A 114,193-nucleotide genomic window follows, 5' to 3' on the forward strand; every position below is an offset into this window, starting at 1 on the left:
GAGCAGGCCGTCAAGGCGAGTGCGCTGGTGCACCACGGCGTGCAGGACGTCGCACAGCGCGGTGTGTCGCTGGGGCGTCCCCAGCTCCTCATCCCTTGGATGCGGGATCAGGAAATACTGAACTATATAATAGGCTGGATGGCACTTTCGTGGATGAAATCACCTTCCGTGTCCATCGACGAAATGGCCAACACGTTCCGGGATCTGTTGCGCGATCCGTCGCTCAGCGTCGCAGCACAGCATCATGCCCGGCAACTGGCCAATACGGGCATGCCTGATGCGCTGCCCGATATCGTCGAGCGCATCGAAGGGCTCGCCCGGCCGTCGGGGGTCGTTCTGCCGCTCAGTATCCCTGCCGGGAAAGTGCTGACCGTAGCGACCTGATCGTATCCGTCTCACAGCGGCCCGCGTGCGCCATGTCCGTCGATCGTCCACTGGTGACAGCTCTCATCAACACGTACAACTACGGCAGGTATCTGCCGTTTGCCATCAACAGTGTCTTGAACCAGACGTATGGCAATATCGAGATTGTCGTGGTCGACGATGGTTCAACAGACCATACCCGCGAGGTCCTCCCCCAGTACGGCGACAGGATACGCGTCATTCGCACGGAAAACGGCGGCCAGGGCCACACCTTCAATATCGGCATTCCGCAGGCACGCGGCGACCTGATCATGCTGCTGGATGCTGACGATACGTGGCTGCCGACCAAGGTCGAGCGTATGGTTGCCCTGGCGGCGCAGAATCCGACCGCGACACTGCTCTATCATCGCTTCCAGAACGTGGATCGCAAAGGCAACGAGCTCGGTGAGCCGCAGCCGCACACGCTGACGAATGGCGATTACAAGTCCAAGTACCTGCGCTCAGGGGGGACATGGTGGAGTCCCATTACGTCAGTGCTGGTGCTTCGCCCCGAACACGTCAAACGCGCACTTCCGCTTCCCACATATGCGGTTCGCGAAGGCGCCGATACGCTGATTGCCGATTTCTGCGCGGTGTCAGGCGAGATCGCGTCAATTCCCGATACCTTGACGCTGCGGCGTCTGCATGGACTGAACCTCTATGCCGCCGGCCGCGACGACCAGTCCTATCGCTCCCGGGAAATCCGTGAGAGCGACGTGCGTCGTATCGAATGGCGCATGTTTTCGTTGCGGCAGGTGGCTGCGCGTGTCGGCGTCGACCTTCGCATCAATCTTGATCGCAACGAATGGCGCGTGACCAACCTCTACTGGTTGGGGCGGATGTCGCTCCCGAGCGTGCTGTGGGCCAGCCTTCGCTGCCCGGAACACTCGATGAAAGCCCGCTGGAATCGCTTCAAGTGGGTGATGTCCGGCAAGAAGAAATACCGTAACGGCTGAACATTACCGTCTATGCTTCATCCTCGCGGTGGACGTCGTGCACCACGATGCCGGCACCGTCGGGTGGCATGGCAAGCCAGTCCTTGCGCTTGAGCGTGCGCTTGGTGTCCTCATAGCCGCTCTGCCAATGCTCATGCATCGACGTGGCCGAGAACTCGTAGTCCTTGGCGTGCCCTTCATAGGCCTTCTGCTGGTAGATCAGGTGCAGGATGGTGATCTCAGGCAGGTCGGCAAGCTGGTGCTTCAGGTGGCGCTCTTCGTCGGTGAGTTCGGCATCCGGCACCCTGGTCAGGGCACGGTGCAGGCGCATCTTCCAGGTCTGCAGCTGCCGATAGACATCCGTCGTGTAGCGCGTGCGCGATGAGTACATGATGTCCTTGTGACGCCCCATCACGTCCTGCATGTCGCGGGGCAGCGTGCCGCGCGCGCTGAACAGGTCGACCTGGAAGATCAGCGTGTTGATGCAGTCGTCGTGTTCGAGCAGGTGCTGCAACGGCGTGTTCGACACGATGCCACCGTCCCAGAAATGGTCGGTGCCGATCTTCACCATCGGCAGGGCAGGCGGCAATGCGCCACTGGCCATCACGTGCTCTGGCCCGATCACCTCGGTGCGATTGTCGAAATACTTGAAGTTGCCGGACAGCACATTGACGGCTCCGACGGAGAAACGGCAATTCCCCTTGTTGACGAGGTCGAAGTCGACCAGATCGAGCAGCGTCTGGCGCAACGGCTCGCTGTCGTAATAGCTGGTCGCCTGCTTGGCCCCGGCCGGGCTGAACCAGGGGCCCGGCGAGTACGGGCTGAAAAAGCCGGGCTGGCCAAAGGCCATGGTCAGCCAGGAACTGGCGGCGTTGCGGGCGCGGCGGAAGACATCGCCATCGGGCGTGTAGAGCCAGACCTTGCGATCCGTGATGCGATCCCAGAACGCCTGAAGTCGTTCCAGGCGCCGTTCGGGCGGATTGCCGGCAATGATCGCTGAGTTGATGCCGCCGATCGATACGCCCGCCACCCAGTCAGGCTCGATCCCGGCTTCATGCAATGCCTGGTAGACGCCGCCCTGGTAGGCACCGAGAGCGCCGCCGCCTTGCAGTACGAGGGCAATGCGCTGGCATCGCTCGGGCCGCCAGGGTGTGGGCTTGTCGGTTGGCTCGCCAGGGGCGGGGGGAATCGAAACGACGGCGTCCATGGGCAATCGACCTCCGCTTTGCACAACCGCTCAAGAACGGCGCTTCCGTTCGCCGGCGTGCGATAGACGACCAGCGTGTCAAAAGCATGACTGGTACCGTCTGCCAACCAGCGAGTATGCCTTTCACGCCCGTGCCCGTCAGCAACCGGTAAGCCGCAGCGGCTCGGGCGGCGGCTAGCCGTAATTCACGAGTCACCAACGTCACGTACTGGCGATCCTCAGCGGCGATCGGGGAGAGTGCGATGCGCAAACAGGACGTCCTGAAGCTGCCGTCCATGCCGGCGGCTGGGCCGAGCTATCCGGCCGGACCTTATCGCTTCGTCGATCGCGAATACATGGTGATCACCTACGAGACCGATCCGGACATCATTCGCGATCAGTTGCCCGAGCCGCTCGAGCCGATCGATGCGGCTCTCGTTCATTACGAGTGGATCAAGATGCCCGACAGCTCGGGCTTCGGCAGCTACACCGAGTCCGGCCTGGTGATCCCGTGCCGCTGGCGCGATGAGGAGATGAATTTCGTCGCCCAGATGTATCTCGATGATGACCCGCCGATTGCGGCCGGTCGCGAGATCTGGGGCTTCCCCAAAAAGTACGCGCACCCCAAGCTGGAGATCGTCAAGGATACGCTGATCGGTACGTTGGCGTACTCCAACCACCTCGTGGCCATGGGCACCATGGGCTACAAACACGAAACCATGGCCGGCAACGGCGAGCGCACGACACGAACGCTGTCAAAGACGCAGGTCAACCTCAAACTGATTCCCGGCGTCGACGGCAGTCCTGAAATCTGCCAGCTGGTGGCCTACAATCTGACGGACATCACCGTCAAAGGGTCCTGGCTGGGACCCGGTCGCTTGCATCTCGTGCCGCATGTCAATGCGCCGGTCGCCGACCTTCCCGTGCGTCGCATCGTGGGTGCGCATCACTTCATCGCCGATCTGACATTGCCGTACGGACGAGTCGTATTCGATTACAACAAGGACGCCGCGCGCTGAAGCGGCGCGAGAGTCTTCACGACGTCAGCTTGCGGTAAGGCTGGCGTCAGAAAGCCCCAAAATACGGCACTTTTCGTGTTCGTGCGGGCGGATACTTTCATCTGACATTCATACACCGGCGCTACTCATGGGTCATCGCTATCGCGGCGCCATCCGCCGCCATGCGTCATACGGAGGAGTTCGATGACCGACGTAGCAGCCTCGCCGACATTGGCAGGCCAAGCGCCTGCGGCGCGACCCAATCTCAACAGGCCGGCCAATAGGCTGACGGTTATTCTGTTTGTCGGCCTTCTGGCCGCAGGCCTCCTCTACACGGCGCACAGTCTCTACGCCGATGTGGTCGATGCACCGGGGCGCGCAACGACGCTGCTGCCGTTCATCTTGCTGGGCGTCGCTCTGCTGGTCGCGCTGGGCTTCGAGTTCGTGAACGGCTTTCATGATACCGCCAACGCCGTTGCCACTGTCATCTATACGCACTCGCTGCCGCCGCACGTCGCTGTGGTGTGGTCGGGCACCTGGAATTTCCTCGGCGTCCTCTTCTCCAGCGGCGCCGTTGCGTTCGGGATCATCTCGCTGCTGCCGGTCGAACTGATCCTGCAGGTCGGTTCCGATGCCGGCTTCTCCATGGTGTTCGCGCTGCTGATTGCCGCGATCATCTGGAACGTCGGCACCTGGTATCTCGGCCTGCCGGCATCGAGCTCGCACACGCTGATCGGCTCGGTGATCGGCGTCGGTCTCGCCAATCAGCTCATGGCGCCGGCGGGCAATGCCACCAGCGGCGTCGACTGGGCGCAAGCCTCTAGCATCGGCTGGGCGCTGCTGCTGTCGCCTTTGGTGGGCTTTCTCTGCGCTGCCATCCTGCTGCTGGTGCTCAAGGCCGTTGCCCGCAGGCCCGAGCTGTACCAGGAACCCAAGGGCAATCAGCCGCCGCCGTGGTGGATCCGCAGCATCCTGGTGCTGACCTGCACCGGCGTCAGCTTTGCGCACGGTTCCAACGATGGTCAGAAGGGCATGGGTCTGATCATGCTGATCCTGATCGGCACCGTGCCGACAGCCTATGCGCTCAACCGGGCCGTGCCTGATTCACACGTCACCCAGTTCCGTGCCGTTGCGCAGGTGACGCAACAGTCGCTGGCGCCGTATGCCAAGGGCGACGCGCCGAGTGACTTCCGCGAAGGCGTTGCCTCTTTCGTGCGCTCGCGCCACGTGGCGCCCGAGACGGTCCCGTCGCTGATCCGACTGATGGGCGATGTATCGGAGAATGTCGGCCGCTATGGCAGCCTGCGCAGTGTGCCGGCCGAGGTCGTGCAGAACGTCCGCAACGACATGTACCTGACGTCCGAGGCGATCCGCCTGATGCAGAAGACCGGCCAGCCGGCCTTCGATGCGGACACATCCAAGAATCTCGCCGCGTATCGCAAGGCTCTGGATGAAGCGACCAAGTTCATCCCGACCTGGGTCAAGGTTGCGGTCGCGATTGCGCTGGGACTGGGCACCATGGTCGGCTGGCGACGCATCGTCGTCACCGTCGGCGAAAAGATCGGCAAGAGCCACATGACCTATGCCCAGGGTGCCTCGGCCGAAGTGGTGGCCATGTCGACAATCGGCGCCGCTGACATGTTCGGGTTGCCGGTATCGACCACCCACGTCCTGTCCTCGGGTGTGGCCGGCACCATGGCCGCCAACAAATCAGGGCTGCAGTGGTCGACGGTCCGCAACCTGCTGATGGCCTGGGTGCTGACACTGCCAGCCGCCATCCTTCTGTCCGGCGGTTTGTACTTCATCTTCCGGCACTTGTTCTGAGCTGCCGGAACCGAGGACAGCGCTGCGAGCACGGGCCGGCATGCCCGTGCTCGGGGACGTGCTGTAATGTGAGTCGCTACTGTCATCCCAAGCGTGGCGAGGGATGACAGGTGTTTCAGGCGGCCGCGGGACGCACCAGGCCGAGTTCCTGCCAGACGTCCTGCAGTGCCACGACCAACGCGTCCATCAATCCGTCGTCGTGCACCGGCGACGGCGTAATGCGCAGTCGCTCGGCGCCGCGCGGTACGGTCGGATAGTTGATCGGCTGGATGTAGATGCCATGCCGGTCCAGCAGCAGGTCGCTGGCGCGCTTGCACAGGGACGCATCGCCGATGAACAGCGGCACGATGTGGGTTTGCGACGGCATCACCGGCAGGCCGGCGGCCAACAGGCGTCGCTTCAGCGACGTCGCGCGCTCCTGATGCCGTGTGCGCAGCTCCGGATGGCTGCGGACGTGGCGCACACTGGCCAGGGCACCGGCGGCAATGGCCGGCGGCATGGACGTGCTGAAGATGAAGCCCGATGCGTTGCTGCGCACGAAGTCGATCAGCGCCGTCGAGGCTGTGACGTAGCCGCCGACAACGCCGAAGCCCTTGGCCAAGGTGCCCTGGATGATGTCGAGGCGATGCATGACGCCGTCACGCTCGGCGACTCCCGCGCCATGGGCGCCATAGAGGCCGACCGCGTGAACTTCGTCGAGATAGGTGAGGGCGCCGTATTCGGCCGCGAGATCGCAGATCTCGGCGATGGGGCCGATGTCACCGTCCATCGAGTACACCGACTCGAAGGCGACGATCTTGGGTGTTGCCGGGTCGGTATCGGCCAGCAGCGCCTGTAGATGCGCCACGTCGTTATGCTGGAAGACGCGGCAAGCCGCGCGACTGTTGCGGATGCCGGCAATCATCGAGGCGTGGTTCAGCGCATCGGAGAACACCATGCAGCCCGGCAGACGGGCGGCTAGCGTCGCCAAGGTCGCTTCGTTGGCGACATAGCCGGAGGTGAAGATCAGCGCCGCGTCCTTGCCATGCAGTATCGCAAGCTCGCGCTCCAGTTCGACATGCAGGTGATTGGTGCCGGAGATGTTGCGGGTGCCGCCGGCGCCGGCACCTTGTGCCGCCACGGCATCGCGCATGGCCTCGAGCACCACCGGATGGCTGCCCATGCCCAGATAGTCGTTGCTGCACCAGACCACGACCTCGCGGGGCGCGCCCACCGGCGGCCGGTAGACGGCCCGTGGATAGCGGCCTGCCAACCGTTCCAGATCGGCGAAGACGCGGTAGCGGCCTTCTCGGCGCAGCCCACCCAGCGCTTCGGCGAAGAACCGCTCGTAGTCAAACCCCATGGTGATCTCCCGGCCGTCCGCGCTTTCCATGGCGCGCGGTCTCTACCGTCTACAACGCTGTTTTGCCAGCCAAATTCCGTCGCACCATGCGAGCGGGCGGGGATGAACGTCAAGTCTTCGGCCGACCGCCAGCGGGCGGGGATGAGACGCGGTGGCGGCCATGCTACAAGCCGCCGCGATGGACAGGGGCGACGACGAGCACCTGCGGCTGGCCTTGGCGGCGACAGCGCGCGGCGACCGGAAGGCCTTTGCCGACCTGTATCGGCTGGCGTCACCGACGCTGATGGCCGTGGCATTGCGCGTCCTGGCGCGGCGGGATGCGGCCGAAGACGTCCTGCAGGAGGCGTTCCTGGCGATCTGGGACAAGGCGGGTCAGTATCAGGCCGAGCGCGGTGCGCCGCTGGGCTGGATGGCGATGGTGGTGCGACATCGTGCCATCGACCGGGTACGCCGGGAACGGCGACGCGGTGAGGATGTTTTTGCATCCCCGGACGAGGCTGGCGACGTACCGTCCATGACAGAGCGGGCCGACAGCTCGGCGCATGACGTGTTGGCTTGCCTTGGCCGGTTGGCCCCGGAGCCGCGCCGGGCAATCTGGCTGGCCTTGCGCCATGGGTTTACGCACGAGGAGGTGGCTGCCCGCATGGACCGACCGCTAGGCACCGTGAAAAGCTGGATCCGGCGTGGGGTGATCGACCTGAAGGAATGCCTGGACAGATGAGCGACCGTGATCTCGAGGCCCAGGCGGCCGAATACGTGCTGGGCACCTTGGATGGGGATGACCGTACCGCGTTCGAGGCACGTCTGGCGGTCGACCCGGTGGTGCGCGCCCGTGTCGACGCCTGGGAGCAGCGCCTGGCCCCCGGCGTGACGGTGGCCACGGTCGATCAGGCGCCGGAGCCGGGCGCCTGGCAGCGTCTCGACGCGGCGCTGTCGGCCCACCGGGCTGGGGATCTCGGCGGCATCACGGTCCGTGGTGATGCCGGCACGTGGCAGCCCTTGGCGGAGGGCGCCGACATCAAGCTGCTGTGGGTTGACGCGGCGGCGCGCACACGCTCCTTCCTGTTGCGCCTGGCCCCGGGTGCCCGGGTGCCGGCCCATCCGCATCCGACGACCGAGGAATGCCTCGTCCTGTCGGGCGACATGGTGATCGGCGATACGGTCTTCCATGCCGGCGACTATCACGTGGCGCCGGCCGGGCTCGACCACCCCGAACTCACCAGCCGCGGTGGCGGTGTCGTCTTCATCCGGGGTCCGCTCTACGCGTGACGTCGTCGGCGGAAGCGGTCAAGACATGCGCAGTGCGAGCCAGGTCCAGTAGACGCCCGCGGCACGGTTCCCGGGCTGCATCGACTCGGTCTTCTGTTGCCGCAGCAGGCGAAAACCCACGGTCGCTGCCAGATCAAGGGTGTCTTCCGCTCGTACCGCATGAACCGGTCGGTTCGGCGCCCCGATGCCATGCCGAAGCGACAGGATGAGCAGGCCGCCCGCGCCCGTCATGTCAGCCAGAACACTGACGGCGATGCGGCGCTCCGCGTCGTCCAGGTGCTGCCAGACGGCGTTGACGATCAACAGGTCGAACGGCGGTTCCCGTCGCAACAGCGACAGAGCCGGCAGCCGATCGTTCAACCAGCGGATTTTCGATGATCGATGCCGCTCCATCCCGGCCAGGCGCAGCGCGTCGACCGGTTCGACCGCCAGGACGTCATGGCCTTGCTGCGCAAACCAAGCCGCGTCCCGTCCCGTTCCGGCACCGATGTCGGCCACGCGTGATGGCGTCCCGGGAAGGATATCGGCGACGGGCTTGAAGAGGTCGGCCGAGGAAATGGCCTCGAACCGCGGGATCAATTCCGCGGATGAATCAGCGTAGCCCCGCAGGACGTCACTGGTCATTCGACGATCCCGGGTATCAGTCGACGATGAACAGCCGGGCACCGGTGGTGGTCCGCGAGCGGTGCGGTTCGGCGCCATCGGCGACCTGGTAGCTCATCCCGGGCTTCAACACCGACACACGGCCGTCCTTGAGCTCGGTCACCAGCTCGCCCTCGAGGCACAGCAGGATGTGACCCTTTTCGCACCAATGGTCGGCAAGGTAGCCGGGCGTGTATTCGACCAGGCGGACGCGGATGTCGCCGAACTGCTGGGTACGCCACAGCGCCTTGCCGGTTTCGCCGGGATGCTCGCTGGGGGCGATCGCTGACCAGTCGGTGGTGCCGAACGGGATCGCAGACATCTTCATGAGGTGCTCCTGGTACGCCAGGTGGCTGGCGACGGTGCCGCGAGGATGCAGACGGCCCCCAGAAAAGCAAGCACGGCGCCACCCAGGATGGTGGCGACGTAGGAGCCGGAGAGGTCGAACATGAAGCCGGCCGCCGTCGGCCCCAGCAGGGCGCCGACCGACACGCTGGCGTACTGGGCGCCCAGGATGGCGCCGACGGCGCGGGTCCCGAAGTAGTCGGCGATCACCGACGGTGCCATGGCGACGAAGCCGCCGTAGAAGGCGCCGAACGCCGTGGCGAAAATCGCCAGCAACCAGACGTCCGTGGTCGATGCCCAGAGCAATTGCGCGGCGCCGGTACCCAGGAACATGGCGGCATAGCCACGTTGACGCCCGATCCGGTGGGCGAGGCCGGCGAAGGCAAAGCGGCCGACCGCACTGCCGATGCCCAGCAGCGTGATCAGGGTGACGCCGTAGGCTTCGCTGAGACCGGCGTCGCGGACATAGGGGACGAGGTGCACGAACGGTATGAACAGGCCAAAGGCATTGGCGGCGCAGGCGATGAACAACAGCCAGAAGGGCAGGGTGCGGGCCGCTTCGGCCAGGCTCTCTCCGGTTCCATTGGCCGCCGTGGCGCTGGTCGCATCGCCGTCGGGATGCTGACCGTAGAGTTCAGGCGACCGCAGCATGGTGAAGGCAGCAAAGAGAGCGCAGGCCAGCGTGATGAGACCGAGCCCGACATAGGCATTGCGCCATCCCCAGTGATCGATCATCGCCTGGGCCAGGGGCGGCGCCAGGATGGTGCCGACGCCGATGCCGGATACGGCGATGCCGGTCGCCAGGCCGCGTCGCCGCAGGAACCAGCGCTGAACGGCAGCGATGGCGGGGACATAGGCGAGGCCGATGCCAACCCCGACGCCGGTGCCGTAGCCGATATAGACGTGCCACAACGTCGTCGCCTGGCTGGCGGCAAAGGCGCCGAGCGCTACCAGCGCCATGCCGCCGGCCACCACCCAGCGCGGCCCGATCCGATCGGCCAGCGCCCCGCTGGGCAGGCCGAGGGAAAAGTAGAGGCCGCCCGCCACCGCGAAGACCAGCGAGATATCGCCGCGGCGCGCCCCGAACTCCGACTGCAGCGGCAGGAAGAAGGCGGCGAAGCAATAGGCGACACCGAAGCCGACGCACAGCACGGCGAATGTGCTGGCAACGACCCACCAGCCGTAGAACGCGCGGTCTTTCATGTGTGTGATGCCATCACGGCCTCCCCGCCAGGGAGAGGCGCGCCCCCGTCGGACTCGCTATTCCTTGTTCGTGTCTTTCGCGTTGCTGCGGGGGGCGGCAGCCGGGTCCCACCCCCACATGTCCTTGGCGGCTGCCACGACTTTCGGATCCAACGCCGGCGGCGTCAGGTCGGCGCCTTTGCCCAAGGCGCTGGCGATCGTCTCGATGCCTTCGATCCGGGCGCGCTTCTTGCTGTCCGTTGCGATCACCGTCCAGGGTGCATTGTCGGTGTCGGTGCGTTCCAGCATGTCGTCGAACGCCTCGATATAGGCATCGCGCTTGGCAATGTTGCGGAAATCGTCCTCGGTCACCTTGAAGCGCTTCTCGGGGGCTTCCATGCGATCGATGATGCGCTTGCGCTGCGCCTTGGCGCTGATGTGCAGCAGCAGCTTCACCAGTCGCACGCCGTCATCCGTCAACATGCGCTCGAAGTGGTTGATCTCGTCATAGGCCCGGCGCCACGCTTCCTTCGGCGCATATTTCTCGACGCGCTCGACCAGCACGCGGCCATACCATGTGCGGTCGAAGATCGCGATTTCGCCCGGCGCCGGCAGCTTCTGCCAGAAACGGTACAAATAATGTCTGCCCTGCTCCTCAGGGGTTGGGGCGGCGATCTGCCAGACGTGAAGCGGGCGCGGGTCCAATTGCTCGGTCAACCGCTTGATCAGCCCGCCCTTGCCCGCGGCGTCCCAGCCTTCGATGGCAATGATGACCCGACCATGGGTATGTGCCAGCCACTGCTGAATGCGTAGAAGCTGGTATTGGAGCTGGGTGAGCCGTTCTTCGTACACATCCTCGTCGAGACCGTCGGCGAGGTCCATCTTGTCGAGTTTTTTCCACTTTCCCATTGCAGTCTCCTCGCGCACAAGTCTGCCCAGCCGTTCATCATGCCTGCAACCGCTAATCACCACCAGCCACGGCCAGCGCGCCGCGTTGACATAGAGCCACCACTTGCCTCCAATCGCGAACAATGACTGATATCGCCTTACAGGCCACCGAGCCGTGGCTGCGGCCAGCCGATCGGGCTGGTCGCGTCATCCTGGAAGCCGGCGGTGCATGGACGGTGTTTGCCGTGGCCAACCTGCGCCGGCTCGAGGATCCTGCCGACGGGCGGCGGGGCGTAGCCGCCATCGATATCGGCGGGATCGACAAGCTGGACACAGCCGGGGCGCTGGAAATCGTTCGCTTGCATAAGCAGTTTCCTGACGCTGCCATCGAGGGCGGCAAGCCCGAGCATCTGGCCTTGATCGAGCTGGTGACCAAGGGCGCTGCCGCCGGCGTGGTCAAACCGCAGCACGTGGGATGGCTGCTTCACTGGCTCCAGGAGCTGGGTGAAACGGTCATGGAATTCTTCGAGCAGACGGCGCGCCTGCTCGGGTTTTTCGGGGAAGTGTTGGTGACCATTGGCGGTGCGATCCGCCAGCCTCGCCGTTTCCGAGTATCGTCGGTGATTGCTCAGATGCACGAGGTATGGATCCTCGCCATGCCGATCGTGGGTGTGCTCACCTTCCTGATCGGCGTGGTGGTGGCCTACCAGGGCGTCGAGCAGCTCAAGGCGTTCGGCGCCCAGGATTTCACGGTCGAGGCGGTCAGCATTTCCGTTCTGCGCGAACTGGGTGTGCTGCTGACCGCGATCATCGTCGCCGGCCGATCCGGCAGCGCCTTCACGGCGCAGCTTGGTACGATGCAGGTCAACCTTGAGCTCGACGCCATGCGGACCATGGCGCTCAACCCCATCGAATGGCTGGTGCTGCCGCGCATCGCGGCGCTGGTGTTGTCGATGCCGCTGCTGGTGTTCTTCGGCAACATGATGGGGCTGCTCGGCGGCGCGATGGCCTGCATGATCTACCTGGATTTCACCCTGGCCCAGTTCTTCGACCGCCTGCGTGATACCGTTTTCATCTGGCATTTCTGGACCGGCATGATCAAAGCGCCGGTGTTCGCCTTCGTCATTGCCGCGGTCGGCTGCTACGAAGGCCTGCAAGTCCGCGGTTCGGCCGAAAGCGTCGGTCGCCAGACGACGAAATCGGTGGTCGAGTCGATCTTTTTCGTCGTGGTCCTGGACGCGTTGTTCTCGATCATCTTCCTGTTGGCAGGGGTGTGAGATGAACGACGTGGCCACATTGCCTCCCCTGATCGAAGGCGGTCAGATCAGTGACATGTCGCAAGGGCGCGAGCGGGTGATTTCAATCCGTGGCCTGCGCAACCAGTTCGGCACACAGGTACTGCACGATCGCCTCGATTTCGACGTCTTTCGCGGCGAGATCGTCGGGCTGGTCGGTGGCTCGGGCTCGGGCAAGTCGGTGCTGTTGCGCACCATCGTCGGCCTGAATCCATGGCGGGAGGGTCGCATCGACGTCTTCGGCGAGGATATGGGCGCGCTGTCCCACGAAGAGCGGCAGCGCGTGCAGACCCGGTGGGGCGTCCTGTTCCAGGACGGCGCCTTGTTCTCGTCGTTGACCGTGGCCGAGAATATCGAACTGCCGCTGCGCGAGCATGCACGCGTGCCGGAAGCGGCGCTGGACGATATCGCGGCACTCAAGGTTTCGCTGGTGGGACTGCCACCGAACGCGTGCACCAAGAAGCCGTCGGAACTGTCGGGCGGCATGAAGAAGCGTGCCGGTCTGGCGCGGGCGCTGGCGCTGGATGCCGAATTGCTCTTCCTGGACGAGCCGACGGCCGGCCTCGATCCGATCAGCGCCGCCAACTTCGATCAGCTGCTGCGCGATCTGCAACGGACTCTGGGGCTGACGGTGGTCATGGTGACCCACGACCTCGACAGCCTGCACGCCATTTGCGACCGGATCGCTGTGCTGCTCGACAAGCGTATCGTGGCCGGTACGATGGAAGAGCTGTTGGTCTACGAGCATCCCTGGATTCGCGAGTACTTCCACGGGCCGCGCGCCCGGGCGGCGGGATTCGGCTAGGAACCGGCGAGGAGAATGCATGGAAAACCGGTCCCCCTATGTGCTGGTCGGCGCCGCCGTCCTGATTTTCGTGCTGGCGATGACCGGCTTCGTGATCTGGAAGCTGCGCGCCGGCGGCGAGAAGGAACAAGCAGCCTACGAGATCTTCTTCTCGGGCGAGGTCCAGGGGCTGTCCAACGACTCGCCTGTCTTCTACCGCGGCATCCGCGTCGGGCGCGTGTACTCGATATCGTTGCGTACGCGGACCGAAGCGCCGCGCCGCGGCGGCACGGCCCGCCCCATCGAGCGCATCGCCGTGGTGATCGCCCTCGATTCGACAATCGATATTCGCGAGCGGGCGCGGGCCGTGCTCGAGCGGCCTCTGGTGACGGGCGCGGCATTCATCCAGATCGTGGCGCGACCGGAGGAGGACGGCGAGATCAAGCCGAAGAAAGTGCTGGGCCAGGGGCCGTACCCGGAGATCCGGGAGGGCTCGTCCTTCTTCCAGACCACGACGACAAGCGCGCAGGAGCTGATCGCCAAGGCAGGCCAGGTCGCCGACCGGATCAACGATGCGTTGAACCCTGATACGATCAAGGCGTTCAACCAGATCGTGACCAACCTGGCAGAGATTTCGGGCATGCTGGCGAAGACGGAGCCGGCGTTCACGCAGACGATGAATGGTCTGCCAGAGATGGTGGCAGATTTGCGCAAGACGTTGGACAAGTTCAGCGGCATGAGCGATCGGCTGGACTTGATGCTCGCCGAACTGGGGCCGCAGGACGAGGCAACGCGCAAGTTGCTGGCCGGCCGTACGCCTAGCGAACTGAAGCAGTCGGTCGCTCTGCTGCGTGATGCTCTGGCCAACGTCAACGCCGCCGCCGGCAGCCTCAATCGAACGGTGGCGGAGAACCGCGGTGCCGTTCGCCAGTTTTCGGAGGGCGGGCTGACGGAACTCAGCGTCGCGATCCGCGAGCTGCGGGCGCTGGTCGCTAGCCTCAACGCCATCTCCAGCCGCCTCGACCGCGATCCCGCGGGCTATCTGCTGGGCGGCAGCAAGCAGGGGTACCAGCCGCGATGACCATGGCAGAACGGGCGCGCGGCGCCATCATCGTTGGCGTCGCGGGCGTACTGCTGAGCGCGTGCGCCGTGCTGTCGGCCGGGGAGGACCCGCCGAGTCTCTACACGCTCACCCCGAAGAACACGTTCGATGCGTCGCTGCCGCGGGTTTCCTGGCAGCTGGTGGTCGAGCCGCCGACGGCGGCCGCCTACCTCAACACATCGCGGATCGCGCTCGCGATGACGCCGACGTCGGCCGATTACTACGCCAAATCGGCATGGACCGATCGTGCGCCGCTGATGGTGCAGACCTTGATGGTCGAGTCCCTGGAGAACTCCCGCCGCATTGTCGGTGTTGGCCGCGATGCCCTGTCGGTGCGGCCGGCCTACGTGCTGCAAAGCGAGCTGCGCGAGTTTCAGGCCGAGTACTTCCGCGACAAGCCGCCGTCCGTGCACGTGCGGGTCGTGGTGCGCCTGGTGCGCCAGTCGGACCGCCAGATCGTTGCCAGCCGCGGCTTCGAGCGTTGTGTCCGCGCCAGCGCCGATCAGATTCCCGCCGTGGTCCAGGCATTCGACGAAGCGCTCGGCGGCGTGCTCAGGAGCCTGGTCGCATGGACGTTGAAGGTCGCGCCGGCCCAGTATGTTGAAGGCGCGCCGTTGTCTCGGCCTGCCACGGCGGACGATACCAGCGGCTGTTCCGCGCCGACCGGTTGATCGACCCGCGACAATCGTGGCGCCCAGCGGCCGCTGAAACATTCCGGGTTGCGGTATTGGTGGCGCCGGCGTTGACCACGTGCCGGTCGCATGCCAGCGTGCGCGCCCGCATCGGGCGGGCATCGTTCGGGAGTCATGCATGAGCCTCGATATTTCGCGACCGGATCTCGTCGTCGGTGTGGTCGGCACGGGCGCCATGGGCCGCGGCATCGCACAGGTCTCGGCGCAGGGTGGCATCCGCACGATCATGTACGACGCGGCACCCGATGGTGCCGCCGCGGCAAGAGGCGCCATCGTCGCGACCATGAAGGGGCTCGTCGACAAGGGGCGCCTGACGGCGGAGGCGTTTGCCGCAGCCGAACGCAATCTGGAGGTCGGCGAGACGCTGCCTGCGCTGGCCGCTTGTCATGTCGTGATCGAGGCTGTGTTCGAGAGCCTTGAGGTCAAGCAGAAGCTGTTCGCCGAGCTGGAGAGCGTGGTCGGCGAGGCCACGGTCATCGCCTCGAACACGTCGTCGATCCGCATTGCCTCGATCGCGCGGTCGCTCAAGAAGCGCGACCGGGTCTGCGGCATGCACTACTTCAACCCCGTGCCGCTGATGAAGCTGGTCGAGGTGATCCGCGCCGCCGAGACCGCGACCTGGGTGGTGGATGCGATGGTGGCGCTGGGCAAGCGCCAGACCCGTGTGCCCGTCGTGGTCGGCGATACGCCCGGCTTCCTGGTCAATCTCGGCGGCACCGCCATCGGCACCGAGGGCCTGCGCATCTACACCGAGGGCCGCGCGACGCCCTCGCAGATCGACGCCGTGATGCGCGACGCCGGCGGCTTCCGCATGGGGCCGTTCGAGCTGATGGACCTGACGGGCATCGACGTGAACTTCCCGGCCCGGCGCATCATCTACGAAGGCTTCTTCCACGACCGGCGGCTGACGCCCAGCCCATACCACGAGGGCCTGTTCCACGCCGGCAAGCTGGGCCGCAAGACCGGCGGCGGCTGGTATGCGTATGATGCCAAGGGCGGCAAGGTGGATCCCGGCTCCGACCTGGCGGTGAGCGCCGCGGCGGCCACGAAAGTGGTGGCGGCAGAGCAGGCCAGTGACAAGGTGACCGCCCTGCTGATGGCGGCGGGCACCACCGTGGTCGCGCATGACGATGGCGAGAGCCCGATCATCGTGACGCCGTTGGGCGATGACTGCACCACGGCCTGCGTCGCCGGGGGCCTCGATCCCAAGCGCACGGTGGCGATCGATCCGACCGGCGCGGTCGAGAAGCGGGCCACCATCATGATGGCGCCGGGCGGCGATGTGGCGGTGCGGGACGCCGTGGCGGCGGCGCTGGTCGCCGCCGGCACCAAGGTGACCGCCATCAAGGATTGCCCCGGTTTCGTGCTGCAGCGCATGCGCGCGATGATCGCCAATCTCGGATGCGAGATGGCGCAGATCGGCATCGCCTCGCCTGAAGACGTCGATACCGCCATGACACTGGGCCTGAACTATCCGCAGGGGCCTTTGGCGATGGCCGACATGATGGGCGTGAAGGATACCCACGCCATCCTGGAGCGCCTGCAGGCCATCACCGGCGACGACCGCTATCGCCCCAGCCAGTGGCTGCGCCGGCGTGCGCAACTGGGGCTCAGTGCGACGACGCCGGAATAGCAGTTCGCTCCACCAGGGCGTGTCACACATTGTCACTGCGATTGAACCGCGAGAAACACGATCATTCCTGGGAGCGCGGGCGTCCCGCCCGCTCATGTCGGGCGAAAGCAAAGCTTTCGCCTTGATGCGGGCGGGACGCCCGCGCTCCCAGGGCTCGCTTTGCTCGCAATGACAGCGAAATCGCGATGAGATGTGTGAATGCGACAGCAGGGCGTGTGGGGAGGAAGACTCGTCCATTCGGTGCTATCCTGCAGCGGCGTTGCTTGTGGGGAGCTGGATGAGCGGGGTGACGGTACTGCGATCGCTGGTGTTGGCGCTGGGGGTGTTGCTGGGCGCGGCGACGGGTGACACCGGCCGCGCCGCAGCGCAGGCCAACCCGCCGGCCCCGCCGCCCGGCATGACCCAGCAGCAGTTCGATGCGCTGGTCGATGCGATCAGTGCCGCGGTCGTCAAGAAGCTTACCGAGCAGGGCACGATCCCGCACAAGCCCGGACCGGCTGATGCGACGACACCGGCCAAGCCCGACGACGATAAATTCCGCACCGAATCGCGGATGCTGGCCGACCGTGCGCACACCGTGTTCGCCGCTTTTCCCGACCTGTTTCGCCACTTCGGGGATCTGATCAGCCAGCTCGACCGGCGCGCTGCGGGCGGCACCGGCCCGGGCGGCTTTTTCGTTCTGTTGGCGCTGGCCGTCGTCCTGGGGCTCGGCGCGGAACTTGCGACGCGATGGGCGCTGGTCCGCGCGCATCGCGGCATTTTGCACGGCCATGACAGTGCGCCGGGACCCTGGCGATTGCTGGGACTGGCTGCCGTCGACACGCTGCCGGTCCTGGTGCTGGCCGTGGTGGCGCGCGCCGTCGGCGGCTGGTGGTTCGCCGGCGAGGATGCCCAGGCACGTCTGGCCACGCTCGTGCTGTACGGTCTGGTGGCCTGGCGGTCCTACGTCCTGATCTTTCGCCTGTGGTTCCGCCCCAGCCTGCCCGTGGCGCGCATCGTGCCGGTGAACGACGCCGATGCCCGTCACATCTATTACGCGCTGTCGTTCGTGACGCTGATGTCGGCGACGGCGAAATCATGGACCCTGTTCCTGTACGGCTCCAGCGTGCCGCCCGAGGCGATGTCGGCCGCGGCAGTCATCGCCAATGTCTTCCTCACGGCCGTACACATCGGCGCCGCCTGGTCCGCGCGTGCCGCGGTGGCGCGCTGGTTCGTGGCCATGGTCGAGCACACGCACCACGCGGGCGATCACATCCGCGCGGCGCTGGCGCGACAGTGGTTCATCTTCGCGGTCGCGCTCTTTCTCGCCATTGCCGCCGCCCATCTCTACGAAGTGATCTTCGCGCGCTTCGAGGTATCGCGGGCGGTCGTGCGCAGCCTGGGGATCGTCATTGCCCTGGTGCTGCTGGAGACGCTGTTCGACTATGTGACGCGGCGGTTGGCGAAGCCGGCGAACACCAGCGAAACCGGCACCGTGGAGCCGCGCTTCGTTGACGTTGCCGCCCGCTGCCTGCGCGTTCTCGTCCGCATCGTGGGTTTTGTGGTGATCGCCGAGACCTGGGTGGTGGAAGTGCTGGGGCTGGTGCGTCCCGAAGACATGTGGAAGGCGGCACGGTCCGGCATCACGGCCGGCGCAACCCTGTTCCTGGCCTACGTTGCTTGGGAGATCGTGAAGTTCCTCGCCAACCGCTACGCGGTACGCAACCCGGTCATGACACCCGGCGCCGATCCCGAGGACATGGCAAACGTGGCGCCCAGCAACGTCTCGCGCCTGCGCACGCTGCTGCCGGTGGTGCGGGTCGCGATGGCGGTCATCATCGTGGTGCTGACGGTCCTGGTCGTGTTGTCCGAGCTGGGTGTCAACATTGCACCCCTGATCGCGGGCGCTTCGGTCGTCGGCCTGGCGATTTCGTTCGGCAGCCAGACATTGGTACGCGATGTCGTGTCCGGGATTTTCTATCTCGCCGACGACGCCTTCCGCGTGGGCGAGTATCTCGATGCGGGCAAGGCCAAGGGAACGGTGGAGGGCTTTACCCTGCGTTCCATCCGACTGCGCCACCAGAACGGCCAGGTGCACACCATACCGTTCGGCCAGCTCGGCCAGATCACCAACTTCAGCCGCGACTGGACCACTGTGAAGTTCAACCTGCGCTTCGCGCGCAACACCGATATCGAGAAGGTGCGCAAGGCCGTGAAGAAGATCGGCCTGGAGATGATAGAAGAGCCCGAGTTCAAGCGTGACCTGCTGCAGCCGCTCAAGATGCAGGGGATCGCTGACATCGCCGACAATGCGCTCGTTCTGCGCTTCAAGTTCACCTGTCGCCCGATCAAGCCGACCTACATCCAGCGTCAGGCCGTCAAGCGCATGTTCCAGGCGTTCTCCGCCCTGGGGATCGAGTTCGCCCAGACCATGGTCAACGTCCAGGCGCTGGGCGGCGGCCAAGTCGATCCGGCGGTGCTGGCCGGGGCGGCAGCCCAGGCGCAATCGTCGGTCCAGCCGGCAGCGGCTGGCGGCGCCGGTTCCTGACAGACACGGATGCCCTATCCACCGGAGCGCATCGTCTGCCTGACCGAGGAGACCGTCGAAACGCTGTATCTGCTGGGCGAGCAGGCGCGCATCGTCGGTGTGTCGGGCTATGCCGTGCGCCCGCCGCAGGTACGCCGCGAGAAACCGCGCGTGTCGGCCTTCGTCTCGGCCGATGTGCCCAAGATCGCGGCGCTGAAACCCGACCTTGTTTTGACCTTTTCGGACCTGCAAGCCGACATCGTGCGCGACCTGGTGAAGAGCGGCATCGCCGTGCATGCCTTCAATCAGCGCGACATCGCCGGCATCCTGGCGATGATCCGAACGCTGGGTGCATTGATCGGGTGCGCCGATCGGGCCTCGGCCTTGGTCGATTCGCTGCGGCGCCGCCTCGATGTGGTCGATGCCGCGGCCAGCAGCGCGACCCGTCGACCGCGCGTCTATTTCGAGGAGTGGGACGCACCGATGATCTGCGGCATCCGCTGGGTGTCGGAGCTGATCGATATCGCCGGCGGAACGGACGTGTTCGCCGATCGCGCACGAGCACCAGCCGCTACGGGGCGGATCGTCGGTGCCGAGGAGGTGGTTGCGGCCGTACCCGACGTGATCGTAGGTTCGTGGTGCGGCAAGAAGTTCGTGCCGGCACGGGTTGCCGCGCGACCGGGATTCGATGCCGTGCCGGCGGTGCAACGTGGAGCGCTCTACGAAATCAAGTCACCGATCATCCTGCAGCCTGGTCCGGCGGCGCTGACCGACGGTCTCGACCGGCTGCGGGCGATCATTGCAACGTGCGACTGAACGCAAGGCCCAACCGGGGAGGTGCCCATGCGATATCAGCTGATGACCGCCGCCATATTGGCGGTTCTGACAAGTGGCTGCGCGCAGCCGCAGGAGATCGTGCGCGTCAACGAGATCGAGCGGGTCGGGGATGTCCGCCAGGTTGCGGCAGAGCCGGCCGCGCAGACACGCACGATCGCCTATCAGTTGCCGGGCGGCAGGTCCGGTGGCCCGGCGCCGCGCGTGACGGTGCTGCGCGGCCCGTCCTGCCGGATCGGCAGCCAGGGCGTGGCGAGGACCGCGGCGTTCGCGGTGACGGACCAGGACTATGCCAACGTGTTTCAGGACGAACTTCGGCGCGTCGGCTATCAGGCGCTGGACGCCGTCACTGCGGGTGCCCGCGACGTGCGGGCCGAGTTCGTCATCGCCGCGACGATGGCCAGCGTTCGGATGAACGTCTGCCTGCCGGCAGCAGACCTTGGCGACGTCTATGGCGGCAAGGGCGAGGCGAGCATGACGGTTCGGTTTGAGGTCCATGCCTCGGCGCGCCGGAGCATGGTTTACGCCACGACGCAGGCGGGCTACGCCAAACTGGACGACGTGACCGACGCTGCCGCGCGCGAGTTGCTGCGTGCGGCGTTTGCGCGGGCCGTCCACGGCCTGTTGGCAGACGAAGGCTTCAGGGCGCTGCTGCGAACGCCGGCGCGATGATTTGGCTGGAGCTGTTGCGTTCGAATGAACGCACACGGTTGCTCGATCTCTGCTGTCATCCCGAGCGCAGCGAGGGATCTAGGCACCGTCCCTGGATCCCTCGCTGCGCTCGGGATGACCGCGTGATCGCATTCGAACGCAACAGCTCCGGCCAACTCATCGGGCGCGGAGGGCTTCATTCAGCGTTTTCAGCAGTGATGGTCCTGCCGTGCGCAGGTTCGTGGTGGCATTGTTGATGAAGGCCTGATGCGTCAGGCCGCGCAAGGCGCCGATGATGATGCTGGCCTGGTGATTGCAGTTGATGTCGCGGCGGACCTGGCCCAGCCGCTGCCCCTCGCGCAGATGCCCGACGAACGCTTGCCGGTAGCCTTCGCTGAGAGCGGCCATGTGCGGCCGCAGTTCCGGGATCACGCTCACGGCTTCGACGTAAAGACTGTGCAGCGCCATCGTGGCGACGGGGCTGCTGATGGCTCCGTCCAGATGGGCCGCCGCGCGCGCCAGGACGGCATCCAGGCCGCGCTTGCCCTCGAGGGCCGCCTGGACCCGGACGGCGAACCAGGCATCCATCGAGTCGACCAGCATCGTGAGCAGTCGGACCTTCGTACCGAATCGCTCGGCCGGCAATCCGCGGCTGTAACCGGCGGCGATGCCGATGTCGGCGAGACTCGTGCGGGCAGCGCCATCGCGAGCGATGAGTTTCATCGCAGCGTTGAGAATCCGGCCGTCGGATTCGGCGCGGCGCTCCGTCTGCGATCGCCGCGGCTGGCGTGGTTCGCGCGTCGCACCCCGGGCCGCAGCAACCAGCGGCTCCACCATGTCATACCTCGTACCCGAAAGTGACACTTGCTGGTTTACCAGCAAGGATCTAATTCGGCCACAACAACCTGGGAGGAGAAGATGGGCGGGCATGTCACCCGGCGTGACGTCGTTGCGGGCTCAGTCGCTGCCCTGGCGATGACGGCATGGGCACGGCCATCGGCCGGGCAGGGGCTGCCAGCGGGAACGTTGCGGATGCTGGTCGGTTTTCCAGCCGGCGGCGGATCGGATGTCATGGGACGAATGATCGCCGACAAGCTGCGACAGCGCACCGGCGCCAATATCATTGTCGAGAACAAGGCTGGTGCCAGCGGCATGATCGCGGCGGAGCAGCTCAAGAACGCACCACCGGACGGCACCACCGTGATGTTCACGCCGAGCGCGACGCTGGTGGCGCGGCTGACGTCGGAGTCCGTGGCCTTCGATCCCGTGAAGGACTTCGCCACCACCGGGCTTGTCGGCACTGTTCAGACCGTCTTCGCGGTATCACCGACATTGGGTGTCAGCACGTTCGCGGAGTATCTCGATTGGCTCAAGCGTAACCCGGGACGGGCGAGCTTCGGCACGACGGCGATGGGGTCGTTCACGCATTTCGTCGGCGTGATGCTGGGCAATGCCGCGGGCGTAAAACTCGAGCCCGTGCCGTACCGTGGGGCGGCACCACTGGTCGCCGATCTCAGCGGTGGCCACATCGCTGCGGGCTGCGGCGGACTGACGGACTTCCTGGAGCACCACCGCGCGGGCAAGCTGCGCATCGTCGTCTCGGCGGGCGGTCAGCGCCCGCAGGCGGCACCGGACATCCCGACGGCGCGCGACGTCGGCTACAAGGATATTCTGATCGAGGGCTGGTACACGTTCTTCGTGCCGGCGAAGACGCCCAAGCCGATCGTCGATGCCTGGAACCGCGAGCTGAGCGCCACCGTCAACGACCCCGCGGTCCGTGATCGGCTGGTCACGCTGGGGCTCGATCCCCAGCCGGGTTCACCGGAGGCCTTTGCGCCACGCATCGAGGCGGATCTCGGCCGCTGGAAGCAGATCATCGATGCCATCGGCTACAAGCCGACCTGAGGCGTTCTGTCGGAGGGCAACCGTGACCGAGACCACTATTCTTACCGAGATCAGCGACGGCATCATGACCGTCACGTTGAACCGCCCGGCCAAGCTCAACGCCTATACGCAGCAGATGGGACGTGAGCTGGTCGCGGCATTCCGTCAGGCCGACGCCGATGACGAGGTTCGCGTCGTCATCGTCACGGGCGCCGGCCGCGCCTTCTGCGCCGGTGCCGACATGACGGCCGACAGCGGCTTCTTCGCGAAGGATGGCGAGTCGTCCGATCCGTCGCCCGACGACCGTTTCGTCACCCGCATCTTCGAGTGCCTGAAGCCGGTGATCGCTGCCATCAACGGACCGGCGGTGGGCGTCGGCATCACCCTGGCGCTGCCGATGGACATCCGGATCGCGAGCGAAGGGACGCGCTTCGGCTTCGTCTTCACACGCCGCGGCCTGGTGCCCGAAGCCGGCAGCGCCTGGTTCCTGCCGCGTATCGTCGGCCTGTCACAGGCGCTGCGCTGGGTCTATGCCTGCGCCATGGTCAACGCCGACGAGGCGTTGAAGGCGGGCCTGATCTCGGAAGTGGTGCCGCCCGAGCAACTGCTGGCGCGCGCGACCGCGATTGCGCGCGAGATCGCCGACAACACCTCGCCCGTGGCCACCGCCTTGTCGCGCCAGTTGATGTGGCGCGCTTCGGCGGCCGACCACCCCGACGCGGCCCTGGCGGTCGATGCGACGCTGAACCGGGCGCTGGCAACCTCCCCTGAGGCGAAGGAGGGGATCGCGGCCTTTCTCGAAAAGCGCAAGCCGAAGTTCCCGGGTCGACCCAGTCGGGATCTGCCGCCGCCATATCCCTGGTGGTAATCACAGGGGCGAGGATCGCTATGGGGCAATACGCCAAGACTTTTCCTGTGGCGCCGCGGCATCGCTTCGATACCGCGGCGCTCGATCACTACCTGGCACGTCATCTCGAGGGCTACCGCGGCGAACTCGAGGTCCGGCAGTTCGACAGCGGCCAGTCCAACCCGACATTCCTGTTGTCAGCGGCGATGGCGGGCGGCGATCGCCGCGAATTCGTGCTGCGCAAGAAGCCGCCCGGCAAGCTGCTGCACTCGGCGCACCAGGTCGATCGCGAGTACCGCGTGATCACGGCGCTGGCGGGAACCGGTGTTCCGGTGCCGACAACGCGTCTGTTGTGCACCGACGACAGCGTCATCGGCCAGATGTTCTACGTCATGGACGGCGTCGAGGGGCGGATCTTTACCGACTCGACGCTGCCCGGCATGGATCCCAAGGACCGTACGGCCATCTTCGACTCGATGAACGACGCGCTGGCGCGTCTGCATGCGGTCGACTTCACTGCTGTCGGTTTGTCGGATTACGGCAAACATGGTCAGTACATCGCCCGGCAGCTGTCCCGCTGGAGCCGTCAGTACCAGGAAACCAAGACCGAAGAGATCGCCGCGATGGATCGCCTGATCCCGTGGCTGTCGGCCAACATCCCGCACGAGGATCCGACGTCGATCGTGCACGGTGATTATCGGCTGGGAAACCTGATCGTGCATCCGACCGAGCCGCGCGTCGTGGCAGTGCTCGACTGGGAATTGAGCACGCTGGGCCATCCGCTGTGCGATCTGGCCTACAACTGCATCGGCTACCACTTCGACACGCCGCCGCACGGTTTCGCGGGCGTCGATCCGGCCACCAGCGGCCATCCCACCGAGGCGGCGTACGTGGCGGCCTACTGCGCCCGCACCGGGCGCAGCCATATCGAGCACTGGACCTTCTACCTGGCATTCTCCCTGTTCCGCCTGGCCGCGATTGCCCAGGGCGTCTACAAGCGCCATCTCGACGGCACCGCGGCGTCACCGGATGCCGTGCGCAGTCGTGACGCGGCGCGGCAGCGCGCCGACCTTGCCTGGAGTCTGGTTGCGGGTTCCTGAGCGGGCTGGCCGGCAGCCGTTGGGGCGCGATAGTCTGCGCCTCAACGAAACGGTCGATGTGTTCATGCCTCCAGCCCATATCGCGCTCGCGCTGCTCGTCGCCATCCTGTGGGGTTTCAACTTTGCAGCCATCCGGATCGGGCTGGAGTCGTTTCCACCGCTGCTGCTGACCGGACTGCGGTTTTTCCTGGCCGCCGTGCCGGTGCTGTGGCTGGCGCGGCCGGCCGTGCCGTGGACCCTGATGCTGGCGGTGGCGGGCAGCTGGTACGTGGCTCAGTTCGCGCTGCTGTTCACTGCCATGGCGGCAGGGCTGGCACCCGGCATCGCCGCCGTGCTCGACCACATGCAGGCGCCGTTCACCATCCTGTTTGCGCTCGCCATCGGCGAGCGGCCATCGCGCCAGCAGTTGACGGGCATGTTCGTGGCACTGTGCGGGCTGGGACTGGTCGGCCTGTCGATCGGCGGTGACGTCACGATCGCCGGGTTTGTGTTGGGTGTCGGTGCCGGCGCGAGCTGGGCATTGGGCAATGTGATCTACAAGCGGGTCGGTGCCGTCGATCTGGCGCCCATGATCGCCTGGCTCAGCCTGATCGCCGGTGTGCCGTCGCTGATGCTGAGCATTGTCGTGGAGGGGCCGACGCCCGTCGTTGAGGCCTTCATCACCGCGACATGGGCGAGTTGGGCGGCCTTGGTCTATCTCGTGATCGCCGCCACCCTGGCGGCGTGGTGGATGTGGGGATACCTGCTGACGCGGCATCCGGCATCCGTCGTGGCGCCGTTCGCGTTGCTGATACCGGCCATCAGCGCGGTCGTCTCGTACTTTGCCTTCGGTGAACGGTTCGGGCCGTTGCGGCTCGCCGGCATGATGCTGATCGTCGCTGGGCTGGCTATCGTTGCGCTTCCGCTGCACAATGTATGGAGGAGATGGTCAATGTGGCGCACGCGTGCCGGAGGAGAGTCGTGATCAAGCTTACCCCCTCGAAAACAGTCATCATCGCCGGCGTTCTGAGCGTTCTCGGTGCCTGTGCCGAAACCTATGGCCCCGACATCGGGTCCTTTCCGGTGGCCACCATCAAGGCCGACATGACGACGCTCAATCTCGTTCCGGCTGATTTCGATCGTATCCTCGCGCCCGTACCGGCCTTCTACCGCTGGGCACCGCAGGACGTGCCGGTGGCCCTGGTGATGGGCCCCGGCCTTGATCGTGCCTGCGCGCGCAAGACGTCGGCGCAGTTCGACCAGTCGCTGGCGGCGCTGTCACAGGACAGCGGGATTCGCTTCACGCGCGCGCCAGACCCGGCGCGCGCCAAGGTACTGATCGAGCTGGCAGCCGCGCCGATCGGCGAAAAGGCGTTTCGTGATGCTGCGCCGGCGGGCTTGACGGAGACACTGAAGAACCCGCCGACGGAAGGCGCCAAGCGCTGGGAGGCGTGGCAGCTCTCGGACACCAACAAGAAGACCGTCGAGCGTGCCTACATCTTCGATGGCCGGCACTTCACGGAGAACAGCAACCGCAATCCGCGCCTGAACGCCTGCAAGCCGTTCGATTTTCCGCAGTTCCTGCGCTACGCGTCATGGAAGCTGGAGATTGCACCCCTGAACTGGGGCTTGGAGAAGCAGTACGACGAGGCCCAGCTGACGACCTATGACCGCATGCTGCTGCGCATCGTCAATGCGCCGCCGGTCAGCCCCGGCATGTCCGGTCGTGAAGTCGCCTCCCGCCTGAAGCGCGCGCTGCAGTGAGCCCGGTCTAGCGGCGGCGAAGCCAGCGTTTGCTGGCCTCGTCGCCCTGGATCCTCTCGATCGAGGCCGCGCGTCGGTCGAGTGTGGCTTTGATATCGGCAGCGAGGCGGCGTTCGCTGGCGGCGGCATAGGAATCGGCCGCCGCCAGGACCAGCTTGCCGCGTGCCGTGGGCCGTTCCGCCGGTACGACACCATCCAGCGTGATCTCGCGGTCGGGGATTGCCGTGCGGCTGACGCCGGGCGCGCGGTCATACGGCAACTGGCGCAGCGCGTGGTCCACCAGTTCGATCACGTCGCCGAACCGGTGGCCGTACCAGTTCCACTCGTCCTCGGTGAGATCGAGATCGAAGTAGGGCACGGGCACATTGCTGTCGATGTGCAGCACGGCCGGGCGTGACTCAAGCGGGGCGCGTCCGGCGTCATAGGCCGAGATCGGAATCGCAAACACCCACTTCATCTCTGGCCACCGCAGCTGACGGCGGTGCCGGTTTTCATCGCCGTCCAGCCAGCGGTCGGTACCGTCGTCCGCCTGGACGGCGAACACGCGCGCCATCTGCGATACATACACGTCGCCGGCCTGTGAGCCTGCAATCGGCAACACGAGGTCGTTGTCGGGGTAGCCGTCCATCCCGTAGCCGTAACGGATGCGCAGCGAGCCGACGTTGCCGGCCTCCTGGAAGGCGATGTTCACGCGGATGATGCGCTGCGCGGCCGGGATGGGGCAGTCGCCGACGCGCGGGCTGTGCGCGAGCAGCGTATGGACACCATCGTGGATGTCCTTGCAGGCCTGGCGATAGTGCCGCGGCAAATCGATCAGGCGGAAGTCGATCTCAGCGTCGGTGAAGGCCTGGGCGTTGCGTATGGCGCGCACGACGCGGGCCCGCGACATGTCGAAGTCGAGCAGACCGACCGTCGTTTGCAAGGGGAAGCCCTGCAGGTGCTGCGTGCCGCGTCGCTCCAGGACGGTTGCACCGAACAGTGCCGACCGCGCGATACCCGCCATCAGGGACGATGCTCCGTTGCCGCCGGCTTCCCCGACGCTGCGTGGGTCGGCGATCTCGAAAGCGATCGTGGCGGCATCGGGGAACAGCGCGCGCTCCTCGTCGAACGTCCAGGCCGGCAGGTTGCTGACCAAGGCACCATCGACATGACGCTGGCCGTCGATGCGGCGCGGTTTGAACAGCATCGGCACGGCCATCGACGCCGTCACGGCATCGGCGACCGCCATGTCAGGCGTCGTCTTGTCCGAGAACAGGCGCAGCGTGCCGCGATCGACGTTGGTTGCCACGATCCGCAGCGGGAGGCCGCGGCGGCGGAGGTCGCGGAAGGTGACCGGCTGTCCCGGCGCATTGAGCATGCCCAGGCGCAGCCGCAGAGCCTGGTCGAGCTTGTCGCGCAGACGATCGAGCGAGGCGAGGCCTGAGAGCAGCCGGTACGCCAGCAACAGCAGCAGCAGGATTTCGATGACGGCCGCTGCGATGCCGCACGGCAGGCAGACGCGCGCCCAGTAGCCGGCGCCCATGAAACCACCCACGATCAGCGTGATGGCGATGACGGCGGCCCAACGTCCTGCCGTCAACAGCGGTCGTGCCAGCAGCGTCAGTGCCGCCAGGTCGCGTCTCCGGAACAAATCACGCGCCGTCCGCAGCCCGATGCTGCGCAGCAGGGGACTGGTTCCGGCCATCTCTCCTTCAGTGCTGAAGAGGTCGTCGGACCGATAGCCGGCCGCGACCAAGGCGGCGATCATGGCGCCGGCCGATGTGCCCGCGACACCCTTGATGTTGACGCCCTTGCGTTCCAGGGCGCGCAGGGCGCCGATATGGGCGATGCATCGAGCACCACCGCCCTCGAAGATCAGGAAGACGTCCTTCATGCCGGCGGTTCATCCGGCACGGGCGACGCCATGCCATGCCAGTTTGCCAATGATCTGCCGACCCCCATTCGTATCCCCCAAGGATATTCGGGTGTCTTTTCAGGCGGCTGGCAAGTCTGCCGTCGGCTGGTCTGGGAAGTTGACGTTTACGTAAAGGTAAACTAGGGTCGTTCTCAACGGTGCATGCTGGACGTCGGCTGCGGGGCAGACCATGGTGAGTGTCTTGGCCTGCGGTCGAGAGGGTTCCGCTGTGCTGCCGTTCTGGTGCCCAAGATTAGCTGAGGGAGCGAAAATAAGGTGACCGCGCTCGCGAACCTGTACACCCCCGAGCACGCCATGTTCCGGGAGACCTGCCGTCGTTTCTTCGACAAGGAAGTGAAGCCGCACCACGCGCAGTGGGAAGAAGAGGGCGTCGTGCCGAAGGCGCTCTGGCGCAAGGCGGGTGCCCAGGGCCTTCTATGCATGGATGTCGCCGAGGAAGATGGTGGCGCGGGGGCTGACTGGCTGCACAACGTCATCCTGATCGAGGAGCAGGGTCGGGTGCTGGCGACCGGTCCGGGCTTCTCGCTGCACAACGACATCACGTCGCCCTACATCCGCAACTACGGCACCGACGAACAGAAGAAGCGCTGGCTGCCCAAAATGGTCAGCGGCGAGATGATCACCGCGATCGCCATGACCGAACCGGGGACGGGCTCGGATCTGCAGAGCGTGCGCACCTCGGCGCGCCTGGATGGCAACGAGTATGTGATCAACGGTGCCAAGACATTCATCACCAATGGCCAGAACGCCGACCTGATCATCGTCGTCTGCAAGACCGACCCTGCCGCTGGCGCCAAGGGCACGTCGCTGATCTGCGTCGAGGCCGATCGGGCGGGTTTCAAGCGCGGCCGCAATCTCGAGAAGATCGGGCTGAAGGCTCAGGACACATCAGAGCTGTTCTTCGACAACGTCCGGGTGCCGCCGCAGAACCTGCTGGGTACCGAGGGCATGGGCTTCATCCAGCTCATGCAGCAATTGCCGCAGGAGCGGCTGGTGATCGCCGTCCAGGCGATCGCCGCCATCGAGGCGGCGCTGGAGCACACCATCGCCTACGTGAAGGAGCGCAAGGCGTTCGGCAAGCCGATCATCGATTTCCAGAACACGCGCTTCAAGCTGGCCGAGCTGAAGACCAAGGCGACCGTGGCGCGCATTTTTGTCGACGAGTGCGTGGCCAAGCATCTGCGCGGGGAGCTGGATGTCGCCGGCGCCGCGATGGCCAAGTACTGGATGACCGATCTGCAATGCGAAGTCGTCGACGAGTGCCTGCAGCTGCACGGCGGGTACGGCTACATGTGGGAGTTCCCGATCGCGCGGCTCTATGCCGACGCCCGGGTGCAGAAGATCTACGGCGGCACCAACGAGATCATGAAAGAACTGATCGGCCGCACTTTGTGAGTTGCACGGCACACGACGCGTGTGCACCCGCGTAGTCAAGAGCATGACCGGGCGCGAGCCCGGGCCCCGGATGGGAAGGAGCCAATCATGACCGACGCCTTTATCTATGACGCCGTGCGCACGCCGCGGGGCAAGGGCCGCAAGGACGGGGCCCTGCACGAGGTCACGCCGACCCGGCTCGCCGTCTCGGCGCTGCAGGCAATCCGTGATCGCAACAAGCTGGATACGGCGCTGGTCGACGACGTCGTGCTGGGCTGCGTCATGCCGATCGGCGAGCAGGGCGCCAACATCGCCCGCACCGCCGCCGTGATGGCGGGCTTCGCCGAGACCGTGGCCGGCGTGCAGGTCAACCGCTTCTGCGCCTCGGGCCTGGAAGCCACCAACATGGCGGCGGCGCAGGTGATGTCGGGTCAGTCGCAGGCGGTGATCGGCGGCGGTGTCGAGTCGATGTCGCGGGTACCCATGGGCTCTGACGGCGGTGCGTGGCCGGTCGATCCGGCGGTGGCGATGCCGATGTACTTCGTGCCGCAGGGCATTTCGGCCGACCTGATCGCCACCAAGTACGGCTTCAGCCGTGACGACGTCGATGCCTACGCGGTGGAGTCGCAGAAGCGCGCCAAGAGCGCGTGGGACAAGGGCTACTTCAAGAAGTCCGTCGTGTCGGTCAAGGACCAGAACGGGGTCGAGATCCTGAATCACGACGAATACATGCGGCCGCAGACCACGATGCAGTCGCTGGCCTCGCTGGAGCCGTCGTTCAAGATGCACGGCGAGGTGATGCCGGGCTTCGATGCGGTGGCGATGCAGCGCTATCCCGAGGTCGAGAAGATCACTCACGTGCACCACGCCGGCAACTCGTCGGGCATCGTCGACGGCGCCTCGGCGATCCTGCTGGGCACCAAGGAGTTCGGCGAACGGGCCGGCCTGAAGCCGCGTGCCCGCATCCGGGCCTTCGCTTCCATCGGCTCGGAGCCGACCATCATGCTGACCGGCCCGGCGCCGGCATCGGAGAAGGCGCTGAAGCGTGCCGGCATGTCGGTCAAGGACATCGAGCTCTATGAGCTCAACGAGGCCTTCGCCGCCGTGGTCCTGCGCTACATGCAGAAGCTCGGCATTGAGCACGACAAGATGAACGTCAACGGCGGCGCCATCGCCATGGGCCATCCGCTGGGCGCCACCGGGGCCATGATCCTGGGCACCTTGCTGGACGAGATGGAGCGCCGTGGGCTGGCCACCGGCCTTGCCACGCTGTGCATCGGCGCCGGCATGGGCACCGCCACGATCATCGAGCGGGTTTGAGGTCTTCACCTCTCCCGCAAGCGGGAGAGGTCGGCGCGCGTAAGCGCGACGGGTGAGGGCTTTACGCACGGCACCGCGTCTGTGGTCCCTCACCCTCCCATCGCGCTGGCGCGCGACGGGCCCCTCCCTCTCCCGCTTGCGGGAGAGGGGACAAGAATTCGGAGGCTAATCACATGATCAACTACAACGTCGATTCCGACGGCATCGCGACCATCACGTGGGACATGCCGGGCCGGTCCATGAACGTGCTCAACGAAGCCTCGATGACGGCCTTTGCCGACATCATGCAGAAGGCGATCAAGGACGAGGCTGTCAAGGGCGTGATCCTGACCTCAGGCAAGGCCGATTTCATCGCCGGCGCCGATCTCGACATGCTGCTCAATGTCGATACCTCGGACGCCGCGGCGCTGATGACCCAGTTCAGCCAGCTGCAGAAGATGTTCCGCGCCATCGAGACTGGCGGCAAGCCGTGGGTCGCCGCCATCAACGGCACGGCGCTGGGCGGCGGGCTCGAGATCTGTCTCGCCTGCCACTACCGCATCGCGGCCGACAACCCCAAGGCCAAGATCGGCCAGCCCGAAGTGAAGCTCGGCCTGCTGCCGGGTGCCGGTGGCACGCAGCGCATTCCGCGTCTGGTCGGCGTGATGAATTCGGCACCCATCCTGCTCGAGGGCAAGGAACTCAAGGTGCAGGAGGCCAAGGGGCTGGGCCTGATCCATGAGGTGGTGCCGGCGGGTGAATTGCTGGCGCGCGCCAAGGCGTGGCTGGTGGCACCGGGCACCGAGAAAGTGGCACCGACCTGGACCAAGGGTCTGCAGCTCGATGGCCGCGCGGTGCAGCCGTGGGACAAGCCCGGCTTCAAGACGCCAGGTTTCCCGGGCGGGCAGGTGTGGAGCCCGGCCGGCGTGCAGACCTTCATCGGCGGCAACGCCATGATCGCGGGCAAGACCAACGGTGTCTATCCGGCGCCCAAGGCCATCATGTCCTGCGTCTACGAAGGCCTGAACGTGCCGTTCGACACCGGGCTCAAGATCGAGACGCGCTACTTCGTCTCGCTGCTGCGCGATCCGGTGGCCAAGAGCATGATCCGCACGCTGTTCTTCGGCCTGCAGGATGCCAACAAGCTGTCGCGTCGGCCGCAGGGCGTGGCCAAGCAGACCTACACCAGGATCGGCGTACTGGGTGCCGGCCTGATGGGCGCCGGCATCGCCAACGTCTCGGCCCGCGCCGGACTTGAGGTCGTGCTGCTCGACCGCGACCAGGCATCGGCCGACAAGGGCAAGGCGCATTGCCAGGCCGACATCGAGAAGGATGCGGGCCGCGGTCGCCTGACCAAGGAGCAGGCCGTCGAGATCATTGGCCGCATCAAGCCGACGGCCGACTACGCTGACCTCAAGGGTTGTCAGCTGGTGATCGAAGCGGTGTTCGAGAACCGCGACGTCAAGGCCGAGGCGACCAAGAAGGCCGAAGCCGTTCTGGCCGCCGACGCGATCTTTGCCTCCAACACCTCGACCTTGCCGATCACCGGCCTCGCCGAGGCCAGTGTCCGGCCGGCCAACTTCATCGGCCTGCACTTCTTCTCGCCGGTCGAGAAGATGCCGCTGGTCGAGATCATCGTCGGCGCCAAGACCTCGCAGGAGACCCTGGCGCGCGCGCTCGACTACGTGCAGAAGATCCGCAAGACGCCGATCGTGGTCAATGACAGCCGCGGCTTCTTCACCTCGCGCGTCTGCGGCGCCTACATCAGCGAAGGTCACCGCATGCTGAAGGAGGGTATCCCGGCGGCGATGATCGAGAACGGCGGGCGTCTTGCCGGCATGCCGGTGGGTCCGCTGTCGCTCAACGACGAGGTGGCCATCGATCTCTCCTACAAGATCATGGACCAGACCCGTCGTGACGCCGAGGCGGCCGGTCAGAAGTTCGAGGCCAGCGGCACCGAGGACATCCTGGAACTGATGGTCAAGAAGCTGGAGCGCTTCGGCCGCAAGAACGGCAAGGGCTTCTACGAGTACCCGGCGGACGGCAAGAAGCGCCTGTGGCCGGGCCTGAAGGAGCATTTCAAGGAGCGCGAGGAACTGGCGCACGGCGAGGGCCCCGACAAGATGGCCGTCGTCGACGAGGTCAAGAAGCGCCTGCTCTACGTACAGGCCGTCGACACGGCGCGCTGCCTGGAGGCCAACGTGCTCACCGATCCGCGTGATGGCGATGTCGGCTCGATCATGGGGCTGGGCTTCGCGCCGCAGACCGGCGGTGCGATCAGCCTGATCGACCAGGTCGGCATCCAGAAGTTCGTCGCCGAATGTGACGCGCTGGCACAAAAGTATGGACAGCAATTCGCGGTGCCGAAGCTGCTGCGCGACATGGCCGCCAAGGGCCAGAGCTTCTACGGCAAACAGGCCAAAGCGGCGTAAACCGAGAGGTACCTGACGGATGTTGAGGGCGGCCTGCAAAGGCCGCCCTCTCTTTTGGGCAATTGGTCTGCTGCATTGAGGGGTGACGGTCGCTGTACGCCCGTGTTAGCGAGATAGCCACGGAGGACCAGCCATGATGACCGATGCCGACATTGCCGCCCTTGCCGACAAGATTGCCGCTGCGCGCCAGAAGAAGACGGTGATTGATTTCCTGCCGGGCGCCTTGGCGAACGGCACCGAAGCGGATGCGTACAAGGTGCAGTTCGCGGTGCATGACAGGCTGACGACGTCGGGTGCCGATCGGATCGCGGGCTGGAAGGTTGCCGCCACCCTGCCAGCGCAGTATCAGCCGATCGGCCTGTCCGGCCCGGCCTTCGCCGGTATCTACCAGAGCGGCATCAAGGCATCGGGGGTGAGCTTTCCGAAAGGCTCTTTGCTGAAGTATGGGATCGAGTGCGAAGTCGTCGCGCGGATCGCACGTACAGTTCCGGCGAGTGCCACGGTGTACGATCGCGAATCGATCAAGCCGTTCGTCGGTGCGCTCTATTGCGGCATGGAGGTGGTCGAAAACCGCTTCGTCGACGTTTCCAAGGCCGACGGCAAGTCGCGCATTGCCGACGAGTTCCTCCAGGGCGCCTGCATCGTTGGTCCCGAGATCGCCAACTGGCAAGCGCTCGATCTGGCCGCACTGCACGGCCGCTCCTTGCATGACGGCAAGGAGCTTGCAGCCGGACCGGGTGCCAACGTCATGGGGCATCCCTTGACCTCGCTGGCGTGGCTCGCCAACCAGCTGCTGGCGCACGGCAAGGCTCTGCGCGCCGGCGACCTGGTGCTCACCGGCTCGACCCACGCGCCGCAGTTCCTCGCCGGACCGGGCCTTGCCGTATCGGAGTTCGTTGGAACCGGTGAAACGCGGGTGACGTTCGAATAGGGAGGCATCACATGTCCGCCGCCGATTTTTCATTCACCTCGATCGATGGTGCGCCGCTTCCGTTGAAGGATTTTGCCGGTCGCCCGATCCTGCTGGTCAACGTCGCATCGGCCTGCGGGTTCACGCCGCAGTATGCCGGGCTGCAGGAGCTTCACGAAAAGATGGGACCCAAGGGCCTGGTCGTGCTGGGCGTGCCGTCGAATGATTTCGGTGCCCAGGAGCCGGGCGGCGAAGGCGAGATCAAGCGCTTCTGCGAGACCCGCTTCGGGGTGAACTTCCCGATGACAGCCAAGCAGACGGTGATCGGCGGCAAGGCCCATCCGCTCTACCGCTGGATTGCCGAACAGCTGGGCGAGGGCGCGGCACCGAAGTGGAACTTCCACAAATACCTGATCGGCAAGGACGGCGCATTGATCGATGCCTGGCCCAGCCGCGTCGCGCCGATGTCGAAGGAGATCGTCGGTGCCGTCGAGACGGCGCTGGCGGCCAAGTGATCCGCACGCCGGCGATGCAGCCGGTCAGTTCTCAGACCGGTACCGTGCTGGCATCGTAGCGGTAGATCCAGTCGAAGCGCTCCCGTAGCCGCGGTTCGGCGAACTCGCGTTCGACGTAGGCCTGGGCTCCACTGGGATCGGCCAGGGCCGGATTGTGGAACCGCCGCGTGTTGGCGGCGGACCCTTCCACGATACGCGCCGTTCTCTCCTGTCGTGCCGCCTCGTAGGCTCGCAGGGCCGACACGACGTCGCTGCCGTAAACCTCGAGCGCCCGTGCCAGTACGAACGCGTCCTCGATCGCCATCACGGCGCCCTGCGCCAGGAACGGCAGTGTCGGATGGCAGGCGTCGCCCAACAGGGTGATACGGCCGCGCGACCACTGCGTCAGGGGACGCCGCAGCTTGAGCGCCCATACGAAAGGCTGTTCGATGGCGCCGATCAGCGTCCGGATATCGGCATGCCAGCCGGTGAAATCTCGGTACATGTCGGCATGCGTGCCCGGCGTGGTCCACGACTCGCTGTGCCAATCGTCGCGCTCGACGACACCACCGAAATTGATCAGCTCGCCGCGGCGGACGGGGTATTGCACGACGTGGCGTCCGGGGCCGATCCAATTGGCGGCAACCGGTCGAACCAGATCATCCGGCAAGCGATCAGCCGGGATAACGCCGCGCCACACGGCGAGGCCGGTGAATGTCGCGTCGTCGGCACCGTGCAGTGCGCGGCGGATGACGGAGTGGATGCCGTCGGCGCCGACCAGCACATCACCCCTGGCCTGGTTGCCATCGGTGAAGTGCAGGACGGCGCCGCTGGCGTCCTGTGTGCAGCCCACGACTGTTCGACCAAGGCGGATTGCCGTCGGCGCGGCGTCTTGTACGGCCTGCGCCAGGATCTCCAGCAGGTCCGGCCGGTACATGGTGACGTGAGGATGGCCGTAGGTGGCGTTTGCCTCGGCGCCGGGATCGAATGTCGTCCAGGATTGCCCGGTATTCCACAGCCGGATCTCGCGCCGACGCGGCGTCGCTGCCAGCGCCATGGCGCGATCGGCGACACCGAGTGCGGCCAGCACCAGCATCCCGTTGGAACTGACATGCAGGCCGGCGCCGACCTCGCGCAGTGCCTGCGCCTGTTCGTAGACTTCGACCTCGAAACCGCGCCTCAGCAATGCCAGGGCCAATGTGAGACCACCAATGCCGCCGCCGGCGATCAGGATGCGTTTTCTCGCGCGTGCGTTCATGGCAGGTCCTGCTTCGTTCGTATGGTGGGGGTTAATCGAGTTCGATCCGTGCTTCGCGCACGATGTCGGCCCAGAAGCGGCGCTCCTTGACCAGACGCGCCGTCATGGCTTCGGAAGACTCGGTCGTCGCATCGTAGGCACTGTCCTCGAATCGCTTCCGGGTTTCGGGCAGCGCGGCAAAGCGTTCGATTTCGGCATTGAGCTTGTGCACGATGGATGGCGCGGTTCCCGCCGGTGCCACCAGCCCGAGCCAGATGCGCAGGTCGAACTGCGGGAAGCCGGCCTCGGCTATCGTCGGCACCTGGGGCACGCGCGCCGCCCGTTCGGCGGTCGATACTGCCAGCGGCAGCAGCTTGCCGGCATCGACATGAGGTTGGGCGTTGCCGACGCTGTCGAAGCCGTAGTCCGCTTCACCGCGCATCAGTGCCTGCAGAACGGCTGCGGTGCCGGGATAGCCGACATGCTCGACGTCGATGCCGGCGCGTCGGCGCAGCACTTCGTGAGCCATGTAACCGACGCTGCCGACGCCGAAGCTGGCATAGTTCAGCCGCCCCGGATGGGCACGCGCGTGTTGCACCAGTCCCGCGATGTCGCGAAACGGCAGATTGGGTCGCCCGACGAGGTACATCGCGTAGCTCGTCAACAGGCCGATCGGTGCGAAATCGCGTTGCGGATCGAAGCCCGGGCGCTTCAGCGTCAAAGGCGTCAGCACGAACGTGCTGTTGGAACCGATCAGCAGCGTATGGCCGTCTGGTTCGGCGCGCGCCAGCGCCGCGGCGGCCACCGCGCCCGAGGCACCGGGTCGGTTATCGACGACGAAGCTGCCACCGAAGGTCCGCGCGAAATGCTCTGACAGCAGGCGGCCGTACAGATCCGCAGGCCCGGCGGGAGGACTGGGGATGATCATTCGCACCGGCCGCGTCGGCCATGCATTGGCGCGCGACAGCGTCGGGTACACGAGTGCCGTCGTTGCCGATGCGGCCAACAGGGCACGGCGGCTCAGCGCGCGACGCTTCGGGCGCGGCCCGATGTGGTCTGACGGCATGCTGTATCCTTTAGGGTTCCCGGGTCTCGCGTGGCACGGGTCTTGGGTGACAGGCCTAGCGCACGGGCAGTCCGCGCGGGCCGATCTCCGCTCGTCGTGTGAGGTCGGATAGAGGGACGCCAGCCTGGAAACGGGCCAACAGATCCTCGGGATCGAAGTCGACTCCGATGGGGTTGATGGCGAAAGCGTCGGACGCGAACCACGCGGCGGCCTCGGCGGCCTCGGCGGCCGAGGCGAAATTGTCGATTTGAAGCTCGACGCTGTTTCCGTCCGGATCCCGGTAATAAAGGGACGTGGTGGGACCATGGTTGATGGCGTGGGCTGGCCTGATGCCCACCGCCTTCAGACGGCTGTAGGTCTGCAGCAGGTCCTGCAGGTTGAGGTAGGTGAAGGCGACGTGGTGCAGGCCCGCGGTCGGCTGTGCGCTGGCTTCTAGGTTCGGCTCCTCGATTACCGCGATCCGGTGGTGCTCCTCGTCGTACGTCAGAAAACCGATGAACGCGTTCTCGAAGACAATGTGCGCACCCAGCACGGTCGCGTACCAGTCCATCAACGTCCGTTTGGCCCCGGTCCGCAGGACGATGTGCGCCAGTCGATCCGGCACCGCGATGCGTTCGCTCGGTTTTGTCGGGTCGGCGCTGTTGTGCGTCTCGGCCATTCCTTGGGACCCTCCCGGGGTTGATGACTTTTGTCCTAATATTGATGGGTTTGGCCTGGAAGATGGCAATTTCGCGAATTACTGTTCTATATGTAGGACAATTGGATCGGGGCGATGGATCTCCACCATCTGGACGATTTGCACTACTTCGCGCGTGTCATCGAGCACCGCGGGTTCACGGCGGCGGCGCGTCGGCTGGGCATTCCCAAGTCCAAGCTCAGTCGCCGCATCGCCGCCCTTGAGGATCGCCTGGGCGTCCGGCTGATCCAGCGCACCACCCGGGGCTTCTCGGTGACGGACGTCGGCTGGGCCTATCACCGACACTGTCAGGCCGTCATTGCGGAAGCGGAAATGGCGCAAGAGGTGATCGACCGCGTGCGGGCGGAGCCGCAGGGCCTGGTACGCATCGTGTGCCCGGCGCCGTTGCTGCAGAGCACGGTGGCCAGAAGCATGACTCGTTTTCTGGCCGATCATCCTCGGGTTCGCCTGCATATCGAGGCGACAAACCGTGCCGTCGACGTCATTGAAGACGGCTTCGACATCGCGCTGCGTGTCCGTGTGCCGCCGCTGGATGAGACCGGTCTGGTCGTGCGGACGCTGGCCGGGCGCGGCAACGTGCTGGTGGCCAGCCGCGCGCTTGTTGATCGTCTCGGCCGGCCGGCCCTTCCGGCGGATCTGTCCCGCTTCGAGACGCTGGATATGGTTGGTCCTGGCCGCGATCACGGCTGGCGGTTCACGGGGCCCGACGAGAACGTTGCGACGATCAACCACCGGCCGCGATTGATCACCGATGATCTGCTGATGCTGCGTCAGGCGACGGTCGATGGCCTTGGTGTCGCCGTACTGCCGGAACTGCTCGTTCGCGAGCAGGTCGAGAGCGGCGAGGTCGAGGTGTTGCTCCCGCAATGGACGTTGCCGGGTGGTATCGTCCATGCGGTCTTTCCCACGCGGCGCGGCTTGCTGCCGGCCGTGCGTGCCCTGATTGACCGGCTTGTCCTCGACTTCGCGTCCATGCCCGCGCATGGGATCGCCATGGCTTGAGCGCGATATGCCGGATGCGCCGGCGCGCTAGTACCCGCTATCGCTCGAGTGTGACTCGGGACTGTCATCCCGAGCGCAGCGAGGGATCTTTTGATGCAAGCGCACCCGTGCGTCACTTGCAGAAGATCCCTCGCTACGCTCGGGATGACAGCTGTATCAGTGACGCGTGATTCCGGGTACTAGAGTTCGATCGCGCGCCTCAGATTCTCGCGGGCCCGCTCTTCGAAGTGCTGACGAAAATAGTCCGTCGCGAAGATCTCCGGCTTCTGAAGCATGCTGCCGTAGAACGATTTGCGTCCTGCCCAGAACGCGTCGTCGGACGGATGCAGGTAGCGGAACTCGTAGCGGATATCCTCACCGTGGCGGACGAAGTCGTCCCACGGTGCGGCCAGTCGCCACAGATCGAGGTCGCACATGCGAGCCGCCAGCGGTGGCGGCGGCTGGGCGTGCGTCGTGGCGCGGACGATGGTGTCGGCGTCGGCGACGACGGCGGGTGAGGGCGCCGGTGCGGCGCCGGCACGGTCGAGCGCGAACACGGTGGCGCGCATCAGGAGCGCCGATAGCCCTTCGTTTTCACCCCGCGGCGCGCCCGGCACATAGACTGCGTCATGGAACAGGATCGCCAGCCGTTCGGCGGCCGTCAGGTCGGGCGCATGGGTCTGCGCCAGCTCGAGCAGCTCAAGAACATGGCGGGCGTCGTGGTAGGCGCGGTGCGGCTGGCGGTGGTGCGCCAGTGCGGCTGCCAGCAGCGGGTCGTCGGCCGCCATGATCAGGCCTGGCGCAGCCGGTCGGCCACGGCGCGAAAGACGTCGTGGAACATCGCTTCCGTCAGGCGGCCGGTGTTGGTGTTGTAGCGCGAGCAATGATAGCTGTCGGCCAGCACGCGCCCGTCGGGCAGCTCGTGCAGGCGGCCATGGATGAACGGATAGCGTGCCAACGACTTCACGCCCAGCGTACGCAGCGTCTGGTCGTGGGCCCCTTTGCCCAGCGCCACGAAGACGCGCAGGTTCGTCATCGCCGCGATCTCGCTGCGCAGGAAGGGCCGGCACGTGGTGAACTCGGCCGGCAGCGGCTTGTTCTCGGGGGGCACGCAGCGCACCGCGTTGGCGATGCGCGCATCCTTCAGTGTCAGGCTGTCGTTGGGATCGGCACGGTAGACGCCTTCAGCAAGGCCGAATGTCAGCAGGGTCGAGTAGAGCAGGTCGCCGGCATAGTCGCCGGTGAACGGCCGGCCCGTGCGATTGGCGCCCCGCAGGCCGGGCGCCAGGCCCACGATCAGCAGGCGGGCTTCCAGCGGGCCGAAGGAGGGAACAGGCGCGTTGTGCCAGTCGGTGAAGGCAGCCCGATGGCGCTGGCGGAACTCGACCAGCCGCGGACAGCCGTCACAGTCGCGTGGAGGCGGTGCGAAGACTTCAGTCGAAGGTACAGCAGCAGATGACACCGGGGGTGCGCTCCCAAGAGGACACCCAAGGCTCTAGCACGAACCGGCGCCCGGTGCGCCGGCTGCGTGCGACTGGTCGGCTCAGGCCGAACGCACCATCTGCTCGTCGTCGAGATCGCCTTCGCGGCTGCCGCCGGGCGCTCCCTGCCGATTCGGCCGCTCGCTGGGCGAGCGCGCGATCAGGGGGGCCAGCTCAGCGAGTTCGATGAACTCGTCGGCCTGGCGGCGCAGCTCATCGGCCACCATCGGCGGTGCCGACTTGATGGTGCTGACCACGGAGACGCGCAGTCCCTTGCGCTGGACCGCCTCGACCAGCCGCCGGAAGTCGCCGTCACCGGAGAACAGCACCACGTGATCGAGGTTTTCGGCCATCTCCAGGACATCGATGGCCAGCTCGATATCCATGTTACCCTTGATCTTGCGCCGGCCCATGGCGTCGGTGAATTCCTTGGTCGGCTTGGTCACCATGGTGTAGCCGTTGTAGTCCAGCCAATCGACCAGGGGGCGGATCGGTGAGTACTCCTGGTCCTCGACCAACGCCGTGTAGTAGTAGGCGCGCACCAGCCGGCCGCGGTCGCGAAACACCTTCAGGAGCTTGCGATAATCGATGTCGAAACCGAGCGCCCGGGCCGCGGAATAGAGATTGGCGCCATCGATGAAGAGGGCGATCCGCTCCTCGGCATAGAAATGACTTTTCATCGGCGCTTTCCTTAATACGAGGGGGACTTATGAGATCGACCGGCTGCCATTATGACCGGTGCTGCGAATTGGTGCATGTTACTGATATCAATGTAACCGACGCCGGCAACCGGCCGCAAGGCCGAAACCTGCTGAAATCACTCGCTTTTTTGCCCTGACGCACATTAAGTGCAGATGGTCCGGGGCGGAGCGCAGAAGCATGTCTATCTTCATCGGATTGGGCGCCAATCTTGATCATCCGCGTCATGGTAGCCCGCGCCAAACTCTGGCACTGGCCCTGCAGCGTTTGGCCGCCATCGGCGTTATGCCGGCACGACGCTCGCGTTGGTATCGCACCAGTCCCGTGCCTGAATCCGATCAGCCCTGGTATATCAACGCCGTAGCTGAAGTTCATACCGGTTTAGGTCCGGAAGCGACGCTGGCCGCTCTGCACCGGGTCGAGGATGCCTTCGGGCGCGTCCGCAGTGAACGCGACGCGCCGCGATGGATTGATCTTGATTTGTTGGATTATAATAATGTGATTATATCAAATAATAACAATAGATTAATTAATCTTCCTCATGTGAGATTGCATCAGCGGGCGTTTGTGCTGCTTCCCCTGGCGGAACTGGTGCCGACGTGGCGGCACCCGGTTCTGCACGAACCGATCACGGCGCTGATCGCTGCCCTGCCGCCGGCGCAACAAATCGCTCCGCTGGATGGTTAAGTGCCTGGCTGGCTGCTCTCCTTGCAATTTTGTGGCAGCACCTGTATCCCCTCCTTCCCCCGTTTCCGGAGTGCTCCATGGCCCGCGTAACCGTCGAGGACTGCATTGTGCAGGTCCCCAACCGTTTCGATCTGGTGATGCTGGCGGCCCAGCGCGCCCGCAACATCTCGTCCGGCGAACCGCTGCTGATCGACCGTGACCGGGACAAGAATCCCGTCGTGGCCCTGCGTGAGATTGCCGACCAGAAGCTCGACCTCGAGGTCCTGCACGAGAAGATCGTGAAGGGCCTGCAGAAGGAGGGCGAGGTCGACAAGCCCGAGGAGGGCAACGAGATGCTGGAGCTCGAGGAGCATCTGGCTGCGACCCTGGCCCAGCAGGGCGCCGAGGCGTCGCAGCCGCGTCCGCTGCCGGCCGAAGACTACGACGACACCGATCAGCCGTAAGCGCTGGCCGTCTTCCGTCTTTGCAAGCGCCGGTCGGCTCTGTCGACCGGCGCTTTTCTTGTCGCCGCCGCGCGCATCACTGGAGTGCATCGTCGCCGGCGCCATGGCGGCGACATGCTCCGATGGTTATATTTATCACTGGAGGTCGAGCGCGGCGCATGATTCGGCAGTTCGAACTGGTCGAACGGGTGAAATCCTATGATCCCAAGGCGGACGAGGATCTGCTGAATCGCGCCTATGTCTACGGGCTGCGCAAGCACGGCGCGCAGACGCGCGCATCGGGCGACCCGTATTTCTCGCACCCCGTCGAGGTCGCCGGCCTTCTGGCGGACATGCGGCTGGACTCGGCGTCGATCGTCACCGGCCTGCTGCACGACACCGTCGAGGATACCGACGCGACACTGGAAGAGATCGAGCAGCTGTTCGGCCCTCAGATCGCCAAGCTGGTCGACGGCGTCACCAAACTGTCGCGCCTGCAGTTGCAGTCGGATGACACCAAGCATGCGGAGAATTTCCGCAAGCTGGTAGTGGCGATGTCCGACGATATTCGCGTACTGCTGATCAAGCTCGCCGACCGGCTGCACAACATGCAGACCCTGCGGTTCATCAAGGATCCCGACAAGCGGCGGCGCATCGCGCGCGAGACCATGGACATCTACGCGCCGTTGGCCTCGCGCATCGGCATGGAGCACGTCAAGGAGCAGCTTGAGGACATGGCCTTCGCGGAACTCAATCCGGAAGGCCGCGAATCGGTGGTCAACCGCCTGCAGTTCCTGCGCGAGCATGGCCGCACCCTGGTGCCCGACATCTGCGAGGAGCTGCGCTCGGCCTTGAAGGAGGCCGGCATCGAGGCCGAAGTGACCGGCCGCGAAAAGACACCGTATTCGATCTGGCGCAAGATGCGCAGCAAGAACGTGTCCTTCGAGCAATTGTCGGACATCATGGCATTCCGCGTCGTGGTCGACAGCGTGCAGAGCTGCTACGCCGCGCTGGGCGCCCTGCATGGCCGCTATCGCACGGTGCCCAACCGGTTCAAGGACTACATCTCGGTCCCCAAGCCCAACGGTTACAGTTCGCTGCATTCCGGCCTGCACGGCCCGCGCGGCAACCGCATCGAAGTCCAGATCCGCACCGAGGAGATGCATGACATCTCCGAGCACGGCGCGGCGGCGCACTGGGCCTACAAGGAAGGCGCAGCGACCACCGAGGGCCGGCAATACCGTTGGATGCGCGACCTGCTCGACATCCTGGACAAGGCGTCGGGGCCGGAGGAATTCCTCGAGCACACCAAGCTCGAGATGTTCCAGGACCAGGTGTTCTGCTTCACCCCCAAGGGCGATCTGCACACCTTGCCGCGCGGCGCCACGCCGGTCGACTTCGCCTATGCCGTGCACAGCCAGGTCGGCGATACCTGCGTCGGCGCCAAGGTCAACGGCCGCATGGTGCCGCTGCGCACGCCGCTGCAGAACGGCGATCAGGTCGAGATCGTCACGTCCAAGGCGCAGACGCCGTCGCCGACCTGGGAGCGCTTCGTCGTCACCGGCAAGGCCAAGGCGGCGATCCGCCGCTACGTGCGGCTGAAGCAGCGCGAACAATATCTCAGCCTGGGCAAGTCACTGCTGCACAAGGCCTTCAACGAGGCCGGCGAGGCGATGACGGAGAAGGGCCTGCACGACGTACTGGCCAACTTCAAGCAGCAGTCGATCGACGATCTCTACGCCGCCGTCGGCGCCGCCCTGGTACCGGCGCGCGAGGTCGTGCATGCGGTCTATCCCGGCCTGAAATCGCGGGCGCACAAAGCCAGCGCCGATGTCGTGCCGATCGCGCGGGCGCGTGCCCGCCTGCGCGAGGGCGGCGAGGCGTCGCCCGAGGATCCTTCGATTGCCGTGCGCGGCCTGATCCCGGGCATGGCGGTGCACTTCGCACGCTGCTGCCACCCGCTGCCGGGCGATCGCATCGTGGGCATCATCACCACCGGCAAGGGGGTGACGATCCACACCATTGACTGCGAGACGCTGGAAAGCTTTGCGCACCAGCCGGAGCGCTGGATCGATGTCGGCTGGCAGGGCAGCACGGACAACGGCAGCAAGTATGTCGGCCGCCTGCGCGTGACCGTGGAAAATCGCACCGGCACGCTGTCGAGCCTGTCGACGGTGATTGCCCGCAATGACGGCAACATCATCAACCTCAAGATCACCAACCGTTCATCCGACTTCTTCGACATGTTGTTGGATATCGAGGTGTCGGACGCCCGCCACCTGGCCGACATCACCGCCGCGTTGCGCGCGACACCCGCCATCAACGCCGTCGAGCGCGCGCGCGCCTGAACCCGCCATCAGGTGAATGCCGCTCACGTAGCGGCCCGTCCGTTTCTTTTGTCAGACGCCATCGCGATGCGCAGTGTCCGGGGGCTTTACCAAGCTTTCCGGAGGACACGTCATGAGCGTGCGCTATGAGGTCGATGGGCCGATTGTCATCGTCACCCTTGATCGCCCCGAAGTATCCAACGCCATCGACGGCCCTACGGCGGCGGCGCTGGCCGACGCGTTCCGGCGTTTCGACGCCGACGTCGATCTTGCCGTCGCCGTCCTGACAGGGGCCAATGGCCGGTTCTGTGCCGGCAACGACCTGAAATCGATGATCGAGCGTGACCCGGCCAAGCGCATCCGCGTCGAGCCCGACGGCGATGGGCCCTGCGGCGTCACGCGCATGCTGCTGGGCAAACCCGTGATCGCCGCGATCGAAGGCCACGCGGTGGCGGGCGGGCTGGAACTCGCGGCGTGGTGCGATCTGCGGGTGGCAGCGGACAACGCGGTGTTCGGCGTGTTCTGCCGGCGCTGGGGGATCCCGTTGATGGACGGCGGCACCATCCGTCTGGCCCGGCTGCTGGGGCACAGCCATGCGCTCGATCTGATCCTCACCGGCCGCGGTGTGTCGGGAGAGGAGGCGCGGCGTATGGGCCTTGCCAATCGCCTGGTGCCGCCCGGACAGGCGCTACCGGAGGCGATCGCGCTGGCGCGCAGCCTGTCGGCACTGCCGCAGGCGGCGATGCGCAGCGACCGTCTGTCATCCTACCAGCAATGGCCGATGCCGATGACGGATGCGATCGCCAACGAGTTTGACCACGGGATCGCGACGATCCGCACGGGCGAAATGATCGGCGGCCTGCAGCGCTACGCGGCGGGAGCGTGGCGGGACGCTCCGCGCTCATAGGCGCTAACTTTGGCGATAATCCAGCCACCAACCTCATCCTGAGGAGGCCGCGCAGAGCGGCCGTCTCGAAGGATGGGCTACAGACGGAGTCGTAGAAAGGCGTGTTCGCAGCGACTGTGCTGTTGCCCACCCTTCGAGACGCGGCCTGTCGGGCCGCTCCTCAGGGTGAGGTTCATGCGCTCCCAGGGGTCAGAGGGCGATCGGCTGGCCGCCGATCACGGCGTGGCTGCAGCCCAGCCGCCGGGCCTCTTCCTTGATGTCGCTGACCGGATCGAAGCCGCGCACAGTCAGGTAGCCATCGCGCTGCCAGGCTGCGAGGTCGCCCCAGGCGACGCCGGCCGGCACGTAGAGACGCTTTCCCGGTACCTCGACGTTCGCCGCGCTCGACACCGTGTCCATGAACAGGGTGAAGCCGGTGGCCGCTTCCGTCTGCCCTGTGTCGCTGGGGGGCGGCGTGAACGGCACCACGGACGGATCGGCGATATCCTCGGGATAGCCGGCGCGGTAGCGGCCGCCGCGGCCCAGTTCGCCGCGTGTCTCCAGGGCGTAGAACGTGAAGCTCACGCCGGTCTGGTACTCCAGGCCGCGATACTCGACCGGGTCGATCGTCAGGCGCAGGTCGGGGGCCGCCGCGCGCACCAGGTTCACGGCGGCAGCCAGGCGTTCAGCCTCGATACGCGCCTCAGACGGCAGGCCCAACGCCTGCAGGGCGGCGATGCCACTGTCCGCCGGCCCGACGCTGCGCAGCAGGCCGACGAACAGCGCCGTCGAATCGCCTGGTCCCTGCGTCTCCAGCGCGCGGCGCACGCCGTCTTCGTCCTTGCCTTCCAGTGCTCGACGCAGGCGAGCCACGACGGGGCCGGGCAGCGCCAGGGCGCGGCACACCGCCGTCACCAGGGTCGGCAGATTGAGGTCGACCGACAGGTTCGCAACCCCCACGGCGCGTAGCGCCTCGACCGCCAGCAGCACGGCCTCGGCATCGGCCTCGGCCGAATCGGGCCCGAACAACTCGGCGCCGACCTGGGCGAATTGCCGTTCGGGCCGCAGCTGCGTGCCGCGCACCCGGATGACGTTGCCGGCGTAGCTGAGGCGCAGGGGGCGCGCTGCGTCCTTCAGCCGCGTCACGGCGATGCGCGCCACCTGGACCGTCATGTCAGGGCGTACGCCCATCATGCGCTGCGATACCGGGTCCATCAGACGGAACGTGTCCTTGGCCAGCGCCGCACCGGGGCCGCCCAGCAGGGACTCCTCGAATTCGACCAGGGGCGGCTTGACGCGCTGATACCCGTGCGCGGCCAGGCGGCCGATCACCAGTTCCATGGCGCGCGATTCGCGTGCCGCTTCCGGCGGCAGCATGTCGCTCAAGCCGGCCGGCAGCAGGCCGCGATGTGGTGTGTCGGAAACGCTCACCCGATCTTCTCCATGCGGCGGGTGTAGCGGATGCGGGGGCGGGACGGAAGGCGCGAAGTACCCGCGTGGCGCCGGCGCCGGCAGAGGGGGATAAAATCGGGTTTCCGCGGCGCGGCCGGCCGTGCTAGACGGCTTCACGCCCCTCACGGCCCTTTGCCGGGAGGGGCGTTTTTCGTGCGTGCGGTGTGCGCGCATGACTATGCAGGAACCATGCGATGGCTAACGTGGCAGTGGTCGGCGCCCAGTGGGGCGACGAGGGCAAAGGCAAGATCGTGGACTGGCTGTCGGAACGCGCCGAGGTCGTGGTGCGCTTCCAGGGCGGTCACAATGCCGGCCATACGCTCGTCATCGGCAACCAGACCTACAAGCTCTCGCTGTTGCCCTCCGGCGTCGTGCGGCCGGGCAAGTTGTCAGTGATCGGCAACGGTGTCGTGGTCGATCCCTGGCATTTCGTGGCCGAGATCGACAAGCTGGCGCAGCAGGGTGTCAAGGTCACGCCCGATACTTTGCGCGTGGCCAACCACGCCGTGCTGATCCTGCCGCTGCACCGCGACCTCGACGGCTGGCGCGAGGACGTGCCGGGTGTGATCCGCATCGGCACCACGCGGCGCGGCATCGGGCCGGCCTACGAGGACAAGGTCGGCCGGCGTGCCATTCGAGTCGGCGACCTCTCGGAACCGGAGGTCCTGGCGCGCAAGGTCGATACGCTGCTCGCGCACCACAACGCCCTGCGACAGGGGCTCGGACGCGATCTCGTGTCTCGCGACGCGCTCCTGAAGGAGCTGCTCGATATCGCCCCGAAGATCCTGCCGTTTGCGGAGGATGTCTGGGAGCGCCTCGACGGGCTGCGGCGCGGCGGCAAGCGCATTCTGTTCGAGGGTGCGCAGGCGACGATGCTGGATATCGATCACGGCACGTACCCCTACGTGACGTCATCGAACACGGTGGCGGCGCAGGCGATGATCGGCAGCGGCCTGGGTAACGGCAGCGTCGGCTATGTGCTGGGGATCGCCAAGGCCTACACGACGCGGGTCGGCGACGGCCCGTTCCCGACCGAGCTGTTCGACGCCATCGGCGATGGCCTGCAGCAGCGCGGCCACGAGTACGGCGTCAACACCGGCCGCAAGCGGCGCTGCGGCTGGTTCGATGCGGTCATGGTGCGCCAGGCGGTGAAGCTCAACGGCATGGACGGCGTGGCGCTGACCAAGCTCGACGTGCTGGATGGCATGTCCGAGGTGAAGGTCTGCACGGCCTACAAGCTCGGCGGCAAGACCATCGAGCGCTTTCCCTTCACCATGGACGCGCAGGCCAAGATCGAGCCGGTCTACGAGACCTTCGAAGGTTGGCAGCAGAGCACCCGCGGCGCGCGCTCGTGGGTTCAGCTTCCGGCGGCGGCGATCAAGTACGTGCGCCGGCTGGAGGAACTGATCGGCTGTCCGGTGGCGCTGCTGTCGACCTCGCCGGAGCGCGACGACACGATCCTGATGCAGGATCCGTTCGCCGACTAGCGCGCTTCACGTTTTGATAGAAGCGGAGAGGCCTGGTCGGCCGCCGCTGTCATCCTGAGCGAAGCGAAGGATCCTGCGGTGTTGGTATAGCCGCTGTCGGCGCCGCTGATCACCAGCGCCGACGCTCTTTGAGCGATCCACCGCAAGGTCCTTCGCTGCGCTCAGGACGACGGCAAATGGCGACTCCATCACACGATGAATCGTTCTAGCGCCGGTCATCCCGAGCGTAGCGAGGGATCTCCTGCGGAGGACGCACAGTGCGCCATTCGCGGGAGATCCCTCGCTGCGCTCGGGATGACATCGGCAACCAGCATTCCAGCTAACGGCTGAGCGTCAGGACGCGGCCGCCGTCCAGGGCTTGGGGATCAGCACCCAACGGCCGTTGACATGGACCAGACCGTCGAACGCCATGCCGGTCGTCGAACCGGGTTGGACGAACTTGAAGCGTGCGATGGGCAGCCCGCGCTTCATGTCGCCCACGACCTTCCTGTAGCCGCCGGGGAACTCCGCGAGCGCCGGCTTGCCGTCGATCAGATCGTCCGTGCGCACGACGAGGAGCAGCAACTCCGTCTGTTCCGGTTTACCCGCCAGCACCGTACCTGCGTCCCAGATCTTGCGGTGTTCCTGCTCGAGCCGGCCGGCGAGCGGATCCTGGTAGACGGCGCGGTAGTCGGCGGCCGCGGGCCGCAGCGTGCGCATCACGGCCGCCTTGTCGGTCTTCGCATTCGGCAGGAACTGCATCAGCAGCGCGCGGGCGCCGGCCTCGGTACCGGGAAAGGTTTCGGCGGTGGCCGGCCTGACGAAACCCGCGCCGAGGAGGATGGCGCCGGTGGCGATGTGCAGTGTTGATCGACGTGACAACAGGTTTGTCATCTATTGCTCCCATGTATTTGCCCAGCTTGCGGGCGGCCTTGCCGCCGCAGCTTCCGCAGCCGGCATCTGGCGACACGTGATGGTCGACGCCGGACCGGTTACCGACGAACGCGGCTACTCGACGTTGATCATCCACACGCAAGCACGGCCGGCCGCGTTCGGCCGCCCGCCTGGATAAACATGTACGTTGATCTCGCCCCGCGAAAACATCTTGCCGCGACGGCTGCCGTGCGAGCCGAAGATGGTGCTCTCCTTGAATCCCATATCCCTGAAAGCGGCCGCATGGGCGTCGTAGTCGAAGGTGCAGACCGGGGTCATGTCCGTCGTGTCGAGATCGGCCGTTGACCCCGGAACGAATGACAGATCGAGCCGGGCACGCGTCTTCTCCGGTGGATAGCGATAGATCTGCAGATGATAGAGCCATGGTGGGATCAGCTTTCCGGAGGCTGCGGCACCGGCGGGATCGCTGCTGCGCTGGGTGTGCTTCCTGCCGCTGCTGTCGATCCACTCGGATATCGATTCGACCGGAGAGATGAGCTTCACACCGGTAAACTTTTCGACCCGCTCCGGGGTGATGTCCTGATTGGTCTTCAGGCTCTCGATCAGTTTCAGGACGCGGCGGCTCGCATCTTCCGCTGACGAGGGGGGCCCGGATTGCGCCGCCACCGGCGTGCCGAGGACCAATGCAACACATGTCGCCAGCATCGCCGGCCAACGTCCTGGGCTTCGCATTTCGGTCCTTGGTCGTTTGATTAAATATGAGGGAACAGTCACTTATTGTCAATGCTGCCACACCTGTCACTGCGATTGAACCGCGAGAAACCCGATCACTCCTGGGAGCGCGGGCGTCCCGCCCGCTCATGTCTTGCGAAAGCAAAGCTTTCGCCTTGATGCGGGCGGGACGCCCGCGCTCCCAGGGCTCGCTTTGCTCGCAATGACAGCGAAATCGAATGCGACTGTGAGTCACTGAGACGAGCGGCCTTGACAATAAGTGAGTATATACTCATATAAGCCCGATGTTTGCCAATCGTTATCTGTCGCGCTGGCAAGGCGCCGGGCTGATCGACGCGGCCGGTGCGCAGCGCATTGTCGACTGGGAGCGGGCGCAGGCGCGCCCGGTCTGGCTCTGGGCGCTGGCCGGTCTGGGCGCTTTCGCCATTGGGATGGGCGTGCTGGCCGTGGTCGCGGCGAACTGGGAACGGATCCCCGGCTGGCTGAAGATCACCGTCAACCTGGCGCTGAATGTCGGCGCGGCCGCCGCGCTCTTCGTGTCCTGGCAGCGCGGGTGGGAAAAGACCCGGGAAATCCTGGCGATCGTCCTGTCGGGCCTGGTGCTGAGCGGCATTGCGCTGATCAGCCAAGTCTACCAGCTCGACGGTCCAGCCTGGCAGGCGCTGCTGCTGTGGATGGCGATCTGCACACCCTTCATTGCCCTGGTCACGCGATCGCGCGTGCTGGGCGTTGCCTGGGCCGCGGCTGCGACGATCACCTACCTGAGCTCCATCGAAGCCCTGGATCGCCTGCTCGGCCGGCTGCTGCACGGCGACGCCGTCATCGTGATGACCTGGGTCCCAGCCCTTCTTCTGGTGGTGGTCGGCATCGTGCGGGGCTGGTTCGCAACGACGCGCGGCCAGGCCGACGCGATCGTCGCTTGCGCCGTGCTGGCGCTGTTGTTCGCCGCCAGCGTGCCGCAGGTCATCGTGTTCCGGCCACGTGAAGAGGTCGGGACCATCGCGGCGATCATGGCGAGCCTGCTGGTGATGGCGCTGCTCCTGCGCGAACGGCGCCGCGGCGATGATGCTGCCACGCCGCTGATGGCGATCGTGCTGGCTGGGTTGGGTGTCTGGCTGGCCTCCATGCTGATCTGGAAATTGGCCGGCGCCAACGACACCACGCACTCGACCTGGAGTCTCACGGACAGGCTGCCGGCGCTGGGCGCGGCTCTTGTCTTCATCGTCTTCTGGGGCGTGGTGAGTTGGCTCGCCTTGCGCGCGGGACGGCGCACGCTGTTCGTGCTGGCGTTTGCCGTGATCACGATCCGCGTCTTCATCATCTACTGGGAGGCGTTCGGCGGGCTGCTGAACACCGGCCTCGGGCTGATCGGCGGCGGGCTGTTGTGCCTCGCGTTCGCGGCACTGGGCTGGCACATCGCGCGGCGCGCCGGCCGGCCGGTGGAGGCTGCGATATGAAGCGCATGATGATGGTCCTGGTGATTGCGGCGCTGGCGTTGCCGATCGCGGTGCTGGCGGCCATGGTCGGCGATGCCGAACATCGCATTGCCAATGCCCAGGTGGTGCGCGTCGCCATCCGTGGCTACGATCCGCGCGACATGCTGCGCGGCCACTACCTGGTCTACCGCTTTGACTGGAACGCGGAGATCACGTTCGTCGGTCGCACCGAGCGGCTGTGCGTGGTGACCGCGCCAGCCGATGCGCCGGCCCGCGTGCGGCCGCTGGCAGCAGACGGGACCGAGGCCTCAACGGCAGGCTGTGCCCTCGTGCTGAAGGGCTGGGGCGAGGTGCTGCCCGAAGCGCGTCGCATCCAGCTGGACGAGCGTCGGCTGCAGTTTACACCGGCCGGTGTCGCGAGCGGGCGGCTCTATGTGCCGGAGCGGCACGCGCGGGAACTCGAACGTCTGCTGGCGTCCGGCAAGGTGCAGCTGACCATCGACCTCGCCGTCATGGAAACCGGTCGCGCCAGCGTCAAGGCCTGGCATATCGACGGCAAGACGGTCGACGCCTACTTCGCCCAATAGAAGAGGGCCGGCAGAGCCGGCCCTCTCCAGACTGTCCCGCGGCGCGGGATGGAAACAGGTTTCGCGGTTACGGCCGTGCCGCCTGTACCACGGCGTTCTTCATGGCACGCTGCAGCTTCTCGAAGGCGCGGACCTCGATCTGGCGCACGCGCTCGCGGCTGATCTTGAACTCGTCGGACAGATCCTCGAGCGTCTTGGGCTCCTCGATCAGCCGGCGCTGTGTCAGGATGTGCCGTTCGCGGTCCGACAGGGTGCGCATGGCGTCGGTCAGCAGCGAACGGCGCTGTTCGAGCTCCTGGTTCTCCGAGAACCGCGCCTCCTGGTCCGGCGAATCATCGACCAGCCAATCCTGCCACTCCGACTCGCCATCGGTGCGGGTCGGTGCGTTGAGCGACTGGTCGGGCGCCGTGAGGCGGCGGTTCATGTTGACCACCTCGTCCTCGGGCACGCCCAGCCGGGTGGCGATCTTCTTCACCTGGTCGGGATTGAGATCGCCGTCGTCGATCGCCTGCATCTGGCCTTTGATCTTGCGCAGATTGAAGAACAGCTTCTTCTGCGCCGCCGTGGTGCCCATCTTCACCAGCGACCAGCTGTGCAGGATGTATTCCTGGATCGAAGCGCGGATCCACCACATGGCATAGGTCGCCAAGCGGAAACCGCGATCCGGATCGAAGCGTTTGACCGCTTGCATCATGCCGACATTGCCTTCGGAGATCAGCTCGCCGATCGGCAGGCCATAGCCGCGATAGCCCATGGCGATCTTGGCGACCAGCCGCAGATGCGACGTGACCAGCTTGTGCGCCGCGTTGCTGTCGTTGTGCTCGCGCCAGCGCTTGGCGAGGATGTACTCCTCGTCCGGGGCAAGCATCGGGAATTTCCGAATTTCCTGCAGATAGCGTGTCAGATTGCCGTCCGGCGACAGGCTGACAACAGCAGGTAGGGCAGCAGCAGTGGCCATGATCTCCCCTCCGTGTGTGCGGGATCCCCACCAGGGCATCCCGTACCGATCGGAACGCGTACGCTACGCTATGGCTCCGCGCGCAGCTTTGGCACTCCAACTCTATGACTGCCAGATATGCTGCGCTGCGGCGAAGTACAAGGAGGATACCCGACTAATCATGTCGGAAATGTGTTCAGGGCAGGCCTCGGAGGATAACAATTAATTCATTGATATCATGAGGAAAGCTTGTCTCGAAGGAGACACGCTTGTGGCTGGCGGGGTGGTTGAAGGCCAGGTACCGGGCGTGGAGAGCCTGGCGGCCGAAGGCCCGCGCGGCGGCCGGGAGGGCGGTGCCGCGGGCCGCCCGGCCGGTGGCATAGAGCGGATCGCCCAGGAGCGCATGGCCAAGGTGGGCGAGATGAACCCGGACCTGGTGGGTGCGGCCGGTCAGCAGCTCACACCGGACAAGGCTGGCGACCGGTTTGATGTTGGGTCCGAACGTTTCGGCCACGGCATACCGCGTCGCCGCCGGCTTGCCCCCGTGGGGCACCACGGCCATGCGCTGGCGATCCCGCGGGTGGCGGCCGATATTGCCCTCGATCAGGCCGGCACGTGGCAAAGGCGCGCCGTGGACCGCGGCGACATAGGCCCGGTCGATGCTGTGGGCGGCGAACTGCCGGGCCAACGACTGGTGCGCCCGGTCGTTCTTGGCCACCACCATCACGCCGCTGGTGTCCTTGTCGAGCCGATGCACGATGCCCGGCCGCCGTACGCCGCCGATGCCGGAAAGGCTGTCGCCGCAGTGGGCCAGCAGGGCGTTCACCAGGGTGTGGTCGGGGTTGCCGGGCGCCGGATGCACGACCAGCCCGGCCGGCTTGTTCAACACCAGCAGGTCGTCATCCTCATGCAGAATCTCGAGCGGAATCGCCTGGGGAACCGGTGTCGCGGCGACGCTTTCCGGCACGGTGATCTCGTAGATCTCCGCCGCCTTGACCTTGTGGGAGGCGTCCGCCATGGTCGCGCGCGTCGCGTCGGGCGCGCGGCGGCTCACGCAACCGGCCTCGATCAAGGCCTTGCCGCGGGTGCGCGACAGGGCCGGCAGCCAGGCCGCGATGCGGCGGTCGAGCCGGTCGCCGCTGTCGGCACCGTCCACGGTAAAGGCGTACAGGCCAGGTGCCGGTGCGTCCGTCGTTGGATCGGCGGGCATCGTCGGCAGGACATCGTCGTCGAAATCGGCGACGTCGGTCGGGGATGGGCGGCGCGGCATGGGAGCGATGAAGGGCGGGGGCAACGGTAAGGGAATGCAGCAGGAACCAATGTCGCGCGGTCAGCGTGTGTTGGCGTGGATCGTCGGCGTGATGGGTGTGTTGATCGTCGTCGGCTTCGCGATTGTGCTGGTCGAGATCGGACGGCGCATGTTTACGACGAAATCGGGTGTCCCGGAACCCACTGTGATGACGCCGGGACCGGCGCTGCGTCCATTCGGCCAGGTCGATGTCCGGATCCCCGAGGGCGCCAAGGTCGAGAGCCTGACGGCGATGGGCGACCGGCTGGTCGCCCACGTGCGCACCCGCGAGGGTGCGTCGGTGGGGTTGATCATCGATGCGGCGACCGGCGCCGTCCTGGGCACCATCCGGTTCACCGACGTGAAATAGCCGGGCCACCGTGCTCGACCCAGGGCAATCGCATATGCCGTTGTGGCGCGGTTTCTGTCATCCTGAGCGAAGCGAAGGATCTTTTGGGCCGCCGGTTCGCACGGGCCACGCGATTGCGCAGCTGCGCTGTTTTCCGGGCCCGTGCCTTTCGACGGCTCAAGAGATCCTTCGCTTCGCTCAGGATGACAAGACGGCGTATGCGAATCCTCTGATGCTGGATCACCTCTCGATCACCACGGCCGACCTCGATCGCGCTCAGCGCTTCTACGACGCGGTGCTATCGGCCCTGGGCTATCCCCGCGTCTATCGCAGCGAACGCGGCATCGGCTATGGCGAACGCGGCGCGGCCGGCGGCTATATCTCCGTCTTCCGGAGCGAGAACGTGGTCGCCGACAATCGTCATTGGGCGTTCCGGGCACCCAGTCGCGCCGCTGTGCGTGCCTTTTACGAGGCTGCCCTGGCACAAGGCGGTCGCGACGACGGGCCGCCCGGCCTGCGCCCCGAGTACAACCCGACCTATTACGCCGCCTTCGTCCTGGATCCCGACGGCAACAGGATCGAGGCGGTGTGCCGCGAACCGGGAGAGTGATCATCCATGGATGCCCCCAGCGACAGCACCGCCGCGACCGCCCTGGATTTCCGCAGCGACAATACGGCCGGCGCCCATCCGGCGATCCTCGATGCGCTCGTCCGCGCCTATCGCGCTGGTCCGCTGACGTCCTACGGCGATGATCCGCTGACCGAGCGGGTGGTGCAGCGCCTGCGCCAGCTTTTCGAGCACGATACGCTGGTGGCGTTCCCGGTCGCCACCGGTACGGCCGCCAACGCACTGGCGCTGTCCTGCCTGACGCCGCCCTGGGGCGTCGTCCATTGCCATCCGGCGGCGCACATCCAGGTTGACGAGGCGGGCGCGCCGGAGCTGTTTACCGGCGGCGCGAAGCTGGTGCCGGTCGACGGGCCCGCCGGCAAGATCGAGCCGCAGGTACTGGCGGCGGCATTGGCGCAGGACGTCAAGGGGGTGGTGCACCACCCGCAACCGGCCGCGATTTCGATTACCCAGTCGACCGAGTGTGGCGCCACCTATACGCCCGACGAGGTGAAGGCGATCTCCGAGATTGCCTGGGCGAACGGCCTGGCGCTGCATATGGACGGCGCGCGCCTGGCTAACGCGGTGGTCCACCTGGGCTGCTCGCCGGCGGCAGTCACGTGGCGGGCCGGTGTCGACGTGCTGAGCTTCGGCGCCACGAAGAACGGTGCCTTGGGCGCCGAGGCCGTGGTGTTCTTCGATCCCGCGAAGGCGGCCGAGTTCGAATTCCGGCGCAAGCGCGGCGGGCACCTGTTCTCCAAGATGCGGCTGCTGTCGGCGCAACTCGATGCCTATCTCGACCATGACCTGTGGCTGGCTAATGCGCGCCATGCCAACGACATGGCGGCGCGGCTGGAGCAGGGCTTGTCGCGGCTCAACAGCGTGCGCCTGCTCTACAAGCGCGAGGCCAACGAGCTTTTCGTGGTGCTGCCGGACGCCGTCGCCGATCGCCTGCGCGATGCCGGGGCGCTGTTCTATCCCTGGCCCAGCGATCGGCCGGGGGAGAATGCCTACCGCCTCGTCACATCGTTCGAGACGCAGGCCGAGCAGGTGGCACGCTTCGTGGCGATCGCGGCCGGCGATGCTGGTTGACGGCGACGACCAGTGTCATCCCGAGCGTAGCGAGGGATCTCCCGCGAGTGGCGACCCTGTACGCTTAGAGCGGTTCATCGCTTGATGGAAACGGCAGGTCGGTGCCCGTCGACCGAGCGCAGCGAAGGACCTTGCGGTGCGTCCAACACCGACATCGTGCGTTTGACGCACCGGCAGAAGATTCACCACAGAGGACACAGAGACGCACAGAGGAAGATTTCCCGCGCGCCGACGGCGCTCAAGCTCTTTCATCTCTGTGTTCCTCTGTGTTCCTCTGTGTCCTCTGTGCCTCTGTGGTGAATTCTTCCTATCGCCAACCCGGCTGTGATGATCGACGCACCGCAAGATCCTTCGCTGCGCTCAGGATGACAGAGGCGGCCGACCTGCCGTTTCCATCAAACGATGAACCGCTCTAGGGCAGCAGGTCACGGACCTCATCCAGCATTTCCGGTACGCCGAACGGCACGACCAGCAGGGCGTCGTCGAACCCAAGGTCGGCAATGCGGCGCAGGCGGTCGCGAGCCTCGGCCTTGCGGCAGACCAGTGTCGTCTTGGCGCGTGCGATCAGCGGATGGGCGGGCGGATCGGGACGCAAATCGGTGAAGACGTTGGCGAGAAGGGTGCGCTGGCCGCCGGCCTTGCGAAACATGTCCAGGCCGATCGGCAGATCGTCCAGCGATGCGTATATCGCTGACGCGATCCAGCCGTCGCAGTGCCTGGCCGCGAGGTTGATCCACCGAGGGCTGCGCCAGGCGCCGAGATAGACCGGCGGGCCGCCTTCCGTGCCCGGCCAAACGGAAAGGGCGGGCCCGTAGACCGGCTCGCCCGCCCAGACCTTGCGCATCACGGCGAGATATTCCGGCAGCACCGCGAAGCGGCGCTCATAGTCGACCTGCACGGCGTCGAAATCATGCTTGGTCGACCCACTGCCGACGCCGAAGCGGAAGCGCCCGCGCGACAACAGGTTCACGGTCTGGGCGCGATGCGCCAGCTCGACCGGATGGCGTAACGGGACCTGCAACACGCAGGTGCCCAGCTCGATGCGCTCCGTCGCCTGGCAGAGCGCGCTGAGGAAGACCAGCGGATCAAGCGTGGCGCTGCCGCGGGCGAAGGCATCCGTGGTCCATAGCCCGGCGAAGCCCAGCGCTTCGGCGCGCGCCGCGAAGGTGATGGCGCGCTCGAAAAGTCCGCCAGCTTCATGGGCGGTGGGAATGGCGACGATCCCTAATCGCATGGCAGCTCCTGATGGGCTTGGCAGTTTCCCCTGCGGGATAGGGCTACTCCAGTTCCAGGGCGATGGGTGTCGTCCTGTGTTTTGTTCTTGATTTGTTCATTAACATATTGTATCTGATTCGTGAACATATAGCTTTGTCTATGACGGACGCCAAAGGAGCGAGCGTCATGAACCCGCATATCCTCGAGACTCCGGATTCAGCCGCACCCGATCCCGTCGAGCCGTGGGCCAAACCGGACCTCAGCCTGCTTGACGAGCAGGTGGGCGCGCCGCCGCTCTTTCCGCTGGACGTGCTGCCATCCCTCTGGCGCGCATGGACCGAGGCCGCCGCGGCAAATACGGGTGCGCCGACCGACTATGTGGCCCTGTCACTGCTCACGGCAGCGGGCAGCCTCGTTTCGGACCGCCGGGTCACGCCGGCCGCGGGGTGGGGGGAGCCGTGCATCCTGTGGACGGCGCTGGTCGGGCCGCCCTCGTGCGGCAAGACACCGGCCGTGGAGGCGGCCTGCGGTCTGCTGCGGACGCTATGGCATCAACGCCGGCAGGGGCCGCACAATCCGCAGGGACAGACCACGCCCGCGCCGTTGTTCACCAACGGCACGACCATCGACGCCGTGCTGGGTGTGCTGCACGAGACCGAGCCGCAGGGCGTGCTGCTGGTGCGCGACGAGCACGGCGGCTGGCTATCGCACATGGCGCGCGGCACGCGCGACGGCAACGTGCACGCCTTCTGGCTCTCCGCGTGGTGCCAGCGCAGCCTCGATCTGGGCTGGCGCGGCAAGACGGTCGAGCTTGACTACCCCTCGCTCTCGATCCTGGGCACGACGCATCCCGATGCGCTGGTGCCGGCCTTGACCCGCGACGACGGCGGCGTGCTGGCACGCTTCCTGTTCGTGCGCCCGGCAACGGGGACGCGCCCACGGCCGCTGTCGGACGAAGATGAAACCGTGACGCGCCAGGCGGTCGCCGCCTTGCGGCGGCTTCGCGATCAGCGCTGGCAGATTCGCGATCTGCCCTTGGCGCATGACGCGCTGGCGGCCTTCGAAGGCTTTCGCCGTGCACATCATGCGCCGATGCTCGATCTCGCGGGCAAAGCGGCGGCGTGGTGGGGCAAGGGGCCCAGCCAGGTGCTGCGGCTGGCCGGCGTACTGACATTGCTGGACTGGGCGGCGGGTCCGCGGGATGTGGCCGAGCCGACGCAGGTACCGGCCTGGGCCATCGATGCGGCGGCACGGCTGTGGCGCGACTACCTGTGGCCGCACGCGCAGGCGACGTTCCGCATCGCCGGCACCGGCAGTGAGCGCGAGAGCCGCCAGCGCCAGGTGCTGCGCTGGCTGGCGGTACACCGGCTATCCGAAGTGTCGCGCGAAAACATCCGCCGTGAGGCACTCTCGCAGGCGCTGGATGCTGCCCAGACTCAACGGCTGATCGAGGATCTCGTGGACAGCGGCTGGCTGCAACCGATGGCCCCGGCGGAAGGCGGCCGCGGTCGTCGCCGCCGGTGCTGGCAGGTCCACCCCACGCTCTGGAGCGTGCGTGATATCGGGGCGACCGCTTCGGATGATGCCGCCCTTCCAATTCCCGCAATTTCCGCAAGCAAGTCTCGCGCACCTGCCGTCGCCGCGGATGATGTGCCGGAGGATCCAGATACACCCGCGGTCATTTCCGCTATTCCCGCAAACGAAATCGTCACCCGTACCACGACGGGCGTTGGTGGGCTGCCGCAGCTCAGCAAGCGCACGCGGCCGGCGATGCGGGCTGACGGCGACTCCCCCTCTCCGCCCACGCAGTGGGGGGAGAGGGAGGGGCCCATGCCGAAGGCATGGGAGGGTGAGGTGGGTGCTTCTACATGGACGATCGATGTTGTGAGAGCGAGGCCGGGTTCAACACCCACCTCACCCTCCCATCGCTGACGCGATGGGCCCCTCCCTCTCCCCCCGCGTGGCGGGCGGAGAGGGGTGAATCGCATTCCCTCGAAACATGCTCTACCGTCAGCCCGTCCCATCCGTGTCGGCGGTGCATGCTCACACTTCGGCAGATCGAGGTCATTCGCGCGATCATGGTGACGGGCACTGTCGGCAGTGCGGCCCGCCTGCTCAACGTGTCGTCGCCGGGCATCAGCCGCGTGATGAAGCATGCCGAAAGCGTGCTGGGGATGCGGCTGTTCAGCCGCCGCAACGGCCGCTATGCGCCAACGCCGGAGGCGCGCGACATCTTTGCCCAGATCAATGGCGTCTACGACAAGGTCGAGGACCTGCAGTACGTCATCAAGCGCCTGGCCCGCGGCGCCGATTCGGCGCTCAAGATCGGCTCGGTCCCCAGCATCGCCAACGTCATGGTGCCGCGCGCGATTGCCGGCGTGCGGCGGCGCTTTCCCAACCTTCTGATCGACTTCGACGTGCTCAAGATCGAGGAGGCGATCGACTACCTTCTGCTTGGCAAGGGTGAGGTCGTGGCCATGAGCTATCGCTACGACCATCCGATGCTGGCCTTCGAGCCGTTGGCCACGGGACGGCTGCGTTGCATCGTGCCGGAACAGCACCCGCTGGCCGGGCGGACCACGATCTCGGCGCGCGAGATCGTGCGTTATCCTCTGATCGGGATCGATCCCAACGATCCCTACGGCCGGGTGATGACCGCGATCTTCGCGCGCCATGCGCTCGACTATAACGTCACGATCCGGGCGCGTTTCGGCTCCACCGTCTGCGCGCTGGTGACCACCGGCCTGGGCATCGCGATCGTCGACGAGTTCACGATCGCCGGCGACAACTGGCCGCGGCTGTGCCAGCTCGCCATCGAAGAAGACACCGATTTCCAGACCTACGTCGCGATGCGCAAGGACGCCACGCTGTCGAGCTACTGCGAGCAGTTCATCCATGTCTTGCGCGGCGAGATGGAACAGCTCCGCTCGGCTGGCCGCGAGCGTCGCAGGAGTCCTGTAGCCCGGCCGCGCGCCCGGGCCAAAAAGTAACCTCAGGTTACCTCTGGCGCCAAACTTGATCATTGCCTTTACATTGGGCGTGCGACACCGTGCCTTTGCTATGGGAGGAAAAAGCCAATGAACCGTATTCACGCGCTGGGGCTGATTTTTGCGTTGGGGCTTGCGACGCCGGCCGTCGCCCAGGACACCATCAAGATCCCCAATATCATCGAGCTGTCGGGCGCCGGCGCCACGGTGGGTACCAACTGGAAGAACGGGTCCTCGCTGGCCGTCGACGAGATCAATGCGGCCGGCGGCATTCTCGGCAAGAAGATCCGCCTGGAATTCGTCGATACCGCGAGCGATCCCGGCAAGGCGCGTGCCGCCGTGCAACGGGCGCTCGATGAGGAGCCGATCGCGATCTTCGGTCCGATCTATTCCGGCAGTGTCAGCGCCACATTGAAGCTGACCAACGATGCGGAGGTCGCGCAGATCATCGGCGGCGAGGCGGCCAACCTGACGGCGCAGGGTTCGAAATACCTGTTCCGCACGTCGTTCGGCCAGAACGTGTCGATGCCCAAGATCGCCAACTATCTGCGCGACGAGGTCAAGGCAAAGTCGGTCGCCGTCATCTACGTCAACAACGACTTCGGCAAGGGCGGCCGCGACGCGATCATCAAGGAGTTCAAGGAGCGCAACATCACCGTTGCCGCCGATCTCTCGACCGAGGCCGGCCAGGCCGATTTCGCCGCCGATGTGATCAAGCTCAAGGGCGCCAATGCAGACGCCGTCTTCGTCTACCTGAACGAGGAGGAGAGCGCGCGGTTTCTGCGCGAGGCCAAGAAGCAGGGCCTCAACAAGCCGCTGATCGGCGAAACCACCTTGCTCGGGCAGAAGGTGATCGATCTTGCCGGCGATGCCGCCAACGGCGTGCGCGGGCATGTCGGCCTGACGGTTGATGCCCCGATCCCCGCCATTCAGGAGTTTGGCCGCAAGTTCCAGGCCAAGTTCAACTACAAGCCCGACCACAACGGCGTGAAGGGCTACATCGCGCCCTACATGATCAAGGCCGCGGCGGAGAAGGCCGGCAAGCTGCAGGCCAAGCCGATCGCGGCGGCGCTGCGCGGGCTCACCATCACGCCGGACAAGACACCGGGCATCCTGATCGAGGCGAGCTGGGACGACACCGGCGAGATCGACCGCATCAGCTTCCTGGGTGAGGTCAAGGACGGCAAGCAGGTCATCACCCAGACCCTGCCGAAGCTGAAGAAATAGAATCGTCCACTGGCATCCCGAGCGTAGCGAGGGATCTTTGTGAGTCGACTGGCCTAATACCGACTGTCGCTAGAGTGTGACTCAGGATCGTCATCCCGAGCGCAGCGAGGGATCTTTCGATGCAGGCGCACCCGTGTGTCACTTTCAGAAGATCCCTCGCTGCGCTCGGGATGACAGCTGTATCAGGACGCGTGATTCCGCGTACGAGATCCCTCGCGTTGCTCGGGATAACAGCGGAGCGTGGGCAGCGCTCGGGTGCTTTATCCATGCGCAGCCTCTGTCGCGCACTCAAGGACGACGCAACATGGCTGACTTCCTTCAACTGATCATCGCGGGCCTTGCCACCGGCGCGATCTATGCGCTGGCCGCCATCGGCTTCACCTTGCTGTGGCAGACGTCGCAGACCATCAACTTCGCCCAGGGCGAATTCGTGATGCTGCCGGCCTTCTTTGCGCTGATCGCCATGACGTGGTTCGGGCTGCCGTTCGCAGTGGCCGTGATCGTCGCCATCGCGACGGCGGTGCTGCTGCTGGGCCTCGTGTTCAAGCTCGTGGTGGTCCAGCCGCTGATCAAGCAGGGCGTGCTGCCGCTGGTCATCTCGACCATCGCGCTCAGCGTGTTGCTGAAAGAGGGCGCCAAGGACGTCTACAGCGCCGAGGCTCAGCCGTTCCCGACGTTGTTCCCCGACGTCACCTTGTCCGTGGCCGGCGTATCGGTGTCACTGGCGCAGATCGGCGTGCTCGTGGTGGCGTTCGGCACCATCGTTGCCTTGCAGTGGTTCCTGGGTGCGACCCGCACCGGCCGGCAAATGCAGGCCACGGCGCAGAATCCGACCGTCGCGCGCATCCTGGGCGTCGCCGTCGAGCGGATGATCCTCTACACGTTCCTGATCAACGCCGCCCTGGCGGCGATGGCGTCCATTCTGATCTCGCCGATCTACCTCGCGAAGTTCTCCAACGGCGAAAGCCTGGGGCTGGCGGCGTTCGTTGCCGCCATCGTCGGCGGTTTCAATCAGGTCCGGGGTGCGATTGTCGGTGGCCTGCTGATCGGCGTCGTCGACAACCTCGCCGCCGCCTATGTCTCGACGTCCTATCGCCAGGCAGTGCCGCTGATCCTGCTGGTCCTGATCATCCTCTTCCGTCCGCAAGGCCTTCTCGGCCGGGCAGAGGAGCGCGCGGTATGACGATCCCGGCCAAGCTGGCATGGCCTGCGCTGGCGGTCGTCGCGCTGCTGCTGGTCCTGGCGCCCGTCGACCTGACCGGCATCGGGATTCCCTATCCCGGGCTGAAGCGCTACGGCACCTACATCATGACGCTGTGGCTGGTGACGGCCATCGCGGCCATGGGCGTCAACCTGATCGTGGGCTACGCCGGTCTGGAGACCCTGGCGCAGGCGGCCTTTCTGGGGATCGGCGCCTATACCACGGCCCTGATGGTGAAAGCCGGGCTGCCGTTCGGCCTGGCCTTCGCCGCCTCCGGCGCGGCCGCCTTTGTCGTCGGGATCGCGCTGGGCTTTCCGGCCCTGCGGGTGCGCAAGCACTATCTGGCGTTCGTCACCCTGGCGTTCTCGGTGCTGGCCTGGCTCGTCTTCCGCAACGAGCAGTGGCTGACCGGTGGCGTGATGGGGCTGCCGGACATCAGCCGACCGTCGCTGTTCGGCATCTCGCTGCGCCGGCACGTCAACTTCTACTGGTTCGTGCTCGCCATCACGGCAGCGCTGACATTCGTGCTGTGGTGGATCGTGCGCTCGCCCTGGGGCCGGGCCTTCATGGCACTGCGCGAGAACCCCATCAGGGCCGAAAGCCTGGGCATCGATGTGCGCCTCTATACCCTGCTGGCGTTCGCCATCGGCTCGGCGTACGGCGGCATGGCGGGGAGCCTGTACGCGCCGCTGGTCGAGTTCATCGACCCCAATCCGTTCGCGCTGGGCCCGTCGCTGCTGTTCATGTTGATGGTCGTGGTTGGTGGTGTCGGCCGGTTCGCTGGCCCATTCGTCGGCGCCGCTGTCGCCGTGCTGCTGCCGGAATGGCTGCGCTTCGCCGAAGGCTTCTACCTGTTGATCTATGCGGCGCTGGTCATGGCGATGATGGCGTTCTGCCCGACCGGCATTCTCGGCCTGGTCGAGCGCCTGCTGGCGCCGCGGCGCCGGACGCAGGCCGATCCGAAAGCATCCCTGCTCGGGGAGGCGAAGCCATGACCGCGGTCCTGGAAGTGCGCGATGTCGCCAAGTCGTTCGGGGGCGTGCACGCGGTGCAGGGTGTGTCCTTCGACGTCCATGAAGGCGAGATCCTGGGCATCATCGGCCCCAATGGATCCGGCAAATCGACCCTGTTCAACTGCATCCTGGGCCAGTTGACGCCGACGCGCGGCGAGGTGCGCGTCGACGGCAAGAGCGTCACCGGTCTGCGGCCGTCGGAACTCAACCGGCTGGGCATCAGCCGCACGTTCCAGCTCCTGCAGGTCTTTCCGCAGCTCACGGTGCGCGAGAACCTGATCCTCGCCGGCCAGGAGCACCAGGGCTCGCGCCTGGGCCGGCTCTTCGGTGCCCGCGATGCCGGCCTCGGTGCCGCCGCCGATCGCATGATCGCGTTCTTTCGGCTCGGCCACCTCGCTCAGGAGAGTGCGGGCGGCCTGTCCTATGGCCAGCAGAAGCTGCTCGATGCGGCGATGGCGTTCATGGCCGGGCCGCGGCTGGTGCTGCTCGACGAGCCGGCCGGCGGCGTCAACCTGACGATGCTGGCCAGCCTCAAGGAGAGGCTGCAGGCGATCAACAGCGAGACGCGGGCGACCTTCGTGGTGATCGAGCACAACATGGAGTTCGTGATGTCGCTGTGCTCGCGCATCATCGTGCTGGCCGAAGGCAAGATCATCGCGGAAGGAACGCCTGACGCCGTGCGTCGCGATCCTCTGGTGATCGAAGCGTATCTGGGACACTGACGCCATGACCGTGGATGCCATCCTGACGCTCGACAGCGTGATTGCCGGCTACGGCAAGATGACGATCCTGAACGGCACGACGGCCGCGGTCCGCCGCGCCGCCATCACCACGGTGATCGGTCCCAACGGGGCCGGCAAGTCGACGATGTTCAAGACCGTCTTCGGCCTGCTGGGTGTTCGCGCCGGCCGCGTGATCTTCGACGGCAAGGATACGAGCCGCTGCACGCCGCGGCAGATGCTGGATGCCGGCATGTGCTACGTGCCGCAGGGCCGCAACATCTTTCCGGAACTCTCGGTGCGCCACAATCTGGAGCTGGGCGGCGTGGCGCTGCCCGACCAGTCGCGCCTGGGCCAGCGCGTCGATGCCATGATGACGCGCTTTCCGATCCTGCGGGAGAAGGCGGGCGCCCAGGCGTCGACCTTGTCGGGTGGCCAGCAGAAGCTCCTGGAAGTGGCGCGCGGCCTGCTGCTCGACCCGAAGCTGATGCTGATCGACGAGCCCTCGATCGGGCTGTCGCCGCTGATGGTCCAGGAGGTGTTCGCCATCCTCAAGGACCTGCGCGACAAGGGTGTCACGATCCTGCTGATCGAACAGAACGCCAAGCAGGCCCTGGAAATGTCGGACTACGGCCTGGTCCTCGAACAGGGCCAGACCCGCATCGAGGACACTGCCGGCAACATCCTGAACGATCCCCGCATCGCCCAGCTGTTCCTGGGCGGCGGCCTGGCGCCGGCGCAGCAGGTGGCATGATGCGCAAGAGCATGCTGGTCGGCCTGATCGGGTCGAACATCACCAACTCGCTGTCGCCGGTGCTGCACGAGGATGCGTTCGCCACCGCCGGCATTGCCGGGCACTACCACCTGATGGACGTCAACCGGCTCAAGGGCCGTCAGCTCGAAACGCTGTTGGCGGCTGCCCGCACCGCGGGCTTCGCCGCCGTGAACATCACGCAGCCTTTCAAGGAAGCTGTCATCCCGCTGCTCGACGAGGTCTCGGCCGGGGCGCAGCAGGTCGGTGCCGTCAACACCGTGGTCATCGATCCCAGCAGTCGCCTGATTGGCCATAACACGGACCGCTCGGGCTTCCGCCGCGCGTTCGAGGAAACACTGGGGCGTGACGCGGCGGCCGGCAAACCGGTGCTGCTGCTGGGCGCCGGCGGCGCCGGCCGCGCGGTCGCCTTTGCGCTGATGGATGTCGGTGTCGAGCGCCTGATGATCTACGACACGGAGCAGGCTCGTGCCGCCGCGCTCTGTGCCGATCTCATCGTGAAGTCGGGTATCACTCACGGTGCCTTCGTCGCCGATCCGAAATCCGCTGCCAGGACGGCCGCCGGCATCGTCAATGCGACTCCCATCGGCATGCTGGGGCACGCGGGCATGCCGATCGACGATGCGCTTGTGCGATCCGAGCAGTGGGTCGCCGACGTCGTCTACACGCCGCTCGAAACGCAGTTCGTCGCCCGGGCACGGGCCAAGGGATGCCGGGCCATGACCGGCGGTGCCATGTGCGTGCACCAGGCTGCCGATGCCTTCCAGCTGTTCACCGGATTGGTGCCCGATGTCCGGCGCATGCGCCGCGTCTTCGACGAAGCCTGCGCCGGGCGTGATGCCGCATTGGCCGCCATGGCGTGAGGTGAAGGCCTGACGCACAGGGCGTTGTAACGCAGTCCCTGTCGTCCTGAGCGAAGCGAAGGACCTGTTAGACGGCCCAATCGCACGGGCCCATCGATAGCGTAGGTGCGCCAGTTTTCGCGGCCTGTGCGCGTCTGGGCGTCCAACAGGTCCTTCGCTTCGCTCAGGACGACATAGAACCTGGAGGCGAGACGATGCAGACAGCGATTGCGACCGTGTCGCTTAGCGGCGCGCTCAACGAGAAGCTGGAAGCCATCGCGGCGGCCCGTTTCAAGGGCGTCGAGATCTTCGAGAACGATCTGCTGTCCTTCGACGGCACGCCCGCCGACGTTCGTGCCATGGTCGCGGGACTCGGGTTGCGGTCCGTCACGTTCCAGCCGTTCCGCGACTTCGAGGGCATGCCGGCTGACCGGCGCGACCGGATCTTCGCGCGGGCCGAGCGCAAGTTCGACGTGATGCAGGAGCTGGGCTGCGATCTGCTGCTGGTGTGCTCCAACGTCTCTCCCGAAAGCCTGGGTGGCATCGAGCGGGCCGCCGCCGATCTGCGCGCGCTGGGTGAGCGGGCGGCGCGGCGCGGGCTGCGCGTCGGGTTCGAGGCGCTCGCCTGGGGCCGGCACATCAACGACTATCGCGATGCCTGGGAGGCCGTGCGGCGCGCCGATCATCCGGCCATCGGCCTGGTGTTGGATACGTTCCATATCCTGGCCCGGAAAACCGACCTCGGCGCGATCGCGGCGATCCCGCGCGATCGCATCTTCCTGGTCCAGGTCGCCGACGCGCCGGTTCTCGACATGGACTATCTGTCCTGGAGCCGGCACTTCCGCAATTTTCCGGGCCAGGGCGACCTGCCGCTGCTCGATTACATGGCGGCGCTGCAGGCCACCGGTTACGACGCGTTGCTGTCATTGGAGATCTTCAACGACCAGTTCCGTGCCGGTTCGGCGCGCAGCGTGGCCGTCGACGGTCACCGCTCGCTGATCTATCTGATGGATCAGCTCCAGGCGCATACCGGCGTGATGGACCAGAGTGCGCCGCCGTTGCCGCCACGGGCGCGCTGCCAGGGCACGGAGTTCATCGAGTTCGCGATCGATGAGGGTGATGCACCATCATTCCGGCAGATGCTGGCCGGGCTGGGCTTCCGCTGCCGCGGCATCCACAAATCGAAGGCCGTTGAACGATGGCGCCAAGGTGACATCAACCTGGTGATCAACAGCGAAAAGGAAGGCTTTGCCCATTCCTACAACATCGTGCATGGCACCGCCGTTTGTGCGATCGGGCTGAACGTCGAGGACGCCGCAGCCACGCTGGATCGCGCGCGCCGGCTGCTGGACACGCCGTTTCAGCAGGCCGTCGGGCCGGGCGAACTCGAAGTGCCGGCCGTGCGCGGATTGGGCGGCAGTCTTCTCTATTTCATCGATCACAAGACCGATCTCGCCAGGGTCTGGGACATCGAGTTCGATGTGCCCACGTACGAAGGCCCCGATACGGCCGTCGGGTTGACGCGGGTCGATCACATCTCGCAGTCGATGCAGTACGAGGAGATGCTGACATGGCTGCTGTTCTATACGTCCTTGCTCGATGTCACGAAGACGTCGGAGCAGGACGTCGTCGATCCCGGCGGATTGACCAAGAGCCGGGTCGTGCAGGCCGCCGATGGCGGGATCCGCATCGTGCTCAACGCCTCGCAGTCCAATCGCACGTTGTCCTCGCGTTTCCTGTCGGAGATGTTCGGTTCGGGCGTGCAGCACATCGCCTTTGCGACGGACGACATCTTGCAGACCGCGGCGCGGCTGGCGGCCAACGGGGTCGACGTGTTGCCGATTCCGGAAAACTACTACGACGATCTGGAGGCCAAGAGCGACCTGACGCCGGCGCTGATCGCGCAGTTGAAGGCGCACAACGTGCTCTACGACCGCGAGGGTGGCGCTGAATACCTGCAGATCTATGTCCAAGCCACCGAGCAGCGCTTTTTCTTCGAGATCGTCGAGCGGCGCGGCTACACCGGCTTTGGCGCCGCGAACGCACCGATCAGGCTTGCCGCACAGACACGATTCGTCCGACAGTCGCATCATCTGTGACGCAGAGGGCAGGGAATGAACCAGGCGGAGCGACTCGATACCACCCGGCTGCAGGCGCTGGCGTTGGCCTATCAGCAGAGTGCGGCATTGATGGCGGCGGTCGAATTGGACGCCTTCACCGTGATTTCGCGGGGCGAGGCGACAATTCCCAAGGCGGCCGCAGCAATGGGCATCATGCCGCGCCATGCCGAACGGCTGCTGACGGCGCTGACCGCGATGACCCTGCTGACCAAGAACGGCGAGACCTATGCCAATGCGCCGGATGTCGAGCGTTTCCTGGTGAAAGGCTCGCCGCGCTACGCGGGTCCGTGGATGACCTTCACCAAGCCGCGCTGGGAGCGCTGGGGCAAGCTGTCGGACGCCTTGAAGGTGACGGCCGAGAAAGTGCTGGGCGACTACGAAGGCTTTACGGTCGAGGATGCGCGGCGCTACCACGCCGCCACCAACTCGATCGGCATGGGCGCCGGCCGCCGCTTCTGCCGCCAGGTCGACCTGTCGAACCGCCGCAAGCTCCTGGACCTGGGCGGCGGGTCGGGGGCCTACAGCATCGTGGCGGCCCAGACCTGGCCGCAGTTGGAAGCGATCGTGCTCGACCTGCCGCCGGTCGTGGTCGTGGCCCGCGAGTATATCGCCCAGCACGGCGTGGCCGACCGGGTCTCGGCCGTGGCGGGCGACTTCACCAAGAGCGATTTTCCGTCCGGCGTCGACGTCGTGGTGATGGCGAGCAACCTGCCGCAATACAGCCCGGACCTCATCCAGCTCGTGGTCAGCAAGGCCTTCGCTGCCCTGGTGCCGGGCGGCGAGATGCACCTGGTGGGCGAGATGCTCAACGATGACCGCAGCGGCCCCTTGAACCCGGCCCTGTGGGGCCTCAACGAGGCGGTGTTCGGCAGCACCGGCGTGGCTCACAGCGAGGCCGATGTCCGGCGCTATTTCGCCACCGCGGGCTTCGTCGGCGTGACGGTCAACGACTTCATCCCCGGCATCCTGAGCCGCGTGACCGGCCGCAAGCCGTAACACTGGCCAGAGAGGGTGGGTGGCGGTGAGGGGTTGCTTCCGGGGGCACATTGGACTACAAGCCGCCGGTCAGGCCTCGCCCCCTTCGTCTAGAGGCCCAGGACGCGGCCCTCTCACGGCTGAAACAGGGGTTCGAATCCCCTAGGGGGCGCCAGTCGCCAAAAACACCGCAGAACATCGAGTTTCTGCGGTTTTTTCGTGTCTGAGTGGTACGAAAGATACGACGAAGGCCACGATGCTGCGCTAAAATAGGGCGGCGCGTGCGGCGTCTTCCAGCGCTTTCATCGCCAGCAAATAGGGGCGAGGGCCGTGGCTGACGCGGGCGACGCCATGGCCGGCCAGAGCCGGCAGCGGCGGCGTTGTGTCGTCGACCATGATGTTGAGCGGTAGCGGCGATGCTTCGGCGAGGCGCGCGATCAGCGCAAGATTGCTGAGGCCGGGCGCGAAAAGGCCGTCGGCACCGGCCTGTGCGTAGGCTTGCGCCCGTTCGAGCGCCGTGGCGATCGTTGTCGTGTCGTGTTCGGCAGGCGGCTGCTGGAAGAAAACGTCGGTCCGCGCATTGATGAAGAACGGCACGGCGGCGGCATCGGCGACCTGTCGTGCCTGTCGAATGCGCGCGGCTTGCTCATCGATCGTGCGCAGCGTCGCATCGGCGGGAAAGCTGTCCTCGAGATTGCATCCGACGGCGCCGGCCTCGAGCGCGAGGCGGACGGATTCGCCGACCGCCGCCGGCGAGTCGCCATAACCTGCTTCCAGATCGATGGTCACAGGCAGGTCCGAGGCACCCACGATCCGGCGTAGATTGTCGATCGCCAAGGCGAGGGGTAGCCGCTCGCCATCGTCAAAACCGAACGCATGCGCGACCGACCAGCTGCCGGTCGCGAGCGCCCGGGCGCCGCCGGCAGCGACCGCTTTGGCGCTGCCGGCATCCCAGACATTGAAAAGGACCAGTGGCCTGCCCGCGACGTGCAGTATGCGAAACTGCTCCGCCTTGCGTCGTTGGTCGCTCATGATGTTTACCCCTGGATGGATCGGCGCGGCGTCACTGGGCTTCGAGCCAATGCGCCCGCAGTTCCTTGTTGAAATCCACCCAGCGCTCCTCGGGGAAGAAGAGCCTGGCGTCCTTGAACTCGATCCGGCGTCGGGTCCCGGGGATCGTGTCGGCAAGCCACCGTGACCACTTCACATCGAAATACACATCGTCGGTTCCCCAGACGATGAGAGTCGGCACCCTGAGGGTCTTGAGTCGGGCTTCGATGGCGCGCGTGTGCGCATTGTCGAAGGCGGCCAGGAAACGCTGGAAGTCGCGCGTACGCTGCTCGGTGCGGAGCAGCGGCCGCAGGTAGATCTCGATGCTCTCGTCGCTCAGGCGGTCCGGATGCTCATAGGCCGGTGCCAGGGCCGTGCGATAGACGCTCTTGTCCGCCAGCATCGCCTCAAGCGTGCCCCGCAGGCCACCAGCGGCGGCCATCTCCAGAAAGGGTTTGAACGCCTCGGGCGGCCAGTTGTCCTGTGTATCGCAATCGGTCAGCGTCAGGCTGCGGACGCGCTCGGGGTACGACGCGGCGAAGATCTGGGCGATGCCGCCGCCGCTGTCGTTGCCGACGAGATCCACCGTGTCGATGTTCAGGGTATCGAGAAATTCCTTGAGCATGGTGGCGTTCGCCGTCACCGAGACGTCCTGCCCGGGCGCGCTCTCGGTGTCGCCGTGCGTGAGCAGGTCCACGGCGATGCAGCGGCGCAGGTCGGACAGATGAGCCAATTGATGGCGCCAGAGATGGCCGTTCAGCAGCACGCCGTGCACGAACAAAGCCACCGGTCCGCTGCCCTGTTCGGTGTAGCCGATACGGCCCGATGCTGTCTGGACACTGTGCCGCGTGGGCGAGGCTGTGGCCATGGTTCAGCCCTCCCCAGCTGTCGTCGTGCCGGCGTGTGCTTCCTTCAACTTCCGTGCACACGCATCGCAGCACACTTCGACCGCCTTGCCGCCGATCTTGACCGTGACCGCATTGGCATCGAGCTCGCAATCGCAAGCCGCACACGTTCTCTCAGCCATGACATCGCCCTCCATGAACACCTGCGGGGTGGGGAGGCGACTAGGCCATGTCGAAGGGTTGCGGCGCTGTCAGAATCTTTAGCGACTTGAGCGGCTAGCGGCGCAGTGCCGACTGCCTGAAAGACGAGGGCGAGCGACTATAGGCGTCGCGGAAAGCCGCGCTGAAGTGGCTGTGGCTGGAGAAGCCGAGCTCCAGGCCGAGTGCGGTGAGGTCGTCATACTGAGCGAGCAGGTCCAGTGCCCGCGCCAGGCGCAGCCGCAGCTGATACCGGTAGAGGGGCATGCCCTCGACCTGGCGGAAGACCTGCGTGAGGTAGACCGGCGAGCCGCCCACTTCGGCCGCAATCTCCGCCAGCGTCCAGCGCCGCGCCAGGTCGCTGGCCAGCACCAGCTTGGCGCGGTCGACCAGCCGTTGCCGCCCGGTGCTGGCAGCGGCGGCATGCGTGGTGCGTGGCCCCAGGGCCCGTTGGGCCAGGGTCAGCGCCAGGCTTTCCGCCTCCAGCGGCTCGGCGATGTTCTGGTGCAGGCTGTGCCGCAGCAGGGCGACCAGCACCTGCGTCCGCGAATCGATCCGCAGGCGTTGCCGGCGGAAGGCGAGGGGCGCATCGTCGCGCAACAGGCTCTCGGGTGCCAGCTCGCGCAGCAGCGTCTCGTCGACGACCAACACCAGGCTGGCGTCACCGCCCTCGATGGGGTGGCTGACGCGATAGCCTTCGCCGGCATTGAAGAACAGGACCTGACTGGCCTCCGCCACGGCGTCGTCGCGCCCCATGTGACGCACATAGGCGCCGCGATAGGGAAACACCATCTGGGTGACGCTGGCACACTCCTCCGGTGTCTTGTGGCGGCAACGGCCCTGGCAGCACACGTCGCGGACTTCGACGCTCGGCGTGGTCAGCAGGGATTGATCGTCAAATTCAGACACGTGGTCACCAGTTGCATCGCTCCGGCACCATCGCGCCGTGGATTTTCGGCGCATGCGTCGGACACTCACCCACCATAACCCGGTTTCATCACACGGTCATGACGATGCAGACCACGTCGCCTGAGCGACCATCGCTAGAAGGTGAGCGTCCTGGTTCGTCAGGCGAAGCGGAGCAACGGTATGGCGCTTGCCGCCAGCAGCAGGGCAAACAACCGCAGCCGCGTGAGTGGTTCTTTCAGCCAGACGACGGCGATTACAATGGCGAAGATCGCGCTCATGTCACGCAACGCGGCGGCCGGTGCGATCGCCGCGACGCTCCATACCCACAGGATCAGCAGATAGGACGCAACGGCGGCGATCGCGATCGGCGTTGCCGTCACGGCGTGACTTGTGATGACACGCCACGGCCAGGCAACGACGTTTTGCCGCCACGCCATCGCGGCGGCGTTTGTGATCGACACGGCAAATCCGTAGGCCCATGGCGAGCCGGCGCGGCGCACGCCTTGCGCATCGCACATCACATAGGCCGCCGTCGTCACGCCGGCGATCGCGATCCAGCCCAGGGCGGCTCGCGGTACGGCGCTGTGTCCGGTATTGCCGATCGCCAGCGCCAGCAGGGATGTGGACACCAGTCCGACGCCGATCAGTCCGGCGACGCTCAACGTCTCGCCGGACAAACCCGCTGCCAGCGGCACGACCAGCATCACCGAGAGCGCACGCACGACGGGATAGACAGTACCGAAGCCGGCCAGCTCGTAGGCCCGCAGCAGGGCCGTCACGGTCACGAGGTTCAGCGCCGTCGAGCCGGCGATCCAGATCCATGATGCGGACGCCGGCAATCCGGTCCACAGGAGGCCGGGCAGGACGATCACCGCGCTCATCACCATCTGGGCCGTCATGAGTTCCCGGGGCTGCGATCCGGCCTTGACGGCGGCATTCCAGCCGGCGTGCAGCACGGCGCTGGCGAGTGCGGCGGCAACGTGGACGTAGTCCATCGGCTCAGGCGAGCCGGCGATAATAGACGCTGGTGGCGCAGAGCCCACCGTGCGGCCACAGGGCGTAGTCGGGAACGACACCGGCCAGGGTCCATCCCAGCCGCGCGTAGAGCCGCTCGGCATCGCTGCCGGTCGCGGTGTCGAGGACCAGCAGTGTCCTGCCGGCGGCACGTGCCGCAGCCTCCGCTGCCCGCATCAGCGCCGTGGCCACGCCGCGCCCACGGGCCCGGCGATGGACCAGCATCTTGGAAACGTCGGCACGGTGCGGCTGGTTCTCGGCGCGCGCGCAGATCACCTGGACGGTGCCGACCAAGCCGCCGGCATCGCGGGCGGCGAACAGCAATCGGTTGCCGCTGGCGATGTCAGGACGCATCTGGCGCCAGAAGTCGCAGGCCTTGTCGCGCGCCAGGGGATGCATGAAGCTGACCGACGCGCCGCCGGCAACGCAGTCGATCAGGATATCGGCCAACTGCTCGATATCGGCATCTGCGAGAGCGGGCAGGACGCTGACAGTCATGTCGTCGGGAGAGTGCATGGGTCATCTCGGTCCGTCAGCACCCGCGACCATCACCACGGCATAGCGTGCCGGTTTGCGGGTTCGATTGCTGTACGCCGTGGGGCGATCGAGAACGAAAGCGAGGCAGTCGCCGGCACTCAGCGCATGTCGTTGCTCTCCCACGGTGACGTCGATCTTGCCCTCGAGCACCCAGACCTGGTGATGCGGTGGCGTCTGGCGCGCCACGGTCTCGTAGGCGACGTGCGCGCCCGGCGGGAAAGTCACCTCGACGATCTGGATGGGAGTCGGGTAGCCGCTGGGCGACACGTTGCGGCGGACGTAGCCGGACGCCGGGTCGCGCCACAGGGCCTGGTCCGATCGACGTGCGATCGGCTCGGCCGGGCTGGCGGCAGGCTGGAACAAACCCGCCAAGGTGGTGTTCAGCGCCGCCGCCAGCTTCTCCAGCAGGACAGCCGTCGGACTCGTTTCGCCCCGCTCGATCAGCGAAATCATCGATCGGCTGACGCCGCTGCGGTCCGCCAACGCGTCCAGCGACATGGCGCGCTCGGCGCGCAACTGGCGCACGCGTGCCGCGATCTGCTGATTGAGATCGGGCGCGCTCACGGAAGATCATCCATCATGATGGATGGAAAATCCAATAAATTGGATGTCGTGTCAATATCCGGCCACGCCACACCGTGGTTGGACGCGCTTCACTTGATCTCGGCGCCGATATGCTCCGCCAGGTGCCGTACCGCGTGAACGTTGCGCCGTGTTGCATTCCGTGGGTCAGCAGGCACGTGCGTTTCGATCGAGGCCAGCACCTCGCGGGACTTGGTGTCGCCCAGCAGGATCGGCAACAGGCCGGCGAAATCGACATCACCCTGGCCGATCGGCACGACCTTGCCGGTCGCGATGCTGTAATCCTTCAAGTGGAGATGGTCGGTGCGCGGCGCCACGGCACGCAGGTCGCTTGGCGCTGGTGGGGCACCCCGGGTGTATACATTGCAGATGTCGACCAGCGGCCGCAGCCGGCGGTGTGCGAACGTGCCGAGCACGGCACCGAGGTCGGCGATGGTGGCGACATTGCAGACGGGTTCGTTTTCCATCTGCAGATCGACGCCATAGGTGTCGGCAAGCGCGCACAAAGCGGCGAGCGGCTCGGCCAGATCGGCCGGCGTGAAGCCATCATAGGCAAGCCAGCTGAAGATCCGCAGGCGCGTGGCGCCGAGCATCAGGGCGATGTCGAAGGCATGCTGGAACGGATCCGGGGCGGGGCAGTTGGCAGGATCGAAGGCGAAATCGGCCTTGCCCGTGCTCGTCCTGCCCGGCGCCGGCCATTTCAGCACGGGCGATACGAAGGTCGGCACCGTGATCCGCGCCTTGTGGATGCGCGCGGCGATCGCGGCGACCTCATCCAGCGTCATGCCCAGCAGATTGCGCCCCTCGACCGTACGCATTTCGAGTCGCGAGACGCCGTTCTCGGCGCAGAACGACAGCATCTCGTCCAGCGTCGGCCCGATCTCGTCGCCGATCACCGACAGCAGCAGGCGGGGCATGATCATGGGATTTCCTCGCGGCGGGCCTTGCAGCGACCGACTATAAGGTCGGCGTCGAAGCGACGCCATGCATCCTCTGAACCCGGCGAGTCATGCTTTACGTGCAGTCGTTGCATGCAGGTTGGTGCCTCCATATCGGACCCCCGATCGTCCCACACTCGGTGTCCATATAAGGCGAAACTGACACAGGGACGGGAGGAGACACGGGGCAATGGAGTGGTATCCCAAACGCCGCTTCGGCGACTTGCCGCGAGACGCCGCGGCGCGGTTGCCGGAAGCGGAGGCCTTGGTGTTCGACAAGGCCCGCTATACGTTCCGCGACCTGTCAACCCGTGTCGATGATGCCGCGAAGCGATTGATGGCGTCCGGCGTCCGGCATGGTGATCATGTCGCGCTCTGGCTGAACAACAGCGACGACTGGATTTTCATCGCCTTCGGTATCCTGAAGATCGGCGCCGTGCTGGTGCCGATCAATACCCGGTTCCGCTCCCGCGACCTGGCGTATGTGCTCAAGCAATCCGACAGCAGCGTGCTGATCACCCACGACCGGTCAGGACCCGTCGACTATCTCGATCTGGTGCGTGAGGTGGTGGCCCTGCCCACGAGCGGCGATCGGGTCGAGGACGGCGCCTATCCGTTGTTGCGCCGCGTCATCCTGCTCGGCGAGCGGCCGCATGCCGGCACGGCAGACTGGGCCAGCCTTGCGGATGCGGGCGCCCGGATTGCGGCTGACGATCTCGCGGCACGAGCCCAGGCGGTCGATCCCGATGCGACCGCCTTCATCATGTATACGTCGGGCACGACCGGCTTTCCCAAGGGTGTCGTGCACACCCACAGGCTGATCCGCAACGTGGAGGAACGTGCCTACCGGATGGCCATCACGCACAACGACGTGATCCTGAACTACCTGCCGCTGTTTCATGCCTTCGGCCTGTCCGAAGCGGCCTGGATGTCCCTGGTCACCGGGGCAAAACATGTCGTCACGCGCACGTTCGATCCCGACGAGAGCCTCGACCTGATCGAGCGCGAGCGCGTCAGCATCATTCACGGCTTCGAAGCGCATATGAAGGGACTGACCGAAGCGCAGGAGGCGCGCCCCCGTGATCTCTCGAGCCTGCGCACGGGCATCTTCGCAGCCGGCATGCTGAGCGCCACGCCTGTCGTGCGCCGCGGCGCCAGGGTGCTGGCGCCGCTCAAGAACCTCAGCGGCTTCGGCATGACCGAGACATGGCTTGGCGTCACGCTGTGTGCGCTGGACGATGACGAGACACACCGCTGCGAATCGTCGGGCTATCCCGGCCTGGGATTCGAGGTGCGCGTGATGGACAGCGAGACGGGCACTGCGGCCGGCATTGGCGTGCCGGGCGAATTGCAGGTCCGCGGCTTCAGCGTGATGCGGGAGTACTACAAGAAGCCGGCGGAGACCGCTGCCACCTTCGCCGAGGATGGCTGGCTGCGCACCGGCGATGCCGCGATGTGGCTTGCGGATGGCTATATCCGCTTTCTCGGCCGCTACAAGGACATGCTCAAGGTCGGCGGCGAGAACGTCGATCCGATGGAAACGGAGGGCCTCCTGCTGGAGCACCCGATGGTCCACCAGGTGGCTGTCGTCGGACTGCCCGATGCGCGACTGGGCGAAGTGCCGGTGGCCTATGTCGCCTGCACGCCGGGGGCTCATCTCGAGGCGGATGCGGTCATCGACCATTGCCGCGGCAAGGTGGCGAGCTTCAAGGTACCGCGGCACGTCATCTTCATCGACAGCTTCCCCATGACCGAATCGGGCAAGATCCGAAAGGCCGACCTGCGCGCGGATGCCAAGAAGCGCCTGGGAACGAAGGAGACAAAGGCATGAAATTCGGTGTCACGATCGTACCGCGGATATCGGACTGGCGGCTGTTCGTCGAACTCGAGGAGATGGGATACGACTGCGCCTGGGCCGCCGATTCCCAGATGATCTACTCCGATGCCTATGCCGTGCTGGCGCTGGCGGCGGAGCACACGTCGCGTATCCGGCTGGGAACCGGCGTCTCGGTCGCGCCGACGCGGTTGGCACCGGTGACCGCGCATTCGATCGCGACCATCAACCAGCTGGCGCCGGGGCGCACGTTCCTGGGCATCGGCACCGGCCACACCGCGATGCGCGTGATGGGCAAGGATCCGATGAAGGCCGGCGCCTTTCGTGACTATCTGCGGGTGTTGCGCGCCCTGCTGCACGGCGAGGAGGTCGACTACCCGCTCGGCGAGCAGCACAGCGACATCCGGTTCCTGCATCCCGAGGACGGCTTCATCAACGTGGATCAGCCGGTGCCGATCTATGTCGCCGCCGATGGTCCGCTGGCGCTGAAGGCCGCCGGCGCCTACGGCGATGGCCGCGTGTGTTCGCACAACCAGACCAAGGCGCGCCTGCAGAAGAGCATGGAGGTGATGCAGTCGGGTGCGACCGCCGTCGGTCGGACGTTGCCGACAGACTTCCATACCGCGTCACTGGGCTATGCCTGCGTGCTGCAACCCGGCGAGAAGATGACGTCGGACCGGGTGATCGACGAGATCGGATCAATGGCGGCCGCCACGCTGCACTACTGGTGGGAGCTCTACCAGATGAACGGCGATACCAGCACCGTCGCGGGGCGTTGCCGTGATCTGTGGGCTGAATATCTCGACTTCACGGAGAAGATGGAAACGCCGCCGGCCAAGCGCTACCAGCAGGTCCATCGTGGGCACTGCGCCTTCCTGCCGCCGGAAGAGCGGCGTTTCATCACCGAGGATTTGATTCGGTCGACCGGCGGCCTGGTCGGGACACCCGACGAGATCATCGCCATGCTGCGCGAGCGCGAGGCAATGGGACTGACCGAGATCACGCTGTTGCCGGCCATGGCGACTGCCCGCCGCAATCTGCGGGACTTCGCCGAAAAGGTGATGGCCCGGTATTGACCGCTACGGTCATTCCGGTTCGAGAACCGCCATCGGCAATGCGGCAAGGACGTCATTCAGCCTCAAGCGATTTGTCTCGGCATGAAGGGAGCTGCCCGTCAGTACGTTGCGCCAGCGGGTGGTTCGCAATGATCCGGGCAGGTCGACGTGAGTGTCCTGCCACAAAGCCGCGTCTATGAGCGGTCTCTCGAGGCTGGGCTGCAGGCGCAAGGGCAACCGGGTCGCCAGCACGATGACAGTGTCGGTGCCGTGCTGGCGCGCGAATCCCAGCACGTGAGCTGCGCACGGCCCTTTTGCCGATAGCGGGCTATAGCTGCCTTCGGCGAACACCACCGGTCGGCGCTGCCGCAGGCGAAGCATATCGGCGATCAGGCGTTGCTTGACGGCGCCGTCGTGCCATGTCGCGAGCAGCTCGGCACACGTCGCATCGCGCGCCAGCATCGCTTGCCGGACATTGAAGTCGACGGGCCGGCGATTGTCGGGATCCACCATGCTGAAGTCCCACAGCTCGGTGCCCTGGTAGAGGTCGGGAACGCCGGGGACGGTGACGCGCAGCAGTGCCTGTACAAGGCCGTTGAGCGCGCCGGCCGCCGCGATGCGGCCCACGAATCCCTGTAGGCTGTGGCGGAAGGGCGTGGATTCGCCCAGCGCGCGCATCACGAACTGGCGGCAGGCGTCCTCGTAGGGACGGTTCGGCGCTCGCCATGACGTCTGGCGCTTGGCTTCGCGCAGCGCCTTTTGCTGCCATGCCGCCAGCCGCTCGGCAAACGAGAGGACACCGGCCTGGTCGTCAGCGCTCAGGTCGAGCGGCCAACCGCCGGCCATCATCTGGTACAGCATGAACGCGTCCGCGGCGTCGGGGGCATCTTCGGTGCCGACCCGGGTGCGCAGTGGAGCGTTCATCGCCGTCCACGCCTGCACGGCTTGCGCCCATGCCTGCGGGATTTCGCTGAGAACGGCGAGGCGGGCCCGCAGATCCTCACCCCGCTTGTGGTCATGGGTTGCTGTTGCCAGCATGGCGGCCGGAAATGCCTGCAGGCGCTGCCGGCAGGACGCGTGGAACTGGTCCGGCGACAGCGCGAACTGTGCTGGCGAGGCACCGACGTCGTTGCGCGACAGCAGCCGGCCATAGCGATAGAAGGCCGTGTCCTCGACGGCCTTGGCCGTCAGAGGCGCCGAGAGGTGCTGCAGCCGCGCTGCCAGACGCTGCTGGGTCAGGGCGCGTGCGACAAGAATAAGGGCCCGCCGCTGCGATACCGGCAGATCCAAACGGGCCTTGCGCAGGGTCGCGGCCAGTACCGCTCTGTCGGGCGCATCAAGGTTATTGCCGTACAGGCGATAGACCGGCAGATGGACCAGAAACCGCAGCAGCGCTTGCCGCAGGGCGCCCGACGGCGTGTCGCGCCATTGGAAATCGTGATCGGCCATCGCGTCCAGCGCGTCACACGCCGCGGCGAATGCGCCACTGAACGACGTCGCCAGGACGTCCGGCTTGGCAGCGTGTGCCACGTCGTCGAAGGCGGCCGTGCTGCCGCTGACGTCTTGCCACAAGGTGGTCAGAGCGTTTTCGCCGTCAGGGGCATGCTGGACAGCCGACACGTCGTTCATGAAGTCGTAGCCGCTGGTGCCGTCCGTTCGCCACGACGCCCGCAAGCGTTCGTCGGGCGCCAGGATCTTTTCGACAATGACGTAAGGCGACCCGGACGGCGCACCGGCGGGCCGGTGCGCCGTCCGGGCCTCCAGGGATCTGCGGAGCCGGCGGCAATAGCCACCGGGATCGGTAAGCCCGTCGACGTGATCGACGCGCACGCCATCGATCAGGCCGTCGGCGTAGAGCTGCAGGATCAGGGCGTGGGTGGCGTCGAAGACTTCCTGGCGTTCGATCCGAAGCGCCGCCAGATCGTTGACATCGAAGAACCGGCGCCAGTTGATGCGGTCCGCCGCCGATCCCCACCAGCTCAGCTGGTAGTATTGGCGCTCCAGCAGCGTATGCAGGCGCTGGCGCCCGTCGGCATGGCTGGCGTCGTGCGCTTCGATCACCGCAGCCATGGCATCGGCGTCGCGCTGGCGGAGGGTATGACGCAACCGTGTCGCCGTATCACCGTCGGGAGTCTGGCGCGACGCGAACGCATCGCTGAAGGTATCGGCGAGATGGCGGAAGGACGCGTGACGTCCCAGCAGATCAGCATACGATGCGAGATTGATCGGAAAGCGGTGGTGGTAGTAGGCGGCAAAGAACCGTCCGTCCGTCGGATCGAATCGCAGCGCGATGTCGCCCCGCTCGAGACAGGTGCCGTAGGACTCACCCAGAAACGGTGCCAGCACCTTGCCGTGCAAGGTCGGTGTTCGCGGCTTCCAGTCGATGTCGAAAAACCGGGCGTAGCGGCTGTGCGGTCCCCATTCCAGCACGTCGAGCCACCAGGTATTGTCATCGCCGCCCACGGCCATGTGGTTGGGCACGATGTCGAGGATCAGGCCCGTGTTTCTCGACCGAAGCGCGGTCACGAGGCGCTGCAGGGCGTCGTAGCCACCCAGTTCCGGATTGATATGGGTATGGTCGACGATGTCGTAGCCGTGCAGCGATCCGCTGCGCGCCGTCATCAGGGGCGAGGCATAGATGTGGCTCAACCCCAGATCGGCGAAATAGGGAACGAGGCCCAGCGCGTCGTCGAGCGTGAAGCCGCGGTGGAACTGCAGCCGTACGGTTGCGCGAGGCCGCATCATGGTCGCCGGCGTGCCCCGACCAGGGCGCTGATGCGGCTCTTGACGGTGGGATCCTGCATCAGGTGTTCGACGGCAAGGGGCAGGCGACGGCGCCAGTTGGGATGCGTGTCCGTCGTGCCGGGCAGGTTGGGTTGTTCGATCAGGCCCAGGATGTCTTCCAGCGGCAGAATGGCCAGCGCGGAGCGCGTGGCACCGATGAAGGCTGCGATCGCGCCGAGGACGGGGGCGGGATCGTTCGGCGCCGGCATGGCGCCAGTGGCTGTGCCCGCATCGCATAGATTCTGCCAGAGCGCGCTACGATCGGCGATGCGGTCCGCCTGCAGGGTTTCGTGCGTCTCGTGCGGGCCCAACAGCGCGAGGTTCGTGCGCCATTCGATGTCGCGCCCGGCCCACCATCCGGCGATGGTCGGCAAGTCGTGAGTCGTGCTGGTGGCGACCGTGGCGAGCGGCCACTGGCGCGCTGGGACGAAGCCCTTGCCCTGGCGTTCGAACCACAGCACCCGCGTACCAAGGACGCCGGCGTTGCGCAGCGTGGTGCGAAAGCCGGCCGGCACGGTTCCGAGGTCCTCGCCGATGACCACGGTGCGATGTCGCCACGATTCCAGCGCCACCAGCCGCAGCAGGTCTTCCAGGGGATAGCCGAGATAGGCGCCGTCACCCGATGAGGCACCGTGCGGCACCAGCCACAGCCGCTTGAGACCCAGTACATGATCGATACGCATCCCGCCGGCGTGGCGCATCACGGCGCGCAGCAGGTTCACGAACGGGGCGAATCCCTGGTTGCGCAACGCATGGGGCGAGAAGGTCGCCAGTCCCCAATCCTGACCCAGGGGGTTGAACAGGTCGGGCGGAGCCCCGACCGAAAGACCAGGCAGCGTGTCGGCCTGATGCCCCCAGGCATAGGAGCCGCTCGGGTCGGTGCCGATGGCCAGATCGGCAATCAGGCCCAGGCCCATGCCGGCGTCCTTTGCCGCTGTCTGTGCCGCCGCCAGGTCCTTGTCGGCACGCCACTGCAGGAAGGCATGGAACGCGACATCATGCGCGGCATCGCGGATGAAGGCCGACACATCGGGACTGTCAGGATCGTCCAGGCCGGCAGGCCAGGTTCGCCAGAACCAGCGGGTCGGGTCGGCGCGCAGCATGTCAGCCTGGATGGCTTCGAAGGCCGCATGCCGTTCCAGCGGCCGGCCTCTTTCCTGGCGAAACGCCAGGAAATCACGTCCGATCGGTGTATCGGCAACGAGAAGCCCGCTCAAGCACATAGCCTCGAAGGCCTTGCGCAGCAGCACAAGCCTGCGCGCCGCGATAGCAGGCCAGTCGATGATTGGCGCCTGATCACCATCTCGGAGCGCATTCTCCGCGGCATCATCAATCGCGACACCGCATTGAGCGCACAACGCGTCGATGTCGATATGCAGGATATTGAGAAACAGCCTGTTGGAGGGCGCGTACGGACTGAAGCGCGTGACATCGTTGGCGAACAACGCGTGGACGGGGCTGACCACCACGGCATCGGCGGCGGGTGAGATCGCCCGGACCAGGGCCGCCAGTGCGCCATAGTCACCGATCCCGCCATCACGTGCCTGTCGCAGCGAGTAGAGCTGGGCCGCCAAGCCCCACGCGCGTTCATGGCCAAGCGCGTCCCGAACGCTGAACGAGCGTGCTGGCGCTACCGCCAGCGTGGCGGTCGTGTCACCGAGGCTGAGGCGGTGATAGCCGCAGATCTCCACCGGCGGTATCGCGCCAGCAGTATCGTCGGGGAGGATGCCGTCGATCCGGCTGCCGTCCTCGCATTCGAGGCGGTAGTGCCGCGAGCCGGCCGTTCCGGCCGGCAGTACGATCGGCTTGCCGACTTCCGCGGTGATCAACGGGGCCAGCCCGCTGCGCTGAGCATCCTGTGCCAGTGCGGCTCGCGCCTCACGGATCTGGTTTGTGGTCGCTGCCGGCAGCCCCAGCGACGCCAACAGGGCGCGTTGCGTTTCGGGCGAGACCGTGCGCTGATTGCCGAACGCATCCCGCCAGCGCACCATGATGCCGGCCGCGCGGGCCAGCGACGCCAGGTGCCGGTCGGTCACGGCGCGGCGTCGCTCAGTGTGGCCATCAGGCTGCGCGCCGGCAGACTGCCGGTCGCCATGTGGCGCACGACAACCTCGTCCGTGGCAAACAGCACGCGTCCGTCGCTCACTTGGCAGGGCACGGCATCCACGCCGAAGTTGGCGGCGATCGTCAGGATCGACTTGTCACCCAGACGCCAGCTTGCCTGTACCGCGGTGTCGCCAATGGCCTGTGCTCCGATGCTCTGCGCTCCCTGCAGATACGGTGTGATCGCATCACGGCGCACGGCAAGCAGCTCCCGGACAAACGCACGCCAGCGGGTGCTCCCGTCAGATGGCATTTTCAACAGGATATCGGACGCCTGGAACGTGGCCGGACTATTGGGATCGGGAATGCGACTTTGACTCTCGGCCGATGCGAAAGCCGGAAACCGGGCGAACTCGCGGCGCCGTCCGTCGCGCACCGCGACGGCCAGCGCGTCGTTGTGGCTTGTGAAATAGAGGAACGGCGATGCGCTGGCCCATTCCTCGCCCATGAAGAGCAGGGGAATCTGGGGTGACAGCAGCACCAGCGCCGTCGCGGCTCGCAGGGCGTTGGGTGGGCAGAGCTGGTTCAGGCGCTCGCCGAATGCCCGGTTACCCACCTGATCATGGTTCTGGAGGAAGAGAACGAAGGACGTCGGCGAGAGGTGGGCGCTGGGCTCGCCGCGCGATTCGCCGTCGCGATAAGGCGAGGGATCGCCTTGATAGATGAAGCCTTCCGAGAGGCACCGCGCCAGATGGCGCGCTGGCGCATCGGCATAGTCGCCGTAGTAGCCATCCCGCTCACCGGTCAGCAGTACGTGCAGTACGTGGTGGCCGTCATCGTTCCATTGCGCGTCGAAGCCCCGGGTCAGGTGGCTGGCCGCGTTGCCGTCGTGCTCCAGGACGAGGTGTACGTGCCGATCCGGCTCGACGGTCCGGCGCACCTCGGCGGCAAGCGCATCCAGCCAGCCAGGATCGCCAATGGCGTGAACCGCATCGAGCCGCAAACCGTCGAAGCGATATTCCATCAGCCAGTAGAGCGCGTTCTCGATGAAGAACTGCCGAACCTGAGGACGCCTGAAGTCGATGGCCGGACCCCAGGGCGTCGTCGTGTCATGACGAAAGAAGGGCGAGGCATAGGCGCCGAGATAATTGCCGTCCGGACCGAAGTGATTGTAGACGACATCGAGGAACATCATCAGGCCCAGGCCATGCGCGCGATCGATCAGCGCCTTCAGATCATCGGGCGTGCCATAGGCGCGGTCGGGGGCGAACGGCAGCACACCGTCATAGCCCCAGTTCCGGGAACCGGGAAAATCGGCCACGGGCATCAGTTCGACGGCCGTGATGCCCAGATCGACCAGCTCCGGGAGCTTCTGCGCGAGGCCGGTGAAGCCGCCGAGCAAGCCAACGTGCGCTTCGTAGAGGACGGTTTCGTGCCAAGGCCGGCCGCGCCAGGCGGTGTTCTGCCAGGCATAGGCACGTGGATCGATCACCAGGCTGGGGTCATGGACGTCAGTCGCCTGGGCGCGTGATGCGGGATCGGGAACAACGAGGTCCGGACCGACGCGGTAGCGATAGCGGGCTTGCACAGCACAAGCCACCGTCGCGGTGAAACAGCCGTCGCCTTGCGGCTGCATGGCGGTTGATGCCGCGCCATCGATCTCGAGGGAGACCGTGCGGCAGTCCGGCGCCCATAAACTGAAGTGGGTGCGTCCGTCACTGCCGCGGTTTGCGCCGAATGACAGGGGATACATGAAACGATCAGTCACGCCGGGTTCCCGTCGGCTCGAGTGACCAGGAGCACCGCGCTGTGCGCTTCGACAGTGATCGGCCCTTGCACGCCATCTTCCTTCGTAGGCTCAGGTACGGCCGAATCGAGTGCCCGGCGCCAGATGAATTGCGGCTGCGGCAGGGTAAACTGCTTCGCGTCCACCCCGGCGTTGAACACGACCAGCGTGATGTCGATGCTCTGCTCGGTACGGCACGCCCGTCGTAACGCCAACGCCCGCCCCTGGGGATCGTTCCACGCTTCCGCCGAGACAGGTTCGCCGTCAGGATCGAACCATGCGACGTCGGCCAATCCCGGGGCCAGCTCGACTCTGCCGTGGAGATAGCGATCGCTGCGGAGACTGGGGTGAGCCTTCCGCAAAGCGACCAGGCGGCAGACAAAACGATAGAGCGCCTGATTCTCCGGCAGTGCTGCGGCCTCCCAGTCGATCCACGTCGTCTCGTTGTCCTGGCAATACGCGTTATTGTTACCCTTCTGGCTGTGGCCGAACTCATCGCCGGCCAGCAGCATCGGCGTGCCGTAAGAGAAGAGCAGCGTCGCCAGCATCGCGCGCTTTACGCGGTTGCGCACGTCGACGACGGCTTGATCGTCGCTGGGGCCTTCGCTGCCCCAGTTGGCACTGTAGTTCTCGTTGTGCCCGTCGCGGTTATCCTCGCCGTTGGCTTCGTTGTGCTTCTGTTCGTAGCTGACGGCATCGTGCAGCGTGAAGCCGTCATGGGCGGTCACGAAGTTTACCGACGCCCAGGGACGCCGGCCGTGATGCTCGAAAATGTCACCGGATCCCATGAGGCGCGCGGCAAGCTCCGGCCGCTGGCCTTCATCGCCGCGCCAGAAGCGCCGCACACAGTCACGATACTTGTCGTTCCATTCGGCAAACCCGGAGGGGTGATTGCCCAATTGGTAGCCGCCGGGTCCGATGTCCCAGGGCTCGGAGATCAGCTTCAAGCGCGATAGCAGCGGATCTTGCCGTATGACGTCGAAGAAGCCCGATCCGGGGTCGAATCCGTTCGCTTCACGGCCGAGATTCGCGCCCAGATCGAAGCGGAAACCATCGACATGGAACGTCGTGGCCCAGTATCTGAGGGAATCCATGACCATCTGCAGAACGCGCGGATGCGTGACGTTGAGCGTGTTGCCGCAGCCGGTGTCATTGATGAGATGGCGCGCGTCTCCCGGCATAAGCCGGTAGTAGCTAGCGTGGTCAAGACCACGTAGAGATAACGTCGGTCCGGCTTCGCCGCCCTCGCACGTGTGATTGTAGACGACGTCAAGGATGACCTCGATGCCCGCCGCATGCAGGCGCCGAACGGCAACCTGAAGGTTCAGCAGCGCGCCGTCAGCGAGATAGCGTGGCTCCGGTGCGAAAAAGCACAGCGTGCTGTAACCCCAATAGTTCCGCAGGCCCTTCTCGGCCAGAAAGCGGTCCTGGAGAAATGCCTGTACGGGCAGCAGTTCCACGGTCGTCACACCCAGGGTGTGCAAGTGATCGATGAACCTCGGGTCGGCGAGTGCGGAAAACGTGCCGCGTTCGGGTATCGCGATATCCGGATGGCGGATCGTCGCGCCGCGGACATGCGCCTCATAAATGACCGTGTCGGCCCAGGGAACGTGTGGCCGTGCATCGTTGCCCCAGTTGAAGGACTCGTCGATCGTGACGACGGCACGCGGCATCGCCGCAGCACTGTCACGACGGTCGAAGGAGAGATCGCCACGCGGACTGCCAACGCGATAGCCGAACAACGCGTCGGCCCACTTCACCTCGCCGGAAATTCGCTTGGCATAAGGGTCGAGCAGAAGTTTGTGCGCGTTGAAGCGATGACCGTTGCGCGGATCGTACGGTCCATGCGCGCGATAGCCGTACTGCAGGCCGGGACCGGCGTCGGGCAGATATCCGTGCCATACCTCGTCAGTGCACTCCGGCAAGGCAAGCCGGGCGATCTCCCGGCGACCGGAGGTATCGAAAATGCATAGATCGATCCTTTCGGCATGTGCGGAGAAGACAGCGAAGTTCACGCCGAGCCCATCCCATGTCGAGCCGAGCGGATAGGGGCGACCGGCCGTCAACCGATCGGGGCGTGTTGCCATGGTTCAATCGCCCTGACGCAGAAAAAGCACGGCCAACGGCGGCAGGGTGAGCGTCAGGGATGCAGGAAGACCGTGCGCTGGTGCGCTCTCGGCGACGGCCAGGCCATCGTTGCCGACGTTCGAGCCGCCATAGATCGCGGCATCGCTGTTGAGGATCTCCCGCCATAGACCTGCCGCGGGGACGCCCAGGCGATAGCCGTAACGCGGTACCGGCGTCAGATTGCACACGCAGAGGATGGTTCGATCGCCGTCGGCGCCATACCTGAGAAAGGCAAAGACGCTCTGGTCACGGTCGTCGACCACGACCCAGCGGAAGCTGCCGGCCTCAGCGTCGCGGCGATACAGTGCCGGTTCACCCCGGTAGACCGTGTTGAGGTCGCGAACCAGCCGTTGCAGTCCCCGGTGTGCTGGATTGTCGAGCAGCGACCAGTCGAGCTGCGCATCGTGATTCCATTCGCGCTCCTGGCCGAACTCGCCGCCCATGAACAACAGCTTCTTGCCGGGATGTGCCCACATGAAACTGTAATAGGCGCGTAGATTGGCCAGGCGTTGCCAGGCATCGCCGGGCATCCTGCCCAGCAGCGAGCGCTTGCCGTGCACGACCTCGTCATGCGACAGCGGCAGCATGTAGTGCTCCGAGAAAGCATACACGGCGCTGAACGTGAACTCGTCGTGATGGTGTTTCCGGTAGGTGGGATCGCGCGCCATGTAGTGCAGCGAGTCGTGCATCCAGCCCATATTCCATTTGTAGGTGAAGCCGAGACCGCCATCCGCGACGGCACGCGACACGCCAGGCCAGGCTGTCGATTCCTCAGCCACCATGATGGCACCGGGGCAGCGTTGCGCGATCGTCTGGTTGAGCTGCCGCAGAAACGCGATGGCTTCGAGATTCTCACGCCCGCCATAGATATTGGGTACCCATTCGCCGGCCGGGCGGCTGTAGTCGCGGTAGAGCATCGATGCCACCGCATCGACCCGCAATCCGTCGATGTGATAGTGCTCGATCCAGTGCAGCGCGCTGGCAATCAGGAAGGCGCGGACCTCGTGACGGCCATAGTTATAGATCAACGTGTTCCAGTCGCGATGAAAACCTTCGCGGGGATCCTCGTGCTCGTACAATGCCGTGCCGTCGAAACGGACAAGCCCGTGAGCGTCGTTGGGAAAATGGCCGGGAACCCAGTCCAGGATCACGCCGATACCCGCTTCGTGGCACCGATCGACCAGCCGTGCCAAACCGGTTGGCGATCCCATCGTGCCCAAAGGCGAGAAGTTGCCGATCGGCTGATAGCCCCATGACCCGGCAAAGGGATGGTTCATGATCGGCAGTAGCTCCAGATGCGTGAAGCCCATGTCGGCGACGTAGGGCACCAGGCGATCCGCCAGGGCATCCCAGTCGAAAGGCTGGTTGTCGGCCTGGTGCCGCATCCATGATGTGGCATGCACCTCGTAGGTGGAAATGGGTGCCGTGACCGATTGACGGTCGGCGCGCTCGTGACACCAGTCGTCGTCGGTCCAATGGAACGGCCCCGCGTCGGCGACGACCGATGCCGTCGCCGGCGATGGTTCGCTGGCCCGCGCCACCGGGTCGGCCTTCAAGGGAAGGCGCTCGCCGGAAGGGCCGAGCAGTTCGTATTTGTAGCGTGCGCCCGCGATCAGGCGCGGAATGAACAGTTCCCACACCCCGGCGCCATGGCGCCGGCGCATGGGATGTCGCCGTCCATCCCACTGATTGAAGTCCCCCACCACGGAAACGCGACGGGCATTGGGTGCCCAGACTGCAAATCGGACACCGGCCACAGCGCCGACCGTCATCGGTATGGCGCCGAGGCAGGCAGAAAGATCCTGGTGCGTGCCTTCAGCGATCAGATGCAAGTCGAGATCGCCCAGCAGCGGGCCGAACGAGTAGGGGTCCTCGGTCTCCTGGACGTCGCGGCCCCAGTCGATGCGCAGAAGATAGGGCCGTCGCTCGCCGGCATAGCCACCGAACACGCCGGCGGGATGCAGTTCCGTCAACGTACCCAGGGCCTGCCGGGAGTCCCGGGCCAGGACATCGACGCGGCAGGCGCCCGGCAGGAACGCGTGGATCGTCGTGCCGTCGGTCCTGTCGTGTGGGCCGAGGACGGCGAACGGATCGCCGCAGTGCCCGCTGATGATGGCATCGATCGTGCCCGCATCCATGGCCGCATTACCATCCATCGGTTACGCGTCCTCGAGCGCTGGCTGTTTTTTCAGAAGGCGAGCGGCCAACAGGGCGAGGCCGTTGACGGGCAGCGCCAACCATGTTGGCCGGTTGGCGGCCTCGTAGCGGATTTCGTAGCCGGCCTTTTCAAGCAGGAAGAGCTCGAGCAAAGGCGGTGCAGCCCGTTTGCCGACCCACGGACGGGGCGCAGCTCCCAGCACACCGCGGTACGCCGACAGGAAAGCGGTGCTGGCATGGTGCGTGAAACGCTCCAGCAGCTGCGTGCGGCGTTCGCCCGTCTGCGGCGACGTCGCCGAACGGCCCGGCGCGGCCGCGGCACTGGCATAGTGGAACGATCGCAGAAGACCGGCGACATCCCGCAACGGACACGTCTTGCGCCGCCGCTCGCTCAACGGCCTTGCCGGTTCGCCCTCGAAATCGATGATGAACGCATCGCCCTGGACAACCAGGACCTGGCCGAGATGGAAGTCGCCGTGCGCACGGGTCTTCAAGGCGCCCAGGCCGGCACGCGCCAGCTGCTTGGGCAGGGCGAGCAGCTGCCGGCGCTGCCCCAGGAGCGTGGCCACGCGCTGTGCTGTTCCCTCGTCGGGCCAACTCTTCGTGGCGCGGATAATGTCGAGCGCTGCTGTCAGCCCTGCCGTCGTCTCCGTTGACCACAGATCGATATCATCCTGGGACACCGTCTCCGGATCAAAGTCAGGCTGATCGGACGGCGCGGCCAGGATCGCATGCATTTCAGCCAGCCGCCGGCCAATGGCCCCCGCAAAGTGCGTGTAGTTCGCAAACGCGTCGGCGGTGGTGTGGCCGTCGTCGCCGGTCACGGCGATCTCCTCGATCGCGCGCGCCAGGAAGTCGAGCGTCCACGCCCAACCGTCACCCTGATTGCGCACGAAGCTTTGCAGGATGGCGAGGGTGTGGGGCGTGCCGTCGGCGCCGACGCGCACGATCTCGCCCAGTAGCGCGGGAGAATTGCCGAAGCCCTGGTCCGTCAGATAGCGGCTCATTTCGGCCTCGGGATGGATCCCGCCATGCACGCTGCGCAACAGCTTGAGCATCGCGGTATCATCGATGATGACCGAGCTGTTCGACTGCTCGACCGAGAGGTGCCGAAGCTCGGGTGTCTTGGAGACCTCAACATCGGTGATTTTGCTGGTGGCACGGAACTCGATCGTGCCGTCGGGGCAAGGCAGCGGTTGACCGGCCTTCAGCGCGCTGAACAGAGTCCGCGGCAGGGTGCCCAGGGAAAAAGCGTCCGTCAGAAGGCCGACGCGGCGACCACGCCGCACCCGCGCCAAGGCCAACTGCTGCGGCAGCGGCGGCGTGGTCTCATCCTCCCAGACAATGCCCAGCGGCAGCAGATAGCGGGCGTTGCCCTTGTCTTGCTGCGTTTCGACCTCGGCGAACATCACTTCGTCGCTGCCCGGGGAGAGCGCGAGCGGCAGGGCATAAGCGATCTGCACGCGATCCAGGCGCTCCTGCTTGCCGCCGAACCAGCGGCGTTTGGGCAGGTAGGCCGGCAGCACTTCGGTTTCGAGGATCGTGCGCGCCGGCGGCGCCAGTAGCTCGCCCAGGCTCTTGCGCAGCACGATCGTCGCATACTCCGGCATCACTTCCGGGGCCGGGATGTGCCAGGCGGGCAACTGGGCCTCGGGCGCCAGCAGGAACCAGTAGACGCCGTAGGGCGGCAACGTGAGGAGATAGGTCAACTGACCGACCGGCGGGAAGTGCGAACCGCCGACAAGATCGATGGGCACCCGGCCGGCGAAAGCCGAGAGGTCGAGCTCCACGGCCTGCGCCGTCCGCGACAGGTTGTTGACGCAGAGGATGCTGTCGTCCTGGTGCTCACGCAGGTAAGCCAGCACTTTGCGGTTCAGGGGATAGAGGAACCGCAGCGAGCCGCGCCCGAAAACGCGATGGCGCTTGCGTACTGCGAGCATGCGCTTGGTCCAGTTCAGCAGCGAGTGCGTGTCGTTGCTCTGGGCCTCCACATTGAGGGCCTCGTATCCGTAGATCGGGTCCATGTTGGTGGGCAGGACAAGCTTGGCCGGGGTCGCCTTGGAGAAGCCGCCATTGCGGTCGGGCGACCACTGCATGGGTGTGCGAACGCCGTCGCGATCGCCGAGGTGGATGTTGTCACCCATGCCCAACTCGTCGCCGTAGTAGATGATGGGCGTGCCGGGCATGGAGAGCAGCAAGGCATTCATCAACTCGACCCGGCGCCGATCATGTTCCATCAGCGGCGCGAGGCGTCGGCGGATGCCGAGATTGAGGCGCGCCCGCTGGTCCGAGGCATAGGTCTGCCACAGATAGTCCCGCTCACGGTCGGTCACCATCTCCAGAGTCAGTTCATCGTGGTTGCGCAGGAAGATCGCCCACTGACAGTCGGCGGGAATGGTGGGCGTCTGGCGCATGATGTCGGTGATCGGAAAACGATCTTCCTGGGCGATCGCCATGTACATCCGCGGCATCAGTGGAAAGTGGAACGCCATGTGGCATTCATCGCCGTCGCCAAAGTACTGCTGAGCGTCCTCGGGCCACTGATTCGCCTCGGCCAGCAGCATGCGCCCGCTGCCATGCTCGTCGAGCTTGGCCCGGATGCGCTTCAGGACATCATGGGTTTCCGGCAGGTTCTCGTTGGACGTGCCATCGCGTTCCACGAGATAGGGGACAGCATCGAGCCGCAGGCCATCGACGCCCAGATCGCACCAGAACCGCATCACGCGCAGGACTTCTTCCAGCACATGCGGATTATCGAAGTTGAGATCGGGCTGGTGCGAATAGAAGCGATGCCAGAAGTACGCGCCGGCCACCGGATCCCAGGTCCAGTTGGATTTCTCCGTGTCGACGAAGATGATGCGCGTGCCGGTATAACGCTGGTCATCGTTGGACCAGACGTAATAGTCCCGTGCAACGGAACCAGGTTTGGCTTGGCGAGCCCGCTGAAACCAGGCGTGTTGGTCCGATGTATGGTTGATGACGAGTTCGGTGATGACGCGCAGCCCGCGGTCGTGCGCCATGCGGATGAAGCGCCGGACGTCGGCCATGGTGCCGTAATCCGGATGGACCGACCGGTAGTCGCTGATGTCGTAGCCGTCGTCGCGGCGCGGTGACGGATAGAAGGGCAGCAGCCAGATGGTATTGACACCGAGCTCCACGATATAGTCGAGCTTGGCGATCAAGCCACGGAAGTCGCCGATGCCATCGTCGTTGGCGTCGAAGAACGACTTCACGTGCAGCTGGTAGATGACCGCGTCCTTGTACCAGTCGTGGTCGATGGTCGGAGCAGGGCGTTTGCGCGTGGCCATGGGTCAAGCGCTCCCAAGCGGCGCGATGCGCCAGATTCCGAAGGGCAGGTCCGCCGGGTCCAGACGCAGATGCTGGATCTTGCCGTGCCACGTCATGGTGCCGCCCCGCATCAGGTCCTCGGCAACGACGGCACCGCTGTCAGGCAGACCCCATTCCCACAATGGGACCTCGATGTCCGCTTCGTGCGCGCTGTGAGGATCGAGATTGACGGCAACGAGGACGACATTGTCCCGATTCGCCGTGGCCTTGCCGTAGTAGAGGATGTGATCGTTGAAGGCGTTGTAGAACCGCACGCCAAGATGGCTCTGCAGTGCCGGATTGCGTCGGCGGATGTCATTGAGTCTCGTGATCTCGGCGACGATGTTGCCGGGCCGATTCCAGTCCCAGGCGCGCAGCTGGTATTTTTCGGAGTCCGCATACTCTTCACGTCCGGGCAGCGGCGTTGCCTCACAGAGTTCGAAGCCGTTGTACAGGCCCCACAGGCCCGACAATGTCGTCGCCAGTGCGGCTCGAATGAGGAAGCCCGGTCGGCCGGAAGTCTGGAGAAACAGCGGGTTGATGTCGGGTGTGTTGACGAAGAAATGCGGGCGGAAGAAGTCACGCGGCGCCGTGGTCGTCAGTTCCGTGAGGTACTCGGTCAGCTCGTACTTGGTGTTGCGCCATGTGAAGTACGTGTACGACTGGCCGAAACCGATCTTTGCCAGCTGATACATCACCTTGGGCCGTGTGAAAGCCTCGGCCAGGAAGATCGCGTCCGGGTGCCGGGATCGAATGTCGGCGATCAGCCACTCCCAGAATGGAAACGGCTTGGTGTGCGGGTTGTCGACCCGGAAGAGGCGAACGCCTTGATCGACCCAGAACTGCACGACATCGCGCAATGCGATCCACAGTGACGGTCGCGCGCCCGACGCATAGAAATCGACGTTAACGATATCCTCGTATTTCTTCGGCGGGTTTTCCGCGTAGCGCAGCGATCCGTCCGGCCGCCAGTCGAACCAGTCTGGATGCTGCTTGAGCCAGGGGTGGTCTGGCGCGCACTGGATGGCGAAGTCCAGGGCCAGTTCCAGGCCGTGGTCGGCCGCGGCCTCCCGCAGACGGCGGAAATCGTCCAGCGTGCCCAACTGCGGATGCAACGCATCGTGGCCGCCCTCTGATGAACCGATGCCATAGGGACTGCCGGGATCATCGGGCGCAGCCTGAAGGCTGTTGTTGCGTCCTTTGCGGTTGATGCGGCCGATGGGATGGATCGGCGGGAAGTAGAGAACGTCGAAACCCATGTCCCGAATGCGCGGCAGGTTTCGGATAACGTCGTCGAACGTGCCGTGGCGAGCCGGATCGCCGCTCTGCGAGCGCGGAAACAGTTCGTACCAGCTGGCAAACTCGGCGGCGCGGCGATCAACCTCCACCACCACAGGCGGTTCATGCCGCACCGCAAAGGGCCGGTCATCCACGCGCGCCATCAAGGCGGCGGTCGGCTCAGCCAGCAGGGCCTCGACCTGTTTTGCCGGCGGAAGCGACGGAAGGTCTCTGGCGATCTGGTCCAGGTTCGCGGCTATTTCGTCCTTGGCGCGCTGGGCGGCGGCGGCAATCAGCACCCGGCCTTCCTCGATTTCCAGGTCGACCGTGCGGCCAGCGCCAAATTTCTTGGCCAGTTCGTCCCGGTACGTCGCGAACGCATCATTCCATCCTTCGACCGTGAATACGTACTGGCCCAGACGTTCGAGTGGAAATGTCGCCCGCCAGCGATCGTTGCCCAGCGGCTCCATCGGCCGCTCGCTCCAGTCACTTTCGTCGACATGGCGCCAGAAGAGGGCGGCAGCCAGAACGCCGTGCCCGTCGCCGATCAGGTCGGCCTCGACCACGACGCGCTCGCCGACCAGGCGCTTCACCGGGAAGCGTCCGGCGTCCACCGCCGGGGCAATGGACTCGATCGCCAGGCGCGGCGCTCCGACGGCCTTGGCCGCCGGAACGCGAGGGGCACGTCGCTTCTGCGACACCGGGCGATCGGCGGGTGCCAGCAATCGCACCTCTCCCGGTTCCAGCACGATGGTCGTGTCGGGCAGTACGACGCCACCGTCGGCGGGCCGCACGTAGCGATAGCGCGCGCCGCTGCGTGCCGTTCGCGCCAGCAACGATGCCGCATCGACAGGGGTGGCGGCGGACAGATCGGCATTCACCACAATGAGGCGCGCTGAAGCACCTGCCCCGGATGACTGCAGTACGGCCGCGATGTCGGCTCCCGGCGCGGAGATCAACCTGCCAGGCTGATCCGATGCGCCAAGCCCGGCGGATGCGCTCAGTGCGTTGGCAGCCCTGATGTCATCCGCACAGTCGTAAACGGGTGACTGGCGCAGGCTCTGGAAGTCTTCCGGTTTGTCGCGCGCCGGATCGAGTCGCCGCGACGTTGCGAACTCGGTTCCCATCGGCATGATCCAGCCGGAACCATAGGCGGCCGAAAACAGTACCGCGCGTCGATAGCGGCGGCGCAACAATGTCGCATCCCGGCAGTCTTCCGCCAGCCTTGGCCCGAACAACGCTTCCGCCAAACCAAGCGGCGGTGCGATTGATCGCAGCCGTGCTTCCTCATCCAGCAACCACGGGGCGCGGTAGTCCCACCAGGCGGTGGACGATACGGTGTGGCTGAAGGGACAGCCCGCGAGCGCCGCGAGTGCGCCCTGCGTCATGCCAGGGGTCCATGCGATGAATGCGGCGTCGGACGTGTGATCGTGGACGGCCTTCAGCAGGCCTCGCAGTGCAGAAGGCGATACCTTGTCCGGCGCATGGCAGCGAAAGCCTCCCACACCGGCATCCAGCCAGCGCCGCAGCCGTTCACGCCACCAGCCACCCAGTTCATTGTCGTGCAGCAGTGCGTCGGCTCGCACGGCGAGTGAAGAATGGTCCTCCTGCGAGGCCCTGGGATCGGGAAGGATCGCGTCGTCGCCGGTGATCGAGAACCAGTCAGGGTGTTCGGCGACGAGCGTCGCATCGCGTGCAACCCGGTGAACAACAAGATCGAGCAGAAGCGTGAGGCCGTTGGCGCGGCACAGCTTGGCGATCGCTGCCACGGCCTCGTCGGCGCTGCCGTCCCATTGAAGGATCGGATGACATCTGTTGTAGTCGGATACGGAAAATACATTGCCCGAGCGTCCGGGCAGGAAAAGGGGCGCGACCAGCAGGTGATCGAATCCGAGCTGGACACAGCGCTCAATGTGCTGGGGCCATGACTGCAGCGGGCCGGCCAGCAGCGGATGCAGATAGTAGATGCAAGGTTTTGAGCTTCGCACCCCGGGCATCCTTCCGCATGACGATGTTGTTGCAACGCCCGTGTTTCGCCCCGGGCGCCAGATCAAACGTGATCGCGGATTCCAACGCCGGACAGGGGGGATGGGTTCCGCGCCGAATGCTTGACGGAAGGCGCTTGTCGGGAACAAAAACAGACACCCGGCCCCGGATGTGGGCCAAGTGGAGTCCTGTCGTCAGGCGGCCGTAAGGGCGTTACCGCATGCCGGCCGCGATGTAGGCGTCAACGGCGTATCGACGCATCATGCGCTGCGTGTTGAAGTAGCTGGCCACCTTGCTGATGGCCTGTTTCATCATCCAGATCCAGCGCGCACGATCCTTGTAGTAAAGGGGCAGCACGGCGATCCCCAGCTTGTCGTAGAGTGCTGCCGCGGTGGGGACATGATCGGGCCGGTCGTCGCCGATCGCCCAGCCTGTGACGCCTTCGATCCAGGCTTCGACCCACCAGCCATCCAGCACGCTGAGATTGAGTCCTCCGTTCAGTGCCGCCTTCATCCCGCTGGTGCCCGACGCTTCCATCGGCGGCACCGGCGTGTTGAGCCAGACGTCCGTGCCGGCAACCAGCATCTGCGCCAGATTCATGTCGTAACCCGGAAGGAAGGCAACGGTGACCTTGCCCTTCAGACGCTCGATGTGGCGGTGGATGTCCTGGATCATCTGGCGCCCGGGCTCATCCGCGGGGTGCGCCTTGCCCGCCATCACGACCTGAAACGGATGCTGCTCGCCAATCGATATCAGGCGCTCGAGATCGGAAAACAGCAGGTCGGGCCGCTTGTAGGATGTCATTCGGCGTGCGAAGCCGAGGATGGGTTGATCAGGCGATAGCTTGACGTGGCTTCGCGCCCGCACCAGCGAAATCAGATCGGCCTTGGCTTCCTGGTGGGCATGCCACACGTCATCATTGGTGAGCTGGTCTGCCCGCGCCATCAGCTCCGGCTCAAGGCCCCATGACGGGAAGTGACGATTGAACAATTTGGCGAACGACAAGTGAGCCCAGGTCGGCGCGTGGATACCGTTGGTGATCGAACGAACATGATAACCCGGAAACATGCGGGTTGTGGTCTCGGCGTGGCGACTGGCGACGCCATTGACATAGCCGCTGAGTTTCAGCGCGAGATGCGTCATGTTCATGTTGTCGGCGCCGGCCAGCAGCTTCAGCTGCGCCATGTCGACGTAGCCGTCCAACAGCCGTGACACGAGGTCGTAGGGGAAACGGTCGTGACCTGCCTCCACCGGTGTGTGGGTGGTGAAGACGCAGCGCTCGCGCACCGGCCCGACATCGTAGATGATGTCGTTCGCGTCGACCTGATCCGGCGGTCGCGGATAGCGGCGCAGCAGGTCGAGCGCGAGCAGGGCAGCGTGTCCCTCGTTGAGGTGATAGGCCTGGACGTTGAAGCCCAGCGCATCGAGGATGCGTATGCCCCCGATGCCGAGCACGATCTCCTGCTTGAGCCGATAACCCTCGCCTGAGCCGTACAGTCGGTCGGTGATCGTGCGGTCCTCGGCATTGTTCTCCGGCAGATCCGTGTCCAGCAACAGGACCGGCACGGTGTGCTTCAACGCGCCACGCAGGACATACAGCCACGGCCGGATCCAGATTTCACGTCCCTCGACGGGCAGCGCGATCTTGGCTCTCAGTGGGACGGCGTAGTCGGCAGGTTCCCAGGGATCGGGATGCGCCACCTGGCAGCCGTCACGATCGATCTCCTGGCGCAGATATCCCTGCCGGCTGATGAGGGTCACGAAGATCATGGGCAGTTCGAGATCGGCAGCCGATCGTGCGGTATCGCCGGCCAGCACACCCAGTCCGCCACTGTAGGTATGCATTTCCGCGCGCAGGGCGATTTCCATCGAGAAATAAGCGATCCGGGTGCGTCCGATGTAGCGGCCGATCGTCGGCGCGGACAACGTCGGTTTCATGCTCGAGCTCCCCCTGACTGATCATCAACGAGCGTGAGTGCGTAACGATGTGTCTGGAGTGAGGCGGGATTGCGGCCGCAGGCATGTTGCTGCAGCAAGCTGAAGACTTGCTGTTGCGGCAATGCCCGCGCAACAACTGCGTGGTCGAACTTGGAACGACTCAGTGACTCGATTTTTCCTGATGTCAATGATGCGCGGAGCATCCTCATCACCGGTCACTGTTTTGGCGCAGCCGCGAGCGGTTGCGGTGGGCACGTGAAACCTGATCCGCAATTTGCTTCCAGGTTTGGATCTGTTTTGGCTTGATCCTCGTTCGGTATTCTCCAAGCTTGTCCGGAGGAAAGCGAGCGGGCAGTGGTGCAGTCGATGGGCGGATTGAGCGGACGCCGTATCCTGATAGCCGAGGATGAAGCGCTGCTGGCGATGGCTCTGGAAGACTTGCTCCGTGATGCCGGGTGCGAGGACTTTGCAATCGCCGGCAGAGTGGAAGACGCACTGGAAAGCATCAGGACGCAGCGACCGGATCTGGCAACGTTGGATCTCGACCTGCACGGTCAGCATTCCTTTGCGGTCGCTGACGCTTTGGACGATGGTGGTGTGCCATTCGTGATCGTGTCGGGCTGTAAACCGGATGTCGTTCCCGCGCGACATCGCGCCCGGCCGTACATCGGCAAGCCGTTCCAGCCCGCCGATCTGCTGCAAACCCTCTGCAATCTGCTCGCGCCGTCCACTGTCCCCGGATTGAAGTAGGACCTGGTCCGTCAGGGATGGCGGCAAATGTCGTTGCAGTTTTTATTTAACGTGTTAAATATTTTGGATGATCCACATTACGGATGACGGCAATGACCGGTGAGCTGACGCAACGCGTGACACGTGTGAAATCAATGATCGCGGCCATCGCCGGGGGCACGCTGCCGCACTTCATCGACGGCGCGCGGACGCCCGCCCACAACGGTCGCGACTTCGACAATCTGTGTCCCATCGACAACAGCGTCATCTGCAAGGTGAGTGCGGGTGATGCCGACGATGTCGCGACAGCCGCGGCGGCGGCCAAAGCGGCTTTTCCCGCCTGGCGGGCGATGCCGGCCGCCAGGCGCCGCGCGCTGCTGCACCGTATCGCCGATGCCATCGAGGCACGCGCCGAGGAGATCGCGCTGGTCGAGAGCTACGATACCGGCCAGGCGATTCGCTACATGAGCAAAGCGGCGGAGCGGGGCGCCGAGAATTTCCGCTTCTATGCCGACAAGGTGCCCGAGGCGCGCAACGGCCTCTCGCTGCCGGCGGAGCAGCACGTCAACTACACCGTGCGCCAGCCGATCGGGCCGGTCGGGGTGATCACCCCGTGGAACACGCCTTTCATGCTGGCAACCTGGAAGATCGCGCCGGCACTCGCCGCGGGATGCACGATCGTCCACAAGCCGGCGGAGTGGAGCCCGCTGACGGCCGCGCTGCTGGCCGAGATCGCCTATGACGCGGGCCTGCCCAAGGGTGTCCTGAACGTGGTGCACGGTTTGGGGGAGAGCGCCGGCAAGTCGCTCACCGAACACCCCGACATCAAGGCGATTTCCTTTGTTGGCGAATCGCTGACCGGCAGCCACATCATGGTGCAGGGCGCCCCGACCTTGAAGCGGGTGCTGTTCGAACTGGGCGGCAAGAACCCGGTGATCGTCTTCGACGACGCCAATATCGATCGCGCGGTCGACGGCGTGGCCTTCATGATCTGGAGTCTCAATGGCGAGCGCTGCACGTCGAGCAGCCGGCTGCTGGTGCAGAAGGGGATCGAGCGGGAGTTTCTCGCCGCCGTGGCGGAGCGCGCCAAGGCCCTGAAGGTGGGCCATCCGCTTGAGCCCGCGACCGAGGTCGGGCCGCTCATTCATCCCCGGCAGCACCAGAAGGTGATGAGCTACATGACCATCGCCCGCGAGGAGGGTGCCACAGTGCTGGCTGGCGGCGACCGGCCGCAGGGCCTGGAGGCCGGCAACTTCGTGTCGCCGACGCTGTTCGCGCAGGCCCGGCCGCAGATGCGCATCGCGCAGGAAGAGATCTTCGGACCTTGCCTCACCGCCCTGTCGTTCACCGACGAAGCCGAGGCCATCGCGATTGCCAACGACGTGCGGTACGGGCTTGCCGCCTATCTGTGGACCCGCGATGTGGGCCGCGCGCACCGCGTTGCCGATGCGCTGGAGGCCGGCATGATCTGGGTCAACTCGGAGAACAACCGCCATCTGCCAGCGCCGTTCGGCGGCATGAAAGCCAGCGGCATCGGCCGCGACGGCGGCGACTACGCCTTCGAGCACTACATGGAGCAGAAGAACATCTGCATCGCCTACGACACGCACGCCGTGCCGCGGATCGGCATCAAGTAGGCGGCGCGGCCGGCGGCTCCAGGAAGTCGAAACGGAAACCGCCGGGCCGGGGCATGACCCGGCCCGCGGCGCCGCGGCCGAAGTGGGTCGGCAGGATCAGGGCATCGGACTCGCAGTGGCGCTGGAGAAACGCGGTCCGTGTCCGGCCCGAATGTGCCGGGTCATGGCAGAAGCAGCTGCTCCATTGCGGCTCCCAGACCTGGATCGGGTGGTGCATCAGGTCGCCGGTGAGGACCGCATGCCGCGTGCCCTGCAGATGCAGGCAGAGGTGGCCCGGCGTATGGCCGGCCGTGAGCTCCAGATAGACACCGGGCTCGATTTCGTAGCGATCGTCGACCAGGACGGCCTGGCCGGCGTCGAGAATGGGCTGCACGCTGTCCTCGAGGATGGGACCGTCCGGATCGGGCTGGTTTGCCTGCCAGAATGCGAACTCGATGCGGCCGAAGAGATAACGGGCATTGGGGAATGTCGGCACCCAGCGCCCGTCGGCAAGGCGCGTGTTCCAACCGACATGGTCGGCATGCAGGTGGGTACAGAAGACGACATCGACCTGCTCCGGCGCCAGGCCGAGCGCGCGGAAGTTGCCCATCCAGGGTGAGTTGAGGTGGTGCCACTGGGGCTTGGTCCGCTCCTTGTCGGCGCCGACGCAGGTATCGACCAGGATCCGGTGGTGGCGCGTTTCGATGACATAGCTGCGGCGGTCCATCCAGAGCAGGTCGCGCGCCGCATCGTACAGGTCGGGCTCCATCCAGTGGCGATGGGCGGCGACCGCTTCCGGCGTCGAATCCGGCAACAGATCGTGTGGCCGAAAGCGCGGGCCAGCGAATTCCATCACGTCGCGGATCACGATTCCGCCGAGGTCGATCGGTTTCATGTCTTATCCTTCGCCGTGGACGATCTGGCCGCGCGCCACCGTCATGCGGGCCTTCAACCGGCCGACACGATCGGGTGTGATGGCCGTCGGGTCCTCGTCGACCACCGCGAGGTCGGCCAGCATGCCTGGTTGCAGGCGTCCGCGATGGGTCTCATGGAACATGGTGTAGGCGCCGGCGCCCGCGTAGAGGTGAAGGGCTTCCGATGCATCAAGCGCCTCGTCGGGGCCGATGACAAGGCCCCGGGCGGTGCGGCGGTCGACGGCCGCGGCCATGCCGATGAAGGGCGATGGCGGGCCGATCGGCCCATCCGAGCTGCCGGCAACGGCAATGCCGGCGTCCAGCAGCGAGCGGCCGGGATAGAGGCGATGGACGCGCTGGGGCCCCAGTGCCGCGGTGAAGCCGTCACCCAGATTGCGCAGGAAGCCCGGTTGCGTGATGACGACGCTGCGCGTTGCCTGCAGTGCGGCAATGGCGCCGGGGCCGGGGTAGCCCAGGTGCTCGATCCGATGCCGCGAGTCGGCACGCGGTGTGGTGCGTTGCGCTTCGGCGTAGGCATCGAGTGCCGTGGCGATCGCCACATCGCCGATCGCATGGACCGCGATCTGCCAGCCGGCCCGGTGCGCGGCGAGAAAGTCGCGTTTCAGGTCATCGCTCGGCTTCATGAGGAAGCCGCAGCCAGGGCAGTCGTGGTAGGGCTCCGAGAACGCCGCCGTGCGGGCACCGATGATTCCGTCGGCGAAGAACTTCAGCGTGCGGATCTGCCAGTCGAGATCGACCGGTCCCGGCATCAGGCCCTGCGCGGCCGCTTCCTCGGCGTCGATGCGCAGCATGAAGCCCATGCGCAGCGGAAACGCATCGGCCTGGCGCAACAGGCGCCAGACCTCCCACTCGGTGGCGAAACCGGCAGTAAACCCGACGGCAGCCTCGACGGCCGCGGTGATGCCGAAGCCGAGGTACTCGCGCGCTGCCGCGCGGATGGCGGCTGCCAGCCGCTGCGGCGAGGGCCGCGGCGCGCGAGCATAGACGGCGTCGGCGGCAAGCTCGGCGAGGCTGCCCGTGAGGTGGCCGTCGCGCCGCTCGAACCGGCCGCCTTCGGGATCGGGCGTCGATTCGTCGATGCCGGCGGCCGCCAGCGCGGCGCTGTTGGCGACGGCAAAGTGGCCACCGACGCGGCGGATCATCACGGGCCGGCCCGGCTGCACCCGGTCGAGCTCCTCGCGCGTGGGGACACGTTTCTCCGCGAGATTGAATTCGTTGTAGCCCGAGCCGATCACCCATTCATGGGCGGGGACGCCAGGGGCTGCGGCGGCGAGGCGATCGATGAGACGATCGATCGAATCCACCTCGGGGTCGGAGAGTGGCGTCTGCAGCCGGTCCTCGGCGATCGCCAAGAGGTGGATGTGGGCGTCGGTCAATCCCGGGACCACGGTCGCGCCACCCAGCGCGATCCGCCGGTCGGCGGCTGGCGCTTCGGCGGCAGCCCCGATCCAGGCGATGCGATCACCTTCCATGAGCAGCGAGTCGTGACCGGCGGGCAGCGCATCGTGGCCAACGAGCCGCCCGCCGGTCAACAGAAGGCGATAGGGCCTACTCGGCATCCTTGATGACCGCGATCATGTCGATTTCAACCTTCAGGCCCTGGCGGGCGAGGTGAGCCACGCCGACGGTGGTGCGCGCCGGCGGATCCTTGGGGAAGTATTCGCGGAACACTTCGTTCATCGCCTGGAACTCGTTCATCATGTCGGTCATGGCGATCGAGACCTTGAGCGCGGTTGCCAGCGACGCCCCGCCGGCTTCAGCGACGGCTTTAACGTTCTCCAGCGCCTGGCGCGTCTGCGCCTTGATGTCGGCGGGGAATTCGCGGGTGACGGGATCGGAACCGGTCTGGCCGGAGACGAAGAGCAGCTTGTCCCAGCGAACGCCGGGTGAGTAGGGCACTCCCGGGCGCAGGCCCGTCTTGGGAACGACGACGCGGCGGTCCATGGCTTTCTCCTTCAGGGTCAATCGTCGGATGGGTCTGTCTCGGCATAGCGGTTGCCGCCGCCGAGGTAGACTTCGGTGACGCGCGGGTCGTCCCGCAGCGCCGATGCGGTGCCGGAGAGGACGATCTCACCCGCCTCCAGCACGTAGGCGCGATCGGCGATGCCGAGCGCCAGATGCGCGTTCTGTTCGACCAGGATTGCGGTGAGGCCACTCGCCTTGAGCGTGGCGATCGCGGCCAGGATCTGCTGAACGATCCGTGGTGCGAGCCCGATCGAGGGCTCGTCGAGCATGAGGATGCGCGGCTGCGCCATCAGGGCGCGGCCCAGCGCCACCATCTGTTGCTCGCCACCCGACAGCGTGCCGGCGGCCTGCCGGCGCCGTTCGGCCAGCACCGGGAAGAGATCGTAGACACGATCAAGGCCACCGCTGTTGCCACTGCGCGCGCGCGGCGTGAAGGCACCCAACCGCAGATTGTCCTCGACACTCAACCGGCCGAAAAGCTCACGCCGCTCGGGGACGATGACCATGCCCATGGCGACCCGGCGTTCCGGCGGCTCGTGGCGCAGGGCCTGGCCGTCGAAGGTGATCGTGCCTTCGCGCGCGGGCAGCACACCCATCGCGGCGTTCAGAAGCGTCGTCTTGCCGGCACCGTTCGGCCCGATCACGGTGACGAACTCGCCCCCGTCGACGGTCAGGCTGGCACCCGAGAGCGCTACCGCCTCGCCATAGGCAACGGTCACGGCGTTGAACGACAGCAACGTGGTCATGCGACACCGCCGAGATAGGCATCGATGACCAGTGGGTCGCGTTGCACGTCTGCCGGCGTGCCACGGGCGATCACCTCGCCGCGGTTGAAGACGACCAGCCGGTCGACGACCGACATCACCAGCTCCATGTCGTGCTCGACGAGCAGGATCGTCATGCCTTCGCGGCGCAGGCGGCGCAGCAGCTTTACCAACTCCAGCTTCTCTGAAAAGCGCAGGCCAGCCGCCGGTTCGTCCAGCAACAGCACGACCGGGTCGGCCAACAGCGCGCGGGCGATCTCGACGATCCGCTGCCGGCCCAGCGGCAGGCTGCCGGCGGCGGCGTACGCCACGTCGGCGAGACCGACGCGCTGGATGGCCTCGTGGGCTGCCGTGAAAATCGCGCGCTCCTCGGCGCCGTTGCCACCGAACAGGCCGCTGGCGATGCCACATCGCGTGCGGGCGTGTGCGCCGATCGCAACGTTTTCCAGGACGCTGAGGGTAGGCACCAGCTGCACGTGCTGGAAGGTGCGTGCCAGGCCGTCGCCCACAATGCGATCGGTGTGCCGGGCCAGCGGCCTGCCGCGAAAGCGCACGGCGCCGGCGGTCGGACGCTGCAGTCCGGTGATGACGTTGAACACGGTCGTCTTGCCGGCCCCGTTGGGTCCGATCAAGCCGACCATCTCGCCGGCGCCCAGCGTGAAGCTGACACCACGCAGCGCCTGCAGGCCGCCGAAGCTGACAGCGACGTCCTCGACCTCGAGCAGAACGCCGCCGGCATCGGCATCGTGCCCGCGCTGGGGCAGGGGCGTTCCGCCGGTGGTCGGCGGCAGTACTGTGGGCAACAGGTGCGCCGGCCACAGGCCGCCGGGCCAGCGCACCAGGACCAGGACGAGGATGGCGCCGAAGACGATGATTTCGTAGTTGCCGGAGACGCCGAGTCTGTTGGCGAACAGGTCCTGCGCGCCCCATTCGATGCCCTGGATCACAAAGGCGCCGACGATGGCGCCGGCGCTGTGCGCCGGGCCGCCCAGCACCGCCATGATCAGGAACTTGAACGACGCGCCAAGATTGAACGGAGTCGGACTGATGAAACGGATGTGATGGACGTAGAGCACACCCGCGATCGCCGCCACGATCGCGGACAGGATGAAGACGCGGCTCTTCAGGGCGGCGACGTCGATCCCGAAGCTGGTCGCCATGGTCTCGTGTGTGCGCACGGCGGCGACCGCACGACCGATCCGCGATACCTGCAGCCGGCGGAAGGCCACGACGATACTCAGCGCCACGGCCCACACAATGCAAGCATAAAGGCGCTCGTCGCGTAGCTCGAAACCGAACAGGCTGATCGCCGGGATCTTGTCGAGACCGGAGGCACCGCCCGTCAGCTCACCCCAGGCCAGGAACACGCCGAACAGACCGATGCCCCAGGCCAGCGTCGCCAGCGGCAGGTAGTGACCGCGCAACCGTAGCGTGACTCGGCCGATGACCGCCGCAGCCAGCGCGGTGAGCAGGACGCCCGCCGGCATCGCGAGCCAAGGGCTGACGTCGTAGCGCAGGCACAGCACCGCCGACACATAGGCGCCCAGGCCCATGAAGGCGCCATGACCCAGGGAGACCTGGCCGGCCTGCAGCAGCAGGACCAGGCCTGCGACGACCATGGCCGACAGGCCCGTGAAGGTCAGCAGGCCGACATAGAAAGGTGGCAGTACCCAGGGCGCGACAAGCAGCAGCGCGCCGACAAGCAGCGCCCAGATATGACGCGACATCACGCCTCCTGGCCGGGCTTGAGGCGATGGCTGCGCCACAGGAGGATCGGGATCAGCAAGGCGAAGACCAGAACTTCACGATAGGCGCTCCAGGCATAGGCCGACGTCGATTCCAGAACGCCCACGGCGAACACGCCGGCGAGCGCCAGCGGGTAGTCGATCAGGCCGCCCATGGCGCTGCCGACGAAACCCTTGAGGCCGATGACGAAGCCCATGTCGTAGTGGGCCGTCACCAGCGGGGCCAGCAGCATGCCGCTGGTGGCGCTGAAGGCGGCGCCGAGAAAGAAGGCAAGCGCCCCGGCGCGGGCAACCGGGATGCCGCAGAACTGGGCGCCCAGCCGGTTGATCGCGGTCGCCTGCAGGGCCTTGCCGTAGAGCGTGAACTCGAAGAACGCGTAGAGCGCCGCCATGATGACGATGGCGATCGCGATGATCGCGATGCTTTGCCAGGCCAGGAACAGCGGGCCGACGCTGATGCCGCCGTTCGCCAGCGGCGCCACCGAATAGGTGCTGGAACCCCAGAACAGCAGGCCGACACCCTGCAGCACCATGTCGACGCCGACCGAGATGATGACGAGCACGACGGTGCTGGCATTGGGATTGGGTTGTACCGTGACGCGATAGACGATGGGGCCGAGGCTGGCGACCAGCAGGATCGCAGCCGGCATCGCCAGGAAAGCAGATCGTGGCGCGGCGAGAACGCCGGCCGAGATGCCGGCCAGGACAAGACAGGCCAATGCCGCGCCGCCCAACACGCGCATCATGGCGCGGCGATTATGGCGCGCGGTCCAGGCGGACGTGACGCCCCACAGTGCCAGCCCGGTGACGACGATCGCCATGGTGGCCGGCATGCGGCCATCGAGCAGGTCGGCGTAGGTGAGGGCACCCAGCATCACGTACTCGCCCTGCGCGATGTTGACCACGCGCGTCACCGAATAGACGAGCACGAGGCTGAGCGCGACCTGGGCGTAGACGGCGCCGTTGGTCAGGCCATCGGCGAGGAGGAAGAGAGCTGTGTCGAACATGGGGGATGAGCGGGCTGCGGGCCCGCTCGCCCGTTGTTAGCGTTGCAGGAGGGTGAACTTGCCGTTCTTCACGACGGTGAGGAACGTGCTGCGCAGGTCCAGTCCGAGATGGTCGGTCGGCGAGTAGTTGAAGACGCCATCGACGCCGGGGAAGTCCCTGGTCGCCTCGACGGCATCGCGCAGCCGCTTGCGGGTGTCCTCGACCTTGGTGAGATCGGCGCCGCCCTTGACCGCGCGCTCGGCGGCATCGACCGCGATCCGCCCGGCATCCCACGACTGGCCGGGGAAGATGTCGATCTTGTCGGCGCCGAACTTCGCGCCATAGAGCTGGGTGAAGCGCATGATCTCGGCCTTGGCGCCGTAGGCGTCAGGAAGCTCCCGATAGACCAGGAGGGGGCCGGCGCTGATGATCGTGCCTTCGGCCGCGTCCTTGGCAACGTCGATGAACGCGACGATGGCCGAACCGCCGCCGTGATAGGTCGGACCCGTGTAGCCGACGCGGCGGATCGCCTGCTGCGCCAGGGCCGACGACGGCGGGATGGCGTGGAAGTAGACGGCGTCCGGGTTGGCCTGCTTGATCTTCAGCGCCTGGGGCGTGAAGTTCGTGTCGGTGCGCGCGAAGCGCTCGGCCGTCACGATGGTGAGGCCTTTCTCCTGGGCGACCCGTTGCAGTGCCATCCAGCCGCCTTCGCCGTAGGAATCCTCCTGGCCGAAGAAAGCGATCTTCTTGACACCGCGCGCCACCATGTCGTCGACCACGCGCGTCACCTGCAGCTTGTCGGTGCTGGGCGTCTTGAACGTCCACTTTCGCTCGGCCGCCGGTTCGATCACGCTGGCCGCCGAGGCGACCGAGATGTTGGGCACGGCACCCGAATTGATGGTCTCGAGGATGGCCATCGACGCCGGTGTCGTCGAGCAGCAGATCACGAGATGGACCTGATCCTCGGTCACCAGCTTGCGCGTGTTGTTCACGGCCTTGGTCGGATCGGACGCATCGTCGTAGATGATGAAGCGGGGCGTGAACGGAAGGTCCGTGCGCTTGGCGAGCTGCTCTTCCAGCAGCTGAATGCCGTTCTTGGCCGGGATGCCGATCGGTGCCGCGGGTCCGGTCAGGGTGAACACCGCGCCGATCCGCAGTTCGGGCTTGGCGGTCTGCGCCTGTGCCGGGCCGCATGCCATCGCCAGCGATGCGGCCAATCCCAGAGCCAACAGGCCGCCCTGACGGCCATTCATGTTCACGCTCATCGTTGTGCTTCCCCTTCGATGTTCTTTGGTCAGTCGATGTAGTCCGGAATGGCTTGCAGAAGCGGCGCGCTGACAGGCAGGAGGTCGGTGCCGTCCATGCCCTCGACCCCCATGTACTCCTCGAACCAGCGGCGCGGTGGCGGCGCACCCCACAGCGTCTGCCGCCGCTTGTCGTTGAGGTGCCAGCGGATCGGCTTCATCTCCGGATCCGACGTCAGGTAGTCGCCGGTGTAGAGCTCGACGCGGTTGCCGTCGGGATCACGCACGTAGACGAAAAAGGCATTCGAGATGCCATGGCGCGCCGGGCCTCGTTCGATGGAGTCGGCGTAGCCGGCCGACGCGAGCATGTCGCAGGCGCGGATGACGTTCATCGGCTCACCCAGCGCCAGGCCGGCGTGATGCGCCGCCGGGCCGGGGCCTGTCATCACCGCGATATCGTGCACGGTCGACTTGCGGTACAGCCAACTCGCCCAGATCCGGTTCTCCGGCGGATCACCCTCGGTGTATTCGGCGCACTTGAAGCCGAGCTCTTCAGTGTACCAGGCGTAGCCCTTCTGGGCGTCGGGCGTGAGAACGTTCACGTGGTCCAGACGCGTGGGCGCGGCGCCGCGGTGCAGGTGCGACTTCTGCAGCAGCCACTCGACCGGCGCCATCTCGGCATAGAACTCGATCGGAAAGCCCAGAGGATCGCGGATGCGCAGGGTCGGGCCAAGTCCCAGCCGTTCGCCGCGCTGCAGCCACTTCATCGGCAGGTCGAGCGCACCGAAGCGGCGCTCAAGGATGTCGAGGTCGTCCGGCGACGCCACTTTGAAAGCCAGCGCGCCGACGCCGGCGCTGGGTGCCTTGCGCAGCGCGATGCAATGGTGCTCACGATCCTCGATCGCGCGGAGATAGATACGGTCGGCATCGCGCTCGGTCTCGTGCAGTCCCAGCAGATCGACATAGAAGTCGCGCGCCCGCTCCAGGTCGGTGACGCGGAACTCGATATGTCCCAGCCGGACGATGTTCGCCTTGGTCGCCGCCACGTCACTCTCCGCACCACACTGCATGGTGCACAGCGGTTAACACTGGCGGTGCACCAGGCTCTGTATCGAATGATACAGGGACGTTACGAACAGCCGGGCTTCACTCCGAGGCGATCAGCCGAACCCGTCCGGCGCTCGTCGCGACGACGCGCGCGGCGCGCAGCTTGTTGAGCGCACGTGTCACGGTCACCCGGCTGGCGCCGATGAGCGTGGCGATCTGCTCGTGCGTGAGGCTGAGGCTGCCGTCGCGCTCTTCGTCCGGCATCGAGCGCAGGATATAGCGCAGCAGATCGACGATACGCTTCTCGGCCGAGCTGCGGCCGATCTGCGACAGGCGGAACGCCAGCATCCGCTGCTTCAAGGCCGTGACGCGGAAGAAGGCCAACATCAGGTCGGGATCGGCGGTGAAGATGGTGCGCAGCCGGCGCGCATCGATGCGCAACACCGTGACATCGGTTGTCGCCGTTGCCGTCGAGAAACGCGGCAGACCATCGATCGCCGCGCCCTCGCCGCACAGGCCGCCGACGTCGACGACATCGAACAGCACTTCTTCGCCATCGTCGCCGAGCGCCGAGATCCTGACCTGGCCGCTGAGGATGAGGAAGAAGTCGTGACCGACCTCGCCCTGGCGGTAGAGCGTACCGCCCGGGGCGACGCGCATCTGATGGCCGACGCGCGTATCGGCGAGGCACCGCTGGATGAGGTCGGACGGTACCCACAGCGTCTTGCTCATCTGACCGCGCGCCGCGCGCCGCGCCATTGCTGCTCCCTTCAGAAGGCGCTGCATCTTTTCCTTACTATAGAGCGGGTTATTGGCGTCGGCGAGAGCGCTCAGGAGGGATCGTCGTCGTTGGCGTCGGCACCGTTCCCGGTGGGTTTCGGCAGTTTCGCCAGCCGGTCGAGGAGGTCGTAGAGCTGCTCGAGCGCGTCCGGGCCGATGAACTGTGCGATTTCGGCGTACTGCTGCTCGGAGTGGGGCCCGACCGCGGCCAACAGACGCCGCCCGCGTGCCGTGAGGCGCACGATCGTACGGCGCTGGTCCTGCTTGGCGGCGTGCCGCTCCAGGTAACCTTGGCGCTCCAGGAGCGGGACCGTTCGTGACAGGCTTGGCAGCAGGAGGAACGTTTCCTGGGCCAGGCCCTGCATGTCCAGTTCGCCGCGCTCGGCGATGGCCCGCAGGATGCGCCACTGCTGCTCAGTGACTCCATGCGAACGCATCAACGGGCGGAAGCGGGCCATGACGGCTTCCCGTGCGATCAGCAGCCGCATTGGCAGCGAGCGCGAAAAGCTGCGCAGATGGGGTTGGGCATGGCCTTCGTCGGGTGGGATGTCGGTCGGATCCATGGCGGCAGGCGATACCACGGACACGGTCCGGCAAAGAGGGCAAATTCTGCCGGCTCGGCGTGTGTGACCATGCTATCAGACGCCGCCCGGTTTCGCCGGCGACAGGAAGGTCGATGGGGTTGTTGCGTAACAAGTTCATCCTGACGTGTGCGGTCTGGCTGGTGGTGCGGTTCGCGCGCGGGCCCTTGCGCCTGCTGCTGCCGATGCATTTCCGGCGTGAGCTGTTCAGCTATGACCTGCCGGCGCTGCAACTGGTGATCGGCAGTTCGCGCGACGTCGTGCAGCGGGTCCTGGTGCGCGGTGCGGCGCAGTATCCCAAAAGCCGGATCATGAAGCCGCTGTTGGCGCCGCTGATCGGGCGTGGCCTGTTTGCATCGGAAGAGCCTGATGTCGCCACCATCCGCCGCATGTTCGTGCGCGCCATCGCCCAGGTCGATGACCAGGCGGTGGCGGCGGTCAGCGCCCAGCTGTTGGACGCCTACCAGCTGCGCTGGCGCCAGGAGGGCACGCTGCCGCGCCTGCCGGTATCGGCAGAGATGTCGCGATTGACCGTCGATATCGTGTCCGAATGCCTCTTCCGTACCCGTTTCACGGAGGCCGAAAGCGCCGACTTCACGCGCCTGTTCTTCCGGTATCAGCTCCTCGCAAGCCCGTTGCGGCTCTTCCCCTGGGCCGGCACGCGCGTGGTGGCGCCGATCCGGCAAAGACAGCAGCGGCGTGTATCGGTGCGGATGCGGGCCTTGATTCAGACGCGCTTTGTCGACGCCCTGCGCAGTGGTGCTGAACCGATCGCCTCGAGCCCGTTCGCGCGGGCGGTGGCCGAACGCGAGCGTGCAGGCGAGGAGGTCCTGTCGGACGAACGGCTGCTGGACGAGGTGGCGGTCATGCTGCTGGCCGGCCATGAAACCAGCGCGTCGGCCCTATCCTGGCTGATGCGCGAACTGGCCGACGATGCCGATGTGCAGGCCCGGCTGCGCCAGGAAGTCCAGCCGGCGAACCAGCCCGCGACGCGGGTGGGGGCCGGTGCCGATACCTCGCTGCTGCGCTCGCTGATCAACGAGGTGCTGCGGCTCTACCCGCCGATCCCGATCTATCCGCGTGATGCGACCACGGCCGATACGCTTCAGAACGAGCCCATCAGGCCCGGTGCGCTCATGCTGGTGTCGCCCTGGATCATCCAGCGCCACGCCAAGCTGTGGGACGAGCCTTTGGCCTTCAAGGCCGACCGCTTTCGCACGCTGGCCGGCGCCGACACCAGCAACCGCTTCCTGCCGTTCGGGTCGGGGCCGCGGGCCTGTCCGGGCAGCCGGTTCGCCATGGCCGAGATGCAGGCGCTGGTGACGGGCATTGTGCGCCAATTCCAGTTGCGACCGGTAGCTGGTCCGCGCGCCACCCCGCTGGGCAATCTCACGACACGGCCTGATCGCGAAATCTATGTGGCACTCGAACCCGTGGTAGATTGATGGCCGAACCGCCAACATTTGGACACTCTGCATGCGCGTAGGCGCGGTCCTGGTTTCGATCCTCAAGGCGCCGCTGTGGGTCGCCGCGGTGCCCACCGGGGCGAAATCGTTTGTCGGCAACCCGGTGATCGGCAGCGCCCGGCTCAACCGCTGGGGCCTGCATGTGAGCCGCATCCGCGTGGCAGCCGTCCTGGCCGGCTGGCGCCGGCGCTGGCTGGGACGCCATGTGCCGGCCGATCAGCAGGCGGCGTTCGCGCGCGACGGCTTTGTCGTGCTGCCCGATTTCCTGCCGGCGGCGGATTTCGCACGCCTGCGCGCCGAAACGCTGGATACGCCCTGGGATGCCCACGAAATGCGCCAGGGCAGCACCGTGACCCGGCGCATCCTGCTGGACAGCGGCCCCTTGCGCCGCGACAAGCCGGTGCTGGCGGGCTTACTGCGCAGCAGGAAGGTGCTGTCGCTGCTGCGCTACATCGCTTCGCGCGGCGGGGAGCCGGCGTTTTCCATCCAGTGCATCATCGCCAACGCCCACGGCAGCGCCGACGATCCGCAATGCGTGGTGCATGCCGACACGTTCCATTCGACGGCCAAGGCGTGGTTTTTCCTGCATGACGTGGGGCCCGAGGAAGGGCCGTTCCTCTATGTGCCGGGATCTCATGCCCTGACGCCGCAACGGCTGGCCTGGGAGCGCGAGCAGAGCCTGTCGGCGCGCACCCACCCGTCGCGCGATCATGCCGAGGGTTCTTTCCGGATCTCGGCCGAGGACCGGCAGCGGCTGGGCCTGCCGGCGCCGAAATCGATCGCCGTGCGTGCCAACACGCTGATCGTGGCCGACACCTTCGGCTTCCACGGCCGCACGCCGAGCCCGACGCCGACGCGCCGCATCGAGATCTATGGCTCCCTGCGCCGCAACCCGTTCGCGCCGTGGACGGGGCTGGATCCGCTGTCGCTGCCGGGCATCAAGAGCCGGCTAGGCTCGGCGCTGGTGGTGCTGGACAAGCTGGGTATCGCCCGCATGCCGTGGCGGTCGGTCGGCCGCATCCGGCTCGACGCGCCGCCGCAAATTTAGCCCTTGGCCCTTGCCGTGTGCTAGAGCGGCCACAGGGTCGCCAGGGAGCAGTGTGGGCGTGGTACGGCTGGTCGATATCTCGCGCTTGATCGAAAACATGCATCTGCGCACGCCGACCGGCATCGATCGGGTCGAGATGGCCTATGTCCAGCACGTGCTGGCGCGGGCCGCCGGCGAGCGCGAGGCGGTGCGCTTTGTCGTCACGTGGCCGCATCTGACCGGCACCCTGGACGAGGCTTATGTGCGGCCGCTGATCGAGGCCATGGCCGCGCGCTGGTCGACCGACGGCCGCGATCTGCGTGGCGATGCCGCGTTCGCGGCCCTGCGCGACGTGTTGGGCCAGCCCCTGACGCTCGACGGCCACCGCCAGGCCCAGCGCATCGGAGGCCCTGACGACAAGGCGGACGCCGCGCGCCTGCTGCGCACGGCCGAGATCTGCCTGCGGTCGGCTGCCGGGGGTGGCTGGCTGCGCCGCCGGGCGGCGCCGGGGCAGGGCGCGGCCTGGTACTTTCACACCTCCCAATTCCGCCTTCACCGGCCGCAGCGGTTCGCCTGGCTATCGCAGCCGGCGGTCCGCAGCCTGTTCTTTCTTCACGATATTATTCCCATCACGCATGAAGAATACTGCCGGCCGCGCGAGGCGCCGCGCCACGCACAGCGGGTGGCGACGATGGCGCGCCACGCCGACGTGATCGTGGCCAATTCGGCCTTCACCCGCGCGGCGCTGATGGCGCACCTGGATGACCTGGACGTTCCGGCGCCGCCTTGCGAGGTGGTGCCCCTGGGCCTAGCCGACATCTTCCTGGCGCCGCCGCCGACTCCGCCGATTGAAGCCGCGGTGCCGTATTTCGTGGTGATCGGCACCATCGAGCCGCGCAAGAACCTGGCGTTCCTGCTGCAGGCGTGGAACCGCTGGACCGGCGGTGGGCAGACCCGCCAGGCGCGGCTGGTGGTCGTGGGCCGGCGCGGCTGGGAGAACGAGAACGTCATCGACCTGCTGGAGCGCAGCCCGGGACTGGCGCCCACGGTGATCGAGGTGGCCAGCCTCAGCGACGCCGGCATGATCGCCCTGCTGCGGGGCGCCCAGGCGCTGCTGGCGCCGTCGCTGGTCGAGGGCTTCGGCCTGCCCGTGGCCGAGGCCCTGGCGCTGGGGGTACCCGTGATCGCCTCCGCCATCGACGCCCACCGCGAGGTGGGCGGCGACTTCGCGGCGTACATCAACCCACTGGACGGGCCGGGTTGGGTGGCCGCGCTGGAGGCCTATGCCCGACCGGATTCGGAGCGTCGCCGGCAGCGGGCAGCCGCGCTGCATCGCTATCGCCCGCTCGCCTGGAGCGACCACATGGCGCGGGTCGAGGACATCGTTGCGGAAATTGCGGAATAGCGGAAATCGAGATCGATACGTCGAGTCTCGTTCAAAGTACCGTTGCGGAAATTGCGGGAACTGCGGGCGGACCAAGGCGCAAGAGCACCTCGGTCACCCTTTATATAAAATTCTCTATTTGAGAGCAAGAAGAACGTCGAGCCCCTCGCGCATCAGTTCCGGATCGTGCTGCGCACAACGGCACCGCTGCTCACGACGCCGGTGACGGTGCCGATCATGGTCAGGATCTTCTGGACCTCGTTCAACGGCGCCGCAGAGACGTAGAGGATGTCCTTGTTCTGCATAGGGAATTGCCGGGCGTAAAAGTAGGAGCGGGCGTCGCGCATGCTCATCTTGTAGACCACGGGAACGACCTGGGTGCCCGGCTGCACCACGCGAGCAGGGTCGATCTGCCGAGCCAACGCCACCGGTTCAAAGCGGAACAGGAAGACGCCGTCCGGGTCGGCCTGGAGGTCGAGCAGGCCACCGGCCTTGGCAATGGCTTCCTCCATCGATAGCTCGATCTGCTCGAAGGGAATCTGGGCATTGCGCGGGGCGGCGCCGAAGGCCGTGAAGGTCTGCGGCTGGCGGACCGCGGTGATGACATCGCCGGGCAGCACGAAGATGTTTTCT

The 114,193-nt window shown here is 65.9% G+C and carries 99 protein-coding genes and 1 tRNA gene (2 of these 100 only partly in view); 53 read left to right on the plus strand and 47 right to left on the minus strand.

Annotated features, from left to right (window positions below):
- A protein-coding gene (locus FQU96_RS11095; protein WP_146541107.1) for a glycosyltransferase family 1 protein crosses the window boundary here: on the plus strand, positions 1 to 384 show its 3' portion. The gene continues 855 nt to the left of window position 1, outside the view; 384 of the gene's 1,239 nt are visible here — the last part of the coding sequence; its start codon lies off the left edge, out of view; its stop codon occupies positions 382 to 384.
- 32 nt (positions 385 to 416) lie between these two features.
- The gene (locus tag FQU96_RS11100) at positions 417 to 1,358 is read left to right on the plus strand and encodes a glycosyltransferase family 2 protein (RefSeq protein WP_146541109.1); all 942 of its coding nucleotides are present in this window, start codon (positions 417 to 419) and stop codon (positions 1,356 to 1,358) included.
- A 10-nt stretch (positions 1,359 to 1,368) separates the two neighbouring features.
- On the opposite strand, the gene FQU96_RS11105 is transcribed toward FQU96_RS11100, so the two are convergent.
- The gene (locus tag FQU96_RS11105) at positions 1,369 to 2,544 is read right to left on the minus strand and encodes a patatin-like phospholipase family protein (protein ID WP_146541111.1); all 1,176 of its coding nucleotides are present in this window, start codon (positions 2,542 to 2,544) and stop codon (positions 1,369 to 1,371) included.
- A gap of 242 nt (positions 2,545 to 2,786) precedes the next feature.
- Between FQU96_RS11105 and FQU96_RS11110 the strand changes: the two genes are divergently transcribed.
- Positions 2,787 to 3,542 carry an acetoacetate decarboxylase gene (locus tag FQU96_RS11110; RefSeq protein WP_146541113.1) on the plus strand — a complete coding sequence of 252 codons (756 nt, stop codon included), beginning with the start codon at positions 2,787 to 2,789 and terminating at the stop codon, positions 3,540 to 3,542.
- A gap of 183 nt (positions 3,543 to 3,725) precedes the next feature.
- Positions 3,726 to 5,345, plus strand: coding sequence for an inorganic phosphate transporter (locus FQU96_RS11115; RefSeq protein WP_146541115.1), 1,620 nt, complete (start codon positions 3,726 to 3,728; stop codon positions 5,343 to 5,345).
- Between the two features lie 115 nt (positions 5,346 to 5,460).
- Here the strand turns inward: FQU96_RS11115 and hemA are convergent, their stop codons facing one another.
- Positions 5,461 to 6,687: a 5-aminolevulinate synthase gene (hemA, locus tag FQU96_RS11120; RefSeq protein WP_146541117.1), complete on the minus strand. Its 1,227-nt coding sequence runs from the start codon at positions 6,685 to 6,687 to the stop codon at positions 5,461 to 5,463.
- A 160-nt stretch (positions 6,688 to 6,847) separates the two neighbouring features.
- Here hemA and FQU96_RS11125 point away from each other — a divergent pair, with 160 nt between their 5' ends.
- Both FQU96_RS11125 and FQU96_RS11130 read left to right on the plus strand, forming a co-directional pair.
- A complete protein-coding gene (locus FQU96_RS11125) occupies positions 6,848 to 7,408 on the plus strand; it encodes a sigma-70 family RNA polymerase sigma factor (RefSeq protein WP_146541119.1) in 561 nt (186 codons plus the stop codon).
- Complete coding sequence (locus FQU96_RS11130) at positions 7,405 to 7,956, plus strand: cupin domain-containing protein (RefSeq protein WP_146541121.1); 552 nt, start codon at positions 7,405 to 7,407, stop codon at positions 7,954 to 7,956. The genes FQU96_RS11125 and FQU96_RS11130 overlap by 4 nt, the downstream gene beginning before the upstream one ends.
- An 18-nt stretch (positions 7,957 to 7,974) precedes the next feature.
- On the opposite strand, the gene FQU96_RS11135 is transcribed toward FQU96_RS11130, so the two are convergent.
- Genes FQU96_RS11135 through FQU96_RS11150 form a run of 4 tightly spaced genes read right to left on the minus strand, consistent with a single transcriptional unit; the run spans position 7,975 to position 11,034 of the window.
- Positions 7,975 to 8,580, minus strand: coding sequence for a bifunctional 2-polyprenyl-6-hydroxyphenol methylase/3-demethylubiquinol 3-O-methyltransferase UbiG (locus FQU96_RS11135; RefSeq protein ID WP_146541123.1), 606 nt, complete (start codon positions 8,578 to 8,580; stop codon positions 7,975 to 7,977).
- 16 nt (positions 8,581 to 8,596) lie between these two features.
- Positions 8,597 to 8,926, minus strand: a complete 330-nt coding sequence (locus tag FQU96_RS11140) for a DHCW motif cupin fold protein (protein ID WP_146541125.1) — start codon at positions 8,924 to 8,926, stop codon at positions 8,597 to 8,599.
- Complete coding sequence (locus FQU96_RS11145) at positions 8,923 to 10,146, minus strand: MFS transporter (RefSeq protein WP_146541127.1); 1,224 nt, start codon at positions 10,144 to 10,146, stop codon at positions 8,923 to 8,925. The genes FQU96_RS11140 and FQU96_RS11145 overlap by 4 nt, the downstream gene beginning before the upstream one ends.
- A 57-nt stretch (positions 10,147 to 10,203) precedes the next feature.
- Positions 10,204 to 11,034 carry a polyphosphate kinase 2 family protein gene (locus FQU96_RS11150; protein ID WP_146541129.1) on the minus strand — a complete coding sequence of 277 codons (831 nt, stop codon included), beginning with the start codon at positions 11,032 to 11,034 and terminating at the stop codon, positions 10,204 to 10,206.
- A 122-nt stretch (positions 11,035 to 11,156) separates the two neighbouring features.
- On the opposite strand from FQU96_RS11150, the gene FQU96_RS11155 reads away from it, so the two are divergent.
- From FQU96_RS11155 to FQU96_RS11190, 8 genes are all read left to right on the plus strand, one after another.
- Positions 11,157 to 12,290: an ABC transporter permease gene (locus FQU96_RS11155; RefSeq protein ID WP_218574680.1), complete on the plus strand. Its 1,134-nt coding sequence runs from the start codon at positions 11,157 to 11,159 to the stop codon at positions 12,288 to 12,290.
- A gap of 55 nt (positions 12,291 to 12,345) precedes the next feature.
- Positions 12,346 to 13,113 carry an ABC transporter ATP-binding protein gene (locus tag FQU96_RS11160; protein ID WP_146541634.1) on the plus strand — a complete coding sequence of 256 codons (768 nt, stop codon included), beginning with the start codon at positions 12,346 to 12,348 and terminating at the stop codon, positions 13,111 to 13,113.
- Between the two features lie 19 nt (positions 13,114 to 13,132).
- Positions 13,133 to 14,173 carry an MlaD family protein gene (locus FQU96_RS11165; protein WP_146541131.1) on the plus strand — a complete coding sequence of 347 codons (1,041 nt, stop codon included), beginning with the start codon at positions 13,133 to 13,135 and terminating at the stop codon, positions 14,171 to 14,173.
- On the plus strand, positions 14,170 to 14,865 hold the full coding sequence (locus FQU96_RS11170; protein WP_146541133.1) for an ABC-type transport auxiliary lipoprotein family protein: 696 nt from the start codon (positions 14,170 to 14,172) through the stop codon (positions 14,863 to 14,865). The genes FQU96_RS11165 and FQU96_RS11170 overlap by 4 nt, the downstream gene beginning before the upstream one ends.
- A 139-nt stretch (positions 14,866 to 15,004) precedes the next feature.
- Positions 15,005 to 16,519 carry a 3-hydroxyacyl-CoA dehydrogenase gene (locus FQU96_RS11175; RefSeq protein WP_146541135.1) on the plus strand — a complete coding sequence of 505 codons (1,515 nt, stop codon included), beginning with the start codon at positions 15,005 to 15,007 and terminating at the stop codon, positions 16,517 to 16,519.
- Positions 16,520 to 16,796: 277 nt separating this feature from the next.
- Positions 16,797 to 19,046: a mechanosensitive ion channel domain-containing protein gene (locus tag FQU96_RS11180; RefSeq protein WP_178130449.1), complete on the plus strand. Its 2,250-nt coding sequence runs from the start codon at positions 16,797 to 16,799 to the stop codon at positions 19,044 to 19,046.
- Between the two features lie 9 nt (positions 19,047 to 19,055).
- A complete protein-coding gene (locus FQU96_RS11185) occupies positions 19,056 to 19,841 on the plus strand; it encodes a cobalamin-binding protein (RefSeq protein WP_146541139.1) in 786 nt (261 codons plus the stop codon).
- A gap of 27 nt (positions 19,842 to 19,868) precedes the next feature.
- On the plus strand, positions 19,869 to 20,531 hold the full coding sequence (locus tag FQU96_RS11190; protein ID WP_146541141.1) for a hypothetical protein: 663 nt from the start codon (positions 19,869 to 19,871) through the stop codon (positions 20,529 to 20,531).
- Positions 20,532 to 20,687: 156 nt separating this feature from the next.
- Here the strand turns inward: FQU96_RS11190 and FQU96_RS11195 are convergent, their stop codons facing one another.
- On the minus strand, positions 20,688 to 21,347 hold the full coding sequence (locus FQU96_RS11195; protein ID WP_178130450.1) for a TetR/AcrR family transcriptional regulator: 660 nt from the start codon (positions 21,345 to 21,347) through the stop codon (positions 20,688 to 20,690).
- 81 nt (positions 21,348 to 21,428) lie between these two features.
- On the opposite strand from FQU96_RS11195, the gene FQU96_RS11200 reads away from it, so the two are divergent.
- From FQU96_RS11200 to FQU96_RS11220, 5 genes are all read left to right on the plus strand, one after another.
- Positions 21,429 to 22,415, plus strand: a complete 987-nt coding sequence (locus FQU96_RS11200; RefSeq protein WP_146541145.1) for a tripartite tricarboxylate transporter substrate binding protein — start codon at positions 21,429 to 21,431, stop codon at positions 22,413 to 22,415.
- A 22-nt stretch (positions 22,416 to 22,437) separates the two neighbouring features.
- Positions 22,438 to 23,262 carry an enoyl-CoA hydratase-related protein gene (locus FQU96_RS11205; RefSeq protein ID WP_178130451.1) on the plus strand — a complete coding sequence of 275 codons (825 nt, stop codon included), beginning with the start codon at positions 22,438 to 22,440 and terminating at the stop codon, positions 23,260 to 23,262.
- 20 nt (positions 23,263 to 23,282) lie between these two features.
- Complete coding sequence (locus FQU96_RS11210) at positions 23,283 to 24,341, plus strand: phosphotransferase (RefSeq protein ID WP_146541149.1); 1,059 nt, start codon at positions 23,283 to 23,285, stop codon at positions 24,339 to 24,341.
- Between the two features lie 64 nt (positions 24,342 to 24,405).
- The gene (locus FQU96_RS11215; protein ID WP_178130452.1) at positions 24,406 to 25,305 is read left to right on the plus strand and encodes an EamA family transporter; all 900 of its coding nucleotides are present in this window, start codon (positions 24,406 to 24,408) and stop codon (positions 25,303 to 25,305) included.
- Positions 25,302 to 26,084 carry a hypothetical protein gene (locus FQU96_RS11220; protein ID WP_146541153.1) on the plus strand — a complete coding sequence of 261 codons (783 nt, stop codon included), beginning with the start codon at positions 25,302 to 25,304 and terminating at the stop codon, positions 26,082 to 26,084. The genes FQU96_RS11215 and FQU96_RS11220 overlap by 4 nt, the downstream gene beginning before the upstream one ends.
- Positions 26,085 to 26,091: 7 nt before the next feature.
- Here FQU96_RS11220 and FQU96_RS11225 read toward each other — a convergent pair whose 3' ends face one another.
- Positions 26,092 to 27,957, minus strand: a complete 1,866-nt coding sequence (locus tag FQU96_RS11225) for a patatin-like phospholipase family protein (protein ID WP_146541155.1) — start codon at positions 27,955 to 27,957, stop codon at positions 26,092 to 26,094.
- 297 nt (positions 27,958 to 28,254) lie between these two features.
- On the opposite strand from FQU96_RS11225, the gene FQU96_RS11230 reads away from it, so the two are divergent.
- The 5 genes from FQU96_RS11230 to FQU96_RS11250 all read left to right on the plus strand — a co-directional run bounded on the left by FQU96_RS11230 (position 28,255) and on the right by FQU96_RS11250 (position 34,529).
- Complete coding sequence (locus FQU96_RS11230) at positions 28,255 to 29,394, plus strand: acyl-CoA dehydrogenase family protein (RefSeq protein ID WP_255467969.1); 1,140 nt, start codon at positions 28,255 to 28,257, stop codon at positions 29,392 to 29,394.
- An 87-nt stretch (positions 29,395 to 29,481) separates the two neighbouring features.
- Positions 29,482 to 30,693 (plus strand): acetyl-CoA C-acetyltransferase, encoded by a 1,212-nt coding sequence (locus FQU96_RS11235; protein WP_146541157.1) that lies wholly within the window; start codon positions 29,482 to 29,484, stop codon positions 30,691 to 30,693.
- A gap of 173 nt (positions 30,694 to 30,866) precedes the next feature.
- Complete coding sequence (locus tag FQU96_RS11240) at positions 30,867 to 33,104, plus strand: 3-hydroxyacyl-CoA dehydrogenase NAD-binding domain-containing protein (RefSeq protein WP_146541159.1); 2,238 nt, start codon at positions 30,867 to 30,869, stop codon at positions 33,102 to 33,104.
- A 133-nt stretch (positions 33,105 to 33,237) separates the two neighbouring features.
- Complete coding sequence (locus FQU96_RS11245) at positions 33,238 to 34,035, plus strand: 2-keto-4-pentenoate hydratase (RefSeq protein WP_146541161.1); 798 nt, start codon at positions 33,238 to 33,240, stop codon at positions 34,033 to 34,035.
- A gap of 11 nt (positions 34,036 to 34,046) precedes the next feature.
- Complete coding sequence (locus tag FQU96_RS11250) at positions 34,047 to 34,529, plus strand: glutathione peroxidase (protein ID WP_146541163.1); 483 nt, start codon at positions 34,047 to 34,049, stop codon at positions 34,527 to 34,529.
- A gap of 31 nt (positions 34,530 to 34,560) precedes the next feature.
- Here the strand turns inward: FQU96_RS11250 and FQU96_RS11255 are convergent, their stop codons facing one another.
- The 3 genes from FQU96_RS11255 to FQU96_RS11265 are packed head-to-tail and all read right to left on the minus strand — an operon-like array spanning position 34,561 to position 37,469.
- Positions 34,561 to 35,766 carry an FAD-dependent monooxygenase gene (locus tag FQU96_RS11255; RefSeq protein ID WP_146541165.1) on the minus strand — a complete coding sequence of 402 codons (1,206 nt, stop codon included), beginning with the start codon at positions 35,764 to 35,766 and terminating at the stop codon, positions 34,561 to 34,563.
- A gap of 31 nt (positions 35,767 to 35,797) precedes the next feature.
- Entirely contained in the window at positions 35,798 to 36,811 is a 1,014-nt protein-coding gene (locus FQU96_RS11260) for a tripartite tricarboxylate transporter substrate binding protein (protein ID WP_146541167.1), read from the minus strand.
- 55 nt (positions 36,812 to 36,866) lie between these two features.
- Positions 36,867 to 37,469, minus strand: a complete 603-nt coding sequence (locus FQU96_RS11265; RefSeq protein ID WP_146541169.1) for a VOC family protein — start codon at positions 37,467 to 37,469, stop codon at positions 36,867 to 36,869.
- A 114-nt stretch (positions 37,470 to 37,583) separates the two neighbouring features.
- Here FQU96_RS11265 and FQU96_RS11270 point away from each other — a divergent pair, with 114 nt between their 5' ends.
- Positions 37,584 to 38,510 carry a LysR substrate-binding domain-containing protein gene (locus FQU96_RS11270; RefSeq protein ID WP_146541171.1) on the plus strand — a complete coding sequence of 309 codons (927 nt, stop codon included), beginning with the start codon at positions 37,584 to 37,586 and terminating at the stop codon, positions 38,508 to 38,510.
- A gap of 179 nt (positions 38,511 to 38,689) precedes the next feature.
- Here the strand turns inward: FQU96_RS11270 and FQU96_RS11275 are convergent, their stop codons facing one another.
- From FQU96_RS11275 to FQU96_RS11285, 3 genes are all read right to left on the minus strand, one after another.
- Positions 38,690 to 39,277: a hypothetical protein gene (locus FQU96_RS11275; protein WP_146541173.1), complete on the minus strand. Its 588-nt coding sequence runs from the start codon at positions 39,275 to 39,277 to the stop codon at positions 38,690 to 38,692.
- Between the two features lie 2 nt (positions 39,278 to 39,279).
- A complete protein-coding gene (locus tag FQU96_RS11280; protein ID WP_146541175.1) occupies positions 39,280 to 39,951 on the minus strand; it encodes a uracil-DNA glycosylase in 672 nt (223 codons plus the stop codon).
- A gap of 81 nt (positions 39,952 to 40,032) precedes the next feature.
- Positions 40,033 to 40,650 (minus strand): NYN domain-containing protein, encoded by a 618-nt coding sequence (locus tag FQU96_RS11285; RefSeq protein ID WP_146541177.1) that lies wholly within the window; start codon positions 40,648 to 40,650, stop codon positions 40,033 to 40,035.
- A 199-nt stretch (positions 40,651 to 40,849) separates the two neighbouring features.
- Here FQU96_RS11285 and folK point away from each other — a divergent pair, with 199 nt between their 5' ends.
- From folK to FQU96_RS11305, 4 genes are all read left to right on the plus strand, one after another.
- Positions 40,850 to 41,356: a 2-amino-4-hydroxy-6-hydroxymethyldihydropteridine diphosphokinase gene (gene folK / locus FQU96_RS11290; protein ID WP_146541179.1), complete on the plus strand. Its 507-nt coding sequence runs from the start codon at positions 40,850 to 40,852 to the stop codon at positions 41,354 to 41,356.
- 77 nt (positions 41,357 to 41,433) lie between these two features.
- Complete coding sequence (rpoZ, locus tag FQU96_RS11295; RefSeq protein WP_146541181.1) at positions 41,434 to 41,799, plus strand: DNA-directed RNA polymerase subunit omega; 366 nt, start codon at positions 41,434 to 41,436, stop codon at positions 41,797 to 41,799.
- A gap of 158 nt (positions 41,800 to 41,957) precedes the next feature.
- Positions 41,958 to 44,126: a bifunctional (p)ppGpp synthetase/guanosine-3',5'-bis(diphosphate) 3'-pyrophosphohydrolase gene (locus tag FQU96_RS11300; protein ID WP_146541183.1), complete on the plus strand. Its 2,169-nt coding sequence runs from the start codon at positions 41,958 to 41,960 to the stop codon at positions 44,124 to 44,126.
- 112 nt (positions 44,127 to 44,238) lie between these two features.
- On the plus strand, positions 44,239 to 45,012 hold the full coding sequence (locus FQU96_RS11305; RefSeq protein WP_146541185.1) for a crotonase/enoyl-CoA hydratase family protein: 774 nt from the start codon (positions 44,239 to 44,241) through the stop codon (positions 45,010 to 45,012).
- A 189-nt stretch (positions 45,013 to 45,201) separates the two neighbouring features.
- Here the strand turns inward: FQU96_RS11305 and FQU96_RS11310 are convergent, their stop codons facing one another.
- Positions 45,202 to 46,422 carry an ATP phosphoribosyltransferase regulatory subunit gene (locus tag FQU96_RS11310; RefSeq protein ID WP_218574681.1) on the minus strand — a complete coding sequence of 407 codons (1,221 nt, stop codon included), beginning with the start codon at positions 46,420 to 46,422 and terminating at the stop codon, positions 45,202 to 45,204.
- A gap of 215 nt (positions 46,423 to 46,637) precedes the next feature.
- On the opposite strand from FQU96_RS11310, the gene FQU96_RS11315 reads away from it, so the two are divergent.
- Positions 46,638 to 47,930 (plus strand): adenylosuccinate synthase, encoded by a 1,293-nt coding sequence (locus FQU96_RS11315; protein WP_146541187.1) that lies wholly within the window; start codon positions 46,638 to 46,640, stop codon positions 47,928 to 47,930.
- 333 nt (positions 47,931 to 48,263) lie between these two features.
- On the opposite strand, the gene FQU96_RS11320 is transcribed toward FQU96_RS11315, so the two are convergent.
- Both FQU96_RS11320 and FQU96_RS11325 read right to left on the minus strand, forming a co-directional pair.
- A complete protein-coding gene (locus tag FQU96_RS11320) occupies positions 48,264 to 48,803 on the minus strand; it encodes a hypothetical protein (protein ID WP_146541189.1) in 540 nt (179 codons plus the stop codon).
- A gap of 114 nt (positions 48,804 to 48,917) precedes the next feature.
- Positions 48,918 to 49,508, minus strand: coding sequence for a hypothetical protein (locus FQU96_RS11325; protein ID WP_146541191.1), 591 nt, complete (start codon positions 49,506 to 49,508; stop codon positions 48,918 to 48,920).
- A 311-nt stretch (positions 49,509 to 49,819) separates the two neighbouring features.
- On the opposite strand from FQU96_RS11325, the gene FQU96_RS11330 reads away from it, so the two are divergent.
- Together FQU96_RS11330 and FQU96_RS11335 are read left to right on the plus strand one after the other, a co-directional pair.
- Positions 49,820 to 50,992: a DUF2157 domain-containing protein gene (locus tag FQU96_RS11330; RefSeq protein WP_146541193.1), complete on the plus strand. Its 1,173-nt coding sequence runs from the start codon at positions 49,820 to 49,822 to the stop codon at positions 50,990 to 50,992.
- Positions 50,989 to 51,558, plus strand: a complete 570-nt coding sequence (locus FQU96_RS11335; protein WP_146541195.1) for a GDYXXLXY domain-containing protein — start codon at positions 50,989 to 50,991, stop codon at positions 51,556 to 51,558. Before FQU96_RS11330 ends, FQU96_RS11335 begins: the two co-directional genes overlap by 4 nt.
- Before the next feature lie 67 nt (positions 51,559 to 51,625).
- Here FQU96_RS11335 and rpoH read toward each other — a convergent pair whose 3' ends face one another.
- Positions 51,626 to 52,516, minus strand: a complete 891-nt coding sequence (rpoH, locus tag FQU96_RS11340; protein ID WP_146541197.1) for an RNA polymerase sigma factor RpoH — start codon at positions 52,514 to 52,516, stop codon at positions 51,626 to 51,628.
- Positions 52,517 to 52,691: 175 nt separating this feature from the next.
- The gene (locus FQU96_RS11345; RefSeq protein WP_146541199.1) at positions 52,692 to 53,765 is read right to left on the minus strand and encodes an RluA family pseudouridine synthase; all 1,074 of its coding nucleotides are present in this window, start codon (positions 53,763 to 53,765) and stop codon (positions 52,692 to 52,694) included.
- A gap of 49 nt (positions 53,766 to 53,814) precedes the next feature.
- Here FQU96_RS11345 and FQU96_RS11350 point away from each other — a divergent pair, with 49 nt between their 5' ends.
- From FQU96_RS11350 to FQU96_RS11360, 3 genes are all read left to right on the plus strand, one after another.
- Complete coding sequence (locus FQU96_RS11350) at positions 53,815 to 54,153, plus strand: hypothetical protein (RefSeq protein WP_146541201.1); 339 nt, start codon at positions 53,815 to 53,817, stop codon at positions 54,151 to 54,153.
- 211 nt (positions 54,154 to 54,364) lie between these two features.
- Complete coding sequence (locus FQU96_RS11355; protein ID WP_146541203.1) at positions 54,365 to 54,742, plus strand: VOC family protein; 378 nt, start codon at positions 54,365 to 54,367, stop codon at positions 54,740 to 54,742.
- 6 nt (positions 54,743 to 54,748) lie between these two features.
- Positions 54,749 to 55,831, plus strand: a complete 1,083-nt coding sequence (locus tag FQU96_RS11360; RefSeq protein WP_146541205.1) for a low specificity L-threonine aldolase — start codon at positions 54,749 to 54,751, stop codon at positions 55,829 to 55,831.
- A 412-nt stretch (positions 55,832 to 56,243) separates the two neighbouring features.
- On the opposite strand, the gene FQU96_RS11365 is transcribed toward FQU96_RS11360, so the two are convergent.
- On the minus strand, positions 56,244 to 57,065 hold the full coding sequence (locus FQU96_RS11365) for an LLM class flavin-dependent oxidoreductase (RefSeq protein ID WP_146541207.1): 822 nt from the start codon (positions 57,063 to 57,065) through the stop codon (positions 56,244 to 56,246).
- Between the two features lie 167 nt (positions 57,066 to 57,232).
- Here FQU96_RS11365 and FQU96_RS11370 point away from each other — a divergent pair, with 167 nt between their 5' ends.
- The 11 genes from FQU96_RS11370 (at position 57,233) to FQU96_RS11420 (ending at position 69,077) form a co-directional block, all read left to right on the plus strand.
- Positions 57,233 to 58,978 (plus strand): DUF3987 domain-containing protein, encoded by a 1,746-nt coding sequence (locus tag FQU96_RS11370; protein ID WP_178130453.1) that lies wholly within the window; start codon positions 57,233 to 57,235, stop codon positions 58,976 to 58,978.
- A gap of 107 nt (positions 58,979 to 59,085) precedes the next feature.
- Entirely contained in the window at positions 59,086 to 60,036 is a 951-nt protein-coding gene (locus tag FQU96_RS11375) for a LysR family transcriptional regulator (protein ID WP_146541210.1), read from the plus strand.
- An 87-nt stretch (positions 60,037 to 60,123) separates the two neighbouring features.
- On the plus strand, positions 60,124 to 61,260 hold the full coding sequence (locus FQU96_RS11380; RefSeq protein ID WP_146541213.1) for an ABC transporter substrate-binding protein: 1,137 nt from the start codon (positions 60,124 to 60,126) through the stop codon (positions 61,258 to 61,260).
- A 304-nt stretch (positions 61,261 to 61,564) separates the two neighbouring features.
- A complete protein-coding gene (locus FQU96_RS11385) occupies positions 61,565 to 62,443 on the plus strand; it encodes a branched-chain amino acid ABC transporter permease (RefSeq protein WP_146541214.1) in 879 nt (292 codons plus the stop codon).
- Positions 62,440 to 63,456: a branched-chain amino acid ABC transporter permease gene (locus FQU96_RS11390; RefSeq protein ID WP_146541215.1), complete on the plus strand. Its 1,017-nt coding sequence runs from the start codon at positions 62,440 to 62,442 to the stop codon at positions 63,454 to 63,456. Before FQU96_RS11385 ends, FQU96_RS11390 begins: the two co-directional genes overlap by 4 nt.
- A complete protein-coding gene (locus FQU96_RS11395; RefSeq protein WP_146541217.1) occupies positions 63,453 to 64,196 on the plus strand; it encodes an ABC transporter ATP-binding protein in 744 nt (247 codons plus the stop codon). Before FQU96_RS11390 ends, FQU96_RS11395 begins: the two co-directional genes overlap by 4 nt.
- Positions 64,197 to 64,200: 4 nt before the next feature.
- Positions 64,201 to 64,947, plus strand: a complete 747-nt coding sequence (locus tag FQU96_RS11400; RefSeq protein ID WP_146541219.1) for an ABC transporter ATP-binding protein — start codon at positions 64,201 to 64,203, stop codon at positions 64,945 to 64,947.
- The gene (locus FQU96_RS11405; RefSeq protein ID WP_146541221.1) at positions 64,944 to 65,828 is read left to right on the plus strand and encodes a shikimate dehydrogenase; all 885 of its coding nucleotides are present in this window, start codon (positions 64,944 to 64,946) and stop codon (positions 65,826 to 65,828) included. The genes FQU96_RS11400 and FQU96_RS11405 overlap by 4 nt, the downstream gene beginning before the upstream one ends.
- Positions 65,829 to 66,022: 194 nt before the next feature.
- Positions 66,023 to 67,906 carry a bifunctional sugar phosphate isomerase/epimerase/4-hydroxyphenylpyruvate dioxygenase family protein gene (locus tag FQU96_RS11410; protein WP_146541223.1) on the plus strand — a complete coding sequence of 628 codons (1,884 nt, stop codon included), beginning with the start codon at positions 66,023 to 66,025 and terminating at the stop codon, positions 67,904 to 67,906.
- Positions 67,907 to 67,921: 15 nt separating this feature from the next.
- Positions 67,922 to 68,923, plus strand: coding sequence for a methyltransferase (locus FQU96_RS11415; RefSeq protein ID WP_146541225.1), 1,002 nt, complete (start codon positions 67,922 to 67,924; stop codon positions 68,921 to 68,923).
- A gap of 78 nt (positions 68,924 to 69,001) precedes the next feature.
- Positions 69,002 to 69,077 (plus strand) — tRNA-Glu (locus FQU96_RS11420).
- An 89-nt stretch (positions 69,078 to 69,166) separates the two neighbouring features.
- Here FQU96_RS11420 and FQU96_RS11425 read toward each other — a convergent pair.
- The 8 genes from FQU96_RS11425 to FQU96_RS11455 form a co-directional block, all read right to left on the minus strand.
- The gene (locus tag FQU96_RS11425; protein ID WP_146541227.1) at positions 69,167 to 69,934 is read right to left on the minus strand and encodes an isocitrate lyase/phosphoenolpyruvate mutase family protein; all 768 of its coding nucleotides are present in this window, start codon (positions 69,932 to 69,934) and stop codon (positions 69,167 to 69,169) included.
- A gap of 31 nt (positions 69,935 to 69,965) precedes the next feature.
- Positions 69,966 to 70,820 (minus strand): alpha/beta fold hydrolase, encoded by an 855-nt coding sequence (locus FQU96_RS11430; protein WP_146541229.1) that lies wholly within the window; start codon positions 70,818 to 70,820, stop codon positions 69,966 to 69,968.
- Positions 70,821 to 70,823: 3 nt separating this feature from the next.
- A complete protein-coding gene (locus FQU96_RS42170) occupies positions 70,824 to 70,979 on the minus strand; it encodes a hypothetical protein (RefSeq protein WP_178130454.1) in 156 nt (51 codons plus the stop codon).
- Positions 70,980 to 71,073: 94 nt separating this feature from the next.
- The gene (locus FQU96_RS11435) at positions 71,074 to 71,904 is read right to left on the minus strand and encodes an AraC family transcriptional regulator (protein WP_146541231.1); all 831 of its coding nucleotides are present in this window, start codon (positions 71,902 to 71,904) and stop codon (positions 71,074 to 71,076) included.
- 158 nt (positions 71,905 to 72,062) lie between these two features.
- Positions 72,063 to 72,899, minus strand: a complete 837-nt coding sequence (locus FQU96_RS11440; RefSeq protein WP_146541233.1) for a hypothetical protein — start codon at positions 72,897 to 72,899, stop codon at positions 72,063 to 72,065.
- Positions 72,900 to 72,903: 4 nt separating this feature from the next.
- Complete coding sequence (locus FQU96_RS11445) at positions 72,904 to 73,434, minus strand: GNAT family N-acetyltransferase (RefSeq protein ID WP_146541235.1); 531 nt, start codon at positions 73,432 to 73,434, stop codon at positions 72,904 to 72,906.
- 3 nt (positions 73,435 to 73,437) lie between these two features.
- Complete coding sequence (locus FQU96_RS11450) at positions 73,438 to 74,019, minus strand: helix-turn-helix domain-containing protein (protein ID WP_146541237.1); 582 nt, start codon at positions 74,017 to 74,019, stop codon at positions 73,438 to 73,440.
- A gap of 89 nt (positions 74,020 to 74,108) precedes the next feature.
- Positions 74,109 to 74,960, minus strand: a complete 852-nt coding sequence (locus FQU96_RS11455; protein WP_178130455.1) for a sugar phosphate isomerase/epimerase — start codon at positions 74,958 to 74,960, stop codon at positions 74,109 to 74,111.
- Positions 74,961 to 75,165: 205 nt separating this feature from the next.
- On the opposite strand from FQU96_RS11455, the gene FQU96_RS11460 reads away from it, so the two are divergent.
- A complete protein-coding gene (locus FQU96_RS11460) occupies positions 75,166 to 76,806 on the plus strand; it encodes a class I adenylate-forming enzyme family protein (protein WP_146541241.1) in 1,641 nt (546 codons plus the stop codon).
- Positions 76,803 to 77,885 carry an LLM class flavin-dependent oxidoreductase gene (locus FQU96_RS11465; protein WP_146541243.1) on the plus strand — a complete coding sequence of 361 codons (1,083 nt, stop codon included), beginning with the start codon at positions 76,803 to 76,805 and terminating at the stop codon, positions 77,883 to 77,885. The genes FQU96_RS11460 and FQU96_RS11465 overlap by 4 nt, the downstream gene beginning before the upstream one ends.
- Before the next feature lie 9 nt (positions 77,886 to 77,894).
- On the opposite strand, the gene treY is transcribed toward FQU96_RS11465, so the two are convergent.
- From treY to glgP, 8 genes are all read right to left on the minus strand, one after another.
- Positions 77,895 to 80,606: a malto-oligosyltrehalose synthase gene (gene treY / locus FQU96_RS11470; protein WP_218574682.1), complete on the minus strand. Its 2,712-nt coding sequence runs from the start codon at positions 80,604 to 80,606 to the stop codon at positions 77,895 to 77,897.
- Entirely contained in the window at positions 80,606 to 82,684 is a 2,079-nt protein-coding gene (gene malQ / locus FQU96_RS11475) for a 4-alpha-glucanotransferase (protein ID WP_218574683.1), read from the minus strand. The genes treY and malQ overlap by 1 nt, the downstream gene beginning before the upstream one ends.
- Positions 82,681 to 84,459, minus strand: coding sequence for a malto-oligosyltrehalose trehalohydrolase (treZ, locus tag FQU96_RS11480; RefSeq protein WP_255467971.1), 1,779 nt, complete (start codon positions 84,457 to 84,459; stop codon positions 82,681 to 82,683). The genes malQ and treZ overlap by 4 nt, the downstream gene beginning before the upstream one ends.
- Entirely contained in the window at positions 84,456 to 86,564 is a 2,109-nt protein-coding gene (glgX, locus tag FQU96_RS11485; protein WP_146541246.1) for a glycogen debranching protein GlgX, read from the minus strand. Before glgX ends, treZ begins: the two co-directional genes overlap by 4 nt.
- Positions 86,565 to 86,567: 3 nt before the next feature.
- On the minus strand, positions 86,568 to 88,760 hold the full coding sequence (glgB, locus tag FQU96_RS11490) for a 1,4-alpha-glucan branching protein GlgB (protein ID WP_146541248.1): 2,193 nt from the start codon (positions 88,758 to 88,760) through the stop codon (positions 86,568 to 86,570).
- Between the two features lie 3 nt (positions 88,761 to 88,763).
- Positions 88,764 to 92,069: a maltose alpha-D-glucosyltransferase gene (treS, locus tag FQU96_RS11495; protein ID WP_146541251.1), complete on the minus strand. Its 3,306-nt coding sequence runs from the start codon at positions 92,067 to 92,069 to the stop codon at positions 88,764 to 88,766.
- 3 nt (positions 92,070 to 92,072) lie between these two features.
- A complete protein-coding gene (locus FQU96_RS11500; protein ID WP_146541253.1) occupies positions 92,073 to 95,363 on the minus strand; it encodes a maltotransferase domain-containing protein in 3,291 nt (1,096 codons plus the stop codon).
- Between the two features lie 202 nt (positions 95,364 to 95,565).
- On the minus strand, positions 95,566 to 97,290 hold the full coding sequence (glgP, locus tag FQU96_RS11505) for an alpha-glucan family phosphorylase (protein WP_146541255.1): 1,725 nt from the start codon (positions 97,288 to 97,290) through the stop codon (positions 95,566 to 95,568).
- 354 nt (positions 97,291 to 97,644) lie between these two features.
- Here glgP and FQU96_RS11510 point away from each other — a divergent pair, with 354 nt between their 5' ends.
- Together FQU96_RS11510 and hpaE are read left to right on the plus strand one after the other, a co-directional pair.
- Positions 97,645 to 98,040, plus strand: coding sequence for a response regulator (locus tag FQU96_RS11510; protein WP_218574684.1), 396 nt, complete (start codon positions 97,645 to 97,647; stop codon positions 98,038 to 98,040).
- A gap of 92 nt (positions 98,041 to 98,132) precedes the next feature.
- On the plus strand, positions 98,133 to 99,656 hold the full coding sequence (hpaE, locus tag FQU96_RS11515) for a 5-carboxymethyl-2-hydroxymuconate semialdehyde dehydrogenase (RefSeq protein WP_146541257.1): 1,524 nt from the start codon (positions 98,133 to 98,135) through the stop codon (positions 99,654 to 99,656).
- Here hpaE and FQU96_RS11520 read toward each other — a convergent pair.
- The 10 genes from FQU96_RS11520 to hpaR all read right to left on the minus strand — a co-directional run bounded on the left by FQU96_RS11520 (position 99,649) and on the right by hpaR (position 109,665).
- On the minus strand, positions 99,649 to 100,530 hold the full coding sequence (locus tag FQU96_RS11520) for an MBL fold metallo-hydrolase (RefSeq protein WP_146541258.1): 882 nt from the start codon (positions 100,528 to 100,530) through the stop codon (positions 99,649 to 99,651). The genes hpaE and FQU96_RS11520 overlap by 8 nt on opposite strands.
- Before the next feature lie 3 nt (positions 100,531 to 100,533).
- Complete coding sequence (locus tag FQU96_RS11525) at positions 100,534 to 102,129, minus strand: amidohydrolase (RefSeq protein WP_146541260.1); 1,596 nt, start codon at positions 102,127 to 102,129, stop codon at positions 100,534 to 100,536.
- Positions 102,119 to 102,514: a RidA family protein gene (locus FQU96_RS11530; RefSeq protein WP_146541261.1), complete on the minus strand. Its 396-nt coding sequence runs from the start codon at positions 102,512 to 102,514 to the stop codon at positions 102,119 to 102,121. The genes FQU96_RS11525 and FQU96_RS11530 overlap by 11 nt, the downstream gene beginning before the upstream one ends.
- A 17-nt stretch (positions 102,515 to 102,531) precedes the next feature.
- Positions 102,532 to 103,281, minus strand: a complete 750-nt coding sequence (locus FQU96_RS11535) for an ABC transporter ATP-binding protein (protein WP_146541263.1) — start codon at positions 103,279 to 103,281, stop codon at positions 102,532 to 102,534.
- A complete protein-coding gene (locus FQU96_RS11540) occupies positions 103,278 to 105,026 on the minus strand; it encodes an ATP-binding cassette domain-containing protein (RefSeq protein WP_146541265.1) in 1,749 nt (582 codons plus the stop codon). The genes FQU96_RS11535 and FQU96_RS11540 overlap by 4 nt, the downstream gene beginning before the upstream one ends.
- Positions 105,026 to 106,051 (minus strand): branched-chain amino acid ABC transporter permease, encoded by a 1,026-nt coding sequence (locus FQU96_RS11545; protein WP_146541267.1) that lies wholly within the window; start codon positions 106,049 to 106,051, stop codon positions 105,026 to 105,028. The genes FQU96_RS11540 and FQU96_RS11545 overlap by 1 nt, the downstream gene beginning before the upstream one ends.
- A 36-nt stretch (positions 106,052 to 106,087) precedes the next feature.
- Positions 106,088 to 107,296 (minus strand): ABC transporter substrate-binding protein, encoded by a 1,209-nt coding sequence (locus tag FQU96_RS11550; protein ID WP_146541269.1) that lies wholly within the window; start codon positions 107,294 to 107,296, stop codon positions 106,088 to 106,090.
- 29 nt (positions 107,297 to 107,325) lie between these two features.
- Positions 107,326 to 108,321, minus strand: coding sequence for a 3,4-dihydroxyphenylacetate 2,3-dioxygenase (hpaD, locus tag FQU96_RS11555; protein ID WP_218574686.1), 996 nt, complete (start codon positions 108,319 to 108,321; stop codon positions 107,326 to 107,328).
- Positions 108,322 to 108,421: 100 nt separating this feature from the next.
- Positions 108,422 to 109,108, minus strand: a complete 687-nt coding sequence (locus FQU96_RS11560; protein ID WP_146541273.1) for a Crp/Fnr family transcriptional regulator — start codon at positions 109,106 to 109,108, stop codon at positions 108,422 to 108,424.
- A gap of 44 nt (positions 109,109 to 109,152) precedes the next feature.
- Positions 109,153 to 109,665, minus strand: coding sequence for a homoprotocatechuate degradation operon regulator HpaR (gene hpaR, locus FQU96_RS11565; protein ID WP_146541275.1), 513 nt, complete (start codon positions 109,663 to 109,665; stop codon positions 109,153 to 109,155).
- A 113-nt stretch (positions 109,666 to 109,778) separates the two neighbouring features.
- Between hpaR and FQU96_RS11570 the strand changes: the two genes are divergently transcribed.
- Genes FQU96_RS11570 through FQU96_RS11580 form a run of 3 tightly spaced genes read left to right on the plus strand, consistent with a single transcriptional unit; the run spans position 109,779 to position 113,581 of the window.
- A complete protein-coding gene (locus FQU96_RS11570) occupies positions 109,779 to 111,128 on the plus strand; it encodes a cytochrome P450 (RefSeq protein WP_146541277.1) in 1,350 nt (449 codons plus the stop codon).
- Positions 111,129 to 111,159: 31 nt separating this feature from the next.
- Positions 111,160 to 112,197 (plus strand): phytanoyl-CoA dioxygenase family protein, encoded by a 1,038-nt coding sequence (locus FQU96_RS11575; RefSeq protein WP_146541279.1) that lies wholly within the window; start codon positions 111,160 to 111,162, stop codon positions 112,195 to 112,197.
- A gap of 58 nt (positions 112,198 to 112,255) precedes the next feature.
- Positions 112,256 to 113,581, plus strand: a complete 1,326-nt coding sequence (locus FQU96_RS11580) for a glycosyltransferase family 1 protein (protein WP_146541281.1) — start codon at positions 112,256 to 112,258, stop codon at positions 113,579 to 113,581.
- A 152-nt stretch (positions 113,582 to 113,733) separates the two neighbouring features.
- On the opposite strand, the gene FQU96_RS11585 is transcribed toward FQU96_RS11580, so the two are convergent.
- Positions 113,734 to 114,193: the end of a polysaccharide biosynthesis/export family protein gene (locus tag FQU96_RS11585; protein ID WP_146541283.1), read on the minus strand. It continues 707 nt past the right edge of the window; 460 of the gene's 1,167 nt are visible here — the last part of the coding sequence; its start codon lies off the right edge, out of view; it ends in the stop codon at positions 113,734 to 113,736.

The organism is Reyranella sp. CPCC 100927 (assembly GCF_007859315.1).
Classification (GTDB): domain Bacteria; phylum Pseudomonadota; class Alphaproteobacteria; order Reyranellales; family Reyranellaceae; genus Vineibacter.

Excerpts from the sequence above, each read along its gene's own strand:
- FQU96_RS11100 (WP_146541109.1), top strand. The coding sequence starts at position 417 with ATGTCCGTCGATCGTCCACTGGTGACAGCTCTCATCAACACGTACAAC.
- FQU96_RS11105 (WP_146541111.1), bottom strand. The coding sequence starts at position 2,544 with ATGGACGCCGTCGTTTCGATTCCCCCCGCCCCTGGCGAGCCAACCGAC.
- FQU96_RS11110 (WP_146541113.1), top strand. The coding sequence starts at position 2,787 with ATGCGCAAACAGGACGTCCTGAAGCTGCCGTCCATGCCGGCGGCTGGG.
- FQU96_RS11115 (WP_146541115.1), top strand. The coding sequence starts at position 3,726 with ATGACCGACGTAGCAGCCTCGCCGACATTGGCAGGCCAAGCGCCTGCG.
- hemA (WP_146541117.1), bottom strand. The coding sequence starts at position 6,687 with ATGGGGTTTGACTACGAGCGGTTCTTCGCCGAAGCGCTGGGTGGGCTG.
- FQU96_RS11125 (WP_146541119.1), top strand. The coding sequence starts at position 6,848 with ATGCTACAAGCCGCCGCGATGGACAGGGGCGACGACGAGCACCTGCGG.
- FQU96_RS11130 (WP_146541121.1), top strand. The coding sequence starts at position 7,405 with ATGAGCGACCGTGATCTCGAGGCCCAGGCGGCCGAATACGTGCTGGGC.
- FQU96_RS11135 (WP_146541123.1), bottom strand. The coding sequence starts at position 8,580 with ATGACCAGTGACGTCCTGCGGGGCTACGCTGATTCATCCGCGGAATTG.
- FQU96_RS11140 (WP_146541125.1), bottom strand. The coding sequence starts at position 8,926 with ATGAAGATGTCTGCGATCCCGTTCGGCACCACCGACTGGTCAGCGATC.
- FQU96_RS11145 (WP_146541127.1), bottom strand. The coding sequence starts at position 10,146 with ATGAAAGACCGCGCGTTCTACGGCTGGTGGGTCGTTGCCAGCACATTC.
- FQU96_RS11150 (WP_146541129.1), bottom strand. The coding sequence starts at position 11,034 with ATGGGAAAGTGGAAAAAACTCGACAAGATGGACCTCGCCGACGGTCTC.
- FQU96_RS11155 (WP_218574680.1), top strand. The coding sequence starts at position 11,157 with ATGACTGATATCGCCTTACAGGCCACCGAGCCGTGGCTGCGGCCAGCC.
- FQU96_RS11160 (WP_146541634.1), top strand. The coding sequence starts at position 12,346 with ATGTCGCAAGGGCGCGAGCGGGTGATTTCAATCCGTGGCCTGCGCAAC.
- FQU96_RS11165 (WP_146541131.1), top strand. The coding sequence starts at position 13,133 with ATGGAAAACCGGTCCCCCTATGTGCTGGTCGGCGCCGCCGTCCTGATT.
- FQU96_RS11170 (WP_146541133.1), top strand. The coding sequence starts at position 14,170 with ATGACCATGGCAGAACGGGCGCGCGGCGCCATCATCGTTGGCGTCGCG.
- FQU96_RS11175 (WP_146541135.1), top strand. The coding sequence starts at position 15,005 with ATGAGCCTCGATATTTCGCGACCGGATCTCGTCGTCGGTGTGGTCGGC.
- FQU96_RS11180 (WP_178130449.1), top strand. The coding sequence starts at position 16,797 with ATGAGCGGGGTGACGGTACTGCGATCGCTGGTGTTGGCGCTGGGGGTG.
- FQU96_RS11185 (WP_146541139.1), top strand. The coding sequence starts at position 19,056 with ATGCCCTATCCACCGGAGCGCATCGTCTGCCTGACCGAGGAGACCGTC.
- FQU96_RS11190 (WP_146541141.1), top strand. The coding sequence starts at position 19,869 with ATGCGATATCAGCTGATGACCGCCGCCATATTGGCGGTTCTGACAAGT.
- FQU96_RS11195 (WP_178130450.1), bottom strand. The coding sequence starts at position 21,347 with ATGGTGGAGCCGCTGGTTGCTGCGGCCCGGGGTGCGACGCGCGAACCA.
- FQU96_RS11200 (WP_146541145.1), top strand. The coding sequence starts at position 21,429 with ATGGGCGGGCATGTCACCCGGCGTGACGTCGTTGCGGGCTCAGTCGCT.
- FQU96_RS11210 (WP_146541149.1), top strand. The coding sequence starts at position 23,283 with ATGGGGCAATACGCCAAGACTTTTCCTGTGGCGCCGCGGCATCGCTTC.
- FQU96_RS11215 (WP_178130452.1), top strand. The coding sequence starts at position 24,406 with ATGCCTCCAGCCCATATCGCGCTCGCGCTGCTCGTCGCCATCCTGTGG.
- FQU96_RS11225 (WP_146541155.1), bottom strand. The coding sequence starts at position 27,957 with ATGAAGGACGTCTTCCTGATCTTCGAGGGCGGTGGTGCTCGATGCATC.
- FQU96_RS11235 (WP_146541157.1), top strand. The coding sequence starts at position 29,482 with ATGACCGACGCCTTTATCTATGACGCCGTGCGCACGCCGCGGGGCAAG.
- FQU96_RS11240 (WP_146541159.1), top strand. The coding sequence starts at position 30,867 with ATGATCAACTACAACGTCGATTCCGACGGCATCGCGACCATCACGTGG.
- FQU96_RS11245 (WP_146541161.1), top strand. The coding sequence starts at position 33,238 with ATGATGACCGATGCCGACATTGCCGCCCTTGCCGACAAGATTGCCGCT.
- FQU96_RS11250 (WP_146541163.1), top strand. The coding sequence starts at position 34,047 with ATGTCCGCCGCCGATTTTTCATTCACCTCGATCGATGGTGCGCCGCTT.
- FQU96_RS11255 (WP_146541165.1), bottom strand. The coding sequence starts at position 35,766 with ATGAACGCACGCGCGAGAAAACGCATCCTGATCGCCGGCGGCGGCATT.
- FQU96_RS11260 (WP_146541167.1), bottom strand. The coding sequence starts at position 36,811 with ATGCCGTCAGACCACATCGGGCCGCGCCCGAAGCGTCGCGCGCTGAGC.
- FQU96_RS11265 (WP_146541169.1), bottom strand. The coding sequence starts at position 37,469 with ATGGCCGAGACGCACAACAGCGCCGACCCGACAAAACCGAGCGAACGC.
- FQU96_RS11270 (WP_146541171.1), top strand. The coding sequence starts at position 37,584 with ATGGATCTCCACCATCTGGACGATTTGCACTACTTCGCGCGTGTCATC.
- FQU96_RS11275 (WP_146541173.1), bottom strand. The coding sequence starts at position 39,277 with ATGGCGGCCGACGACCCGCTGCTGGCAGCCGCACTGGCGCACCACCGC.
- FQU96_RS11285 (WP_146541177.1), bottom strand. The coding sequence starts at position 40,650 with ATGAAAAGTCATTTCTATGCCGAGGAGCGGATCGCCCTCTTCATCGAT.
- folK (WP_146541179.1), top strand. The coding sequence starts at position 40,850 with ATGTCTATCTTCATCGGATTGGGCGCCAATCTTGATCATCCGCGTCAT.
- rpoZ (WP_146541181.1), top strand. The coding sequence starts at position 41,434 with ATGGCCCGCGTAACCGTCGAGGACTGCATTGTGCAGGTCCCCAACCGT.
- FQU96_RS11300 (WP_146541183.1), top strand. The coding sequence starts at position 41,958 with ATGATTCGGCAGTTCGAACTGGTCGAACGGGTGAAATCCTATGATCCC.
- FQU96_RS11305 (WP_146541185.1), top strand. The coding sequence starts at position 44,239 with ATGAGCGTGCGCTATGAGGTCGATGGGCCGATTGTCATCGTCACCCTT.
- FQU96_RS11315 (WP_146541187.1), top strand. The coding sequence starts at position 46,638 with ATGGCTAACGTGGCAGTGGTCGGCGCCCAGTGGGGCGACGAGGGCAAA.
- FQU96_RS11320 (WP_146541189.1), bottom strand. The coding sequence starts at position 48,803 with ATGACAAACCTGTTGTCACGTCGATCAACACTGCACATCGCCACCGGC.
- FQU96_RS11325 (WP_146541191.1), bottom strand. The coding sequence starts at position 49,508 with ATGCTGGCGACATGTGTTGCATTGGTCCTCGGCACGCCGGTGGCGGCG.
- FQU96_RS11330 (WP_146541193.1), top strand. The coding sequence starts at position 49,820 with ATGTTTGCCAATCGTTATCTGTCGCGCTGGCAAGGCGCCGGGCTGATC.
- FQU96_RS11335 (WP_146541195.1), top strand. The coding sequence starts at position 50,989 with ATGAAGCGCATGATGATGGTCCTGGTGATTGCGGCGCTGGCGTTGCCG.
- rpoH (WP_146541197.1), bottom strand. The coding sequence starts at position 52,516 with ATGGCCACTGCTGCTGCCCTACCTGCTGTTGTCAGCCTGTCGCCGGAC.
- FQU96_RS11345 (WP_146541199.1), bottom strand. The coding sequence starts at position 53,765 with ATGCCGCGCCGCCCATCCCCGACCGACGTCGCCGATTTCGACGACGAT.
- FQU96_RS11350 (WP_146541201.1), top strand. The coding sequence starts at position 53,815 with ATGTCGCGCGGTCAGCGTGTGTTGGCGTGGATCGTCGGCGTGATGGGT.
- FQU96_RS11355 (WP_146541203.1), top strand. The coding sequence starts at position 54,365 with ATGCTGGATCACCTCTCGATCACCACGGCCGACCTCGATCGCGCTCAG.
- FQU96_RS11360 (WP_146541205.1), top strand. The coding sequence starts at position 54,749 with ATGGATGCCCCCAGCGACAGCACCGCCGCGACCGCCCTGGATTTCCGC.
- FQU96_RS11365 (WP_146541207.1), bottom strand. The coding sequence starts at position 57,065 with ATGCGATTAGGGATCGTCGCCATTCCCACCGCCCATGAAGCTGGCGGA.
- FQU96_RS11370 (WP_178130453.1), top strand. The coding sequence starts at position 57,233 with ATGAACCCGCATATCCTCGAGACTCCGGATTCAGCCGCACCCGATCCC.
- FQU96_RS11375 (WP_146541210.1), top strand. The coding sequence starts at position 59,086 with ATGCTCACACTTCGGCAGATCGAGGTCATTCGCGCGATCATGGTGACG.
- FQU96_RS11380 (WP_146541213.1), top strand. The coding sequence starts at position 60,124 with ATGAACCGTATTCACGCGCTGGGGCTGATTTTTGCGTTGGGGCTTGCG.
- FQU96_RS11385 (WP_146541214.1), top strand. The coding sequence starts at position 61,565 with ATGGCTGACTTCCTTCAACTGATCATCGCGGGCCTTGCCACCGGCGCG.
- FQU96_RS11390 (WP_146541215.1), top strand. The coding sequence starts at position 62,440 with ATGACGATCCCGGCCAAGCTGGCATGGCCTGCGCTGGCGGTCGTCGCG.
- FQU96_RS11395 (WP_146541217.1), top strand. The coding sequence starts at position 63,453 with ATGACCGCGGTCCTGGAAGTGCGCGATGTCGCCAAGTCGTTCGGGGGC.
- FQU96_RS11400 (WP_146541219.1), top strand. The coding sequence starts at position 64,201 with ATGACCGTGGATGCCATCCTGACGCTCGACAGCGTGATTGCCGGCTAC.
- FQU96_RS11405 (WP_146541221.1), top strand. The coding sequence starts at position 64,944 with ATGATGCGCAAGAGCATGCTGGTCGGCCTGATCGGGTCGAACATCACC.
- FQU96_RS11410 (WP_146541223.1), top strand. The coding sequence starts at position 66,023 with ATGCAGACAGCGATTGCGACCGTGTCGCTTAGCGGCGCGCTCAACGAG.
- FQU96_RS11415 (WP_146541225.1), top strand. The coding sequence starts at position 67,922 with ATGAACCAGGCGGAGCGACTCGATACCACCCGGCTGCAGGCGCTGGCG.
- FQU96_RS11425 (WP_146541227.1), bottom strand. The coding sequence starts at position 69,934 with ATGAGCGACCAACGACGCAAGGCGGAGCAGTTTCGCATACTGCACGTC.
- FQU96_RS11430 (WP_146541229.1), bottom strand. The coding sequence starts at position 70,820 with ATGGCCACAGCCTCGCCCACGCGGCACAGTGTCCAGACAGCATCGGGC.
- FQU96_RS42170 (WP_178130454.1), bottom strand. The coding sequence starts at position 70,979 with ATGGCTGAGAGAACGTGTGCGGCTTGCGATTGCGAGCTCGATGCCAAT.
- FQU96_RS11440 (WP_146541233.1), bottom strand. The coding sequence starts at position 72,899 with ATGGACTACGTCCACGTTGCCGCCGCACTCGCCAGCGCCGTGCTGCAC.
- FQU96_RS11445 (WP_146541235.1), bottom strand. The coding sequence starts at position 73,434 with ATGCACTCTCCCGACGACATGACTGTCAGCGTCCTGCCCGCTCTCGCA.
- FQU96_RS11455 (WP_178130455.1), bottom strand. The coding sequence starts at position 74,960 with ATGATCATGCCCCGCCTGCTGCTGTCGGTGATCGGCGACGAGATCGGG.
- FQU96_RS11460 (WP_146541241.1), top strand. The coding sequence starts at position 75,166 with ATGGAGTGGTATCCCAAACGCCGCTTCGGCGACTTGCCGCGAGACGCC.
- FQU96_RS11465 (WP_146541243.1), top strand. The coding sequence starts at position 76,803 with ATGAAATTCGGTGTCACGATCGTACCGCGGATATCGGACTGGCGGCTG.
- treY (WP_218574682.1), bottom strand. The coding sequence starts at position 80,606 with ATGCGGCCTCGCGCAACCGTACGGCTGCAGTTCCACCGCGGCTTCACG.
- glgX (WP_146541246.1), bottom strand. The coding sequence starts at position 86,564 with ATGGCAACACGCCCCGATCGGTTGACGGCCGGTCGCCCCTATCCGCTC.
- glgB (WP_146541248.1), bottom strand. The coding sequence starts at position 88,760 with ATGGATGGTAATGCGGCCATGGATGCGGGCACGATCGATGCCATCATC.
- treS (WP_146541251.1), bottom strand. The coding sequence starts at position 92,069 with ATGGCCACGCGCAAACGCCCTGCTCCGACCATCGACCACGACTGGTAC.
- FQU96_RS11500 (WP_146541253.1), bottom strand. The coding sequence starts at position 95,363 with ATGCCCGGGGTGCGAAGCTCAAAACCTTGCATCTACTATCTGCATCCG.
- glgP (WP_146541255.1), bottom strand. The coding sequence starts at position 97,290 with ATGAAACCGACGTTGTCCGCGCCGACGATCGGCCGCTACATCGGACGC.
- hpaE (WP_146541257.1), top strand. The coding sequence starts at position 98,133 with ATGACCGGTGAGCTGACGCAACGCGTGACACGTGTGAAATCAATGATC.
- FQU96_RS11520 (WP_146541258.1), bottom strand. The coding sequence starts at position 100,530 with ATGAAACCGATCGACCTCGGCGGAATCGTGATCCGCGACGTGATGGAA.
- FQU96_RS11525 (WP_146541260.1), bottom strand. The coding sequence starts at position 102,129 with ATGCCGAGTAGGCCCTATCGCCTTCTGTTGACCGGCGGGCGGCTCGTT.
- FQU96_RS11530 (WP_146541261.1), bottom strand. The coding sequence starts at position 102,514 with ATGGACCGCCGCGTCGTCGTTCCCAAGACGGGCCTGCGCCCGGGAGTG.
- FQU96_RS11535 (WP_146541263.1), bottom strand. The coding sequence starts at position 103,281 with ATGACCACGTTGCTGTCGTTCAACGCCGTGACCGTTGCCTATGGCGAG.
- FQU96_RS11540 (WP_146541265.1), bottom strand. The coding sequence starts at position 105,026 with ATGTCGCGTCATATCTGGGCGCTGCTTGTCGGCGCGCTGCTGCTTGTC.
- FQU96_RS11545 (WP_146541267.1), bottom strand. The coding sequence starts at position 106,051 with ATGTTCGACACAGCTCTCTTCCTCCTCGCCGATGGCCTGACCAACGGC.
- FQU96_RS11550 (WP_146541269.1), bottom strand. The coding sequence starts at position 107,296 with ATGAGCGTGAACATGAATGGCCGTCAGGGCGGCCTGTTGGCTCTGGGA.
- FQU96_RS11560 (WP_146541273.1), bottom strand. The coding sequence starts at position 109,108 with ATGCAGCGCCTTCTGAAGGGAGCAGCAATGGCGCGGCGCGCGGCGCGC.
- hpaR (WP_146541275.1), bottom strand. The coding sequence starts at position 109,665 with ATGGATCCGACCGACATCCCACCCGACGAAGGCCATGCCCAACCCCAT.
- FQU96_RS11570 (WP_146541277.1), top strand. The coding sequence starts at position 109,779 with ATGGGGTTGTTGCGTAACAAGTTCATCCTGACGTGTGCGGTCTGGCTG.
- FQU96_RS11575 (WP_146541279.1), top strand. The coding sequence starts at position 111,160 with ATGCGCGTAGGCGCGGTCCTGGTTTCGATCCTCAAGGCGCCGCTGTGG.